The organism is Gimesia fumaroli, from assembly GCF_007754425.1.
In the GTDB taxonomy this organism is placed as follows: domain Bacteria; phylum Planctomycetota; class Planctomycetia; order Planctomycetales; family Planctomycetaceae; genus Gimesia; species Gimesia fumaroli.
In genome coordinates this window covers 1,779,558-1,872,563 of the sequence record NZ_CP037452.1, presented here as the reverse complement: position 1 = coordinate 1,872,563, position 93,006 = coordinate 1,779,558, and the positions used below count along the sequence as shown (strand labels likewise).

The following is a 93,006-nucleotide window of genomic DNA, read 5'->3' as shown; positions in this document are numbered from 1 at the left end:
CAAAGACATTGATCACGTCATCACCGGCGGCTGCCAGGATGTTGATGTTGAGTACGCCCAGCGGAGCCGAATGCACACGGATCACATCGTTGTCGGCTGCGTTGGTGCCAAAGACGTCGTCGGCATCCAGTTCGATATTGATCAAACTGGTGATGGAGTCCAATGCGATCAGATCGATGGTTTCGCTGCCCGGTCCCGAGACCAGTTGCAGATCGTTAAATCCACCGAACAGCAGGTTGGTGAATCCACCATTGGCCATCACCTGGGAAATCCCGTCGCCGGCTCCGAGAGCATCGTCAATCACGACCTGAGTGGTTGCCGGGGTGGCACTGGCATCGACGTGCAGACCGCCACCGGTGGTCGTGCCGAAGATTCCGGCCCCTTCCACGCGAGCGAAGGAAAGCCCCAGATCGATGTCGGTGTCGCCCGTCAGAGCGGCGACGATATTGCCGCTGCCCAGGGTATCGTCCATGTCCGAGAAGTAACCGGCGTCATGGTCGGTAATGAAGCCGACGTTCACGTCATCAACACCGGCGCCCCCGTCAAAGTGAATCGTGATGTCGGTGGCATCGTAAGTGTTGGGGTTGAAAATGTCTTCCAGGAAGAAGTCGGCGGCGGCGTTCAGGTGCGAACCGTTGGAAGCACCAATCGCCGGAGCCGCCGTGGTAAAGAACGGCAGACCGCCGGGAGATTCGTTGATGTTCAGCGTATCGCTGTCGGCAGAACCGATGACCGTGAAGGAGAGAATATCGGACTGGGCTCCCGTGAAGAAGTTCGCCGCATTGATGTCGATCACCAGATCGGTGCCCGTTCCATCCAGCATCGCATCAATCGTATCAGCGGCCGCATTCTGGAAACCGGAAGCCAGCATGTCCAGTACCAGGTGGTAAGCACCCGTGCTGGTGTTGACGTTTTCGATGCTGCTGTAGGTTACCGGCAGTTGAGGATCACCGGCAAAACTGAAGGTTCCCGAACCGGGGCTCATACCCAGCGTCAGCACGGGAGACGTCAGGCCGGTAAAGTCCAGATTGAGAACGTCCCCGGGAACCGTCGGCAGAGTCGGATTGCCGCCATTGATGGTAATCGGTGAATCCTGCGTTGGCAGGATGTTGAACGTGTCTGCATCGTCACCACCGTTGATCGTGGTCAGGGTCGCATCCACGTTCCCCAGCAGATCGACGGTGGCTCCTGCCCCGTCAGTAATCGGATCGACGTTAATTGTAATGGTCGTATCGGCGATCACTTCCCCCGTCAGTGCGAGCAGGAAGTTATCGCCGGAATTCAGCACCACATCCGCGCCCGTCGATTCGACGGTCACACCGGCGTTGATTGTCAGGTCATCCCCGGGTCCGGCCGCATCCGTTGAGGTCAGCGTGACCGTTCCGGCCGCGGTGACGTTGCTGGCAACGGTCAGCGGGCTGGCAGCGGAAGCAATCACCTGTCCCGCACCGGCGTCAACGCCAATCAGACCATCAACAGTTCCAATTTCCAGAGCGCCTGTGTTGCTGAGGACAATGTTACCGAGTGGAGAAGAAGCGGCCACTCTGCCGACGGCCAAATCAATGTCAGAAGCACCCGCGGCTCCAATACCGAAGGCAGCACGCAATGCGACTTCGCCCGCGGTAACCAAGGCGGCTTCGCTAACGCTATTGTCAAAGATGGTTCCGTTCGTCGTTACAGTCACAGTACCGCCGGCACTTTGCAGATCAACGAGCCGCAAATCGCCGCTTCCGGAAACATCCAGATCGCCACCGCGTGCGTTGACGAGACTAGCGTTTGATTGTTCGAAAGAGCCACCGCCGACACTGTCGTTATCAGCGGTCAGTGTCACGACAGCGGCGGACGTGGTATCAACCAATGAAAATGAAAACAGGCTAAGGTCGTTATTCGCCAGCAGGTCAATCGTCCCGCCGTTCGTCCGCACGGTGTCATTAGCCAAGATGCTGGATGACGAATTCACCACGATCGTTGACGCGGCACCGGTGGCTTCGATCTGCTCATTGAGATTTAGTCCCCCCATATCCAAATCGATGTTTCCGCCGGCTGTAATACCAGCCAGTCCATCGACAGTGCCGACGGTTGTCAGAGAAGGATCTTGCAGGAAGATATTGCCGCTTGTCGCATTTGCGGCCATAAAGCTGATATCCAGGTCAATGTCAGCAGGTCCCGCGGCACCAATGCCGGTGGCGGCACGCAGCGCAACAGTACTGGCGTCAATCAAAGCAGTTTCAGCTGCTGTATTGTCAGTGATACTGCCTGCGGAAGTGGTGACTTGCACTTCACCGCCAGTTGTAATACTTGCCAGATTGATATTGTTAACGGCATCAATGTCGATCAGACCGGTGCCAAGGCTGGTGATGATCGACCCCTCAGCCAAATCTACGGTTCCAGCAGAATCAATGTCGATCAAAAATGCTGCGGCGTTTGAGACTTGTGCGGGGCTGTTCAATACAAAGTCACCGCCAAAGTTTTGCAGCTTCAAAGTTCCCATAGAAGCAGCTACATTATTTGAAATCGTCATGGTATCGTTCGATCTTAAATCGACCGCCCTTCCAGTGACTGCTTCATTGACTGTCAGAGTACCAGTTGTCGTCAGGAAGATTGAACTGGCAGCAGCAGTGATACCAGCTAAACCATCGACCGTGCCAATTTCCAATGCTCCGGTATTGTCAATCGAAAATCCACCACTGGTCACGCTGGTTGCCAGAGTATTGACGTTTGTGTCGATACCGGTAATACCGCCGGGACCACCAACACGCAAAGCCGCCCGATCAGCAGTGATCAGGGCATTCCCTGTTAAGTCATTGATGCCGCCGCCGCTAGCTGTAACCCGAACTTCACTGGTGGTTGAAACCTGTAACGATTCTATATTGAAGAAGGCCGTTAAATCGATATCACTGGCACCGGCATCAATCGAACCGACAGCATTGAATTCAATGTCACTTGCTGTCGCTTCAATATCTACGCTGCCTGTGGTGGTAAATGCACCATTGACATTGACCAGACCGGCAGTCAAATCCAACACACCCGCTCCAATGTCGACAGTGGTGGTAGTGATGATATCATCGGTACCGGCATTCACGGTCAGATTTGCAGTAAATGTCGAGTCGACAGCGTTGATATTAACCTGATCTACACCGCTGCCTCCACTGGTTTCGGTATTGATGGTGACCGTCCCGGCCGGATGCACGAACGCAACCGACTCACCCAGGGTAGAATCAATCAGAGAGATACCATCACCGGCACCAGCATTATCGGAGAGCGTAATTGTTTCACCTGCGCCTAAGAAACTAAAGATCCGATCGGTGGCGACAATCGTATCCAGCACCGGTTCCAGACCGGTGTAAGTAATCGTTGCTACACCTTCACCATTATAGAATACGCTGCCGTCATTTTCCGTTGTAAAGCGATGTTCAACAGAGCCTGCAGTTCCGCCTAAGATCTCAAGGGTATCGCCGAGCGTTTCTCCACCGGAGCCACCATTGAAGAAAATGCCGTTCAGAGGATCAAACACGCCACCCCCTGGGTTGTTAATCACGAGACGGTCATCGCCAGCCAGACCATTGAAAGTAAAATCGGTGGCTGCGTTGAAATTGATGACCGGACCACCGTTAATCTGGTAGGTACCAGAATCGGCACTGGTTGCCGTAATCGTGAGCACATCATCGCCGGCGGTACCATCGACGGCTACACTTCCACCAAAGGTCAGGCCTTCGATTTCATCAAAGACGACATCCTGGAATCCGCCCGTCGCTCCGATGGTACCACCATCTAAGCCAGCGGGAGTGAATGTGGAAGTTTCCCCCGGAGGAGTGAGGTAAGTCAATGTATCGCCGGGAGCAATTGCAGGATCGCCACCAAAGATATCGATTGACGTCAGAGCATTTGGAGAGACAGTAATGTCATCGGCATCCGTACCAGCAAACAATGTCAGGTTTTCCAACGTTTCAAAGCCCAAGGTAACCCCAGTGGCACCGATTACAGCACCACTTCCGGGAAATAAACTTTGAACGAGAATCGTATCGCCGGTCACATCACCCGAGTCGTCCACGATCAACTCGTCTGTACCGCCACCCCCAACGAATGAGAAGAGTGACTGAATTCCGTCTACAGTTCCACCATCATTGGTGGCCCCGGCATTGCCGTCGATGATGACCTGATCGTCATCGGATTGGCCAAACACGGTAATCTGTGTTCCTGCAATCAGATCCCCGTTCAGGTTAGCAATGCTTCCTCCAGCATCGGCATTGAAGGAATCAATCTCGATACTCAATGCAGTTGCGGCATCCAATGTCACACCGGTTGCTAGATTGAAATTATCACCAGCCTCCAATGAGATATCGCCACTCGTACTGGTGATGTCGGCATTGACGTTAATGTCCTGTCCTGCAGTACCAGAATCTGTAGCTGACAACCAAGCAATGATTCCTGCAGAAACAGCCTCATTCACTGTGAGTGCTCCGGTAGTGGTAAAAAAGATGGTACTAGAGTTCGCAGTGATTCCGCTTAAGCCATCGACGGTGCCTATTACCAGATCACCTGTATTGTCGATAGCAAATCCGCCACCGGTCGCACTGACCGCCAGGGTATTGACATCAGTCTCGAGACCGGTAATCCCCCCCCCTGCACCACCAGCACGCAGGGCCACGCGATCAGCGGTGATCAGGGCATTCCCATTCAGGTCATTAATGCCACCACCGGTGGCTGTCACGCGTACTTCACTGGTTGTGGTCACATTCACCGATTCCACATTGAAGAACGCCGTTAAATCGATATCACTGGCACCGGCGTCGATCGAACCAGCGGCGCCAAATGTAATGTCTTGAGCCGTGGATTCAATATCGACACTACCCGTTGTAGTAAAGGCACCATTGACGTTGACTTGATCGGCAGTCAAATCTAACAAGCCGGAGCCGATGTCAACAGCGGCGGTGTTGATCGTATCATCGGTGCCCGCCAGGACAATCAAGTCTTGATCAAAGGTCGAGTCAATACCATCGATGTTGATGATGTCTGCCCCACTACCCCCCAGGGCTTCGGTTCTAATCGTCAACGAGTTAGTGGGATGCACAAACACAACTGATTCGGACAGGTTTGAATCAATGAAGGATTGCCCATCGCCTACATCACCATCATCAGACAGTGTAATTGTTTCTGTTGCCCCGATGAATGTAAAGGTACGGTTCGCAACGACGACATTATCAGTTATCGGTTCCAAACCGGTGTATGTGATGATTGGAGAGACCTGACCATTGATGAAAATCAAACCATCGCTGGGAGTCTGGAAAATATGATCCAATGAGGTCAGAGCGCCCGTTCGGATGAGAGTCAGTTCGTCGTTACCACCGACTCCCCCGTTGAAGACAATTTCCAAACCGGTATTTTCATCGATGCCGGTCAAGTCGAATGTCAGAGTATCGTCCTGGCCATCTTCACCGTTAATCACGATCGGTCCGCCGAGTGCAGCTAATGGCGTATTCGAAATCACGTCTCCAGTGGCATCGTCAGTGATGACGACATTTCCGCCTACCAGTTCGATGGTGTAATCATCGGGATTTCCATCGACGGGCAGATCGACCACAGGTGTTGAGTTTTCAACAACAATCGCAACATCGTTACCATCGCCACCCGCATAAGTCAGAAACGCGCTCTGTCCGATGACGCCAAGGAAGTCGGTAAATTCATGACCTTCGGCGAGACCGTTGAAGGTTCCCGCGACAGCGTGAACATCAACATTGTCGATGATGACAAACTCATCCCCTTCTGCAGGATCAAAACCATCAATCAGATTTAAAGTAACACCACCTAAGCTGACGGTTCCGTTCACGACCAGTTGATCGAAGCCGGTTCCCGCTATGGCACTGTTCATTTCGATGTCGAGTGTATCGTCGCCATTCAATGTCAGGTTGCCATTGATGGTGACCTGTCCGGGGCTGTTACCCGGAGCCAAAATTACGTTGTTTCCAGTTGCATCAACATTTCCGGAATATGTACCGGCGAGGATATTAACAGTTCCTCCAGCAGTCACACTATCAATGGCTTCCTGAATCCGTCCGCCGGGACCTGTTTGAGCCCCCAGTGAGGTCACATTCAGAGTGGAAAAGTCACCTTGAAAACCTGCCAGCCCCACGTTTGTGTCTGCACCGTTATTCAAGAATGAAGTGAAGTCGACCTGCGAAGCGTCGCCAGCAACACCGCCGCTCTTCATGGAATTAGCGATTGTTGTTTCGTCCGTGCTGCCCCACCAGTTGCCGGAAGCGTCAACAGCATCTCCACCGTGATGACCGATGAGCTCGGTGAGCGTTGAGGAGTCGAAAAAGTTGTTATGAGCGGCTACATCGGGTATGCCATTGGAAGTGTTATTGAAGACGCCGACACCTCCCGATGCGTTGCTGAAGGCGTTGCCTTCGATACTGACATCAGCAACGAAGTCATTGGCGATGCCTACGACCACGTCATGGAAGTTGTTGCCTAAAATGTCTACATTCGTGTTGCCCTGGTTATGAATACCGGCGACCCAAGCGTAAATTTCGTTGTTCTGGATCGTGATGTTGTCGTTATTTCCATTAAATGTGGAGAGCACACCACGACTTTCGACTCCCGTTCCCGGACCTTCCAGAATATTGTTCTCGATCGTATGCCCCGTGGTGCCGGCAGTCATGAAGACGGCAGATTGACTGCCAATGCCGGCCGGACCGGTCCCATCGATGATCTTGAGTCCGTCAATCACGACATCGTTCGCAAAGAGACGAAACCCGCCGGTCAGTTCACTTTCTGTGCCGCGGACACCAGGGTCAACCCCGGCAGCAATCCCGGCATTGGCTCCCTGAAGAATCACAGAAGTATTCACGATCACATCTTCGGCATAAGTTCCAGCAGCGATATCAATCGTGGCGCCTGCTGATGCGGCCGTTACCGCTTCCTGGATGGAGGCGAACGCATTGACTCCAATCACCGCATTTTGATCACCACCCTGATTGGGATCCGCGTCGGTGATGAAGGTGCCGTACACACCGGTGAAAGTGGTGTCCACATAGGTTACGGGAACAGGAGGCAGGAAGGTGAGGATCACATCGTTCCCGTCACCACCGTTGTAAAAGATGCGGAAGGTCTGACCGTTGACCAGCACAGTATCCCCGTTGTCAAGACCGGCAAAGGTGCCCGTGAGAGTACCGCCCACATCGATGATTTCGAACGTATCGCCCAACATGGCGCCGATGATGTCGCTGCCCGTGGTGTCCAGTGTGGCACCACCCAGATTCACATTGCCGGTTGTCACGAATTGATCATGACCGCCCACCACCCCGGCCCCGGAGATTCCATCGATTTCCACACTCAATGAGGAGCCGGCAGTCAGATTCAAATCGGTGCTGGTAAAGGTGCCGGGACTGAAACCGGGGGCGATGGTTGCTCCGGCTACGGATGCCGTGACACTGCCGTCCACCGTTGCTTCTCCCATTAATGTGACGGCTTTGTTGATGTCCACATTTTCGGTGTAGGTCGCGTTGATCACCACGGTCACATCATCACCAGGCATCGCGTTGTCAATGGCTTCTTGAATGCTCCCGTAGAGATTACCGTTGCTGGAAACCTCCACACCACCATCGTAGCTGTTGTTGTTCTGGATGGCATCGAAATCCACGGCAGGCGCATCTCCTCCCACCTGGCGAGCATTATTGGTGAAGGTGTTGCCGGTAACTGTGGGATTTTCCGAGGACTGCGGGAAGTAGGTATCATCAAAGAAGTACAATCCCACGTTGGTGTTGTTTTCAAAAATGTTGTTCAACACCTCTCCACCCGCTTCAGCGAAGTTGAGAGCCGCCCCAGTGGCATTATTGATGAACGTGTTCCCGTTCACTTTCGAAGTGGAATCGAGGTTTCCGGCGTTAATCCCCGTACTCCCAGGTGATTCGAAAGTGTTATCCAGGATTTCAATCCCTGCGGCAGTGTAGATGGCAGGGTTTTCCGAAAAGAAGAGCCCGTTGTTTTTTGCCTGGATGACATTGCCAGTAATGTCGAAATTGTCGAAGTGGATGCTCGCGAAATGTCCGGTCATCACCACGCCGCGGGCGGAGTTATCATCGGTCACATCGATCAAGTTGTCCGAGATGGTGACAAAGCTGATCGTCGCCATATCAGTTGAATCAGGTCCCCCGACAACTTGCTCCCCAAACACAATCCCGTTAACCTGGCTACCAGGGACGAGTGTTTCATGGATGTAATTGTTTTGGATCACGATGTTTTCGCGTGTAGACACCCCCGGCCCGGAATTTGTCGGGCGCACGTTGATCCCATCCCGATTGAGTCCCGTGATTTCAAACCCGTCAATCGTGACGTCATCAGCACGGACTTCAATCCCAAAGGGTGAACTCGGATCAATCAGACTCTCCGCCCCGCGAACACCATTACCTGCAATCCCGGCATTGGCTCCCCGGAGAATCACAGAGGTATCCACGATCACATCTTCGGTATAAGTTCCTGCGGCCACGTTGATGGTATCCGTAGGATCAACACTGAGTTGAGCAGCATCCACCGCGTCCTGAATCGTGGCAAAGGCATCCGTCCCGAAAATCAGCCCTACTGTCTGGCCGGCTTCACCAAACGCAAAAGTGACAGTATCACCCGCGTCCAAACCAGCGGCCCCCTGGTCATTCGTGAGCTCCAGAGAGTCATCGACGAAGAACGTTGTCAGCAGCGTCCGGTCTTCCAAGACTTCGGTCGTGGAGATCTGGTTGTTGACAGCAGCGTGCCAGCGGCGCCGGATTGCACGGCGATCACGAGAACGAAATGTGGGACGTTTTTTGATGCGGGAAGTGATAGTACCGAGCCAATTCGTAAGCAGCATCCTGTCAACTCCTCAGATAGTAGGTCAATTCAGTTAGATAAACTGTAAATGTATGAGACGATTGGTATCGAATATGTTTTGAGAGGCAGAAAAAATCTCACCCCTCATTAGTGTTCTCAGAATTTTTTCTTAGTGACATCAGGCCTCTTACCGACCTATTTATCAGTCAGCGCAGCAAACCTGTTGTCATTTGTCTAACCATCAATATCCGAAACTTCTAAAAAATTCCACAGAAAAAAGCGCCTGTTCCTCTAATTTTAACAATTTTACCAAGACGTTAATTTTTCCCAACGCTACTCATTACATCAAAATGAACGCCCAAAACACCAACATATAAGCCGTGTTTTATTTACATTGACATCTAAAACAGATACAAATGTACGAAGCCGCGTGCACCAGACACACCCTCTGCTGCGTAAACACTGGAAATCTTTTATTTATTACAGACTATTTTTCTTTACATCAGGTCAGTCTACCGGGCACAATACGACTATCAGAACCGCGGGTGAGGTGCGTCATCTGCTTACCTCGTCCGTTCTCTCTCCGGCTAAAAGATCAATCAGTTAGAGGAATCAAATGCAGTTTCAGCATTCAGGAATGGCGTTATTACTGGCCTTGGTCTGTGTGTCGAGTTCGTGCCAGCAATCGGAACACGAGAACCTGGTAGGACGCTGGCAGAGTACAGGGGGCCCGAATATGATTTTCCGGGAAGATGGTACGGTCTACAGCATTAACCGCGGCCCACGTCGGAAGGGGCGATATTATCTCAATACAGAAACAGAGCCGGCCACCATCATCATGGATATGCGAAAATCTGATATTAATGCCGTATTGTACTTTGACTATGCTGCTTTCTCAGATCGGCACATTGAATTAACTCCCACATTCGTCCAGCGCACAGGTGAGAAGAAAAAAGAATCAGAGATTAAACGGAAAATGCTCTTCCGAAAAATCGATCCTAATGATCCTTTGATGGGCGAAAAACGTTTTGCAGCCAAAACGACCCCCGGCACACCAACCCCCTGATTGCTGATTCGGTCTGCTACGGTATTATCGACAGCCTCTGAAAACAAGAAAAAGGACCGAAGTGAGATCACTTCGGTCCTTTTTTGATGTTTCGATCAACGACAATCAGTCACTATTCTTCTGCACTACGAACCGTGGTTACCGATTGCGTGCTCTGAACCGTTACAAAGAAATCGTTGCTTTCCGAAGGAATATAGTCGTCATTACTGACATTCAGCGGAGGTTCAAATCCCTGAATTGGCAATTCCTGTACAGCAGAGATCTGTGCCACTGGCAATTCAGTTGCTGCAATCTGTTCTGGATTGATCACTTCCACGTCTGCATCCGAAATCACACGGAATTGTGTTTCTTCTGATGATGTTTCAGCGACTTCCGTAACGACGGCAGGTTCCGAGACAACAGGCTCAGCAGCTGGCGTCTGGGCAATTTGAATTTCTGGCTGCGGCTCAACACTTGGCATTTGCTGCTTCTGAAGTTCAGCAATCTGCACGATGGCTTCTTTGACTGAATCCAGATCCGGATTCATCTCCAGCGCCCGATTATAGTGTTTCGCTGCGTCGTCCAGCATACCTCGCTGCAGGCAGATATAACCAATGTTCGCATGAGCTTCATCGGCATTCATCACCGTGCGGGCAACCTGATACGCTTCATCCATCCGTCCCTGATGCCCTAATACCAGGCTCATATTATTGAAGGAGCGTTTGGAACTGGGATCACGTTTGATGGATTCTTCCAAAGCGATTTCAGCCGCGGGCAGATCATTCTGAAGATACAGTGCGTACCCCAGATCTGTCAGGTACTTGGCGTTATTCGGCTGAATTTTTACCGCTTCCATTAAGTATTTTGTTGCTGAGTCATGTTTCCCCATTTTGGAAGAGACAATTCCCATGCGATTTAAAACGGTCGCATTCTGGGGATTGCGCTGCAGCATGACCTTATAAGTTCGTTCTGCATCCACGAACTGGCCTTTATCCTCAGCAGTTCGCGCCATAATCATTTGTGGTGACTCTTCCAGCGGCAGTTTCAGATTTGTTCCCACCATATTATGAGTATGAGAACAGCCGACAGTAAAAAGAGTGGCAAATCCAGAAAGGATGACCAGAGACCACGTTGTTGAGTTTCGCATTCCATTACCTCACAAAACAAAATTGTGATGTTTCACTATCCATTGTGAGAAACACTCAGACCGTCCTGGCAGAAACAAGAAAGATCAAGAAGGTTCTATTCTGACCTGAAAGTTACTCGATAATAAATCCGTTTAAATCATGCCACCGATTATTTTTGTGAATTTATATTCTCACAAAACAGAGACATATATTCTCAAGTATCGTCTATCGACCCCAGGAAGATGAAAGAACTCAGAGAATCGCTAGAGTCTTCTTGGATTCCCATCTGGAGCAAAGCCTATAAATTAACATCAGCAGCCGAATCGGCAGAATTTGCCGGTCAAAAGCCTAAAAATGAGCGAATGCGTCTGCTCTAATGAAGAGCCGCCCACTATATGGATTGAACCAGAAAAAGACCTTGAAACCGATTAAACGGCTCGTGCGGGATCCTGCCGATAGAACATTCTCAACGTCTCATACAAATCGACCGAGTACTCCTGCATCTGATGTGGCTGCTCAAAAAAATGCTCAGAGCAGACAGCAAAGAATTCCGCCGGGTTCGTGGCGCCATAAGGATCGATGAACGTATCGTGTCCATGCCGCAACTGCGAGACCAGCGACTCATACTCCGCTGTCATCACTTCGTTCCAGCGTTCGTATTCCTCTGGGCCATTCAACGGCGGCGTCCCATTAAACTGATGATCGACGGCATCGTAATAGTGTGCAAATTCATGAATCACCACATTCCGGCCATCGTCAGGAATTTCACCCCCTTCGCGAATGCTTTCCCACGATAAAATAATCGGCCCCTGCCCCCAGGATTCTCCCAGGCGAAATGAAGTCCCTTCCGTCATGACGCCGATTGAATTCACCAGCGTCTCCTTCGCGGCATAGGTATCAGGGTAAACCAGCACCGTCTTCAGGCGATCAAAACAATCGCTGGCAAACCCCAATGTGATCAAACAGGCCTGACCGGCGATCGTCAATTTGACTTCCTCGGTAATTTCAAAACCATTACACCCTTCCCAGTATTTCTCTTTGACGAAAATCTGCACACGCTGATACAGCAAACTGCGTTGAGACGGTGTTAGCCGTGCCAGTTGAGCTACATTCTGATTCAGGACTGCTTCCCAGTGTCCTGGCATCGGGGCAGAGAGTATTTTTTTTCGTCGGCGGTTGCGCAACCAGGTAAATATCATGGAATGCGTTCCTCTGTGCTGATTCTGAAAACGGATGCTTGTCGCTTTCCACTCATTTCAGGTGCATGATTGAATGGCAATATTGGAATTATAGCTTGTTTTTAAGTTGGGAAAGTGTTTATCTCAAAGGGAATCCCGCGACCGGGCCGTGTGAGATGGCTTATCTGTCTTATCGATTCAATGCGGCACTTCAGCAGAGAAAAGAATCGGTGCAACTATGAAAATCGGTCAAAAAGTCTGCTGTAGAACCGAAAAAGTGTCTGCTGGCTCAAACATATTCCTCTAACGACTTGCTTGACCCGGTCGTTCCCATAATTGATACTTGAACAGATCAAAATATATCCTTAGCCAACCGAACTCTCAGAGGAGTTGCCATGCAGGCGCCAGCATCATGCCCCCCGTTCACCGCAAAACGACACAAATTACTTTTTTGGTATAATCGATATCAAACAATGACGTTCCTGTTTTCTTTCTGCGTATTGTTTCTAGCCATCTGTTCAAATCAAGCAGCCTGTTCCGCTGAGAAAAAGAGCCCGAATATTATTTTCATCATGGCTGATGACCTTGGTTATGGTGATCTCGGTTGTTACGGACAACAGAAAATTAAAACGCCCCGCATCGACCAGATGGCAGCAGAAGGCATGAAGTTCACACAAATGTACGCGGGCAATACAGTATGTGCCCCGTCCCGTTGTGTATTGATGACCGGCTTGCATATGGGACACGGCCGCGTTCGAGGAAATACCTGGGTCAAACAGAATCAATCGCTCAAACCCGAAGATGTGACCGTCGCGGAAGTCCTGAAACAGGCTGGCTACAAAACTGCGTTGACTGGAAAATGGGGCATCGGTGAGGAAGGCACACAAGGCGTTCCCAACCTGCAGGGGTTCGATTATTTTTACGGCTATTTAAACCAGCACAACGCCCATAATTACTATCCTGAATTCCTCTGGAGAAACGGAAAGAAAGTCCGGCTCAGAAATATTGTTGACCCCAGCACCATTTCGAAAGGCCCCACCGGCAAAGACAGTCTGGGGGGCGTATCGACCAAAAAAGTAGATTACTCGCACGACCTGATTATGCAGGAAGCGCTCAACTTCATCGACCAGAGTGCCAAACAGCCTTTCTTTTTATACGTCGCACTGACAATCCCCCATGCCAATAATGAAGCGGGGCGAAAAGTCGGCGATGGACAGGAAGTTCCCGACTACGGTATCTACAAGGACAAGGACTGGAAAAAACAGAATAAAGGTCAGGCAGCCATGATCACACGCATGGACACCGGCGTTGGACAGATTCTGGATCGTCTCAAAAAACTGAATATCGATCAAAACACGCTGGTGATCTTCACCTCTGATAATGGTCATCACCGCGAGGGTGGCAATGATCCGGAATTCTTCGATGCTAATGGCCCACTCAGAGGCATGAAACGTGATCTGTATGAAGGAGGCATCCGCATTCCCTTCATCGCCTATTGGCCTGGAACCACGCCCGCAGGAACCGTCTCTGATCACATCGGCTACTTCGGAGACTTAATGGCCACTGCAGCCGACCTCGCACATGTCGCCTGCCCTCCCGATCTGGACAGCGTCAGCATTGCCCCCACACTGACAGGCAAACCAGATCAACAGAAACAGCATGGCTTTCTATATTGGGAATTCTATGAACAAGGCAGCAAGCAGGCCGTCCGCTGGGGAAAATGGAAAGCCGTTCGCATGCCAATGCTGACCGGCGAAACTGAGCTGTATAATCTCGACCAGGACTTAGGTGAAGGAACCAACCTGGCAGACCAGCATCCGGACGTCGTGAAAAAGATGGAAGCCATGATGCAGGACGCACACACACCAGATCCCCTCTGGAAACCGGGTGGCAAACGACCTAAAAAGAAATCCGCTCCCGGCGATGGCAAACCCCGCTTTTAAAACCGGGTCAAAGACACCAATCGGACGTCGTACAAGAAGCGCAACTAGGGACAGATTTCATTCTCGACGTGGACCAGAGCAGGACGTCCGGTTGCCGAATCAAAGTAAGCCGTTGATTTGGCGGTCACATCGAGGAAACTGATCCCGAACATGGAACTGCAAAATCCCTGCACAGGAACCGTCGCCTGTGCTCTGACTGCAGGGATACCACCAATGGAAGAAAGCGTAGCGATCGAACGCCCGTTTGATGGGTCTCCATCGTCAACAAATGACGTGGTCGCCGTGGATGTCGTCATACTAAGACTGTTAAAAAATGTCACAGTGACACTAACCGGTGCCAGATTCCAGGATTCTCCATCATTATTCGCTGGGGGGAGAGCCGGATTATTTAATTGATTCATCGAGACCCCAAACCGGAAAAAATCAGTTGTGGCAGGATCCATCGTACTGACAAATGCACCATCCGTAAAATTGACGATCAGTGTTCGATATCGGTTTGTACCAAAAGGGACTTGATCGTCCATCTCGAAGCAAATGTCCCCATCGGGATTGGTATTCATGCCCATTAACGTAAATGGAGGTGCCGTCGGGTCACAGTACCAGTTTCCTGTCATTAAATTCGGATCAACGTCTAATCCACGGAAATCAAATCCGGTCGGATTATTTCGATTCAATGCGTCTGGTCCTTCGAAAGCGGTTGATAAGGCAGGCTCACTTCCCAACGTGGCATTAAAGTAAGGCTGTTGCGGATTGCTATTCCCCAGAATGGGAATCGTAAATTCAATGCTCCGAATCGAGAGATTCGCACCGCCGTCATCAAAAAACACACCAATATCACGTACGCCGACAGCATTTCCCGAATTGTTCTTCACAATTTCCATGAAGACAGTCCCCACTGAAGTGGCAGCACTCTCTCCCGCATCAAAGGTGAACGGAGGAGTAGGCGTTGTTAATGCACCGAATATAAAATTCCCCGTGCAATTCAAATTCTGATTGGGATTATTCATCGGATCAGAAGGATCATAATTTGTCATTAACATCATGGACGAACCCAGAATCGGATTCGCGGCGGCGTAAGCAACACCGGCCTCTCGGGGCACTTCAGTTGAACCGCTTCCGCTGGCCCCCCACTCTTTTACAGCAGCCAGCGCTGCGGCATCGAGCGAGTTTTGAACTTCCACCTGCGCCTGCCACAGCGTGGAAATTTCCAGAACGACACAGAAAAACGTCAGGAAGAAAGATCCCCAGATGATCAGCCACAAGATCGCAATCCCGCGACGCTTCTGGTGCAGTTCGCTATTCGAATGAATTCGTTTCATGGTTAATGAATCAGTCTAAACTTACTAAGTCGAAAATTCCGGATCAGAGTTCGTATAAATAGGTCGTGGATTGCTCAACCACATAGTCTTGGATCGAAAACCCCAGGCTGGATAAAAAGTCAGGAACGTTTCCATCCAGTGGCACACACACTGTCGTACGCACAGACTCATCCACAGCGGCACCTAATACGAAAGGCAGACTGGAGACAGGTGGGTCACAGTCACAGTTCGGAACCGCCACAACGGGATCAGCTACCGTGACTTCGACCACACTATTCACATTATGCTCCAGAATCACACGACAGCTTCCCTGAGGTAGTCCTGCAACATCCAGAACATTATCGACACTCGATTTCAATGCGCCGGTGTTCAAAGTATTGATCGCTCCCGCAGGAGTTTCCGATGCAATCTTGGCAGCATATCGACTTGCATACGCAGTCTGCTCCGTCGCGACGTAAATCAAGGAAATCTGGACGATTGCCAGCATGATGATCAGAAACGCTGGCGTCGCCAGAATTAATTCCAGTACGACAACACCCGATCGTGGCGGTTTTCGTTTCGCGGTTGGTCGCCTGTTACTCTGCACAGTCTGGTACTTCTCTCTGTCTTCAGGTCTAATACGGGACGATTTCCCCTAATCTATTCACTACACTAGTAGTTTGGCAAGCAATTTGCGTTCCCTACGCATTAGACACCTCAGTTCTCTGTGGATTCAAGAGAGAATTGCGGAATGGTGTGTAATTCGTCTTATTCAGAGACCGCACCAGACGGATCTCAAATCGGAACGGTTTGAGGAATGATAACCAACCTTAGCAAGTGTGAAGCAAATGTCTCCATTTGTTAACACTCGCCTGTTTAGAAGTACGCAAGATGGAAATCATCAGGAAGCCATCAGTGTTCAGATTTAAGACCAATCAGCGGGATAATCCAGTTGGAGCCCGTCGTCGAACAGGTTCCGTCATACTGGAATTTATTCTGGCATTTCCCATCATTCTCATCTTGTCTCTGGCGATCATTGAGTTCGGATTTTTTGCCCTCTTACAGCAGACGACAACCGCAGCCACAATTGAAGGCTCACGGGAAGCAGCTCAGGTGGGTTCAACGTCTCTGACAGTCGGTAACTTAATCCAGGAGTATCTGGCAATTAATTCGCTCACTCTGATTGTCGCTCCTGCCGCTCCGGGAGCCGGCGATGTTCTGGTGGTGATCCAGGAAGGGGGAGACCTTCCCGCTCAAACGACAAGCTTAGGAAATTCCAGCATCCCCTGTACTCCGGTTGGCCCCGCTCCTTCCCCGGCAGAAGTCAAAGTCACCGTCTGCCTCAACTTAACCGATACGAATGGTACGTTTCCACTCCCTAACCTTTTATCTTCCTTTGGTTTCACGCTTTCGGGAAAACAACTTGAAATCAGCGCTATGACCGGATTAGAGTAATGACAGCAATACGCTGTTTCCGTCCGCCATCACTCTTTTGCTGAACTCAAGTATCAGTCAGAATAGCAAGTTTTCCCTGCTTATGAACGAAATTGCCACAGGAATATTCTTCTGGCTGCTTAAGATCCTGGGAGCCTACCTCGCCCTGCTGATCGTGCTGACGTTCGTCATCTCCCGCTGGAAAAAGAAATCGAAGCAGGAAACCGAAAACATCTCGCAAAGCAGAAAAAAACGATCTGAGAAATAGGTCCGCTTGTGCTCCACAGAAATCATTGCGCAAAAGGCAGTGGAAATCGTCTCATAGATCGCGAGTTCGTTTGAACCGGCTGAATACGACGTCCCGGCGCATTACCACCGGGACGGCCCCGCATGACATTGTTCAGAAATGTCTTCAGCGAACCATCCAAGAGCGGATTCGATTTGATATCCACAATCGGGCTTGAAGTCGTCCCGCGCAACTCCACCCGAATCCAGCCACTCGTCGCATGACCGATCAACTGAGTGATGGCCGGCAGAGGAAGTTGACGACGTGTTAACTGCGAAAACAGGTCCACCTTTAAGCGACCATCAAAGTGGGCTTCTCCAGCCTGTCCATACAAACTGATGGCATTCCCCTTGAGCTCGATGTACTTTAAGTGAAATGTTTCATTCGAAACGGTAAAGTCACAGAAGGCAGAATCAAAAGCCGTCTTATCCGGCTGCGCGAGTCGCACCACTTTAAAAATCTGAGCGATCGGCGGCAGTTCATAAATCGCAGCAGGACTGATCTGCAATTGTCCCTGCCCCTTTAAGTCCGCTTTATTCGAACCGCGGCCCCACAGTTGAATCCAGCCATTCATCACTCCCCGCAATTGAGATTCACCAGGCATATACCGGGCCGCATACTCTTCGAGCAAACCACGATTCAATTCAATCTGCATATTGTAGGTCGGGATCGTACTGAGTTCGATATCTCCCATACAGGTCAGCACGCCACGAATCGCTTTCGCGGTAATCGGCTGCTTCGCGTTGATTTGCGGCAGACTGACCGACTGAAACTGGTCCCGGCGAATCTGGTTCGAGCCCACGGTCAGTTTTTGATCGTGAATCTCAAAAGGACCTCGAATTTCGGTCAGATGATAATCCAGAATCACCGCCGAATCCAAATCGAGATTACCCGTCAAATGCAAATGATTTCCGTCCCAGCTCCCGTCAGAATGAACCTTCCCATAAACTTTGGTAATATCCACGCCCGCTGTAATTGTATTCTCTGCCAGAATCGAATCCATGCCCCAGGCAGCCGTAATCGCAGTTCCCGGCTGTTTCGAACCGCGAAATTCAATCCAGCCACTGGCAGAAATCGGCCGTTGAATATTCAGGGTATTCAACGCCGATGCCATTTCTTCCGGCAGCGCTTTCTGGAAGGCACGATCGGTCGACACGTCATCAATATTCATATTTTCCAACAACACCCGCCAGTCGCCACGTGGGGTCACATCGGCAATGGCTTTCCCAATTCCAATTTTCGTCTCATCATGCCTTCCGGTAATTCCAGTCAGGCGTACTTCGCTGTTTTGTGTCCGCGGATTGACAACGTAGCTCCAGTTCGCATTCAGATTATCAATCGGATACGGGAATTCCTTCAAATAGATGCTCCCCGAACGCAGGTTGGCACTGGGAATACTGATTTCTAACGGCTTGCCCCGTTCCCAGACAATGTCTGTTTTCAGATCAATTTTGCCGGTCGGCGACAGTTCGCCCCACAATTCCTGTAACGACGCAGGCAGAGCCAGACGTAAATTGGAATCGCAGGAGGCATTATTGGCAATCACACTTAAATTTAATCTGCCATCATTGGCAAACCGGGCATAAGCACCGTTGGCAGAAAGGCTCGCATTACCATGCTTCCCCGTCACCTGTTCAAATCGTGTGATCCCGGTTTTACTGAAATAAGATACACGACCTTTGAGATTGCTGATTCGATAGGGGAACTCGCGATACTGTAGCGAGCCACGATCCACCTCCGCGACGAAGTTCAGATGGATCGGTTGATTCAATAAAGGCTCACGAGTCAATCTCAACGATACGTCCGCATTACCCTGCAAGTCCATTTGATCCAGAACACTCCGAACAGCTTCGGGAGCAGCAGAGCGTACCGCGGCATCTATAGCGGCATCCTCTACCGTCACTAAAATATCAATTTTCGATGCCGGACCAGGGTGGCGAATCGAACCGATGGCACTCACGGGCCGGTTTCCCGCCATCCCGATGAAATTCAGATCCAGCAGATCAGAATCCTTTTGAGTCAGTCGGCCTTTAATATGATCCACCCGATACGGAAAATGAACCGGCATTGCCTCGCCATCGACGACAGACACGACCAGATCCTGAATCCGCCATTTCCCTTGCCCGGGAGGATGGCTCAATGTCACCTCCAGATCAATATTTCCCTGAGGACGCAGAGTATCAAAAGTTCTTGCCAGTCCCCCCGTCAATCGGCTCCGCAGCCGATCGTCGACAGGTAACTTCCGGGCCTGAAATGAAAAATAGCTTTGATCCTGGGGAGCACCATCCTCGACGATCTTATTTCCAAAACGATAATATCCACCGACGGCGAAACTACTCTCCCCGTTATGAGCCTGCAAGTTCTGAATCAATAACCGCTGATTGTTCGCGTAAATTTTGCCTACGATATTCCGCAAAGGAAACGGCAGTAACGGATGCTTAAGCTTCCCCTCGCGCAAATGTGTCACCACCTGAAATTGAGGCGGTTCTGCCTGACTGTTTTTAGACAGACTGAAATTGATATCCATTTGCGCGCTCACGCCCAAATCGTACATGCCCGTCCTCTGATCCGGTTTGAGCTGCATTGAAGGAAAGGCTGACTTTAACCGCGACATCAACTCCGGCGAAATCCCGGTTGCCATCCGCACCAGATTCGGCCCGAATTCTAATTGGCTCCACGTCCCTTCGACTGACCCGATTTTCGAACCAATGTCCCAGTAACCGGAGATTTCCAGTTTGCCTGCCTGGGGAATCGAAGTATGACCTTCAATCTCATACCGGCTGGCACCAGAGGGAATCAAGCGCAGATCCAGGTTTTGAAACGTGACCGCCGTCGGCACACTCTGGGGCCCCCGTTCGAACTTGAGCGACAGGCTGCCCCGTTCAATCACCAGCTCCGGCAGCGGTTTATCGCTCTTGATTGGCTCCGGCAATCCTTCCCAGTTCCAGGTTCCATCGGCCATCCGCACCAGAACCAGTTGAGGCCGGTTGAGCACGACTTTCTGGATATCAATTTCCTGTCGCCGGGCCAGTTTTTCCTGATCTAAAGTGACCACCACTTCGGGTAAATCAATTATCGTATCGGGATGACTCACAACCTGAACGCGACAACCTTCGATCCGTACTCGTCGCCGGAAATCAAATTGTGCCCGGTCGATATCGATCATCAGGTTCGGAATGTGGTTTGAAATTTTGTCGAGAATGCCCGCCTTCAACATTTCATCACTGCGCATCCAGTAATAGTACCCAAAGCTTCCGCCGGTAATCACCAGCGAAATCAGGATCAGCAGACACCATTGAAATGTTTTACGAATGACCATAACGATAAAAACCACGCAAGATCCGGTGTTATTCCGGATTGAGTTCCTTCCCTTGACGAGAGGAAAAGCACATTTGATAAAAACCAACGGCAGACAAAATGTATAAGCTGTACTCCGCAGGCAGCCGATAACGTAACGAACTGACAAAGATCAGATGAATCAGTGAAAAGTAAACAATCGGACCGACAGTAATCAGCAGCAATAAATACTGATCCCGCGAAACCCAGGCACCATACCCCGCGAAAAACACAACCGGAATGAACAACACCGATACAGCCGCCATGACCCAGAACGACTTGAACTGTGTCGCATTCGGCCAAGGCTTCCAGTAACGCACTAGCTTTGCTCCCATCAGTTCAAAGACATGACCGGGATGCTGCCGCGCATACTCGACTGCCCGTTTCGTATAGTGCTGATTCATTTCGTATTCACTCATACTGTTCAACACATTCTCTTGATCAAAAAAAGTCATATCACTGTCTCCTGTCGCACGCGGATTCAATCCATCGTACAAACTCGGACCAGCCCACAATGTGGTCGGGACAAAATGCCCGGTGACCTGATAATTGCGATAAACCCAGGGCACCAGCATCACAGTAAAACCAACAATGATGAGTAAGCCTCGCGTCAGTGCCGCGGTTCGATGCTCCTTTGCACTTAAAATTAAAATGAAGACAACCAAAGGCAGCATTAACAGCCAGCTTGGTCTCACATAAAAGGCGACTGCCAGTGAAATCCCCGCCAGCACAGACCAGAGTCTGCCCTGAAATTGATCCTCAACTCTAAATTGAACTTTCGATAACTTGACCAGAACCCATAATGAAATCAGCATCGTCACAGCGAACAGGGTCTCGCTTAAAAACAAAACACTGAACCCCGCCATCACCGGCGATACCGCAGTCAGCGCTGCCGCGATGAGACCGATCGTTTCATTAACCAGTTCTTTTCCCAATAAATAAACGACAAAGCAGGCGACAGCTCCCGAGAGTGCCAAAATCAATCGCACACGAAAATGATCTTCGCCCACGACTGACATCGCACCAGCCAGAAAGAAGGGAAAGCCAGGCATCCGCAGTACACGTCGCGGCGGCGTATAAATCGAATACGGCTCGCCATGTATGAGCGACTGCGCCAGCTTCCAATAGCCGTCTGCATCACCTTCAATGACATATGTTCGTTCAGGTTGTCGATCAAGTTGGCGCTGAACGTAAACCGCCACACCGCACCTCAAACATGCGGATATCAGTAAGATAAATAATAGTATGTATTTAAGCCGTATTACTTGCGGCATCGTTTGCCCCGCCACTTTAGAAATGTGGGAATAGTACGACTACTCGACTATCAGGGTCAATTCCAATATAGCTGCCTCTGAATCGCCGGGGCGAAACATCTCTCTTTCAGGCACCGTTATTCAAAGATTAAAGAACGTTGATTTGTAAAAATTACGCAACAGTCGGAAGTCGCAAAACGGGAATCCCCTCATCCAGATCACCCATATTGACATAAATTCTGATATCCAATAAGGTTCTCGCTCCTCTCTCTATCAACACGATGCGCCTCCAGATCCGATCTTCATTTCAATCCATTTCACGAAGCCCTATTTTCAAGGCTGAGGGAAACATGCGCTACTTCAAATTTTCAATACTCGCAGGAATGGGCCTGTTCGCACTGGCCATGTTCTTCCTGTCGCAATCCATTCAAGGCTTCCTCAGTATTAATCAGGACGCTGAGCAAACCCCCGCGGAAACAGAACTGGAAATTTCACTCTCCGAACCGGACGAATTTCCCGATCTCAGCCTCGACTTCCCCGCCGGTCCGAATCAAAGCCCAGTGAATCCAGCTCCCGCTCCCAAGCTGTCCAGCATCGCGACCGACCAAAAACTCGCTCAGGAGCGACGTCTGCTTAACAACCTCCCGGAAAACAGAACACCAGACATCAATCTCGTCACTGCTTCATCCCGGTCGGCAGACTCACCTCCTGCCTTAAATATCCTGCTCCTCTCACAAACCACGAAAGAACAACGCACCACGCTAATCGAAGAATTAGTCCGCATCGATGCCGACCTCGTGCGACAGGTGGCAATGAAACCGGCCGATCAGCAGGACATCACAGCAAACGAAGTCAAAACCGTACAACAGATCTCCTTGACTAATCCCTTTCCCAAACGGACCGTTTCTGCCGGATACGCCGTTCCCCAAACAACGATGAAACCGGCGTCGGCTCCCGAACCATTCCTCGTCCAGCAGGAACGGCTCGTTCACATCATTGCCGCCTATCGAGGCATCACCTTCAAAACCACAGGCATACCCACTCAAGATGCGGCGCTGAATCAAACTATCCCAGTCATTCCTTTCATCACAAACACCATGCTGCCCGCCACCGTCATCAGCAAAAATCTGGTTCAACTCGACCTCCATTCTCAACTTCCCGTCCCCAGAGAAACACAGGCACAACCGGTTTTGAAACTGGCGCAGTTGGGAGAATTCCAGCCGGCGGAAATCATCAAACTCACAGGTAGCGGCCTCGTCGTAGGACTCAACGGAACGGGAGAACGCAACTACTCTCCCGAAGCAATCCAGGCACTGAAATCTTCCATGGCGGCGATGAACATCAATGTCAAACAGATTAAAACGCCGCTCCGCACCGGCAATCTGGCCAATGTCTCCCTCATCGCATACATCCCCAATCAAGGCGTCAAAAAGGGACAACGCATTGAATGCTACCTCACCGCCGCGAATCCCGATGTCAAACTCACGGGAGGCTATCTGCTGCCCACAACCATTCAGCAGACAGGGGCTCCAGCAGCAAACGCAATCGTCATGGGCATGCTCCAGACCAACCAGACACAAAATAAATCTCAGGCCATCATCGAACAGGGGGCGGAGCTTCTCTCTGATATCACCCCCAGACTCGTCTCGGGAACCGGAATTCCCCATCTCAAGTTTTTTCTGAACGATTCCGCCAGCCTGCCGGCAACCGGACAACTCATCGCACAAACCATCAACCAGTTCCTGAAAGCACAGCAAAACCTGAATGCCAAAGCCATGCTGCAATCGACCAGTATGATCATGATCTCCCTGCCTCATCCCAATCAGAAACTGGCACAACAACTGGCGGCACATTTGCTGAAACTCTCCATCCCCATTCAACCCTCCCTGGCGCAATCGTCGCTGGTAAAGAATCAGACGCCGGAATTGATGATCGATCAGGCAACCGCCACCATTCAAACCAGAGGCAACGTCCTGCTCCAGCCAACTCAACTTGAATTTAACGATCTGATCCTGGAAATTTCCTCGTCTGGCACGTCGGCAACTCCCAGGCTGAACGACCTCCTGGCACTCATGCATCATCTGAAATTTCCCAAACCCAGACAGATCGAATTTCTGAGAGGGCTGCAACAGCAGGGAAAAATCAAAGCCGCCTACCACGAGCAATAACCGGACCCTTGTCTCCTCCTGTAGCATCTGACAGAATGAAAAATGCGGTGCCTCTTTAAAGCAGTTACTCGGCACTGAATTTTCACTCCCCTCAAATCAAACTGATGCGCTTATGTTTTCTGAACTCTCAGGATTACAAATTCTGTCACTCGCGCATCGCATCTTACCGGTCCTGCTCCTCGCCCTCTTTTGGAGTTGGGAAAGCTGGTTCGCATTCAAACCGGTCGCCAGTAAAATACGATACCATCACGCCCTGCATAACATTATCCTCGCGGTTCTAAATGCCCTGCTGCTGGGACTGCTCTTCGGAGTCTCTGTCGAATTCGCTGCTCAATGGTCGCACGATAATCACTGGGGGCTCCTCAATCATCTGCCGCTGGGAGCAGTCGGTAAAACCATCCTCGCCGTTGTTCTGCTCGACGCCTGGACTTACTGCTGGCACTGGATGAATCATCGCATCCCTTTCTTCTGGCGTTTCCATCGCATGCATCACAGTGATCCCTACATGGATGTCTCCACCGCCACCCGCTTCCACTGGGGCGAACTCATTTTCTCGACACTCTTCCGCCTGCTCCTGATTCCCCTGCTCGGCCTCGAAGCCTGGTACCTCATCGTCTACGGCCTGCTTGTCTTTTTATCCACCCAATTCCATCACGCCAACATTTCGATTGGAAAAGCCGATCGTTTCTTCCGCTGGCTTTTCGTCTCGCCCGACATGCATAAAATTCATCACTCACAAATCCCCTCCGAAACCAATTCCAATTACTCCACCGTCTTCTCCATCTGGGACCGCCTCGCCGGCACCTACCGCATGCGAAACGACCTCAAAAACATCCACTTCGGCCTCCCCGACTTCGACCAACCCCAATGGCAAACACTCCTCGGCATGTGGAAAACCCCCTTCACCAGAAAAAAAGAGAACGGATCGGCGCGAGCCGCCAGTAAAAAAACGACCATAAATCAAAACGATCACCATTAATCAAAACACGCATTTCCCATCTTAAACTGAGCGGGTCGGCGCTAGCCGCCGGTAAAAACTAACCAACAGTTCTATCGCTTCCAACCTGTTAAAAACCCTAAAAAACAGGCACCAAACAAACCTCTTGACTCCCCCGTCCCGTTTTCTAACATGCGGAGATAACGTCGCGCGCGCGAGTGACACCGGTTTAAGCACCACCATTTGCGCCCCCCTGCAGATCCGCTCCCCATAAAACGCCCTTGTTTCAGACCGATTTGATTCCACACCCCGTCCCCTGGTTCACTCTGATCAGTACGCATCGTTGGACTTCGCACGACGTTCAAAGAACAACACCCGGTATTCATGGACATTCGCAAGTGGTTCATTAGAAAATTCCGCATCAAAATCATCAACATCTCCTTGACTCCCCCACGCCCCTGACAAAAATCAGCATTAACAAAACCGTCATCCATAGCAACTTCCTACACGAGCGGATCGACGTCAGCCGCCGTTTAAAACAAATGTAATACGGAAACGAAAATCTTAGCCAATACAATCCGGCACCCATAGATGAAAATCCAGCACTCATGACGTCGCCTTAAACCACCAAACCAAATTTCCCTGGCGTTCGTGGTAAGAAAATAGATTGAGATCCCTGCAGCCTGTCTGTGTCAGCCTGGTACGTTTTTTTCGAATCATCCCGCTTAAAAAAAGTGAAGGCAGCGTTTGTGGAATCGCTCCCCCCAAAAGGAATGCGGTGAAATATTTTGATCCGGCGGTGAAGCAAATGCGTTTCGTAGAATGTATAGGGTCAAACGAAAATCAAATGGGATAGAAGACATGAGCATGTATCGATTAATCGCCACAAATTTGATCGTCATCCTTGCTGCGATCAACATCGCATCGGCAGGCGAACTGTTGACGGTTCGCACCAACCCTTACCACGTGAATGCCGGCACTATCGCAAAAGTAACCCCCAACGGCACGGTGAATCTCACCAGGTTGTCTAACCCGCGAATCGAATGTGGAAACAATGGCATAGCCGATTCAGACATCACCGAAGGGAATTATCTCGCTTTTCTTGGCGCTAAGATTGACTTTGCTTTCGAAACATTTCAATTGCCACCAGAAGGGACCTGGGTATCACCGGTTGAAATCATCAGTGTTGATCACAAGAACCAGGCCACAGCCAGACTCCCCGCTACCGCAGTCAAGCGTTTAAAAGCCGGACAGAAAATCGCATTGTTCAGGCCGCCCGGTACAACGACTGCTGAAATCAAAACAATTCCCGTCGCCGATCTTGAAGAACCATCCGAACGAACTCAAGCGATTTCAAAATTGCTCACGATCGGTAAAGCGCTGCATAACTGGCGAGAGACGTTTGGTGGATTTCCGCCTGTCGTGATACGTGGACCGGATGGGAAACCGTGGCATAGCTGGCGAGTCTTGATCTTACCTTTTCTTGACCATACAGATTTGTTTAATCGATATCACTTCGACGAACCCTGGAATGGACCCAATAATAAGAAACTGCTGAAAGAAATCCCCGATGTCTATCGCTTTTCATCTGACAAACGTTTTTCCGCTACGGCAACGCACTTCCTCTCAATTGTCGGTGGAGAGACGGCATTCAATCCGCAAGGATTGACCAACCATGATCCTGAGCAATGGATGATGGGTGACTATAAAGCCGGCGTCCACGGAATGAAGATCGACGACTTTTCTGATGGAACACACAACACACTGCTCATTGGCACGGCTTCTCCCCACAAATCTGTGGATTGGCTCAAACCTTCCGACGTCACATTCACTCCAGACCTGAAAGGGCCTGGAGACGCTCAGAGTTTCGGCGCATTACTCGCATTCCAACAAGAACAACAAGGTGCCTTCCTTTGGGCAAATGGAACGGTGAGCACCATCTCTTCTTCCATACAACCCAAATTGTTCAGATCACTCTTCACCGTGAAAGGAAACGAGGAACCAATCGACCGCGCGAATCGTCCAGGCTCCATTTCAGAGCCGATGGGCTCAATCGGCGTTGATTACTCGTCCACGATCGAATTCGTCCGACAGAAAGAGACTGACATGGCACGTATTATATTCGGCCACTAAAACGATCCGGGGGAAAAACAGGTATCAGACCTGAATGACACCGCAACTTAGTGTTCATTCAATCACTTTATGCACATGAATATACAACCGAGACGAATCATTGGTAAAATAATCTCTGTCTGGAGTTCTTTATTATTTTAACCGCTCCCGGCGATCATGTTTTAACTCTCCCTGAGAGTTTTGGTAAAAAATCGCCAGTGAGGGTCTTTTCATGTCCGGTAATCTACCTGAATCAGCCCTCAAGGCGGCAGCAGTTTTCACCTGGTTCTCGATTCGTTTTTGTTTGCGACGAGACTACCGTTTTGAAAGCTGCTTTCAGCCGAACGTATCATACGGATCGTGACCAGGCATAACGGGTTGTTCGAAACACATGGCGTTGATTCCTCAGATCCTTGAAAGAAGGGTACTTAATCACCATGCGATATCTGCTGCTGAACCTGCTCATGATCGTCTTTTTTTCTGGTGTTCCAACTTCGTTCGCCCAAAACGTTCCGCCGGAACAGGATGATGTTGCAGCAGACAGGGTAAAATTTTGTTTGAGTGGCATTCGAGAGCATTGCCAAAGTCTGAAATCAGGGTTGGCGACTTATCAGGGTTCTCTCAACATGGAGATCAGGAGGCAGCCTGAAAAAAACCTCTCCGGTCCCGTCTCTGGAACACTCGCCTTCGAGGACATGAAAGTACGATTTGATGTGACTCGTCCTGGCTGGACTGTGGACTCAGACAACATCGAGCACCCCTCGGGCGACAAGACGATGGGCACCGCGACGGCAAAGATGAAAAAGGGAACACTGACCAAGATGTTCAGTGACGACGGATCAAAAATCGCCATCTGGCAGTCCTTCCAGCCGTTGATCTCAATTGCTAAAGCCAGCAGCTTTCCAGACCGCCGCGTGACGGAATATATTGACTACAGATGCCCCCCCCTGTTTGATGTCTTATCGGTGGATCGAGGCTACTCTCTGGATCAAATACTGAACCAGTTTGACACGGGTTTTCCACTTTCAGTTGCTTCTGTGGAGAAAGAATCAGAGACGATCTGGAAATTAATCTGGACCTACACGAACACGGAATACGACGAAGTCACGCGATGGATTCTGTCAGTGGATATTCAACAAGGTTTCAGTCCCACGAAATTTCTTTGCGAATCTACCAGGCTACAGAATGTGAAAGATGATTCCAGTTGGATTCCTGAGTGGGAAAATACTACAACCTGGAAGGAAGTGTCAGATGTGTGGGTTCCCGTCCATGTGGAGCGGAAACGGTTCATGGGACCCTATTCAGGAACGAACGAAGTTTTCACTGCTGATCTCAAATGGCAGTCTGTCAACAAACCCATTGCCGACGACGTGTTTACCTATGCCGACTTCGATGTCCCTGACCACATCGCCATCCAGGACACTTCATCGGGAGAGGCTGTCTGGATCAAACCCCTTCCCCCACCAAATATCCCCCCCCCTGAGCCTCAAGTCAGCAGTAACTCATCAACAAAGACAATCCTGATTGGATTGAATCTCCTGATCGTACTTTTGATTGGCGTATGGTTTCTTCGCAAAAGGATGTCACACTCGTAATTTGTTTTTGGATTGTCTACGACATGAAAAATCGAAAACAGAGATCAACAACGTGCCAACTCACCACTGCAGGGTGAGGTTCAGATAAAAACCATGCAGAGTGAAGTTGCTGTTGGTCTGGCGGACGCTGGCGGTCGAGAGCGAACCGATCTGGACCGGCAGGACGTTGTGATTCGTCGCGTAGCCCGCGAATGGATCGGCGTAGACGGACGCCTGATAGCCGGCGTCGATGGAGAAGGAATTGCCGCCAGAAAAGATGTGTTCGAAACCGATTCCCAGTTTGGCATCAGCTGAATAGACCACCTGCGTAAAACCGCCGCTGGTCACCTGCTGCTGATTATAGGAGATTCCGAGCGCAGCCAGATCCTCGGCGACGGCGCCAAATACATATTGGGAAGGCTCGGTCCGTCCAACTAAGAGTGCCGCTCCGATCTGCCCGGTAAAACGCAGCCCCCCTTGAGTCTGGTACAGACTATCAACACCAAACCGCGGGCCAACGCCGGTAAACGTCGACGTGTTATCCAACGAGAGGATTAAGGGAACTGACGCGGGAAACACCGCCGCCGGTTCGGGTGGATCGCCGTAAAACGAAGATTCCACGGTTTCCTGCAAACGGGCAAAGCTCAACCCGGCAAATAACCTCAGGTCGAGCGAAGAACCAAAATCGACATGCTGTCCGAAATCGAGGTTCACCGCATCATAAGCATACTTGGCAATCCCCTCGGCTCTCCTCAGTTTATTCACCCCGTCGTTGTCTTCTAAATCAGCATACGTGTCCGCCGAACCCGGGCCGGTTTGTGAGAAGGGAGAAACCCATTGTGTTCCACTTAGAGCAGAGATCGCACTGTGATTGGACGTTCGCAAATGCTGCCAGTCGAGTTGAAAATCGCGGCCGGTGTTCTGATACGTGTAAGTCGATCCCACCTCAAAGCCGGGCTGATAGCTGGTTGTTACCGATTGAATTTCCCAATAGGGAGAAGCCAGCGGTTCCGGTGCACCCGGATTTTTGTATGTGGTCAGGACAGCATAACCGAGGTTGTTACTGCTCGGCTTCAGGAACAGAGCCCCGACGTCGATCTGCCAACCCGGTCTCAGATCGGGAACGCCGATCCTCAATGTAAGATCGAGATTCGCATCGGCGGGAACCCATTCAGTGGGAGCGGCTGATTCGAAAGGAATCTCGGCGGGTGCCTGGATTTCTTCCGTGATGACGGGAGCAGGAGGTGGCGGTGTTTCCATGGCTGGTGCTTCCCCTGCCCACACGAGATTCACTCGCGCAACCAGAAACAGCACCACGATGGCTACAATGTAACATTGCTTTAGAAACATCTTGCCCTATCCCTCTCGTCCCCCCTGTTTCATCCTTGGAGTCCACAATAAAGCAGCTTGCGTGGTGTCTCTCACATCCAGGATCGGCATTTCCTGGCACGAATAATCAGTACAATCCGCAAACTCAGCGAAATCCATGTAAATCATGAACTCGACTCAGTTAAACATTTGGGATCATCCAGGCAGTCACAAGCTCTGCATTACAATAACTTCACCATGCCAAGTGAACATAAATATGAACAATCTCATAACCCCTTTGAAAAGCAGCAAAATCCCCTTCTCATTTTTGAAATCCGTGTGATTCTTTTTCCCAAAAATAAAATTTTTGCTTCTCGTCAGACGATATTATGGATATCAGGATCTAATAGTTATATAATATGCAGCATAAAGACTTAAAGCCTTTGAAACTTCAGGTCTTTTCTACAAAGAGATAAGAGTCCCTCCCGTTAGCGAGCTGCTTCCATGTCGGCCGTTCGCTTGATTCCTTCCACAGACATGACGAAAGGCGACGATGATGACTCGTATGCTGATCTGTCTCGTTTCGGTATTGGCAATCGTTCTTTCTGGTAGCTCCTATTTAGAAGCTGCCCCCAAAGCCCAGAAAGACAACAAAGGTCTTGAGCTGTTCAAATCGAAGATTGAACCGGTTCTGGTCAAGCACTGCTACGAATGCCATTCCCGCAAAGGCGAAAGTGTGGAAGGGGGCCTCGAACTCGACTCCCCGGCCGGCATGATGCGGGGCGGCGATACCGGCCCGATGCTCAAGCCGCACGATCTCGAACATAGTTCGCTGATTCAAATGCTCAAACACGAAGGCGATGCTTCCGGAATGCCTCCCGAGCAGAAACTTCCCGCTGATATCATCGCCGCCTTTGAAGAGTGGATTCGTCTCGGCTGTCCCGACTCCCGCAAAGAGACCGGCCCCACTCTTAAAGAACAACGTTACCAGGCGGCACAAAAACACTGGGCCTTCGTGTCCCCCAAATCAGTCAAACCGCCTGCCGTCAAACAGACCAACTGGGCTCGCAATCCGGTTATCGATGGCTTCGTGCTCTCTGCCATGGAACAGCAGGGATTGAAGCCGGTTCAAGATGCCAATCGACTCACGCTGGTCCGCCGCGTCTATTTCGATCTCGTCGGCCTCCCCCCGACGCCCGCCGAAGTCGATGCGTTTCTGAATGACAAATCGCCGGACGCCCTCGCCAAACTCATTGACAAACTGCTCGCTTCCCCTCGCTTCGGCGAACTCTGGGGACGGCACTGGCTGGATGTCGTCCGTTTCGCCGAATCGAGCGGCATGGAATTTAACTTCACCTATCCGCACGCCTGGCCTTACCGCAACTATGTCATCGATGCCTTCAACCAGGATAAACCGTACAACATTTTTCTGCAGGAACAAATCGCTGGCGACCTGATACCGGCCCAACCCAATGAATCTCCGGAGATGATCCAAGCCCGCAAGATTGCCACCAGCATGCTGTCCTTCGGCCCCAAACGACACAATTCGCGCGGCACCGAATTCCGTATGGACATCGTCGACGATCAGATCAACACGGTCTGCCGCGCGACGATGGCGCTGACTGTCTCCTGTGCCCGTTGTCACGATCACAAGTTCGATCCGATTCCGACGGCCGACTACTACTCCCTCGCCGGCATCTTTTTAAGCACCGAGCCCCTGTATGGCACGATCAAGCAGAAATACAGCAACACTCCCACCGATCTGCTCCCCATCGGCAAAAATGCCCAGACTCTACACGCTGCCGCGGAAGCTTATGACAAACAGCTGCAGGAAACCGAAAAGCAACTGACGGCTCAAACCGACGCCCTCAAGAAAGCAAAAGACGCACAAAAACTGGCCGCCGCCGAACATAAAAAGTACGAACAACTGGTGGCCACCACGGTCGTGGATCCCGCAAAGCCAAATGCCGGCAACCAACCTTCGCAGGCAGATGTCGATCAGAAACAGGCGAAGTTAAACAAAGCCAACGATCTTGTTACCAGTCTGACCAGTGAAGTCGCCACGTTAAAAACAAAAGTGGCTGAGTTGAAAAAGAACGCACCTGCCCGACCGCATTACGCGATGAGCGCCCGCGATCGCAAGAAACCCGCAGACACGTATATCGCCGTCCGCGGCGACTTCCGCGAAAAGGGAGACGTGGTTCCCCGTGGTTTTCTGAGTGCAATCAAAATCGAAAATACTCCCTCAATTGCAGCCAGCCACAGCGGTCGCCTGGAACTCGCCCAGTGGATCACCAGCGAGCAAAACCCGATAACTGCCCGCGTAATGGTCAATCGGATCTGGCATCACCTGTTCGGTCGCGGCCTTGTTCCTTCTGTTGATAACTTCGGCGTGATCGGCAAACAGCCCACGCACCCCGAACTGCTCGACGCTCTCGCATTGCAATTCGTGCAGGAAGGCTGGTCGACGAAACAGATGATTCGCACGATCATGCTCAGCCGCGCTTATCAGTTAAGCAGCACTCCCAATCCCGCCAACATGGAAATTGATCCCGATAACCGTCTGCTCTGGCGAGCGTCACCCCGTCGCCTCGAAGCCGAAGCGATTCGTGATGCCATCCTGACCGTCAGCGGACAACTCGATTTCAATCGCCCCACAACTTCAACGGTGACCCCACTGGGCGATAAGCTGGCCCGCAGCATTCCCATGGAAAAGCTGCAGCCCCCCAGTAATCATCGCAGCGTCTATCTGCCGGTGGTTCGCGATTACGTTCCCGAACTGTTTGATCTGTTCGACTTCCCCTCACCCAGTCTGGTGAGTGGAAACCGGGCGGTCACCAACGTTCCCGCGCAGGCACTTTACCTGCGGAATTCCCAGTTCATCACCGATCAATCCCGACACGCGGCTCAGCGTCTATTAGCAGATAAACAGGCGGGCGACGACGCAGCCAAAGTAAAACTGGCGATGCGGTGGGCGCTGGCGCGAACACCGACGGCAGAGGAACAGGCTGGAGCCTTGCAACTGATTCAGCAGGTCCGTCAGTCTACTGATCCGAAAAAGAAAACCGCCGAAGTCGACGCCTGGGCCGCCTGGTTCCAGACATTGTATATGACTGCCGAATTCCGTTTTCTCGTTGATGCCCGATAACACACAATCCTGTCCGCAGGTCTTTCACACATACACAAAACAGGAGATCGCCTCCGATGAAACATGCAACCTCAGAAACAACAGTGTCGCGACGTCAATGGCTCAAGGCTGCCGCCGGTGGCCTGGGTGGACTTGCTCTGACCGGTCTCGCACCGCAAGCGAAAGCCGCCGGTCTGCTTTCCCCGAAAATCGCCCATTACACTCCCAAAGCGAAGCGGGTAATCTTCCTGTTCATTAACGGTGGCCCTTCACAGTTCGAGTCGTTCGACTATAAACCGGAACTCAAAGCCAATGGCGGCAAGAAAGGTGCCAAGAAGGGAAAACTGTTGGCGCCCCTGTATGACTTTGCTCAGCACGGCGAAAGCGGCATGTGGATCTCCGAAGCGTTCCCGCACCTCGCAAAACAGACCGACCAGATCTGCATGCTCAACGGGATGACCGGTCCCAGCCGCGCCCATCCCATCGCCATCCCCATGCTGCACACCGGCGAATTCAAATTCCAGCGTCCCTCCTTCGGCGCCTGGGTTCTCTACGGACTAGGAACCGAAAACCAGAATCTCCCCGGCTTCTTCACGATCAAACCGACACGCACCTTCGGGGGACCGGCCAATTATGGAAGTGCGTTTCTTCCCAGTACGTTCCAGGCCACGCGACTCGGCTGGTCCGGGCAGTCTATCAAGACGGCTGCCATCAGCAATCTGAAATCGCATCACGGCCTGGGAGCGAATCCCGAACAAACGGCTCTGGCACTTGCGCAAAAAATGAACCAGCAACTACTGGGACAGACCGCCGATGTTCGCGGCGTGATTGATTCACTCGACCTCAGCGAACAGATGCGCGACGCCGTGCCCGCGGTAATGGATCTGACCCGCGAAAGCAAAGCAACGCTGGACATGTACGGCATCAACGGCGGACCGTCTGACGATTTCGGTCGCCAGTGCCTGCTGGCCCGACGCCTGAGTGAATCGGGAGTCCGCTTTGTCGAAGTCAGTTCCACCGGCTGGGACCATCACAGCAACCTCGATAAATTTAAATCCAAGGCCGAGACGATCGACAAACCGATTGCTGCGCTGCTGGCCGATTTGAATCAACGGGGACTGCTTGACGAAACGCTGGTCCTGTGGAGTGGTGAATTCGGCCGCCAGCCCGAAACCCAGGTCCTCTCCGGCAAAGAGACACTGGGGCGCGACCACAACGCCTCCGGTTACACCGCCTGGCTTGCCGGCGGCGGCACTAAAGGGGGTTTAACGCACGGCACCACGGATGACCTCGGTTATAAAACCGTCGCGGGCGAAGTCCATCTGCACGATCTGCATGCGACCATGCTGCATCTGCTCGGTCTGGATCACAAGAAGCTCGTCTACCGCTTCGGCGGCCGCGACTTCCGCCTGACCAACATTTACGGCAACGTCGTCCACGACATCATTGCCTGACCGTTATTGTTCGAACCCCTCACCTAAATAATCTGCCAGAATACTTTTCCACTCCGGGCTGCCGTTCAAACGCAGAATCACACGGTTGATGGGTTCACGTAGCGGGCTCTCATTCGGTAACGCAATGGCATAGTTTTGCCGCTCAAACAAAACCGGCAGAACCTGGATTTCCTCCTCAAAGTGACGATTCGTTTCATAGCGCATGATGGGGGCATCGTACACGACGGCCTCCACCTGCCCTTTCTTTAACGCTTCCAAGGCGGCCCGGATGTCTGGATACTTCTTAAAGACGATCTGACGAGAGCGTAAATACTTTTCTGATGTCGAACTTTGGACGCTCGCAACTTTGACCCGCGACAAGTCAGCCGGCCCAACGATTCGCGATTTGAGTTGCGTCACCGTTAATGCCGAAGTGACCGCTGCAGTGAAACTGGCAATAATAAACAGTCCCACGAACATCCAGACAAAACCGATCAGTCTACCGGGAATCGTCTTCGGCACTTTATCGCCATACCCCACGGTCGTCAAAGTCACGGCCGCCCACCACAAACCGGAACAAATGCCGCGAATCACCCCCCCGCCAAAATGGTCTTTATTCTTTCTTCGCTCAAAAAGATAGACGGCGACACCACTCAGCAGCATGGCCGCGAACAGACCGGAAACAATCCTGAGAAACATGCTCGAAAAGACCACCGACATGACGCGCGACCATTCCCGGCTCTGTGGATGGGTTTTGACCGCAATTCCAAGTCCTGAGCTGCGGAACGGATGCGTGAAGTCCATTCGCTTTTCCCGATCATAGCTCACCGTAATCGCGGCTGCCGCCAGATCAACCTTGCCCTGTTCCACAGCTGTAAGCATTGCTTCAAGATCCATTTCGCGAAACTCGAATTGAATCTCCTGCTCAGAATCATTCTGTAACTCAGACTTCACCTCGCGCAGTAACTCAATCGTGATGCCAATCCACTCGCCATGCTCGCCCTTCATCGCAAACGGGGGAACTTCCCGAGTTGCGACAACATACTTCTTTATGGATTTCTCTGCTTGTGCGTAGCTAGAGGCCCCCATTCCACCGAGCAGAATCAGGACAGAGAGAAAAGTAAGGAAACCTCTCCTGAAAGGCTTCATGGAAAATAAATTCCACCGACGATTGCTATGATCCTGCATCTGTATCACACTCCAGTACCAAATCCTCAGGCACTTCATTGGCATTAAGGGATTGGAGAGATCTACAAGAACACAGAAAACCTGTCTCCAGTTTCGATCTCACGGGCTCAACGAGCATGATACAACAGAAAAGATCAGACAAACAATCATATTTTAGCTAATCGCCTCTGCCAGTCGATCGATTTGTTTTAAAATTTCCTCCGCCTCGGAAGTGAGTGTGGCAAAACTCTGGATATCCCCATTCCGCTGCGCATCGCGGGCCGCTTCCAGTTTCTGAGCGTACTGAAGTTCCAGTTTCTTCTTCGGGTCACGACGCAACCAGCCAAACATCTCGGGTCTCCCTGAAAAACATCAATTCAATGTCCACCAGAGGACTATAGTCGTCGCTCTCTGTTTGACAACCACACCTTTTTTCTCCTCATCAATTTCGTGCCAGGAGAAAAACAAAAGCAGCACCAGCTTGTTTTCAGTCTCCCAACCAGTCATGATGAAATGGATCTGAATCTCGTTACCCGCCTCTCAACAATGATCTGTTCAATAACGATTCAAAGTGCAAGGAAGCCCCGGGAGGAAGAGTCATTAACCCCAACACGCAATCTCCAATCGCATCCAAACTCCATCAGAAACTGAACCTGGCAGAGCTGCTGGCCATGGGGATCGGCGGTATGATCGGCGGCGGTATTTTTTCGGTTCTGGGGATGGCGGTGAATATCTCCGGACATGCCGCCCCATTGGCTTTTCTGATCGGCAGTTTTGTCGCTCTGGGAGCCGGTTACTCATATGTCAAACTGGCACTCGGCTTCCATAGCGACGGCGCCAGCTTTACCTATCTGGATCGTGCATTTCCCAAACACCCGAATATCGCCGGGATCGCAGGCTGGACGGTCATCGTAGGCTACATCGGCACGCTCGCACTGTATGCTTACACATTCGGTGTCTACGGAGCCCACCTGCTGGGTAGTGCCGGCTCTCCCACCGTTCGCATGGTGCTTTCTGCCGCGGTCCTCCTGTTTTTTATGTTGATCAATTTGCAGGGAGTCAAATCCAGCGGACAAACTGAGGTGATCATTGTCTTCTCGAAAGTCATTCTGCTGGGCCTGTTCGCGGTCGCGGGAATTTTCTCGATCAAACAGGACCATCTCTTCCCGGTCTTTGAGAAAGGCGTATCGTCGGTCTTCATTGCCGGTGCCATGATCTTTGTGGCCTTTGAAGGCTTTCAGTTGATCACCAACGCGGTCATGGAAACAGAAAATGCAGACCGGAACATCCCGCGTGGCATCTATGGTTCGATTCTGATCACGTCGCTGATTTATTTTGGTGTCGCAGTCGTCGCGGTCGGCAATCTGACACCGATCGAAATCAGGGCTTCGAAAGAATATACACTGGCGATTGCAGCCGAGCCGGCTTTAGGAACTGCCGGAGGAATCCTGGTCGACCTGGCAGCATTGCTGGCCACTTCATCCGCCATCAACGCCACCGCCTTCGGTGCATCGCGTATGATGGCCGAGATGGCCACTGAAAAACGAATGCCTCATCGTTTCTCATTTCGCAGTCGCACGGATGTCCCCTGGATCGCCATCGTCGCACTCACGGTTATTTCCGGTGCCTTCACACTCCTCGGCAGCCTGGAAACGATTACGCTCTTTTCCAGTATGACCTTTTTACTGATCTCGCTGGCGGTCTCCGTCGCCAATCTGAAGTTGCGTAAAATCACCAACAGCAACCTCTGGCTGATTCTGTTGGGAATGACCCTGATGCTAACAACCATCGGCCTGCTGGTACTGCATCTCTGGCAGGAAAATCACCAACTCTTCTTCTGGCTCGGCGGCGCGTTTGCTTTGATCGCCCTGGTGGAAATCGCATTCTGTGAGCGCGAGTGCCGAAATTCCTCGCACAAACAAAAGAAAAGTGAGTAACAAAGATTGCGATCTCATCCCGCAGGCCACTCCCCCCCTCTGGATGAGATACTCCCACAATAATTTTCGTGACTTTTGTGTTTTTCGTGGTAGAAAAAGGAAACATTGTGTTTCAATAGCTAGAATACTTGTCCCCCGTTGCTAACAGCTTTGCCAATCCCATTGTGAGAATAACAATGTTCAAATACTGCCTGTTGTACTTCACCTTTTGTCTGTACAGTCTCCCCGCAAACACATTCGCCGCGGAAGTCATCAATGCCGGCGTGGGTGGGAATCGCAGTTCGCAACTGCTAAAACGTCTCGATCGGGATGTACTCGCGAAAGATCCCAGTGTGGTCGTACTGATGGTCGGCACCAACGACCGCCTCAACTCGGGCGGCTTCATCGACATCAAAGACTACCAAAAAAATGTCAACACGTTGATTGACAAAATAGACGGAAGCGGCGCCAAGGTCCTCTTGATGACGCCCCCGCCCTGCATCCCGGAATTACTCTTCAGCCGCCATGATTCGAAAAAGTACGCCGATCAGTCCCCGAATGAACGAATGCAGGAAGTCCGCTCCGTTCTGCTTGACATTTCGAAAAAACGAAAGATCCCCCTCGTCGATTTCCATGACTACCTGATCGAGCACAACATCGCCGACAACAACAAAACCAGCGTCCTCCGCAACCCCGCCAACAGTGGCATCAAAGACGGCGTGCACCTGACGCCCGCCGGCTATCAACTCCTGTCAAAACTGGTGACAGAGAAACTGGCTTCCGAAAAACTGGATACCACAAAAATCATCTGCTTCGGCGACAGCCTGACAAAAGGTTCCGCCAAAGCAAACTACCCGGCTTATCTTGGAGAGATACTGGCGAAGCCGAAAAAATAAAGAGTCCGACTCGAAGCGGTTTTAAAACTCGCTCTCAAGTCAGCAAATGAATCGGTTTGTCACACATTAAAAAATATTGTGTCTGCCATCGGCGTTGGAGAGGGATTGGATCGGAGTAAACTGATCCATCATCGCAGTCTTCCGTAGGAAGAGTTCGCAAAACTAGATCCCGGGAACGTTGGTTTGAATCGGCTTAATCGCGCCGTGGATTTCAATCGGGGCGTCTATCTTGGGATCGTACAGATCGATGTGTGACGGACCACCAGGCAGATAGATATTGATGATTGCTTTACAATTTTTTGCTGGGTTGATCATACTTTTCATACGGTCACTGGGTAAAAACTCACAATACAGTAGTTCATGATTGATCTCGCCCCGGACTCCTGTTTATTTGTGGCGTTCGAATCAACTCACCGATCGACACCAATCACTCATTTAAGCGAGCCAGAATAACATCACGGAAGCAACATAGGGGTTGTGTCCCTCATATCCTGCTGAGATTATCCCTTTTAAGTCCAACAGATGATATGCTTCTGTCAGTTAGTTGCGAAACGAACATCTGGATTTAGGATTACCATGCTTATTGACGGTTCCTTAACATCCTGTCAGACCAGAATAGCCCCGTGAGCAGTGTCCAGAATACGACAGGTAAGGCGTTTCCTGTTATTATAGAGAGGGCTGTCGCCACTAAAGCAGTAGCCAGCACGATCAGAATAGGTGGCCATAATGAGCCGGGCTGAGGGGGATTTTCTCTTTCACTATCATTTTTCTTGTGATAGAATATGCGCATAGGGTGTTCCTCGCATTCATTGAAATAGCTGATGTGGGATGAAAAACATTAGTTAAGCGAGAGACACCTCCCCCCTCGGATGTTTGCCCATCCGGGGGTTTTTTTATTGCTCTCGAATGAAAAGCATTATCGCATAAAAATTCCATTCATTCAATAGGATCGTGTTGTTTTCAACAGTTGAAATGTTGTCGCTTCATCAGCTTCAACCCTGTTTTTTTCTAAAAAACTGTGATTACTTTGGCATCCACGCTAGTATTTCAAGACATTTCTAAACTTCATTCCAGTTCTATGAAAGTGGGAATTGCCCCAAAGAAATCGAGAAACACCCGCCAGAATACTTTTTATGAAATTGAGACCGGGAATCCTCGTTTGGATCGACTCAAAGGAACCACGAAATTCCAAGGTCGCTTCTGGTTTGGGATCGAATGTGTCCTGATGGGTCGGGCCGCTAGTGAATCAGATGAGAATAACCAAGCAATTGGATTGGGGTCAAAGATGTCCTGATGTCATGGTCCCCCATAGATCCAGACAGGCATGAAACTCAATCCACTCTTTTGATCGAAAAACTCAGCAGAATATCTTGATCGTAGATGATATGGGGTCGCTTTCTAACGAAAGCACATTCTCTCTAATACCAGGCACTCATTAGAGAAACGATGGTTTGAGACAGATCCCAAGAGCAAAAATGAATCTGGTTCAGCAACACTACCCAGTTGCGAACGCTCAGCTATACCATAACACGTTTAATACAATGAACTTAAATCAACTCGCGCAGCGGTTCAATTCCCTGATCCACCAGATACTGCGGCGTGCCGCTGGTATCGAAGATGCGGGTGCCGTTCAGGTCCAGACCGATCTGATGGTACAGCGTCGCAAAGACTTCCTGGAACTTGACTGGCCTGTCGATCGCATACTCTCCTTTGCGGTTCGTCTTGCCGATCACCTGGCCCGTGTTCATTCCGCCGCCTGCAAGCATCGCACACGAAACCTTCGGCCAGTGGTCACGGCTGTTATTCTGATTGATCTTCGGCGTCCGTCCGAATTCGCCCCAGACCACAACGGAAACATCTTTATCGAGGCCCCGTTCGTGCAGGTCGGTCACCAGTGCCGACAAGCCCTGATCGAGAAGTGGAAACTCTTCACGCGACTTGGGAAAATTCATGCCGTCCGGGCCATGCCAGTCCCAGCGACTATAGTTGAGTGATACAAACCGTGCCCCCGCTTCGACCAGACGTCGCGCCAGACAGAAGTTCTCAATCATCCGCGGCGCACCGTCGCGCTGGAAGGTTTCGTCGCTCTTGCCGTAGCGAGCGAGAATCTCTGGATCTTCTTTCGATAGATCCAATGCATCCGCCAGTTGCGGCGTGGTCAGAATATTCATCGCCTGCTGCGAATACACGTCCATACTTTCCATTAAGCCCGACGTGTCAGCTTCGCGACGGAATGTATCGAAGGCCTTCTGCAGCTTCACCCGATCGCGCAACCGTTCGAGGGTGATCCCCTGCAAAACCATGTTTTCCGGTGAACTGCGGGCTTTGCGTCCCACCAGATTAAATGGCGCATGCTGCACGCCCAGAAAGCCACCTGTGCCGGGTTGGCCCCAGGTGCCGTTCCCTGTTTTATACATCAGCGCCACATTCGAGGGGACCGCCGCGTTGACGGGGCCCTGCAGATTCGAAACAAAGGCTCCTGCTGCCGGCCAGCCTCCGGGGGGTTGACGACTGCCGAATTTGCGCCCGGTCATACACTGATAGGCATCATGCCTGCCGTCGGCGTCGGAGAGCGAACGCACCGGAACGAACTTGTCCATCATTGCCGCCATCCGCGGGAACAGTTCACAGATCTGAATCCCGGGCACGTTGGTTTGAATGGCGTTGAACTCGCCGCGAATTTCCGTCGGCGCTTCCGGCTTGGGATCCCACAGATCAATGTGTGACGGCCCGCCGGGCATGTAGATATTGATGATCGCTTTGTGATTGCTGCCGGTCTGGCTTTCTTTTTCAGCTCGTAATGTGCCTGGTAATGAAATTCCCCCCAGAGCCATGCCCCCGATTTTCAGGAAGCTGCGGCGGGAAACGCCATCACAAAATTGACCGCGCTTCGCAGTCGGTTTTCCAAGAATCGTCAGCATAGTATCTATTCCTTCGGCACCATGAATCCGAGCACCTTTCAATCAACATAAACACGCGTTGATATGATACCGGAGATTGATTTTGAAAGCAAATGCAATTGAACAGGTAGATACAGGAATTCTGGAAAGCACTGAATCCCCTGATCTATTCTTTGTTTCGATGCGATGTGCAATGTACGTGAGACAGTTTAAATTTTCGTGCTTTTCTTGTCTTTCGTAGTAGAAAACAGCATGTTCCAGAAACCCGGAACATCGCCACCAGCTCACGTTCAAAAAAGCGGGAGTATATTTTTAGGGGGAAATCCCCTGAAAACAGGCCATACAAAGACTTTCCAGGAAATCAGGCTTGGCAAAGGTACTTCGCAAGGGTATACTTTTCTCCAGACGTTGGGCAATTTTTTTAGAAGCCTCGTCAAAATGGTCGGAACCAAGCGAGTAGCGCGATCTCAGAGTAGGATCCGTTTTCTGACCAGAAAGGGTCTTTTTGCAGAGTTGGATTCTCTTGTAACCCTTTCTACTTGTGCGGCGTGTTTGCTGCACACTTATGCTGCCAGTCATCGGTTGTGTGAACCGCTGTCGAAAGCACCGCGTCGTTGTGGACGCACTGAATTCTGTGATTTTCTTGTTTATCCAGAGTTCCCACAGAAGCGACGTTTGCTTTTGGCCATGCCGGTCCAACCTGCTACGCCTGAGTGAATCCCTGAAGAGTCGGCAAAACTTTGCCTGCTTGCGCAATACTTGAACTACTGCGCTGTTGCTAACAGGCGGAATCCAATACCACACCGTGGTGGATCTCCCGCACACGAAATAAAAACAAACCAACCCGCGGCTGACAGGCTCAAAGAAGGCACTCCTTCTCCATTGATTCAGTGAAATCAACATACTGACAGCCCAACCTTTGAAACACTCCGACAAGGAAATCCATTGAATACTTTTCAAGAACTCGAATTAATTGCGCCAGTCCAACGTGCACTGGCCGAAGAAAACTACAAAACACCAACCCCCATTCAGGCAAAGACCATTCCCGCTGCACTCCAGGGAAACGACATTCTCGGCTGTGCGCAAACCGGAACCGGAAAAACAGCTGCACTGGCACTGCCGATTCTAAATCGCCTGGGGAAAAACAGCCGCAAAGCGCCCCCGAATCGACCGTTTGCTCTCGTATTGGCTCCCACGCGAGAACTGGCAATTCAGATTGGCGAAAGCTTCGAGACATACGGCCGGCATCTCCGTTTGCGTCATGTTCTCGTTTATGGAGGCGTCAGCCAGGGGAATCAGGTACGAGCATTGAATCGAGGCGCCCATGTACTGATCGCGACTCCGGGACGTTTGCTCGATCTCATGAACCAGGGGCACATCAATCTCGAACACCTGGAAACGTTCGTGCTGGACGAAGCCGACCGCATGCTCGACATGGGCTTCCTTCCCGACCTCAAACGGATCATCAGCCAACTGCCGGCGAAACGACAGTCTCTATTCTTTTCAGCAACACTGGCACCTAAGATCACCGAACTGGCGCAAAGCCTGCTGAAGAATCCGGTCAGTGTTAACGTAACGCCTAAGACCACCAGCGTCAAAAAGATCAAGCAGCAGTTGATGCATGTGGAATACAACAAAAAACAGCCGCTACTGCAGAAAATTCTGGAGAGCGACGGTGTCGAGCGGGCGCTGGTGTTTATCCGAACCAAACGGACGGCCAACATGCTGGCCCAGCGGCTGATGCGCGCCGGCTTCAAAGCCACCGCCATCCATGGTAATAAATCTCAAAATGCCCGGCAGCAGGCGTTAGAAGCATTCCGCAGTAAAAAGGTGCAGGTGCTTGTCGCGACCGACGTCGCCGCCCGGGGAATTGACATTGAAGGCATCACGCATGTGATCAACTTCGACCTTCCCGTGGAAGCCGAATCCTATGTGCATCGCATTGGCCGAACCGGACGCGCCGGTGCAGAGGGCATTGCCATTTCGTTCTGCAGCGGCAACGAACGGAATGAGCTGCGATCCATTGAAAAATTGATTGGCCATAAAATTCCGGTCTCAGCCGAACATCGACAATCCGACGTGCGGCCCGTTAAAGCCGATTTGGAACCCCGCACCCGCAAAGGTGCTCCGAGACAAAGAGTCGGTGCCAAAGGCGCTCGCCCAGAGCGACGTACACGACGCCGTTCCGCATCCTCAGCCACTGCTAAACCAAAGCAGGGACAGAAACAAACCAAGTGGCGGCACCTCAAGCCAAATGCAAAACAGACCAGCTAAAGCTGATTCTGAATCAATCAAACCAAACTCTACTCAAGGAGAGAGACTATCGCAAAAAATCAAAACACCTTTGCCAAACGTCAACGAGAAGCAGACAAAAAGGCAAAAGCGGAAGCCAAGCGAGTTCGTCGCCAAAAGCTGAAGTCAGGTGAGATCGTGATTAACCCCCACATTGCACATGAGAACGATTCGGAGCCGACTCAGCAGTCGGATGATTCGATCTGATTGTGAATGTCGCATCATAAATCAAAAGCACCGAAAGCCATTCGACCTTCGGTGCTTTTTTACGTACTCTCTTTGTGTTTACCGCTTAGAATTCGCCCAGAACTTCGCCGTCGTTTTTATCTCCCAGATGCTGGAATGTCGGACGGTCAATATTAGATGAGATAAAGCGAACCGCGCCATCGCCGAGCAGTGCATGCACGCCCCCGATATGATAACTGCGGGCAAAATTATATTTGACGCCCGTGTTCACAACGCAAGGCGCATTCGGCCAGGTCGTCGATTTACACGAGTAGTTCTGATCGGGCACAGGCGTATTTGGCACCTCCCGTGTCGTGAACGTCATCTCCCCATGCGCCCCGCCAATCCCATAGCAGCCGGGACAACCCCAATACGTTGTTGTTGCCGCATTTCCGCGAATCACAATCTCGGAGACCATAATCGTATTCGAAGAACCGTCTCGCATATCACGCATCAGGGCTTTCGAATTCTCCGAAAAAACACCATTTAAGTTTTTACCGTTCGTCGTTGCTTCATTCCCGGCACAGCCAATATAGCTCCCTTGAGATCGTCCGGCTGCATCGGCATTACCCGGGGTTGAAGGATCTGACGGACACAGATAAACCGGAACAACGGCTTTATAAACTTCCGGGTTTGAGACAATATGCACGTGCGTCGCCGGATCCTCGGTATATTTCTGATACAGGGGTGCCTGATCGACGAATGGCAAGATTTGATGTGCCCAGGTGTCGCGCCAGTGATACGTTAAATAAGGTGCTGACGAACTATAATTTCCCGGCTGGACTTCCATATGCCCGTAAGGCAGCGTGCGGTGTGTGTCGAGATAATTATGTAACGCCACTCCAATCTGTTTCAAATTGTTTTTACACGTGGACCGCCGGGCCGCTTCTCGTGCCTGCTGGACGGCGGGCAACAACAGTGCAATCAAAATCGTGATAATGGCAATCACGACCAATAACTCAATCAGGGTAAAACCTCGCTTACGAGACGTAGACATACCGACTCCTGTCACTTTTTGTTTTCAACTCGGGAAGGAAAAATTGGGAGCAAGCAAATCTGCCTGGCAGGATGTTTTGGGAAAAACAAAGGCAGGGTGGGCGCTTCAATCAATTACTTACTGGTGCTTAGTATTTCTGATCCAGTGGGGCGATGACAACAGGGAACGAACGCTTCATGAAAATCTTTATTGAATATTTTGTACACATGCCGTTTTAACAAGAACCGTAACGCCAAACAAAACACATCGGTTTTTAACCAGTTCTTAGCGTTTGAGTTCAGTGACACGCAGACAGCAGTCAACCGGACAGACATCGTGGCTGGCCCCCATCTCTCCCAGCGCAGGCTGCTCGTCGGTTCCACTGATGCGCTCTTCGATCAGTTCACGGATCATCGTGATAAACCGGGGATGCACACCCACGGTTTTCGCGCGCAGCACGTTGATCCCCAATTCCTTCCCGACATCCTTCGCTTCGGTATCCAGATCAAACAGGACTTCCATGTGGTCCGATACAAAACCGATGGGAACGATCACGATGTCATCAATATCTCCCTGCGCTCCCAGTTCTTTGATGAAGTCACAGATATCAGGCTCTAACCAGGGCTGGTGTGGCGGACCACTTCGGCTCTGATACACCAGATGCGAGGGATGCTCCCCCAATCGCTCACTAACGAGCCTCGCTGCTTCTTTCAACTGCACTTCATACTTACACCCCGCAGCCATCGCCAGCGGAATACTATGCGCGGAATACAAGATTGTTGCCTTGTCGCGCCGGTCCTCTGGAATCTGCTGCAGCACTTCTTCCGTCCGCTCGACCGTCGCTTCGATAAACCCGGGATGGTTGAAAAACATTCGCAATTTCTCAACTTCAGGCGCCCCTTCCCCAACCTGCTCCTGCGCCCGTTGAATATCTTCCCGATACTGGCGACAGCCCGAATACGAACTGAAGGCAGATGTAAAAAAAGCCAATGCCCGTTTCACTCCCGCCTGTTTCATTTCATCCAGTGTATCCGCAAGGAGGGGCGCCCAGTTTCGGTTGCCCCAATAAATGGGGAGATGTGGACCATGTGCAGCCAGTTCCTGTTCCAGTGCGGCAATCAACGCCCGGTTCTGCGAATTGATCGGACTCACGCCCCCAAATTGCTGATAATGTTCGGAGACTTCCAGCATCCGTTCGCGCGGCACATTTTTCCCACGCAGTACATTTTCCAGAAACGGGATCACGTCATCGGGGCCTTCTGGCCCACCAAAGGAGACAACTAAAATCGCATCATAAGCATCGTTCATCAAAGATTTTCTTTCCTGGCGACATTCATCTGGCTGGGGTTCTCTGTTCAATCCTGATAACGACTGGGACAGTCGAAAAGCCGTTGATTGGTTTCAACATGTTAATTTGTAGTCAGCAGATCACAAATTGCCACTCCAAACTCCAAAATAATCAAAATACCTGATCAGCTAAGTATTTAACACGCTCATAGACTATGTGAATGTTCAATGAAAACAGAAATTTCCCCGGCTTTGAAATTGGACTTCCCATGTTGCTTTTTCGAAACATCGCCGCATAAATCACAAGAGCAGAATTCATATTCGTCCGGTTTTAATGATTATAGATTAATGAAACGATACGACTTCGCTCGAACCAGAATTCTCAACAGATTTTACCGATCCAAATCAACGCTAATAGATATATATACTCGTCACGCGGTGAGTTCAGCGCGACACTGGACTAATTTAAGATAGCGGCTCCATCCTAATTTCAGGCATACCCACGATGAATCCCCCCAGTGCTTTAGTAACTCCGGAAGCACCCGTTTTACCCCTGGAGACTGTGCCAGCGGGCACAGGTACTACCCGCTTTTACTATATGGACTCCCTGCGTTCTATTCTGATGATGCTGGGAGTCGTCTTGCACGGCGCACTCATCTATTCCGCTGGTGACCACTGGATTGTGTCCGACTCGCACAAGTCCGAATTTTTTAACATTCTCGGCTCCGTCATCCATGCCTTTCGTATGCCCACCTTCTTTATCATTGCCGGCTTCTTCTCGATGATGAGTCTCAAAAAATACGGTGTCGGCACATTTGCAAAGATCCGCCTGACGCGCATCCTGGTCCCCTTGTGTGCGACGGCACTGACCATTAACACGATTGAGCTCTATTTCAGAACCACCGTCATTCAACAACAGCCGATGTCCTTTATGCACTTTGTAGTCTATGAACTCCCGCAAAAATGGATCTCCGGCGCCTGGGTCTCACATCTCTGGTTCCTGCTGACACTGCTCCAGTTCTTCGCTGTCGGCATCGCACTCTTTGCCATCAGCAGTAAAGTTACGGAAACCGGCAGACTCAACCGCGTTCTCGCTCCGTTTCGAAAAAACTGCTACTTCCTGCTGTTACTTCCGTTCTCTGATCTCGCCTGGAGCATCATCGACAAACTGGATCCCTCGCTCTCTCATGGATCACATTTTTCCGGACTGTTTAACGTTGAGGATTTTATCCTCTTCCTCCCCTACTTTCTTGTCGGCCTCTGGCTCTATCGTGACAAGGTACTCCAGCAACAGTTTCACTCGATCGCCCGCTGGGAATGGTACGCCCTGGCACTCTCACTTGTGGTTCAATATGTCGAGTCAAATGCTCACGGCTTGAACCCGGAAAGTGTATTACGCATTTATTCAGCCAGCCTGATCTGCACTCTCTCCAGTCACATCTGTTATGTCCTGTTTTATAAGTTCATGAACCGGAATTCTCAGTTCTTCCGCTATCTTTCCGACGCCTCGTATTCGATCTACCTATTTCACCATCTCTGTGTGATTGTGTTCGGCTATCTCCTGCTGAATGTCAGTATCGCCATCGGCTACAAGTTTCTCGCCGTCGAAATTGCCACAATCTCCCTGACACTGGCCATCCACCATTTCCTGATCCTCCGCTTCAGACCGTTGCGTTTCCTGTTTAACGGAAAATAAAGTCTGGTCGCTCTCATTACAGATTCCCCCTGTCCCTCCTCACTCCGATTGTCTAAAATAAAACCAGTTGCTATTAATTCTGACTGGATTCTAATTTTCTGACAGATCTGATTTGGGAAAAGGGTGTCATGACGTTCTCTCATTTACCGCTGCTGGTTCTCATTGGCTTTTCACTCACCACTCTGCTGACCCTGATGAGCGGCTGTGAGAAATCGCTCTCACCGGAAGACCGCCCCGTGGCTGTCGCCGACGAACAGCCCCAGCAAGAGCAAACGGCACTCCTGGAACAGACTGACTCAAAGTCCTCCCCCGCGGCCCAGGAAGAGATGGGCCTCGAAGTCGTCACTCTCGGCTCTGGCTGCTTCTGGTGCACCGAAGCGGTCTTCCGCGAACTGAAAGGCGTCAAGTCGGCCGTCTCCGGTTATTCTGGGGGCCAGGTTCCCAATCCGACCTACAAAGCGGTCTGCAACGGCACCACAGGCCACGCCGAAGTGATTCAGGTCACCTTCGATCCCAAAGTAATTCCCTTCACCGATATCCTCAAAGCCTTCTGGGAAACACACGACCCGACTACGTTAAATCGCCAGGGAGCCGACGTCGGCACACAGTACCGCTCCGCCATCTTCTATCATAATGAAAAACAGAAAGCAGAAGCGACCGCCTACAAAAAACAGCTCGATGCCTCAGGCCAGTTCAAAAACCCGATCGTCACCGAGATCACGGCTTTCGAGAAATTTTATCCCGCCGAAAATTATCACCAGGACTATTTCAAGCTCAATCCCGGCAATCAGTACTGCCAGTACGTCATCCGCCCCAAACTGGAAAAGTTCCGCAGTAAATTCGCCGACAAGTTGAAAAAAGAGGAAAGCACAGAGAAATAGTCGATCAGATTTTCTGCAGCGAACTTAATGTCGCGAAGCAGAAAATGAGGAGTGCCCGGAATCCTGTTTCTCATTTTCAAGATCGTGCATAAATCGATCACGACACCAGTCTGCGATACGACTGCTCGTCTGCAATACCTTTGCCATTTTCGAAACCTGTGAATAATGCACGTAACGATAACTGGACTCCACTGAGGTATACCAGTATTTCTTCGCATCGAGAGACCCGGGGCCAATGTCTAACAGTTGATCCCCAATCTCCATGCTGTTGCGAATCATTCGCCCCATGAGTAATCGCCCCAGCCCCTTATTGGAAACAGCAGGATCAAATCCCATCCGCAGCGAGTAAACGCGGCCCTGATAGATATAGTTATAATTGAAGGCAGCCGGCTTGCCAGACAGATAGAGTAAATTTAAATCGACGGCTCCAAACCGTGCCGCGCTTTCATGTGTATCACGAAAAAATTGAGCCACCTTCTCATGCGTCAAAGTAGTACCGGTTGTCGAATTTCCTTGCCAGCTTTGGCGCGCAATCGCTTCGCAAATCTCATATAGATCCCTACGTGGATCGCCGTCTCCGTATTCTTCGCCCCGAGGACGATACCGCATGAATTCAATCTCGCCTTCTTTCGCAACCCGCTTTTCCGCACGTAAATACGTCTGACGCGCTTTCCCCGATCGACCAGCGAGATAAGTGTCCCAGTCTTGATTAAGATCAACATAGGCGGTTTGATCCCACTCAAATTTTTTGCAGGAAAGGTTTGACGCATCCATCGCGCGCTCTGTTGCACCCGCATCAAATCCATCTGTGTCCACACACCGCAAATCGATCAGATCCCAGTCTTGCTGAGACGCCTGAATCAAATCCAGTGCCACTTTCAGAGTCGTCTCGGGATCAGCAGAAACCGGCCCATAGTAACTCCCCCAATCATCAAACGGGTAAGTCAGAATGCTACACGATCCTAACTTCGTCTTGATCCGTCTCACGCATAAAGGCACAATTCCTGTGACTTCATTCGCATCGCGAACCACAAAGACACGCAGGTACTGTTTCTCATGAAAATGTTGCCAGTAAATCGCTAACCAATCCAGAGACTGAAAAAAACTTCCTCCGGGAGTCACTGACAATAACCGATTCCAGTCATTGCGATATGACTCCAGATCTTTGATTTCATTTACTTCGATGATGTCCACTTTGGGCCTCGTCGTCTTTTCTTAAATTGATTCGTAAATCGGCTCTCAGAATTCAAACTGCCAGTGTGATCGTACGATTTCATTACGCATTATTAGTAGCATAGATTTCCTGAACGGCATGCCATCAGAAAAGCGCGAAAAAGCAGCGGTGTCACAGCACATTGTCCCGATCAATCGGGTTATGCCACTTATTCAGTCCACTGTCTGCTCAGGTGCATCAATGACGTGTTTCTTGTAACGCGCGTTGCGGCACATCACTCGTTTCACTCTCCTCGCTTGAGGAAAACCGATTTCGAAACCAGCCTGCTACCTGATGACTCAACTTCAGGACCTGCCCTACCGGCGAGGTTGTAGCATAATTCACATAGCGGTAGCCCTTCTCAACGGAGGTGTACCAGTACTTCTTGGCATCCTGCGCGCCGCAGCCCATGTCTAACAGTAGATCGCCCCGATCCATGCTGTCATGGATCATGCGGCCCAGCAACAAACGTCCTAATCCATTTCGCGACACTTGTGCGTCAAAGCCCATCTTCAGACCGTCCAATCGACCGTTGTGATAATAATTGAAACTGAAGGCAGCCGGTCTTCCCGAAAGAGAGATCAGATTGAGGTCCATCGCGCCCGCACGGACTGCGCTCTCATAGGAATCTCGAAAGAACCCGGCCACTTTTTCATGTGTCAGCGTCGTACCGTCTGTGGAAGCAGCCTGCCAGCTGTTGCCCGCGACCTGGAGACACTGCTCATATAAATCCCAGCGGGGATCTGCATCACCATATGCCTCACCTTTTGGCCGATAACGTAAAAACTCGATTTCGCCATCTTCCGCCACTTTTCGCTCGGCTCGCAGGTAGGTCTGACGGGCCTTGCGCGGTCGCGTCGCGAGATAATTCTCCCACGTCTGATCCAGATTGATGTACATCGTCTCATTCCAAGGGAAAATTTCAAACGGCATCTGCAACGACTGGAAAGCCCGCTCCGTAGCACCGCCGTCAAAATGGTCGCGGTCCACACACCGCAGATCAATCAGATCCCAGTCACGCCGGGACTGTAATACGTCATCCAGGACCGTGGTCAGAGTGGCTTCGGGATCGGCTGAAATCGGACCATAGACGCTCCCCCAGTCATCAAACGGAAAAGTCAGAATGGAACACGGACCAAATTTCGTAGTAATCCGTCTCACGCACAACGGCACCACACCTGTGATTTCATCCGCATTGCGAACCACAAAGACACGCAGGTATTGTTTCTCAGAAAAATGGCGCCAGTAAACTTCTAACCAGTCCGGAGACTGAAAAAAACTTCCTCCGGGACTGACCGCTAATAACCGATTCCAGTCAGCTCGATAGTCTTTCAGCTCATCAATATTATTCAATTCGATTACGTTCGACATTCGCTTCTCGTTCTTCTATTTTTCTCGTAGAAATCAGGACCAATTGACGTCCGAAAAATCCTGAAATCATCCCGAAAACCGCTATAAACCTGTTAGTGAATCTTAGTTTAAGCATCCGAATGAACCGCTATTAAAACCGGAGAGAGGGCTACCAACTAAAAACTCAGTCTGATTTTTTGGGTTTTGACGTTTATACATATCACGAGATGCACGCCAAAATCGTAAGATCAGTCTCGCAGGACACACCAGTTTTGTATAACCTGCATCTATGAAGTTCTGCGACTCTCGTATTCCCGATACCAATCCAGACAGTAAGGAGACTGACCAACATGAGATACGTATTACTCTTCACTATCCTGATCGCCGGTTGCGCCGATAAAGCGGCTGAAAAAGCTGCGGAAAAAGAAGTCAAGCAGGCCGAAGCCGATTCCGCCGTTGAACTCGGCGAAGCCTCCGCCGTCGACCTGAGCACAACAGATCTCCCCGTCCCGGAAAACATGAAAGTCAACTCTGCAGCGCTGGAAACAATCAAAGCTAAGCTGGAATGCGAAAAGTGTGGCCTCGAACGAATGGAAAGCCCCGCAGACGCAAAAACCATCCGCTACAATGTCGACTGTGACGAAATCAAATACATCGTCACCTACGACCCCGAAAAAAACGAAGTACTGGAATCGAAGCCGGTGGAGAAAGAGTAAGGCTGGAATTGAAGATAAGCTGCATGGAGCTCGCCGCATAGTGCACTGCCGTGAGAATTTTATTTCGATTTCAAATCTTCTTGAGCCCGTCTTAACCAGCGATTGATCGATCAAGGATTCCGGGAAGCTTTGATTTCGGTGCCTGTCCTGCGTTTGACGAGTTTCGCAGGCCAGTTTTAACAATCGTTTACCAGTTAAACTGAAAATGAACTCGAAGTAACTGTCATGGGAGAAGTCCCTTTAGCTCATATCGATCCACTTGTTTGCCTTGAGCGTGCCAGATCTGGTTAGGCACGCTCGGCAGAAAATCAAACCCTTCCAGATGCATTTTCGTTTCCTGGATCGGCCAAACGCGGGTTGGATGGTTCACAGCGTCTGTCAGTTCGTCAGGAATGTCAAATTCAAACAAACCGTCCATACTTCCGAATGTGTGAATCGTATAGAGCTTGTTGCCGACGACCCGCACACCTTGTGAAAAATGCATCTCTTTAGGGTAGCGGAACGTGCCCACGCGAACCAGCTTGTCTCCGGATATTTTGTAACGGTGAATGCCCAGGTCCCGCAGATCGCCAACCCAGAGAAATTTGCCGTCAAAACAGACCGGATCGATCCAGGTTAATTCGTCAGAGATGTCCCATGTTTTCACGATCGACAAATCACTGGTACGAATCTTAGCGATCACGCCGCGATCGAGTTTCTTGTCGTACTTCCCTTTCGACGGTCCGTGCAATAACCCGGCCCAAAGGTGGCCGTCGTGATAATCGATCGCTCCCACATGATTGACACCCTCAATCTGAATTTGCTTTTCTTCCAGCAGCTTCCAGTTCTTGTCATAACGACAAATAGAGTGGCTGTTCGAGGAGAAGTAATGTTGATCGGTCAGCGCCATTCCCTGCGAGACGGCTCCTTGCTCGATAGGCCGTTGTTCAAGTAACTTTGCTTCCTGTTTGACAACGGTCGATTCTGCTGCGAGCACTGAAGCGCACAACACCAATGCGATCGGAATCACTCGTAGATAGAATCCAACGGTATGCATGAACGAACTCCTTTAGTAACGCCGTGAATGAAGATCTTCAAACTGTACCAGAATGTAGAAGACAGAAAAAGTACCAACGGCATCTGTAAAAGGAGCACTGGTCTATAACACCTCAGTCGAACATCCTAACGAGCAAGTTTATGGAGCCGGAGCATGTTCAAAATCAGGGCTGCAAAATTCAATGTAGCGCTGGACCACTTTTTCAAGGAACGGAACCCGATCGATGACCCAGACCAGCGGGCCGTAAACGGCAGTAAGCAGAGGCACATACTGGAGAGGTGTGCCTTGCGGCGTCTGGAGGGAGCCGACAACCGGACCAATGCTCAACACATAAGCAACCAGAAAAAACAGTATTATATAGCCAAGTAACCGACTCAATTTGAAGCGTTTTTCATCTGACATTTGATCAACCCCGGAACGATAGAAACCTACTCAATATAGTTTAATCCGTTGAATTCAAAAAGGAATCACGAATCCGAAACGGGGTTGCTATAGCAAAGAGACCTGCCCTGAAAGACCCATCAATGCGTATGACATAACAATGAAATCGATTGTCCCTGTTATAGAGATTCTCACCTTTACTCACCCTGCAATAGCAGTGAAACCCCCTACGTTTTCAGTAATTTACCTCACCCATGTTGCAAGTACGCAACCTATACTTTGTTATTCCGTACAAAGAACGTTCTCAATATTCCTGAGAACAAGCAGATGCCAGACGAGCGATACAAACGCATTCCGAAGTGGGAAACTATTTTTCCTGATTCGAGGTTGGAAGTAGATAAACGTAATCATGACAGAACTCGAACAAAAAAGTAATACCGCTGAACCTGCGAACGATATGCACGCCAACTTATTTTCCGGTTTGATGCAGCAAGTCACACAAGGGGCAACGCTGGATAGCGTATTGAATTCGGTTTACGAGAATTTCAACTCGATTTTGCCATTTAATCGCATCGGATGCGCTTTGATCGATGAATCAGGAGAACGAGTCGTCGCACGCTGGTGCCGTTCCGAGACGAAAGTCATCCTCGGCAAAAATTTTAGTGCCCCACTCAAAGGGTCTTCACTTCAATTTGTGTTGGAACAAAGACGCCCCAGAATTCTGAATGACCTTGAAGAGTATCTGCAAAAACACCCCCACTCCGTCTCAACGCGTTTGATTGTGAATGAAGGAATTCGGTCTTCTTTCACATTTCCACTGACGGTCGAAGGGCACGGGATTGGGTTCCTGTTCTTTTCGAGCACCGAAACGAATGCCTATTCTAAAACGCACCTGGCATTGTTCAAAGAAATCGCAGGTTTGCTGTCGCTGGTCATTCTGATTGCATCACAGCGGAAACAAACCACCACATCAGATCGCGAATACATCGTTCTGCTAAATAAACTGGTCAGCTCTGCCAGTCCCCGCTCAGCACATGTCATTCAGTTAGTAAGTCAGTTAGCGCCAGGGCTGAGTCCCCAGCACATCACACACTATGAATCTGCGGCAACACTGATAGAAACCCGTGATTTTATTTCCGCAAATGATGATCGGGAACACGAAGCCATCGCAGCAATCATAAATCAGATCCCCGAATTAGAGACCGTTTCCACAATTATCGAGCGATTCGATAACGAGAGTGACCTGCTGTCGCTCCAGATAGACAGTATTCAAAACGAGCCGCTTTCCCTTGCCGCAAACCTGATCAGAACAGTGCAGGAATACAAAAAACTCGAACACGCCCATTCATCAAACCATTTACCCTTCGAGCACTTGCGCAGGCAAGAGGAAGTCTTTGCTCCTTTTATTGTCGATGAACTGGAGCGAGTCATCATCGCATCGAACGGTGAAACAACCCAGCAAGTCACGATTAAAGAGCTGGTTGACGGCATGATATTCAAAGAACATGTCGTCGCATCCGATGGTGCGATTCTTGTTTCCTCTCACCACATCGTAAACAGGCACATCAGACAACGCCTGGAGAATTATGGGAATAGTGGTATGCGAGTCATGGAACCGTTACTGGTAACATGCTCACCAGAAACTGCAACTTAGAAAAGCTGCGTGGCCCCCAGCGAGACCGCCGAATACACTGTGCTACAGCACGTTGAGTTTTGTGCTCCGCTTTCAGCATGGCAGCGCGCCGCACCATCGATCGAGCAGGGGTGAAAAGCAGAGGGCTGCTTCCAGCATCTTGCGTTGCGTCGCACCACTGTGGTCAAGTGCGTACACAAACCCCAAATGAATCTTGCCTTCGTTGCGTAAACTGGCTGCACGCAATGGTGCTGGATGAGACTCAATCAGCGTGACCGCATACCCCCGATGTGCAAGCGACAAGGCCACACAAGTCCCCTGAAGTCCAGCTCCTAGAACAACAATCCCTTGTTTACCCATTTCAATCATCCTCGTGAAGGAAACTGGCGTTTACCCCCCCAGCCGGCAGTTCTCAGTTGGATTCAGCCAGAAATCATTCCAGACTTGAATCACAACCCAGATTGACACAACCTTCACGCGATGTCGGCTTCCGTTTCCATCAGTCCCCGCCTGTAGTCTTTTTCATGCAAGCCAATTATCTCGGATTACCAGAGACCTGACAACCACAAATGCACTGAAGCATCGAATCTCAGCTCCCCACAAAGGGCATAAAAGTGACCTACTGAAACAGAGCAATAAAAACAGGGCCGACAGGACTCAGTGTGTTTCGCCCAACCACAGCAGAGATAGTAATTTACAAGATTCTTAAAATCAATGCGGTGCATAATCCGGTGCAGTTTATTCCAATGGCGTCCTTTTAGCTTGCATTTCAAATCAGCTTTTATTCTTTGGATTCCCAATGCCCGTCAGCAACCCATATCCATTTGCCATCTTTTTTTAACTCCATGCGTTTGTTGAGCAGGCGAACCTCATATTTGCGTTTGGGGCAATACAATTCGACAAATTCTTTATTTCTGGATTTTTCTGAGTATTTCCATACAACCTTACCTGTAGCGTCCTGAACCTCTTCCCAGGAATCTTTACCAGTTTGTCGAACAGTAACCTTGTAAGTGTCATTATGCCAATTTAATAAGACGGTATCAGGTGTCTCTGAATTACTCTGGCCACTTTCTGACTTCTTATCGGTGTTTTTCTTGAGTGAAATTATCCTACGACGTTTCGATTCAGATCGAACCCATTTTCGATCAGGTATGCTAAGCTCACTGAATCGGACTTTTTGTGGTTTATCTTTTCCCCGTTCTTGAATATAAACATCCCCACCTTTGTGCTCAATAAACTTACCTGATAGTACATTTTTTCCAATTCTCCAATTTCGATACAATGCTTCCTCTGCAGCAAGTTTATCTGCTTCTTCTTTGCTCATTGGTTCGAGAACAAGCACTGTTTTTGTGGCACCAATAGCTGTCACGTATGTAGTCGTACCGGTAACACTAAGGGCACTTGAACCTGCTACATCTTTCCAGCCGCCGCCTCTCCAAAACTGACCATCTGTAATTCCTTGGGTTGGACATTTTAACATAACCCATGTCGAATACCGTCCCTTGCCCACTCGTGAATCTTCGATACCAACTAACATATTTTTTTCATCAATGACTTGCATCACTTTAGCATCTATAAAAGTTGGCACTCCCTTCGCACCTACTTTCAAACCAGAAACAGATAATTGACCAGATACTTGTCTTTGAGCATTCATCAATGCCCTATGTTCAGCCAATCTCTGCAAAGCATCAGCACTACCCGCCTGAACACCCCGAATCTGTCCATAACTTGTCCCAGAGGCTAATACCACCAAAACTGCTGCCAACAAAAACTTTTTCATCCTATTCCCTTTCAGGCTTGTGAATATTCCTGTTTACTTAGTTGGTTATGCCTCACGATAATCTGTAGTTTTTTAGCAGTTGCTGAAAAAAAACTTGTATTTTGAACTTCTTCAGTATCACGTTTTTTGCACCAAGTTTGCAGTTGCCATCTTCCCGAATATAAGATGCTATGTCCAATAAATTACGAGTATCACTGCAACTATATAAGTAGTTGTGCAATATGTCAGGGGACTCCCCCTGCCTGTCCCCCTTAAGGAAATCGCACTTATGACGACTTTTAAAGCTGGCACTGCTGCAGGGAGTCTGGCAGAATTTGAACTCGGTCTGCAGTTTCGCAGCTCCAGATCTTTTCCTTTCAGAAGAGACAATCCAATGAAACGATTAACGGCAAAACAACAAACCATATTGAGTTTTATTCGTGTCTATCGCGCCAAAACGGGATTCTCACCCACAGTCCGAGAAATCGCCTCTGCTTTCGGTATCCGTTCCACCAACGGCGTTGCCGACCATCTGAAAGCACTGGAGCAGAAAGGGCATCTGAAGCGACTGGAGACGATGCCAAGAGGTATTGAGGTAATCGAAAATCTGCGAATTCAGCTCTGCGGGGATGTATCGTGAATGAGCCGGTAGAAATAGATCAGGATGATCCAGACGCCAGAGAGCGTCGAGTTAAAAAAGAGGTCAAGCCTTGGCATGAGTTCCTGTTTGAAGACAAACGCCTAAGCTGGGGAATCTTTTTTTTACTACTTAACTTCGTGTTGTTCATATTCTTGGTAATGTGGCAGGGAATATCGTATATCGACAGCACAGAAGAGCGGGCCAGATTCGGTGATATGTTCGGTGCGGTTAACACCCTGTTCTCAGGGCTGGCTTTCGCTGGGATCATTTACACGATCTTGCTATAGAGACATGAATTGTCACTGCAGCGGAAAGAGCTGCAGGATACCAGGGAGGAACTAAAGCTCACGCGTGAAGCACACCAGAAGAACTGCGGTATTATGGATGAGCAGTTACAAATACTGAAAGTCAACTCAAGAATAGAGCAGGCGGAATACCGCAAATCAATGCTACCTCATTTTATTCAGAAAGAGATCACAGAACAAAAGCGAGCTGGAGACACGGTGCTGTGGTATTGGAAATATGAGAATGCAGGGAGGGACATAAAAGACGCTATCTTCATGCGTTATGGCGAGGAGATATTTTTCGAAACCCCTCGGTTTCACAAAATGACAGGAGAGGGTAATCAAGGTATCTTGAGTTTTTGGACTAAGGGAGAATTGAACGGCGAATATCAGTGCACACTGAATTTTAAGTCGATGGATGATCAATGCTGGAATCTAATATTTTATATGAATTTCAGAGGAGGGGAGTTCAAAAGCATCTTTTTTAGGCCAGCCAAAGAAGATTGGAAGCAAGAAGAGATTACAGAAAAACTGCTTTCAGATATGCAGAATCCAAATCATTGATGAATCACCTTTCAGATGACAACACAGCTTAAACAGGTTTTGTAAGACAAATAACACGCGGCTAGGCTGATCCCCGAAAGCCAGCTTCCCTGAACTCAGACCGTACCTTGATCAATGCTTCTTCTCTTTAGATGAGACTCCCTCAGAATATGTGATTGCAAAGCACCGGATCAGAAGCGAGAACCTGAGAACGACGTTTCACAAGATCATTAAGCGGGCTGGTCTCGTTCCATGGCCTAAGCCATTTCAGAACCTACGCTCAAGTAGAGAGACCGAATTGACGGAAAGCCTCCCGATCCAAACAGTGGTCGCCTGGCTGGGAAATTCCCCCAATGTAGCGTTGCAAAGTTATTTGCAGGTAAGGGAATCGGACTTCGAAAAAGCGGTGCAGAATCCGGTGCAGTACAGTGCTGTTTACACTAGATTAGGCTCGCAAACCGAAAAAGCAGAGAATGATGTAAGTCATTGTGAATCAGAGGCTTGCGAGGAGATGCGAGAGAGTGCGAATTGCGTAAATAGGGCCGACAGGACTCGAACCTGTAACCAACAAATTATGAGTTTGCTGCTCTAACCGATTGAGCTACGGCCCCAAGTTGTTTTCTGGTTGATATTTATCACACATCGTCCCAATGCGGATTGAACTGATTTCCCGCCTTGAAATGTTCGTGAGGTGAATGGCTGATAGCTTACTGGAGACCTGTAAGGCTGTCAAAGCATTGAGACTTGAAAGCCAAAAACCTGCTTAACTTTCCGTCAATTTCACGTCTCTGTTGAAGTCTGACACGCGACAGGGTAAACAGGATCGTAGGGCACACCTGTTTTCTTCCGAAAAATGTTCCTCTGTTAACGGAGGCCTGCTTCTCTCATGCATCGCCGCTCTCTTATTCACCTGCTCCTGTTATTTCTCGGCATCCTGCCCGTATGCCTCTCCCCTGTACTTGCAGAATCACATTCTGCAGAAAAATCACCTTCCGCTCCCATTCGTGTGTGTACTGTGATCAGCGGACACATTCACCCGGCCCTCTGCCGCGCCGCCAACGGCGATCTGCTGGCGGTTTATAACGAAAACGGGGGCGGCGGCGAAGAACTACTACTTTCTCGTTCCACCGATGGCGGCTTGCACTGGTCGACGAGCAAACCCATTCCGACGATTAAAGACTGCTCGATTTATCCCGGCTCACTCACCACTCTCAAGAACGGCGAAATTGTTTTGCACTGGTCCTGTTACCGTGTAGAAGGTGATCTCCGTTGGCGCGTGCCGCAGTTTTGCACTTCCAAAGATCATGGCATCACCTGGTCTCCCGTTACTGAAATCCCCCTGGCACACTTAACCAACTATACCTGTCTGCGGCATCCCATTCTCGAACTCGATGCCGACCGCTGGGTCTGCCCCTTTTATGACCGCACGGTGATTTATCATCGCAAAACCAATTCCGTCTTCCCGTTTGGTGACGGCCGAAATCATGGCATGGTGCCGCTCGTGCAGACGGCCAACGGAACGTTCATCAGCGGCGCACCGCAAGCCAGTTCTCCTGTCCCCGTTGGTAAGCCGGAACAGATGGTATACGGCCTGCGTTCCAGCGATCAGGGACAAAGCTGGCAGGCGCTGAATAATCTCCCCTACTTCGGCGTCGCCGGTTATGATTTGACGGTGCTGAAAAACGGAACCCTGGTGCTGACCTCCATTCTGTATGGCGTGGGACGCGATGATGAATGGGCGTTCGAACTGACACTCTCGCATGATGCTGGCAAGACCTGGGACAAAACGAATCCCGTGATCATCTATAACCCGGGGCGTCCGATCAAAGGTCGTGGCTGGCCACGCACGATTCAAATTGACGAGCACACACTGGGTACGCTGTTCTTTGATCTCGATCCCAAACAGGATGGTGGTCCCGGCGTCTTTTTTGTACGCACGCCTCTTGCCGCGTTTCAGAAGTAGAAAAACTAATTGGTACTACGGGCGATTTGACTGGCACGCCATGCTTCCCCATAGAGTGCAAATCCGATCTGAACCTGCTTGGCGGCGTCTTGCAGTAATTTTGTCAGTTCAGGATCGAAGGGAGATTTCCCGTCAGCCCTGAGCAGACTGGCCACCTGCTGCGATACCGCCAGATCATAGTTCGCCAGACTTTTCAGCAGTGCATTGAGATTCCCTTTGTGCTCTTTCACCAGTCGTTCTGCATAGGCATACGCGGGTGTTTTTTTACCATCGCCGTCCGTATCAATCCAGACCGCGCCCGTCGATCCAACCACATGAGATTGAAATTCGGGAGAATCCGGCTGATACGGTTTTGCAAGCGGCCAATAAGCGTCTGATACGCCGGGTCCTGTCGCAATCGCCACCAGATGACAATCGTGAGGAAACTGCTTGAGCTTCCACGTCCCCTGCCATTTCACACCTCCCTGATCTTTCGATTGAATATCTTCTCTACGAATCAATTCCCCGTTCGCATACAGGCTGATCTGATCCGCCGTCACCCACGACGGTCCCGAAACGGTGAGACTGACTTTGAGATCGTCAGAGGCAGGCACCAGTTCCCCCGGCCCATATTTGCCATTGACCTTGATCTGCGTGAACAGGCCGTAAGAAAGTAGCACCTTGCCGTCCACAAAGTTTTGAATGGTCTGACCTACATTAATCTTCGACGGATCTTTGTCTTCTGTTTGAATATATGTCCGCGCCTGCCCCACGATATAGCGGCTCACATCATGCGAATCGCTGCAGCCCACCGGCGTTAAGAACGTTCCCCGGTTCAGCGCGCCAAACCAGTCGTGATACAGCTGCATGAAATCGGTTTGGGTCGCGCCCGAATTGATGATTTCCATCGCGTTTGCCCGCAAGCGCCAACCATCCAGATTTTCGCCGGTTTGACTCAGATGATTCTTGCGGTCAAAGGGGCGATACTTAGAGTGAATGTCACGCGCATGATTCAAAATCGCCACTTTGACGTTCGGTGTCTCGTAGATACTGTCGAAGATTTCATTCCAGGCGGAGAGTTTATAATCGGGAATCGGCCCCTCCGCCTGAACGGGAAACACATTAAAGTGGCCCCACTTTGTGGTGACTTCGTTTCCAATGACGGGTGTAAAGTAACGTCGCACCTTTAATTTTCGAGATAACGGTTCGTAATCGATCTGCTTGTTGTGATCGGTGGCGATGGGAAACTCAATCTGCTCGCCTGCCAGCGTAATCATTCGCTCGGCCATCGAACAGTCGCCGTGCCCCGAGTGCGTCAGCGTGTGAATGTGCGTATCACTGCTGACATACCCCATGGTGTCCACTTCACGGTTGATCTTAAGCTGAACCTTTTTCTTTTCCCCGGCAGCTAACTGAATCGGTCGAAAATCAATACCGTATTCAAAACCCCGCCCGGCCACGATGGTATAGTGCACCGCCGGCATATGGAATTGCGTTTTTCCTTCACTGAGATAGATCACGCCGGTCCGAACTGCCTGCCGTTCGTTTGACTCAGCCGTCGTTGCCACTAGAGTCTTGTCAGTATTCACAATGGTAACGCGACAGGGAAGCGGCTTGTCGGATTTCCCGTCCACGACTTCAATCGATAGTTGCGCCTCCGATAAAACGTCCCTCTTGGGTTCATCAAAGTAGACGATTTCTCCGACACGAATATCATCGGCAATCTGCTTCCCCGCCTGATAGATGCGTAATTGATTTTTCCCTGCTTTCACTGTTTTGGGAGGAACCTTCAGCAGCAGTTGCTGATCGTTGGCATCCGGAACCAGTTTCCCGAGCACGGTGCCGTTCAGTTCGACATTCCAGGTCTGTTTTACATCCTGCTGTCGTAATAATAGCGTGCCTTCCCTTTGGTTCACTTTCGCCTCAAACGGAATTGACAACTCTTTCTTCTGGCCCGTTTCCGGAAACGTAGCCCACTCACGATCGCCCGAATTGCGCAGGTGAGTCAATTTTGAAGTGACAATCACAGACTCTTCTGCAATCACAGCTCCGGCTATTGCCAAAGACATCAACGCCGAAAGAAATAATCTAAGCTTCATAGTACAGAGCGACTTTCAAAAAATCGGTTTGAATGCAATTACAGAACCCCCAACCACTAATGAGCTGCAGTTGTTTTCTGGGTACTCTGCAGCAGATACGCCAGCAGATCATGCAATTGCTGCGGCGAGAGAATTTCCAGCAGATTGGCCGGCATTAATGAAAGCGGCGACTGTTTTTGTTCATCGATCTCCTCTTTGGAAATTGTAAACTCTTTCCCTTTATTGTCGACGAACACCAGCACGGCCCCCTCTTCACGGCGTTTCAGGCCTGAAAAGAGACGCCCTTCATCTGTCAAAATCGTCGTCGTGCGGAAATTGATATCCACCGACCGGTTCGGATCGAGTACATCTTCCAGCAATCGTTCCAGACCCCGATTGCCTATCCCGTCTAACTGCGGACCGACCAAAGCCCCCTTGCCCGCCAGTTGATGACAGACGGCACAATTTTTTTCAAATACCGTCTTTCCATTTTCGAGCGAGATCTTAAAAGACTTATGTGATTTCAAATGCGTGGCAATATTCTCCTGTGTCTTTTTCTCACGGGGCGGCAACGCGCTGATTAATTTCTGCAAACGTTTTTTCAAATTCGGATCGGTCGCCTGCTGTAGCTGATTCTGAATCGCCGGCTCAGTCAGCAGTTGAGGAGAGACTATACCCTGCTCTGCATACGCCACCAGTTGTGCGGCTCCCTGCGGTTGCCTGGTGAGCGTCTCCGCCAGTTGAGTCTGCAGGCGAGATGGATAGGTTTTAAAGGCCTGTTTCAATAGTGCTTCAACCTGATCGGTGTTCTGCTTGATCACCGCATCAATCACTGCCGCCTGAAACTGCCCGCTGGCAGCATCCTGGCTGGTTGGCAATGGAAACAGCGGCAGAAATGCATCCGTCCCATCCAGCATCATCAAAGCCAGTGCCAGATGATTGCGGGCCCTCGGATCAAGTCGTTCCGCAGACAATAACACCGCCAGTGGCTCCCGGGCTGCACCAATGCGAAAATCGCGTGCCAACTCAGCAGCAGCTGAAATGCGTTGGGCCTGCTGCTGCAAACCGATGCGGGGCACTTCCACGACAGCCGGTTGAAAACGTCCAACAGCCATCCAGGCATATGCTCTGCCGGTATCACTGTCGACAATCTCCAGATAACCTTGCTCTCCAACAACATTCTTTAGGTCCCAGCTGATTTTCTGGGCCAGGTCGTTGCGTGGCGCGGTGACCTGTTTGATGACACTCTGATCCTTCGATCGCTTCAACTGCACATAATTCCGACGATTGTTTGGCTGCTTGGGAAAACCGACATGTCCTGCGATAAAAAATTCCAGTTGGGCCGGAATCGTAAACGTCTGCGACACCAGACGCCCGGTCGACCGTTCTCCCGCGGGTAGACTACAGAAAAAAGGAGACGCCTTGTTCCCATCCGCTGACGCGCGCTGCTGCACTACCCAAGGATTGATTTTGGCATCCTCATTCAATGAAAAGTTCATCCACTGCAGAGGCTGTTTCTCAATCGCTTTGAATAATTCTCCCGTCAATACGACCGCCCAGTCAGACAGAGAATTATCGATGGAAAGTCCCTTCTGTCGATAACCCTGCAGAACAGCTTTCATGATTTCGACCTGCAGATCGATGTTGTTCGCCAACTTGGTCCGCGCCAGTTGAATTAACTCAGGCAGCTTTTCCGCCGGTAAGTATCGTACGATGTGCCGGAAGTAACCGGGCAATTGCCCCTGATCGATCTGCTCATTTTTCAGATAGCGAATCAAATATAAGGCTGCCTGTTCTGTCGGGACTGCCAGAGAAAGCTGCGCCAGTTCGCGTCGTTGTGGTGAATTTAAACTGTCCCAGACCAACTGTTTAAATACCTGCGAATCACGAATCTGCAGCATCAAGGCCCGCCGCACAACATACACCAGATGATGATCTTTCGCAGGCACACTCTCTCGTAATGCAAACAGAGGCTGAATATTTTCCAGCTGTGGATGCAGGCCCAGCGCTTCGGCGGCCGCCCGTTGTACGAAGGCATTTTCATCTTCCAATGCGCGTACCATCTGCAAACGTTTCTGCTTGTTCCAAGAAGCCTGTTCGGCCAGAATTTTTGCCGCATGAATCCGCACCAGTTCGGAGGGACTTGAAACAGCTTGCAAAATCAAATCATCCGTCAATGCGCCCAACCGGAACAAGACCCACAACGCATGCACGACAACCGTGGGCTGTTTTGATTCGACCACCGCGTGCTGCAGCAGAGCAATCGCTGATTCACCCTTTTGATCCGAGAGATAATCGGTCACCAGCATCCGCGTCGTCAAATTCGGAGACCCCAGTAACTCAATTAATTGAGGTATCTTCAGTTTCGAATAATCGACGGGGGCATGCGATTGGTCTTTCCGCACAATCCGCCAGATGCGGCCGCTATGACGGTCACGCCCTGGATGATCCAGAGGAACTTCATAGTGGCCGATAATTTTGTTGTAGAAGTCGGCGACATACAGCGCGCCGTCCGGCCCTAGCCGCACATCGACGGGCCGAAACCAGGGATCGGTGGTTAAAAGAAAATCGGGTTCTTCTTTGGCAACAATCGTCGAGCCATGATACACGGGCGAATTTCGATTGATGCGACAGGTCATCACGTTGCCACTGAAAAAATTGCCTTGATATTCCTCAGGAAACTGATCGCCGGATACAATTTCGACGCCGGCAATCGCCGTTGAACCATGCAGATGATCCATCATCGGTTTGACAAAGCCCAGCCCATCATCAGGCTTGCCGAAACTCGGATAGTAACCGCCGCGCAAGATCTGATAAATGGGTTTCGAGTGACAGTCCGCGGTGAATAAATTCCCTTTTTCATCGAAGGTCGATCCGAAGGGGTTGACCTGACCGTGTGTGAAATGTTCAATCCGCGAGCCATCGAGGCGCATCCGATAGGTGTTTCCCGAATGCATTTCGATTTTGTGACCATCGCTGCCACTCACACTGGTCTGATTATTAAATCCATGATTCCCATACAGCCAGCCGTCGAAACCGCGACGAAACGAATTGTTCATGCCGTGCGTATCACGCTCGAAGCCCATCGGGCCAAACAATTTGGTGACCTTATCTGCTTTGTCGTCGCCGTCGGTATCTTCGTAATACGAGATATCAGGAATACTGAAAACAATTACGCCGTTTTTATAGGGATAGAGGCCGATGGGAATATTCAGGCCTTCCGCAAACGTGGTGATTTTATCGGCCCGTCCATCGCCATTGGTATCTTCGAGAATCTTGATCGTATCCTTCCCCTTTGTCCCCGGCTTGACGGGATAAGGGTATTCGCTGGAATCGGTAATCCAGAGGCGACCTTTGATGTCAAAGGCCATGTTCAACGGTTTTTGAATCTCAGGCTCAGCTGCCACCAGTTGAATCTCAAACCCGGCAGGCAATGTGAATGCTTTTAAAGCATCCGCTGGTGAAAGTGGTTCGGTGGGACGAATGAATTCCCGAAATGGATCTTTTTTTTGAGCATAAAGCGAGCCATTTGTAAACAGACAACAGCCCATCGCCAGGAACAACAGGTAGAGCGCACCGGATGTTGGTTTCATGGTTGTATCACCTAAGGATAAGAAATGGAAAAAACCCGCCTGCTGTATTCATTTTTCATGAATCTGCAGACGGGTTCAATCGTAAAGGATCAACCGGGAGGAATCAATCAGAACCTATTCAAGTTCTTTGATATAAATATTTCGGAACTGCATCAAACTGCTGGCCGGGCTGAACGTTCCGTCCTTCATTTTACCGCCATGATGCTGAAACGCGATCGGTCCCTTCTCAGGCACGTCAGGCAGTTGTGCGTTTTCAAGTACCATCTTGTTGTTCAGAATGACCGTCAAACGATCTTTCACCATGATGATGATAAACTTGTTCCACTCACCCACCGGTTTGTCGGCATTCACTTTCGGCGTCACACCGGCACGGACTTCAGGCGAGACACTTTGATTGCGACGGTACGAGTAAACTTCGCCGGAACCAAGGGGCCAGCACCAGATATTGACCTGTGCTTTGGGGGTACCTCTCAGATAAATTCCGGAATCGGCGTTCGGTAGTTCAACCGTAATCACATTGCCCTTCGCATCTTTGAGCTCTGAACCATCGGCCAGTACGATCGGTACTTTGTACAAACCGGTGGTCTCTTTGATTCGCCACTCCATGCTTAAGATGAAATCGCCGTACTCTTTTGCAGTCCAGAGGTTTTTATCCCCCTTGGCTTCGCTCTGTGCGTCGTAGTCGATGACTCCATCGACGACTTTCCAGTGCCCGTTGTCTCCTTCGGGAACAACCCAGCCGGTAAAATCTTTACCGTTAAACAGGGATGTATAACCTGGATGCAGAATGTCCTCTGGTGATTTTTTGACAATCGCCCCATCAGTAATCGCACCAGCGCGCTTCAATTGTTTCTTTTGTCCAAAGACATCGGCCTGATTCCATACCGGTAATACAGCGAGTACGCACAAACTCAATAATAATTTCTTAGCCCCCATTTTCATGGCTACCCTTTTCTCAAAAACTGTTTCTTAAATCAGCATGCACACGGTGCAGACTGTGAATTTCATTGCATTTTATCCTACCGCATCAGGAATCGCCTTCCCACCCAGATACGCAACTTTGTTTATAGAATTCAGTGTATCTTTGTAGCATCAAACGAATTAGTGACGAATGAAATTGATTTCCACCCCCTCGCCGATTAACTTAAGAGGATGACCGGGAATCCATTCATTCCACTCGTCTCACTTGACTTCGAAAGATTTCATTCATGCGCGCTCTTTCTTCCCAGCCGGTTCGAAAACTCTCTCTCCTGATCTGCTGCGGCTTGATCATTGCGATTCAATCCACGTCCGGAATTCTGTTTTCAGAAGAAACCAAAATCACACCGCAGGAACAATTCTTCCTCCAGAAGATTCGACCGCTGCTCGAACAAAAATGTCTCGGCTGTCACGGTAAAACACCAGACGACATCAAAGGCGAATACATCATGCTGAACCGTGAAGCCCTGATCAAAGGGGGCGAATCGGGAGAAGCTGCTATCATCGTGGGGAAACCAGAACAGAGCCCGTTCTGGAATGCCGTCACCTGGAAAGACGAAAACATTCAGATGCCACCCCAGGAACGCAACCGGCTGAACGACGCCGAGATCGCCAACCTGAAACAGTGGATTGCCGACGGTGCCGTCTGGTCGGATCGGAAACAGATTCCTCAAGATTCCCCAGCCGCTTCTAACACCGAAATCGTGATGTCCACTTCAGGCGGCCAGAGCCCGACTTGGACGGGTCGCACCTATCAGCCCGAAGACATCTGGGCCTATCAACCCATCCAGCGCCCGGCGGTTCCCTGGAACGCCCTCGCGGTCAGACAACCCGACAAGCGGCACCCGATCGATGCCTTCATTCAACAGAAGCTCCAGCAGAAACAACTCGTCTCGTCCCAACCCACTGACCGGAAGACACTGCTGCGTCGTGCGACCTACGATCTAACCGGACTTCCGCCAACGGCTAAGCAGGTCAAAGAATTTACATCCTCGGACGAGAATACGGCCTGGTCGTCATTCATCAAACGCCTGCTGCAAACGCCGCAATACGGTGAGCAGATGGCGCAAATGTGGATCGACGTCGTACGCTACGCTGACACCAGCGGTTTCGCGAACGATTACGAACGCCCCAATGCCTGGCGTTACCGCGATTACCTTGTCCGCAGTTTCAACGCCGACAAGCCGTACGACCGCTTCATCATCGAACAACTGGCGGGCGATGAACTCGCCCCGGAAGATCCGGAGATGCTTTTCGCGACCGGTTTTCTGCGTAGCGGCCCCTGGGAACATACGGGAATGAGCGTCGCCGCTGTTACCCGTCAACTCTTTCTGGATGACATCACCCAGAGTGTCGGCGTCAGCTTCCTGGCACACAGTTTCCGTTGTGCGAAATGCCACGATCACAAATTCGATCCCGTCCCCACCCGCGATTACTACCGCATTCAAGCCGTCTTCGCTCCGGTGCAATTCGCCGACCGCAAAGTCCCTTATCAGTCGTATGAAAATATTTCCGGCTTCGCGGAAATGAAGATCCGTACCGAAAAATTAATCGCGGAAACCCGGGCCGAGCAAGAGAAATTCAAACAGAAAACCAACGCCGCCATCGCCGCCTGGCTGAAAAAAGAAGGGTATAAAAACCTGAAACAGGTGGCTGCCGACAAACGGCCGCCACTCCGCTGGTTTGGCTTAACCGAACTGGAAAAAAGCAAACTCAAAATCAATAACAAACGCATCGACTATTTCGAGCGGGAACTCAAACGCTACGAGCCCTACGCCTTCAGTGTGTACAACGGCCCGCCTAATAATTATCGCTCGACAAAAGCCGTTAATCTCATGCCCGGCCCAAAGAAGCAGCAAGGCGAACTCCAGCAAACCTTCATCCTGGCCGGCGGTGCGATTACCGCGCCCACAGAAAAGGTCACGCCGGGCGTGCTGAGTGCCGTCGCCGGTTCAAATAACGTCAAAGAACCTAATGCCTGGAATACAATTCCCAACTCCCAGGAAGGCCGCCGTCTGGCCCTGGCCCGCTGGATCGCCAGTTCGAATAACACGCTGACCGCACGCGTGATCGTGAATCGCATCTGGCAGATGCATTTCGGCACCGGGCTGGTCGCCACGCCGAATAACTTCGGTCAAAAAGGGGCTCAGCCATCGCACCCTGAACTCTTGGACTGGCTGGCGACCTGGTTTATGGATCATGGCTGGTCAATCAAAAAGCTGCACCATCTGATCATGACGTCCAATACCTATCAGCAAAGCAGTCATCCCGTCGACCCGGAACTAGTTCAGGCAAAAGATCCCGGCAATCAATGTCTGTCGCACTTCCCGACCCGCCGCATGACCGCCGAGCAACTTCGCGATTCATTGTTGTTTATCACAAACGAACTCAATCCGGAAATGGGAGGCCCCGGCGTCTTTCCTGAAATCAACTGGGAAGTCGCTTTGCAACCCCGGCATATCATGGGATCGGTCGCCCCCGCTTATCAACCCATGCCGCGTCCCGAACAACGCAATCGGCGAACTCTGTACGCATTCCGTTACCGCACGCTCTCCGACCCGATGCTCGAAGTATTCAATCGACCGGGAAGCGAGTCATCCTGCGAACGCCGCGATGAAACCACGGTCACTCCACAAGCGTTTGCTCTGTTCAACGGACAATTCACGCACGACCGCGCGATTGCTCTGGCACACAAAATCAAACAGGATACAAAATCTACGCCGGAAGCCATCCAGCAAATTTTCCAGTCGGTGGTCCTTCGTGCCCCGGAACCAGCTGAGTTAACCGTCACACTCAAACACGTCACTGACATGCAAAAATATCACCAGGCGCATCCGCCACAAAAAGTCCCACTTCCCCGTGAAGTGAAACGGGAAATGATCGAAGAATTAACGGGCGAATCATTTGCCTGGACCGAAAAACTGGATCTGACAGACAACTACGTTCAGGATTTAAAGCCCTGGGACGTCGATGCCGAAACCCGCGCCCTCGCGGAACTCTGTCTTGTTCTGATGAATTCCAACGAATTTATTTATTTGCGATAAGAATCCTATGCACCGATTACAACGACGCGATTTTCTGTACGGCATGAGTGCCAGCCTCGGCACCGTAGCGCTGAACGCCCTGCTCCAGGCGGAAGAAAAAACGGCACCGAAATCACCGAACCCGGTTTTCGAAAAACCACTGGCGTCGCGCGATCCGCATTTCAAGCCCCGCGCTAAAGCCTGCATCTTTCTGTTCATGGAAGGGGGACCGAGCCATATCGATACGTTCGACCCCAAGCCGGCTCTGGAAAAACTGCACCTCAAAGAGTTCGTCCGCGAAGACAAACAGGTCTCCGCGATGGCCAGCGGCAAACGGTATTACATCAAAAGCCCGTTCAAACATCGACAAGCGGGCGAATCGGGAATTTCACTCTGCGAACACTTTTCGCACCTCTCGGAAGTCGCCGATGATCTCTGCGTGTATCACGGCCTGCAGGCGGAATCGATCAACCACCCCACCGCCTGCTACCACATGAATACCGGCAATCGCTTTGGCGGCGATCCGGCAATCGGCTCCTGGATGACCTACGGCCTAGGCACCGAAAATCAGAATCTGCCCGCGTTCATCGTGCTGCCCGAAGTCGCTTACCCTCAGGGAGGTTCTGCCAATTGGTCGAACGGCTTCCTGCCCGCATACTTTCAGGGAACCGCACTGCGTTCCAAGGGATCACCAATTCTCGATCTGAATCCCCCCGCACACGTCACCCGTGAGACGCAACGCAAAAACCTGGATCTGTTAGCCAAACTGAATCAGGCCGACATGCATCGTCATCCGCATGAAGATGTGCTTGCTGCTCGTATGGAATCGTACGAACTGGCCTTTCGCATGCAGGCACAGGTCCCCGATATCATCAACCTGGACAAAGAGACGCAGCAGACTCAGGAGATGTACGGCCTCGGACAATCTGAGACCGACAGTTTCGGCAGACGTTGTCTATTAGCAAGAAAACTGGTCGAGGAAGGCGTTCGCTTCGTGCAGATCTATGCCGCCGGCTGGGATTCACACGACTTTCTGGATCGCTCTCATAAAGCCCGCATGAAGGCCGTTGATCAACCAATCGCCGCCCTTCTGAAAGATTTGAAAGAGAGAGGCCTGCTCGATGAAACGCTGGTTGTCTGGACGGGGGAATTTGGTCGTTCCCCCGATAACGGCATCCGTAGCGGCAGACAGGCCGCCGGCCGCGATCATAATGCGAAAGGCATGGCACTCTGGATGGCGGGAGGCGGCGTCAAAGCCGGACATCGCATCGGCGCCACAGATGAAATCGGTGATCACGCGGTCGAAGTCGTCAACCCGATTAGAAATCTGCACGTCACCCTGGAACACATCATGGGCCTGGATGACAACCAGCTCACCTATTTTCATGAAGGCCGCTTCAAAGTCCTCAGTCAAACCGGTGGTGCTGTGATCAAGGAACTACTGGGTTAGCTCGATCACTCTTGAACCAGTGACTTCACCATCCGCACATGAGGAATAGAGACAGCAAGGAACTCGTCCCCTCCTTTTACATAACCCAGCTTTTCATAAAAACCGACGGCCGTCGTTCGGGCTTCCAGTTCGAGCGCTTCGACTCCCTGCCGCTTGAGATCCAGTTCCACATTCTGCAAAAGCTGCCTGCCGACCCCTTGATTTTGATACTCGACAGAAACCGCCATTTGACGGAGCTTTGCTTTCTGCGGAGTCACAGTTACCGCCAGTACACAGGCCACAACACGATCTTCTTCGAGTATGCCATAATGTCGATATGCCGATTCCGCCGCCAGATCCTCGGTAAACAAATCTAACCCCAGAGGCCTGCGAAGCAGTTCGTTACGCAGTTCACACGCCTGATCGTACCATTCAGATCGAAAAGGAATCGGTTCAAATTTCATGCGTCCCTCGTTTCATCTTCCATTCCCAAAATCGGCTCAGTCGGCCATCAGAGCGCGATACCAAACCCAAAATGTGTTCATAAGACCACATGCAAATTGACAAAAATTCAGAACATTGCCAATTTTCCGAGGCTAATACCTGCAAGCTCAAGCGGTATTCATTAAAGGTTTGAGATTAATCAGGGCTTCTCTCATCGCGTCTCAGTAGAGGATACCACAAATGGCGGTGGCAACCGACCGAACAACAGAATTCATTGTTCTGTTCTCCAAGCATAGCCAGAGAATCTACCGTTTTATCAGATCATTGGTAGATAACAGGACTGATGCTGAAGAGATCTACCAGAACACATGTACCGTTCTCTGGTCCAAATTTGATACCTTTGAGACCGGGTCCAACTTCTGGGCCTGGAGTTGCCAGATTGTGCGCTATGAAGTCCTGAATTACCGTCGCCGTCAAAACCTTGAAAGAAATATTTTCAGCAATGAATTCTATAACCGCGTGGCCGAGCGTGCCATGGTTACGGTTGACGAACTGGATCAACAGCAGGCCGCTCTTTCGGTCTGCTACGAACTCTTATCAGAACGACAAAAAGAAGTTCTTGAAAAAATTTATGAACCAGACGCCAGCACGAAATCGGTGGCTCAGTCTCTAAAACGATCTCCGAATGCCATCTACAAAACTCTGCGACGCGCGCATGAACTGCTTTTCAGTTGCATCCAGCGTCGCCTGAATGCAGGAGATCTTTTCTGATGTTCTCGGCTGAATTACAGGAAGAGTTAATCCACCTCTGCTGGGAGTACCAATACGGTTCACTCTCGCCCAAGGAAGCCGCACGCCTGGAAAAGCTGGTGCTGAACCATGCTGAAGCCAGAGATCTGTTCATTCAGTATTCCGGCATGTGCGCCAATCTGGAATGGGAGGGAATTGTCGATCCCGGCCCACTGGGACGCTCCACGGATTACGACCCTTTATCCTCAACCGAACTCCGCACAATCCCCGATTACCTGCTGGTGAGAAGAACTGCCCCTGCGCGATGGAAAGTTCTTTCAGCTATCCTTGCATTTTCGCTGTTGATTATCAGCTCTGTCTGTCTGCTGTATTTTCAGTTCTGGTTAGAACGTCCACCCCGCTTTCTGGTACGGGTGATCGATACGCAAAATGCGATCTGGGGTGAAGGAAAACGGAACTGGTCACCCGAAGACCTCCTGCATACGGGAGATCAAATGCATCTTACCAGTGGAGTGGTTGAGCTGGAAACCATTTCAGGCGCACAGGTCATTCTTAAAGGAACCTCGCGGCTGATTTTAATCGAACCGGATCAGTTCAAGCTCAACCTCGGAAACCTGTTTGCACACGTCCCCCCGCAATCCCAGGGACTGACGGTGGAAACCCCCACCTCACGAATCGTCGATTTAGGAACCCGCTTCGGACTGATTGTGGATCCGCGCCAGGAAACCGAAGTCCATGTCATCAAAGGACTGGTCGAATTCAATCTCTTAAATTCAGACCGGGAAATTTCAATCACACGAAACCTGACAGAGAACACCGCGATTCGCGTCCAACCGCATTCACGCAACATTGCAACCATCGAATCAACACCCGAAATTTTTGTGCAAAGTTTGCATACCAGAGAACCAGAACTTGTGGCACACTGGAAATTATCCGAACAGGAGTCATCACGAATCGCCCGTGATTCGAGGGACCACCATTTGAATCTGCACATCATAGACTCGACAGGAAAATCTCCTTTCAGAGGACATCAGGCGCCACGAAACGCAACCACTGCCGCCGGTCCCTTCGATTCGCAATTCCACAAACTGTATCGTCGGCTGTCCGAAGCAGAAGCAAAATTATTTCACATGGACCGCTTCACAATCGAACTCTGGGCGCGGAATCCCAACAAAGATCGCCAGGGAGATTCCGATACCTTATTCCATTATCGAAATGTCGAACAGCATTCGACATCCCAATTCAACCTCTTCTCGGACGATCAGACAGGTCAGCTCGGCTTCGGATTTTTAGCGACAGACAAAAAATATCGCTCGTACCGCGTGGACAAAACCTCCCGCTGGCAGAAGGACTGCTGGTATCACATTGTCTTTACCTATGACGCAAATTCATCAGCTCCCAACGATAGTATCGTCACATTTACCCGCACACCCGAGTATGCCTCAGAGCCTGATCTACAGCAATCATTCACCAATATCGAAGACATTACCCCCTTGGTCCCGGGCGGCATTCTGGCAATCGGTGGCTCCACACTCAATGATATTTCCCGACATTGGGGAGGCGATCTCTCTGATGTCCGCTTCATCAATGGCATTCCCGACAGGCATGCCAATATTCATTTGAAATCCCATCAGGAAAAACATAACTGATCCTTGAGAACGGTTCTCAAGATGCTTTCATTTCTTTTTATACAAAGTTGAGATCTAATGAAACAACAAGCAATCAAACGGGGCTTTACGCTCATCGAATTACTCGTCGTAATCGCCATCATCGCTATTCTAATCGCGCTCTTGCTTCCCGCCGTACAACAGGCACGCGAGGCAGCCCGACGCAGCACCTGTAAAAACAACCTGAAACAAATGGGACTGGCACTCCATAATTACCATTCAACCTTCGGAACATTCCCCGCCAGTCGCATCGGACCTTACGAAAGTACCTGCACGACCTGCGGACTTGATTCGCGATTCAGCACCTACATTCCCCTGCTGCCCTACATCGATCAGGCACCGCTTTACCAACAGATTACCGGCAATCTGGGATCGACGTCTTATGTCTGGAATACCGGATTCACCGCCTATAAAACGAAACTCCCTATTATCAATTGTCCCTCTGATGTCAGCACCGATGATATCACCGCACTCGGACAGCACAACTATCTGTTCTCGGTTGGAGATCAATATAGCAATCTCGAAACCAATTCATCCGGAAGCCTGCGCGGCGTATTCGGTTTCCGTACTAACGTCCGAATGCGAGATATTATCGATGGTACCAGTAACACCGCGATGGTTTCAGAATGCGTTCGTCCCCCCGGATCAGGAGGGGGTGCTCCCGCAAACCTCTTTGGTGCCAACTCGACCAGCAACTCAACAAATCCCTCGGCCTGTCGCGCCAGCTTTGTCAATGGTGCCTACACAACAGGGCTCCTGGACAGAAACCGCTCTCAAGGAACACGGTGGACCGATGGCCGGGCCGGGTATATCAACTTCAATACGATTCTCCCACCGAATTCGCCTGTCTGTAACGGACAAACCACATCCGGGATTCTCCCGCCATCCAGCCGCCATGTCGGCGGTGTGCATCTCTTAATGGGCGATGGCGCGGTCCGTTTTATCAGCGAAAATATTGACGCAGGCGACATCAGTGCCTCTCAAGTCTCTGCGGGCAACAGCCCCTATGGCGTCTGGGGTGCACTGGGTTCCAAAAACGGAGGAGAGCCGGTAAGCGAATTCTAAGCAAGTTGCCACCACGATCCTTGAATTCTCATTCCCGATTTTAAAACTGAAAGAACAAACATAGATGCGCTATTTATTAATTCTTTTTTTGATGACCATTACAAGTACGGCCTGCTCCGGTCCTTCCGAGGACAAATGGACGAAACAACGGCCACAAACATTTCCCGCCAGTGGCACGGTGACTTTTAAGGGAGCACCGCTGGAAGGAGCCACCGTCATCTTTCGCTCGAACAGCGGCGAACCTCAAGCTGCTGTCGGACGAACGGATCAGGAAGGAAAATTCCAGCTCCGCACGTTTGAAGACGGCGATGGTGCGATTGCCGGCGAACATAGCGTTGCCATTACCTGCGTCAAAACAGAAGGACCACCGGAAGGTGCCAACCTCGATGAAGCGAATGTGGTCATTAAAGAGACGTCTCTGATTCCCCAACAGTACGGTGATCCGAAAAAATCCGGACTGACTGCCACGGTGGTCCCCGATCAGGAGAATCAATTCACTTTTGAGCTGAAAGAGAAAAAGTAAGACCATCTCAAACACGAAAACATCTTGGCCTCTAACTCAACGTAGTTAGAAGCCGAGTTTTTATGTTCAAGTCGTCACATAGATGGCTCGATAGAATCATCCGGCTGAAGTTCTTTAGCCTGTTCTGGATTGATAACGCTCGTAACGATTCGCGCCTTCTGTAAATGATGCACGCCGCGCCAAAGATGAAAGCTGATGCGACTCAGCCAGCGATACGCGTCCAACTGCCCCAACAGCATATCAAAATCGGCACCGGTTTTGGTCGCGACTTCGGTAAACTGCCTCCGGCTTGATTTCTGATTCTGATCCAGCTCCAGCCAGAAGTGCTCCAAAGGCTGTTCATCCACTACCACAGAATAATCCTGCAAAGCAGCATCTGTCTGAGTAATTAAAGTTGCCAGTTTATCGGCAATCTGACTGAGCTGCTCTACTTTACGGGTCACTTCCAGACGCTCCAGATCATTATAGCGTCTCATCAAACGCTGAATATGATCGAGCGCCAACACCACTTCCTGATAACAGCGCAATGTCTCCGCATCAGATTCCGAGATATTAATCCGTCTCAAATAATCAGACGTGGTCTCCAACGTTGCATGATATTGTTTCAGTTCGACCTGAATCTTAACGGGATCATACTCGGACGTAAACAAACGATGAAATACTGCCAAAACCCGCTGAAACACGTCAATCAGCGTCGAGCGAGATGCTTCGATGGCTACGTTGGGATTTTGGATCAATGACTCTTCCAGTCGCTCCGTCTGATCATTAACGGCTTCCGGAACAACGCGAGTGATCATCCGGGAAAACGGGCCGATAAATGGAACAATCAGCAGCAACCCCACACAGTTAAACAAAGTATGAAAGGCAACCAATCCGATTTCCTGGGACAAAACGTCCCCCTGATTCAGATAGTGATTCCAGACCCAGATATAAACAGGAAACAGGAAGTAAGCAGCGACTGCGGCCACCAGATTATAAAACACATGCGCCAACCCGGTTCGCCGTGCTGCTACAGACCCTCCGAGAGATGCCATCAATGCGGTAAAGGTCGTTCCCACGTCAAAGCCAATCACCATCGCCGCCCCCTGCGCAAGTGAAATCGTCCCCGTATGCACGGCGGTCAGTGCCATGGCCATCCCAGCACTGGAAGACTGTGTCACCAGCGTAATCCCAATACCTATAAAAATCAGCAGCAGGCGCCCCGTCCAGCTATCCTGCGGAAAGGATTCGGGAGTCACACCATTGGCAAGCCCTGACATTCCCCCCTGCAAGCTATCGATGCCGATAAAAATCAGACCGAAACCTGCCACCGCCAAACCAGCGGCTGCGATTCGCTTGCGGGCGAATAAATTCAACATGACCCCAAGCAGAACCAGGGGATACGCAAGTAACCCCAGTTTGAATTCAAAGCCGAAGAGTACGACGATCCAACCGGTGATCGTCGTTCCCAGATTCGCGCCGAAAACAATTCCCAGTGATTGAGATAGCGTCAACAAACCCGCGCCGGCAAATCCGACGGCAGTCACTGTCGTTGCACTCGATGACTGCAGAATCGCCGTGACCACTGCACCGGTTGCAATTCCCGAAGGCAGGCTCGTCGTAAATCGCGCGATCATGCGTCGAATGGTATCGCCGGCCAGTTCCTTCAGGCCCGTCGTCAATATGACCATGCCCAGCAGGAACAGGCCCAGACCGCCAATCGAATTGAGTATCCCAGAATCCATAAAACTTCCGCAGGTGCACTATCTCAACAGTGAATCAGACGCGTAACCATCTGACAGCAAACAGCTTTCATTCTAACACAAAGTCAAATGATTGACACTGTTTCCCTGAGACTTTGACCTACCAGGCAGTCCAGCCACCATCCACCAGAAGATTCTGACCGGTGATATAACTGCTGGCATCGCTGGCCAGAAATACCGCGGCCCCTTTCAATTCGGTCGGCTTCCCCATCCGACCCATCGGGCTATGTTCGCTCAATCGCGCGGCTAATCCCTCAGGAGCCGCCTCGGAAGGAAACGGCCCGGGACTCAGACAGTTCACACGCACATTATCTTTCGCCCAATAGACGGCCAGATGCCGCGTCTGATGAATCAGCCCCCCCTTCATCGTGTGATAAGCCACCGGGCTCGCATTGCAGATCCCTTCATAAGCATCGGGATAAGAGCCCACCACCCCATACATCGAACCGATCATAATCACACAACCGGCGGCCTCACGTTCGACCACATGATCCCGCAGTTTCCGCGCCAGCAGAAAGTATCCAGTAGCATTCTGCAGATGACGGGAAAACGCGTCTGCTGTCACACTCCGCCAGTCCTCGCCCACCGGATCATTTCCGTTGTTGATCAGCACATCAATCTGTCCCGCCGCTTTGACTGCTGTTTCAAATCCTTCGTCAATGGATGCCTCCTGCATATGATCCAGTGCGACTCCAAGATGATTTACCTGATGCGGGTCAGGCATTTCGCTGGCCGTTTGTTCTGCACGACTTTGATCGCGACTGCTAACCACCAGCCGTGCTCCCGCTTCCGCCAATCCGCGCGCCATCGCGCCCCCCAGATAACCACTGGCCCCGGAAATGAGCACAGTTTTTCCGGTAAGATCAAATAGCTGCTGGATCGTTGGTTCGTCTGTCGGTTTCATAGATACGTTTATCACTTTTTCAGTTAGAAATATAATGTGCCGGCTCGATCCAGGCTCGCTTTTCCACGGAATCCAGAATCGACAGATTTACTGCCAGCGTCTGTGCTCCCTCTTCCAGCGTGCAGAGTGGCGGACAGAAGCCGTCCAGATAATCCAGAAACGCACTCGCTTGCCTTTGAAAAAGCGTGTCCCGCTCAAGCGTTTCCTGATAGCCCACTTGCCATTCGGAATCGGGTTCGGTGATCCAGCGATACCAGCTTTTCTGGTATTCAAACCGCAACATTCCCCGCTCACAAATGACTGTCATACTCGACTCATTCGCCGGCTGATGCTGATTCAAACTGAAACTCCCCAACACGCCCCCCTGCCTGGTAATAACGTGCACGGTATCTTCCACATCCACACCTTCCAGCACCTGATGCGAACAATCAGCCACCAGCGCATTGACGGGACCGACCAGATACTCGCCCGCATTCATCGAATGGGTGAGCGCATCTTGAACGGCGCCCCCTCCGGTCGCGCGCGATTTGTAATAAATGTCGCGATAAGCGGGTCGGTACGTGGGAAAATTCTGTCCCGAAACAACCACCAGCTGAACCGGCTTACCATACTTACCCGACTCCAGTGCGGCCTTCATCGCAGCCAGTGCCGGATGCGCTCGATACACATAAGCGATCGCCGCCTTCTTCTGCTTTTCCTGAAGCAAAATCTGTAGTTCGCTGATGCCTTTGAAATTCGTGCTCAACGGTTTTTCAATCAATAGATCCAGCCCTGCTTCCACCGCACGTGTAGAAACATCAATATGCAAATGCGCGGGCGTCGCGATTACGGCACAATCATGCGAATCAGCCAAAGCCACATCGAGATCGGCGTACTGTCGTTCCACTCCATATTGAGCGGCAATCTTTTCGCGTAAATCATCATTCAATTCGCAGATCGAAACATCCACGCGATCCGTCGCCTGAAAACAACGCAAATGCCGCTCCCCAATGGAACCCACGCCCACTACCAGTAATCGCCTTTGGTCCGTCATACTTCGCTATTCTTCTGGAAATGAGGAATCAATGAGCCGCTGTCCCTATTAAAAAAACTCCGGAAAGAACCGTCTATGCTGTAGCGTCCCTTTCCGGAGAATCTTTTTTAAAACCGCTTTAATCGCTTATTTCGTGAACTGCAACGAATACAGGTCGGCGTCTTTCATGACAAATTGGAGACGAACCGGTTTGCCGCTCAGAGACTTCAAATCTTTGCCCCCCTTCCACGTCACAATCCGATCCACTTCGTTGCCAATTTGTTCGCGGGAATCAGCGAGGGTAAATCCGGGAATCGGCTTACCATTTTCATCCTGAATTTCTACTTTGATGCCGCCCGCCGCCGAAGTAGAAAAGTTAATCGACAATTCAGAACCGTCAAAAACGAGTGGCTTGGTAATCAGTTCACCGCCGGCATAATCGGCTCGCACCGATGCAAAACCATCCAGACGCATCGAGTAGCGGCGTAAATGGGCCGTTGGCTGAGCATAATCCTGATTCACATACACCGACATTTCCGCCGGACCGGTCTGCACCACATTCAAAGCAGGATAATTGGTCCGGGAAACCCAGTTTTGTGCGCCAATGCCCCCTGTGATAAATCCGCTCAAAAAGGTTCGCTGGTATGTATTATCGCCACGCGTCGTCATCAGAATTGCATCGGAGGTATCTTTAAAATACCGCGGATGCACGCCGATTTCTTTCGCTTGTGCATCCGTCAACACCTGACGCCTCGGCATGAACCGCGCTGCGACTGCCAGATAGATGTGAGGAGCGCGAAAATAAGGGTGCGTCTGATTGGTATATAGATGCTCGATCGGTGCTTTCTCTCCTCGTGATGTGTATTCCATCAACACAGGGGGAGACCAGTGAATGAAATCATCACTCTCCGTCCGTGCAATACGCCGGATCTTATCTTTAAAGACTCGAAAATAGCTGATGTACTTTTTCTCGACCGGAGACCAGAACGCCACATTCTGCGAATCGAACATGTATGGAAACGGCACCATCTTCTTGGGGATGACCGCGCCGGCGGGATGCTGTTTCCAGTGAATCCCATCGGGTGACGTAAACGCAACCAGGCCACTTCCCATCGTGCCACCCAATGCCTTATAGCGTTCTGCCTGGGGAACACCGGGCCGCGTATCCAGAAACGGCGAAAAGTTATGCGTCATCGGCGCTGCATCAGCCAGGATAATATTATTCTTCTTGAACCCCGCCTTTTCAAACATCGAAAATTCGGGCTTGGTCCAGTTCACGCCGTCTTTCGATTCCGCGTAACAGTAGACTTCGCCGACATCGCCATCCTTACCGGCACTTGGTCGGCCGCGATAATAGGCTCGGTACAGATCACCGTCTTTGATGACCGTACAATAGCCGCAGAACAACCCTTCCCAGGGTTTGTCGAATTTCAAAACGATGCCTTCATCGACGGGATGATGCAATCGTAGCCTGGTTCCCTTCATACGATCAATCAGATAATTGTCGACGAATAATTCCCGCTGATCGCCAATCTCAAGTGGCTTCGTTTCCCCCGCCTGCAGCACGGGCGCTTCGAGAATTCCCAGTAACGCAAGTAGGACCAGCATCAGTTGTTTCATTTGAATCCCCTCTGAGTGTGACGAAAGACATCTTGTATTCATTATTTAGATACGACAGCACCAAATCAGACTTTAACGCGTGAATCAGCGATACAAATTGATTGACAACACACAAACAACTTGTATCATAATTAAATACAAGTAACGCACTTTGAATCAGATTTCAAGCGAAATCTGATTTCTTTTCGATCTGAATCCACACACTCCTGCCATTCCACAGGGGAACTTAATGTCATTACTCGCACAATCCGGCAAACAGCGTCCTAAATACATGCTGCTCGTCGATCAATTGATTCAGAAAGTGACGGCGGGAGAAATCCGCCCGGGAGAAGCACTCCCTTCGGAACATCAACTCTGCGATACTTATCAACTAGCGAGAACCACAGTCCGTAACGCGATGCAGCTCCTGGAAGAACAGGGTTGGATCACGCGCATTCACGGCAAAGGCTCGTTTGTCAGCACTAATCCTCCGCTACCAGTCTCCAAACCACTCGACATATTTGCCTTCGTCCTTCCCGAAACACGCACGGGATATTACCCCTCTTTGCAACGAAGTTTCGAACAGGCGGCCGCGCTCACACAAAATCAGGTTCTTGTCTGCTGCACGGAAAACAAAGTCGACATGCAGGGCAATACCATCCTGCAACTAATTGACAAACACGTGTCCGGCGTGGCCCTCGTCCCGGCTACCGTTCCCGCAACGCCCGCTTATCAAGTTCGTCAACTGCAGCAGCACGGCATCCCTGTTGTCTTCTGTCACCGACAGGTCGAAGGTGTTCAGGCACCACTGCTCTCGATTCCTTTTCGCGATGTCGGCCTGCTGGCCGGTCAGACGCTGCTCAAACAGGGGCATCGTTCGGTCGCAATGTTCTCTCCCCATCGGGCGACCGCATCGATCGAGTACGAGGCTGGCTTGCGCGAGGCTCTGGAATCTCATGATTCGCTCTGCCCGGAACCGTTTATTTTTCATGGCCCCAGCGCGCAACTGCATCCCATTGATTACGAACAGGAACTGCTGGCGACGCTAGAAGCGATGTTCCAGCGACCTGAACCGCCGACCGCGATCTTTGCCACCTTTGATTCTCTGGCCGAGCTGATTTATCTCCTCTTGGGAAAGCTGGGCAAGCGCGTTCCCGAAGATGTCTCCCTGCTCGGATTCGGCGGCACCGTCCGCCACGGTGCGATTCAAAGCCGGCTCTCCTCGATTACCGTCGACGAAATCGCCATCGGACAGAAAGCAGCCGAACTGCTGACGTTGATGAAACAGGGAACACTTCCCATCGACACCGCAGAAGTCTTTCCGATGCCCATTAATGTCAGCATAGGAGAAACACTGGCGTCTCCCCCGCAACAACAGCGCAAGTAATCACCGCCTGAATTTAACAACAATGCAGGACCGACAACATGATGCCCACACTCACGCAGGAAAATGCAACGCAAAGTAAATATCATAGAATCCTCTTGCTGTTGATTCTCTCCGTTTGCGCAGTGTCTCCCCCCGCTTTACACGCAGAAGAACAGAAAACGCTCCAACAAAAACTGGCCGCCCTGCCTCAACCCTGGCAGAATAAATTGCATCGGCTGACTCTCAAAGAGTACACGGAAACTTTGAAATACTGGGAAGAAACGTATCCCGACTGGGTCCAGGTCGACCGCATCGGCGTGACCCTCGAAGGCATCCCCATTCCGATGCTGAAAATCACTGATCAAAAAGTCGACGACCAGCAGAAACAGATCTGCCTGATGACGGCCCTGCATGGCGGCCCCGAACGCAGCGGCACAACCGCGGTCCTGCACTTTATCGAATGGCTCACGAGCAATGATCCGGCAGCAAAGGAAACAAGAGAAAACCAATTGCTGTTGATCATTCCCATCATCAACCCCTATGCCTATTTTGAAACCGATCGTTTCGGCAACTCACAAAAGATCGACCCCTATACCGGCGGAGGCACCAATAACTGGGATCTGAAAACACTGCAGTTCAAACACCCCGAAAAATCTCCCGAAGTGATGGCGGTCCTCTCCGTGATGGATCAATTCCAGCCAGACGTGCACGTGGACGTACATGGTACCGGGCTCCAGGAATATGCGCCCGATCAACTCGGCTCCCGCGAACGCTATCGCGGCCAGACCATGTTTGAAGTGACAGGCTCGGCTTACTCAAACGTCTCGCTGCGTCCCTGGGACTGGCGGATCACTGAAGCCATCAACGAGGCAGGCACCGACGCCGGCTACGGCTACGATCGCTTTGAAGCAGACGCCCAACGACTCTACTGGGGACAGGCACTGACGGCGCTCTCCAAAAAACTCTGGCTGGGACGCCCCAATTTTTACACCGCCCATTATGGATACGCCCGCTACCACACAATGGTTATGGCGTTGGAAGTCGGCTGGGAACAAAGTGGCGTCGCGCGGCTCAAAGCACTCATGAATATCGGAAACAAGAAATGGAAGGGGGAATACTTTCCCGGTTACCCCGTCAATCGGCTCCAGGGTTACATTGGCCATTTCGTCAGTGCCTGGGGAACCACAGCCAAAGCCCGTCGACAAAGCCGCGTCGAACTCTGGCAGAAACAACCTTATTTTTCGCAAGCACTCCTCTACCCGCAAACCGCCGGCAGGGAGACTTACTTCATCGCAACCTCCGCGAAAAGCGCCGCACTGTTATCAGCAGACACTTCGGAATTTCTCGAAAACATCCAGCCAATTCCCTCAGTCGATCAGAGTGCGCTCAAAGCCATTTTTGAAGCCGGACCGGAAATGAAAATCGCCCTCAGTAAAGGTTCGTCTTCTACGAAAGAAGAAACGCCCCTTGAAAACGGCATCTCGTTTCAACTGCGGATCCCGTATCGCAACCCTGATCTGGTCGACATTCGTCTGAATGGCCACCTGTTGGAAAAAAGTGCGACCGATGGTTTTCTCGCCTGGTATGGAGACGGCTTCACTCACGTGCAAGTCAATATTCCTCCCGAAATATCGAAAGTCAACGACCTCTACATCATCACCTGCCTTTATAACCCCCAAGAACAAAGATCGTACGGCTGGAAGCCGCCGCAGGTAGTCAGGGAACGAATCAAACAGAATACGGACTAATACAAACTCTTTTCACAACATAAAGGAACTGACCATGAAAAAAGCCGCGCCGCTGATGGCAGCACTCTTACTGATTCTTAATTCATCTGCGCTCTTGAAAGCAGAGAAACCGGTTGAACTAAAACTGGAAAGCGTTCAAAAGATCTGGGACAAAGATCCACACAACGCTTTTACCGGACTCACGCGTTTCAAAGATCAATGGTTCTGTGTTTTCCGAACCGGCAAAAAACACGTCTCTGCCGATGGCGCCTTGCAGGTCCTTTCATCCAAAGATGGGAAAACATGGAAACCGGTTGCCCGCATCACCTCGGAGACTGCAGATCTGCGTGATGCCAAAATCGCCGTCACTCCGCAGGGACAGCTCATGCTGAGTGGTGCCGCCGCCCTGCATCAGCCTGCCGAGATGCGCCACCAGTCCATGACCTGGTTCTCAGATGATGGGACACACTGGTCCAAAGGAAATAAAATCGGCGATCCCAACATGTGGCTCTGGGGCATGAGATGGAACGACGGAAACGTGTATAGCATCGGTTACCACACCGGCAAAGAAGGCCCCCGATTCACTCGACTCTATAAAAGCAAAGACGGCAAACAATATGAAACCGTCGTCGACAAACTCCACGACAAAGGTTACACGAACGAAAGTTCGCTCGTCTTCACCAAAGACAAAACCTGTTACTGCCTGCTCAGACGCGATGGCAAAGGCGCCACTGGTCTGCTGGGCATTTCCAAACCGCCTTACACAGACTGGCAGTGGAAAGATCTCGGCGTGAAAATTGGGGGCCCTGAACTCTTTCAGCTCCCCGATGGCCGTTTTCTGGCAACCGTCCGTCTGTATTCCCCTAAAGCTCATACCTCAATCTGCCAGATTGATGTCGAGAAAGGCACGCTCACCGAACTCCTGAAACTCCCCAGTGGCGGCGATACCAGCTATGCCAACATGGTCTTGCACGATGGCCTGTTGAACGTCAGCTACTATTCCAGCCACGAGGGAAAAACATCCATCTACTTTGCGAAAGTCAGCTATAAATAATGCTGATATTGTGCCAGAGGCCCACATCAGAAACAGGGGCCTGTGAATTCAAGTTCACAGGCCCCTGTTTTCTTGTCATCCTGCAGGTTTCATGAAACCGCCATGATGACAAGCGGCGCCAACAGCGTAATCAGAACCAGCGCTACCGGATAAACAGTCGCGTAGCTGGTTGCGGGCACACTCGAATCAATGGCAGACGTGACCGCGCCCAGTCCCGGCGTCGAGGTCATCGCCCCGCAGATTCCCCCGGCGGTTTCCAGCAGATCCAGCTTTAAGAAAAATCGAGCCACGAGAAATCCCGTCAATAAAGGTACGAGCACCACAATCGCCGCTACCAGACACAACGTCCAGCCGTTCTGTTGCACCACAGAGACAAATTGACCTCCCGCCTGACAGCCTGCCTGTGCCAGAAAGACGGTCAGCCCCAGTTCTGCCAACATCAGCCGCCCAGCTCGGGGCATTCTGACGGTGATCGAACCGAACTGTCCAAAGTGCCCGAGAATCAGTCCCACGATGAGCGGACCGCCGGCCATTCCCAGTGACAGCGATTCGCCACCGAGAGAAAACTGGATGCGTCCCAGAATCATTCCCAGAATCAAACCCGCCGCCAGGGTAATGAAATCGGTTTCGTCAGCTGTGCGTGCCCGATGTCCTGCCAACGCGGCAAATTTTTCGAGATTTTCCGGTTCCCCCACCGCCCGGAGCAAATCCCCGAAATGAATCGTCTCGTCCGGCCCGGGAACAAATTCGATATCCTGTCGCGTAATCCGTGAAATCGTGACGCCAAACCGAGAAAGCAGGTGCAATTCTTTCAGTGTGTGTCCCACCAGTTCTTTTGAAGTCACAACAATCTGCCTGCGCTGTCGTTCCACGTCCAGCACAAATTGCATTTCCGGGCAACGTTCGCCAATCGCTTCGATCACGGTTTCAATTTGACCAACGCGTCCGACAATTAAGAGTTGCTGTCCCAATGCCAGTTGAAAGGCAGCGGGAATCGGCCGCGGTTGACCATCAATAACAATCCGGGATACCTGACAATTCGATCGCGCCAGAACAGACAAGTCCCGTAAGCGCTTCCCGACGATCCTTTCATTTTTCACTTCAACCAGTTCACGCACAATCTTGCCCAGACCGTCCGCTGATGTGGTTTCAGATTCAGCACTCGCACCAGAAAACAAGCGCGGCAGCAACTGGATAAACAGGATCACCCCGACTACACCAAACGGATAGGCAATCCCGAAACCGACGGCGACATCCGAGCCCGCAGGCAGTTTCTCCGTCGCAGCCGCCAGAGCGGGAGTGCTCGTCAGCGAGCCTGCCAGTAAGCCGCTAGCCAGATCGGGACTGATCTGAAATAGTCGTGCCAGAATCCAGGTTGCCAGACCGGCCGAGACCATCATCGCGCCCGCCAGCATCGCCAGAGATTTTCCGCGGCTGACAAACATTCTCAGAAAGCTGGGGCCCGCGCCCACTCCCAGGCAATAAATGAAGAGTACGACACCTGCCAGCCCTACTTCGGGCGCCACCTGGTAGCCCCAGTGACCGGCCAACAACGCGACAAACACCACACCCGAGGATCCAAGAGAAACGCCCCGAATCGAAAATTTGCCCAAAATCAGTCCGAAACCAATCATGGCAAACAACGCGACAATATCTTCGATCGATCTACACCTTATCTTAACTCCAGAACGCACTTCGGAACCACCGTAAGATAATCAACGAGCCGCTTGAGTGCTACAGGCAAGTTGATGAACTTAGCATGATATTTTCAAGAATCTAAACTAAGTAATGCACTCTATCTGCAAAGAACTGCATGATCTGACAGCGAACACGTTGAACGTTGAACAACCAATATCGAAATAATTACATCGCTCGTCAAAGACTTACAGGAAGATTTCTAATCGCATCAAGCAATGGCATACAACTTGCTCTTAAAATACTGGTCTCAGATCGAAAGGAGAAGAATTGATGTCATATAATAAAGTACACGACATTTTAGAGTTGGTGCAGTCGTTTCATCACAACATGCAAGAAGCACTTGAGCAGATTCAACAGGACTCACACTCAATCGTTGTGGAGTGGTTGTCGGATCAAATCCGGCGTTACGAACAGCATTGGCAAGCAGCCCTGGCTGACTACGAAAAGTATGGTGCACAAGATGTGCTTGGTACATGGTTGCAGTTTGTCCCGGACGAGACCATTCGAAAAGAAATTAATTCGATTACGGTTAACTCAGATATGACACTGGAAGAACTTGCCGAAATCAACATGCGTTTTCGAAACGCGTTAATTGACTTGTATCAGACACTGGCGACTGCTTCCGCAGCACCCCGTGTCCAGGAACTGTTCCAGCAGCTATTGGAACAGGAACGAGCGGTTGTCGCCCATCAGAGCTTCAAGACACGCGAGTCAGTTTTAGTCGAATCGGAAACATGTCAAAAGAAAGAATAAAATCGACATCCCATTACACTGGGATCTTGAATCGAACGCAAACTCAACTTGCCTCTGACTCTCCGAACAGATAAAACTAGCGATACATAACACGCTCGTTTACTGTTCCAGAGTCAGGTCTAAAATGTTTGCTCAAATCCCGTATCTCATTCTTCTCAGCGTCGTCTTCTCAACGGGACCAGAAACCGTTCTCGATGATTTTCATTACGCGACATCCTCGGAACTCAGAAAGTCGTGGACCGAACTTAAGGGCACACTCCCACTCGCCATGCAGCGGTCGGACGGAAAAAACGTGTTACTACTCTCGGCTCCGTTTTCATCCAATCCCGAGATCATCCGTGCCGGCCTCGATAAGCAGACGCACCTCGACCTCACCACTCCGGGCACCTTCACACTCGATGTCAAACCGGATTCCCCCAACAGTAATCATCAGGTCAGCCTGTATTTTAAAAGTGGTCCCGGCTGGTATTCCACATCCGCCCGCGTCAAAGGCCACGATTGGCACACACTCCGTTTCCCTAAAAGTGATTTCCGTGCAGAAGACAAACCGGCTGGCTGGGACAAAATCGAAACCATTCGACTCGTGGTCTGGCGCGAATCCGATTCGGAACCCGATGCCCGCTTCCAGGTGCGCGACCTGAAAGCGGCGACAAATGAAATTGTGATTGTAGTACCTGATCTCGAATTACAAAAAAAAGAGGCCACCACGTTCTCAGCCGCCGATCGCATCGAAAACTTTCTACAAACCGCAGGCATCCCCTGCGACCGTATCAGTGAGCCGGAACTGACAACCCAGTCTCTCGGCAAGCGATCTGTCGCCATTCTTCCGTTCAATCCCAACATCTCAAGCAAAGCGTGCGGCACTCTCAATCAATTCATGGAGCGGGGAGGCAAGGTCTTTCTCAATTTCAATATTCCATCCGCGCTTGAGAAAAACCTGGGTATCAAAAAAGGGAACTATTTCAAGCCAGACGCATCCGGAGCCCTCTCGGCCATTCGACTCAAAGACACAAAAATCCAGGGACTCCCCGCTGAAGTCAAACAGGCATCCTGGAATCTGGTTACTGGGATTCCTGCAGGTCACGGCGCCCGTGTCGTCGGCGTCTGGGTTGACGAAACAGGGAAACCAGCCCGAAAACCTGCGCTCATCGTCAGCAACCGCGGTGCATACTTCAGCCATCTGATTCTGGGGGATGATCCCGCCAACAAGCAGGCACTACTCACCGCTATCATGGGCCACTTCCAGCCGAAACTCTGGGATTCCATCGCTGCCGCCACAATTAAACAGGCCGATCAGGTCGGCCCGTTCCAGACTTTTGCCGATTTAAGGCGTCACATCATCACAACGGTCACGCCGCAATCCAGCCGCGATTTAGCAGCCCGCGATCTCGACAAAACGACGGCATCTCTGGAGCATGCCAAACGCCTGCTTGAGCAGAATCAGGCCTTTCAGTCGATTCCCTTCGCCCGCAAATGCCGCGAGAAGCGGGTTAAAATCTATCTGCTCACACGCGCCAGCCCTCCCCGCGAAGCCCGCGCGGTCTGGGATCATTCTCCCACAGGCCCCTACCCCGGCGACTGGAATCGAACCTGCAAAGAACTGTCTGAGGCCGGCTTTAACATGATTATCCCTAACATGCTCTGGGGAGGTCTTGCACACTATCCCAGCGATGTACTGCCGCGCAGTCAGACGTATGAAAAATATGGCGATCAAATCGAACAATGTCTCAAAGCCGCCCATCAACATGGACTGGAAGTCCATGTCTGGAAAGTCAATCACAATCTGTCGACGGCCCCCATCTCATTCGTCAGAAAAATGCGCAAGGCTGGCCGCACCCAGGTCAGCGTCAAAGGAGAACCGTCCGACTGGCTCAATCCGGCCCATCCAGAAAACTTTCAACTCGAAGTCGACAGTATGCTGGAAGTCGTCAGGAAATATCCCGTCGATGGTATTCACTTTGACTACATCCGCTACCCCAATGATCGGCACTGCTATAGCGATTATAGTCGTACAAAATTCGAAGCCGATACCGGCATCAAAGTTCAGAACTGGCCAGACGATTGCTACGACAGCAAACTGAAAAGCCAATACCGTGACTGGCGCGCTGCCCAGATTACTCGACTCGTCGAAACGGTACAGCGCGAAGCCCGTAAGATCCGTCCGGGTATTAAAATTTCGGCAGCTGTCTTCCGCGAATATCCCGACTGTCGAGAGTGGGTCGCACAGGATTGGCCGCTCTGGGCGCAGCGCGGTTACCTCGATTTCATCTGCCCCATGGATTACACCGACAACGACACTCAGTTTCGCATCTGGATCGAAGACCAGCAGAAGCATCTCGCCGGTCGCATTCCCATCTATCCCGGTATCGGCGCACTCTCTACAGAAGCGTCTTTAAGCAGTGACCGCGTTCTGGGACAGATTGACGTCACCCGCAAACTCAACACAGGAGGTTTCACAATCTTCAGCCTCAACCCGCAAACCCTATCCAGCATCGTCCCTGATTTCAAACGCAGCGCCGGCAAAGTCAAAGCCGTTCCTACGCATCGACAAAGAAAATAAGTTCAACCTTGTCAGTGGATCGGCGCCAGCCGCCGGTTTTGTGTGTTCCGTCCTGCAACAGATACCGGTTACTAGCGCCATTCCGCTCACAAAAAAAGGCAGACCGGAAAATCACTTCCGATCTGCCTGCGTTCATCTTTGTACTCCCATTCAATCCTCTGCACGGCTTCCGTCACCGCACATTTTCACCACCTTCGGATTGAATCGAGCGACAATATCCACCAAATCCTGCTGTTCTGCCATGACTTCCATGATGTTTTTATACACGCCCGGCACTTCATCAGCGCCGGCGGAAATCACGGTAATCCCGCGTTTTGCCAGATCATTGCGAACTGCTTTCCAGCGATATTTATCCTTCGCTTTGTTACGAGACATACAACGCCCCGCACCATGCGATGCCGAATTCAAGCTGGCTGGATTTCCTTTTCCACGCACCACAAATGCCGGATCCGCCATTGAACCGGGAATCACACCCAGTTCGCCAGCCGCCGCAGGAGTCGCCCCCTTGCGATGTACGAAAACTTCCTTACCATCATGCTCTTCTTTCCAGGCAAAGTTATGATGATTTTCCACACCGGAAATCACCTTGCTTCCCAGAATTTCTGAAACATTCTGATGAATCACTGCATGGTTCGCAGCCGCATATTCACCCATCAGATTCATCGCCGCCCAGTATTCCTGGCCCGCTTCCGAATCCATTTCCAACCAGGCCAGTCGCCCCAGCTTATGATGGCGTTTATGCAATCGCGCCTGTGCAATTGAAGAGTATGTACTGCAAACCGCAGCACCAGCGCCCCGGCTACCACTATGGCTCAGCAGCGCCACGTATTCGCCCGCTTCCAGTCCCAACTCGGCATCGGCTTCTGTGAAAGTCAATACACCGAACTCGACAAAGTGGTTACCGGAACCGGAAGACCCCAGCTGCTTCCAGGCACGGTCTTTCTTTTCGCGTGTCACTTTTGAAACCGTCCAGTCCTGATCCATCACACCATGATACTGTCGCTTTTCATGTGCAGCACCCACGCCAAATACGGTTCCCCGATTCAGTGCATCCACGAACTGATGTGGTTTCTGATCTAGTGCGTCAACGGAAATATCCAGCACCGATAACTTCATACGGCACGCAATGTCCACACCAACCGCATACGGAATCACTGCATCTTCCAACGCCAGAACTCCGCCGATCGGTAGACCATAACCCAGATGCGCATCAGGCATCAATGCGGCACCCCGTGCTGACGGAACATGGCACGCCAAATCCATCTGCGAGAACGCACCTTCATCGATCCCCTCTTTACCCCAAACCTGGTAATCGATCGGCTCAAACACTTCTTCACGATTATCTTCAATCAGCTCCAGAGCCAACTGCCGAAAGGACAGGTCTTCCAGAAACGCTTCCGGCTGTGCGACCACAGCCTGAACCAGTTCCTTCAACGCTTTACCACGTACCTTCCCTGCACCGGAACCTTTTCCGTTTCCGTTTTCTTCGGCAACTTTTTTCTGAATCGCTGTCTTCGCGGTCTTCAAACAGTATTCTGGAACACCGATTTTCAGCAACTGTCGAGAGTTCATCTCTCTTCTCCTTAGTAATCAACTTTTATCATATCACGATTCGTTCCCAGTGGACACAGGCAAACTCGGCAGGTTCCCTTTTCGAATATTAATCCAAAACAAAACCAAAGCAAATTCGTCTTATGATTCCCACTATCGTCATGACTCCATCTCCCGCTTCTCCCGAGACGACTCATTTCCGTCCAACAAATACCATCTCTCCAACGTAAAATTTACAAACGTGCTTACTCATCAGTCGACAAAAAAACGTCCCTCATAGAAAGACCAGAGGTATGCCAGAACCGCCCTGAGATTGAGCATGACGCATCAGATCAGCGTAACTCCAGACCTGACCGAAACATTTGATTCACAACAAGATACGTCAAATTCTAATTATCGACGTCTTGCAAAGGCTTTTCGCTGTGATTAGAATGAGAGAATGAACCTGAATTCAGGAATTTCAGCTTTGCTCCTCCATTCCTGAATACACTACCATCCCGCCTGCTGAGTCATGTGGCTCAGCTACCGCCGCTGCAAACTATTTGGCTTGTCGGTCGGACAGGTATCACCAGAGATTCATTGACAAGTTGATCCAACAACGCCACCACTCCCGGCGACAGGCCATCAACTTGAAAATTACTACCCAGAAGGTGAATGTCATGCTTCTTGTGTGTTTGAGCAAACGCTGTTTCCCTGCTCTGCTGCTAACGTTGCTCTGCTGCTCACTAAATTCGGTGCAGGCACAGAATTCCGAAAAAGTCTCTCCTACGAAAATCCGTTCAATTCTTTCGGAAAACTGTTTTCAATGCCACGGACCGGATGTCAAAAAACGGGCCGCCGACCTCCGCTTTGATACCAGAGAAGGCGCCTTTGCCGACCTGGACGGGCACAAAGCCATCGTTCCCGGCAACATCGAACAAAGCGAACTCATTACCCGCATCACCACCGCCGATGCCGACCTCATCATGCCGCCGGCAGACAGTGGCAAAAAACTGACCGCCGAAGAAACAGCTCTGCTCAAACGCTGGATTCAGGAAGGCGCGGAATGGCAGGACCACTGGTCCTTTGTGACACCGAAAAAAGTCCCCGCGCCCGCCATCAAACAAAAAAACGGGGTCCGAAGCCCCATTGATCAATTCATTCTGTCGCGACTGGAAAAAGAAGGACTCAAGCCGTCTCCCGAAGCAGATCGACGTACTCTGATCCGCCGCGTCACTTTCGACCTGACCGGCTTGCCTCCCCAACCCGCACACGTCGAAGCATTCGTGAACGACAAAGCTCCCAACGCCTATGAAAAAGTCATCGATCGTCTGCTGGAATCTCCCCAGTACGGCGAGCATATGGCCCGCTACTGGCTGGACGTCGCCCGCTATGGAGACACCCACGGTCTGCA

At 50.8% G+C, this 93,006-nt stretch carries 63 protein-coding genes and 1 tRNA gene (1 of these 64 cut by a window edge); 33 read left to right on the top strand and 31 right to left on the bottom strand.

Translation table 11 applies throughout. The annotated features are described in order from the left end of the window. Positions 1–8,845: right-handed parallel beta-helix repeat-containing protein (locus Enr17x_RS07140; protein ID WP_198001008.1), on the bottom strand; the 8,845-nt coding region annotated here is incomplete at its 3' end. Positions 8,846–9,421: 576 nt separating this feature from the next. On the opposite strand from Enr17x_RS07140, the gene Enr17x_RS07135 reads away from it, so the two are divergent. Next, a complete protein-coding gene (locus tag Enr17x_RS07135; RefSeq protein ID WP_145307280.1) occupies positions 9,422–9,871 on the top strand; it encodes a hypothetical protein in 450 nt (149 codons plus the stop codon). Between the two features lie 112 nt (positions 9,872–9,983). Here Enr17x_RS07135 and Enr17x_RS07130 read toward each other — a convergent pair whose 3' ends face one another. Then, positions 9,984–10,997: a tetratricopeptide repeat protein gene (locus Enr17x_RS07130; protein WP_145307278.1), complete on the bottom strand. Its 1,014-nt coding sequence runs from the start codon at positions 10,995–10,997 to the stop codon at positions 9,984–9,986. A gap of 408 nt (positions 10,998–11,405) precedes the next feature. Then, complete coding sequence (locus Enr17x_RS07125) at positions 11,406–12,176, bottom strand: M90 family metallopeptidase (RefSeq protein WP_145307276.1); 771 nt, start codon at positions 12,174–12,176, stop codon at positions 11,406–11,408. Between the two features lie 452 nt (positions 12,177–12,628). On the opposite strand from Enr17x_RS07125, the gene Enr17x_RS07120 reads away from it, so the two are divergent. Next, a complete protein-coding gene (locus Enr17x_RS07120) occupies positions 12,629–14,098 on the top strand; it encodes an arylsulfatase (RefSeq protein WP_145307274.1) in 1,470 nt (489 codons plus the stop codon). A 44-nt stretch (positions 14,099–14,142) separates the two neighbouring features. Here the strand turns inward: Enr17x_RS07120 and Enr17x_RS07115 are convergent, their stop codons facing one another. Both Enr17x_RS07115 and Enr17x_RS07110 read right to left on the bottom strand, forming a co-directional pair. Continuing rightward, entirely contained in the window at positions 14,143–15,417 is a 1,275-nt protein-coding gene (locus tag Enr17x_RS07115) for a TadE/TadG family type IV pilus assembly protein (RefSeq protein ID WP_145307272.1), read from the bottom strand. A gap of 43 nt (positions 15,418–15,460) precedes the next feature. Next, entirely contained in the window at positions 15,461–16,003 is a 543-nt protein-coding gene (locus Enr17x_RS07110; RefSeq protein WP_198001007.1) for a TadE/TadG family type IV pilus assembly protein, read from the bottom strand. A gap of 308 nt (positions 16,004–16,311) precedes the next feature. Here Enr17x_RS07110 and Enr17x_RS07105 point away from each other — a divergent pair, with 308 nt between their 5' ends. Both Enr17x_RS07105 and Enr17x_RS29480 read left to right on the top strand, forming a co-directional pair. Continuing rightward, the gene (locus tag Enr17x_RS07105) at positions 16,312–16,851 is read left to right on the top strand and encodes a TadE/TadG family type IV pilus assembly protein (protein WP_198001006.1); all 540 of its coding nucleotides are present in this window, start codon (positions 16,312–16,314) and stop codon (positions 16,849–16,851) included. An 82-nt stretch (positions 16,852–16,933) separates the two neighbouring features. Further along, positions 16,934–17,098, top strand: a complete 165-nt coding sequence (locus Enr17x_RS29480; protein WP_198001005.1) for a hypothetical protein — start codon at positions 16,934–16,936, stop codon at positions 17,096–17,098. Positions 17,099–17,120: 22 nt separating this feature from the next. Here the strand turns inward: Enr17x_RS29480 and Enr17x_RS07100 are convergent, their stop codons facing one another. Beyond that, positions 17,121–20,450: a hypothetical protein gene (locus tag Enr17x_RS07100; RefSeq protein ID WP_145307265.1), complete on the bottom strand. Its 3,330-nt coding sequence runs from the start codon at positions 20,448–20,450 to the stop codon at positions 17,121–17,123. Between the two features lie 13 nt (positions 20,451–20,463). After that, the gene (locus tag Enr17x_RS07095) at positions 20,464–21,654 is read right to left on the bottom strand and encodes an ArnT family glycosyltransferase (protein ID WP_198001004.1); all 1,191 of its coding nucleotides are present in this window, start codon (positions 21,652–21,654) and stop codon (positions 20,464–20,466) included. 401 nt (positions 21,655–22,055) lie between these two features. Here Enr17x_RS07095 and Enr17x_RS07090 point away from each other — a divergent pair, with 401 nt between their 5' ends. From Enr17x_RS07090 to Enr17x_RS07075, 4 genes are all read left to right on the top strand, one after another. Then, positions 22,056–23,873: a flagellar basal body P-ring protein FlgI gene (locus Enr17x_RS07090; RefSeq protein ID WP_198001003.1), complete on the top strand. Its 1,818-nt coding sequence runs from the start codon at positions 22,056–22,058 to the stop codon at positions 23,871–23,873. Positions 23,874–23,985: 112 nt separating this feature from the next. Next, on the top strand, positions 23,986–24,852 hold the full coding sequence (locus Enr17x_RS07085; protein ID WP_145307256.1) for a sterol desaturase family protein: 867 nt from the start codon (positions 23,986–23,988) through the stop codon (positions 24,850–24,852). Positions 24,853–25,677: 825 nt separating this feature from the next. Further along, a complete protein-coding gene (locus tag Enr17x_RS07080) occupies positions 25,678–26,943 on the top strand; it encodes a DUF1559 family PulG-like putative transporter (protein WP_198001002.1) in 1,266 nt (421 codons plus the stop codon). Positions 26,944–27,359: 416 nt separating this feature from the next. After that, positions 27,360–28,517: a hypothetical protein gene (locus Enr17x_RS07075; protein ID WP_145307252.1), complete on the top strand. Its 1,158-nt coding sequence runs from the start codon at positions 27,360–27,362 to the stop codon at positions 28,515–28,517. Between the two features lie 60 nt (positions 28,518–28,577). Here Enr17x_RS07075 and Enr17x_RS07070 read toward each other — a convergent pair whose 3' ends face one another. Next, on the bottom strand, positions 28,578–29,846 hold the full coding sequence (locus Enr17x_RS07070) for an Lpg1974 family pore-forming outer membrane protein (protein WP_145307250.1): 1,269 nt from the start codon (positions 29,844–29,846) through the stop codon (positions 28,578–28,580). Between the two features lie 511 nt (positions 29,847–30,357). Between Enr17x_RS07070 and Enr17x_RS07065 the strand changes: the two genes are divergently transcribed. Beyond that, a complete protein-coding gene (locus Enr17x_RS07065; protein WP_145307248.1) occupies positions 30,358–32,952 on the top strand; it encodes a DUF1553 domain-containing protein in 2,595 nt (864 codons plus the stop codon). A 56-nt stretch (positions 32,953–33,008) separates the two neighbouring features. Then, a complete protein-coding gene (locus Enr17x_RS07060) occupies positions 33,009–34,385 on the top strand; it encodes a DUF1501 domain-containing protein (protein ID WP_145307245.1) in 1,377 nt (458 codons plus the stop codon). Positions 34,386–34,388: 3 nt separating this feature from the next. Here the strand turns inward: Enr17x_RS07060 and Enr17x_RS07055 are convergent, their stop codons facing one another. Both Enr17x_RS07055 and Enr17x_RS07050 read right to left on the bottom strand, forming a co-directional pair. Continuing rightward, positions 34,389–35,513: a transporter substrate-binding domain-containing protein gene (locus Enr17x_RS07055; RefSeq protein ID WP_198001001.1), complete on the bottom strand. Its 1,125-nt coding sequence runs from the start codon at positions 35,511–35,513 to the stop codon at positions 34,389–34,391. Positions 35,514–35,705: 192 nt separating this feature from the next. Continuing rightward, positions 35,706–35,882: a DUF6435 family protein gene (locus Enr17x_RS07050; RefSeq protein WP_145307240.1), complete on the bottom strand. Its 177-nt coding sequence runs from the start codon at positions 35,880–35,882 to the stop codon at positions 35,706–35,708. 200 nt (positions 35,883–36,082) lie between these two features. Here Enr17x_RS07050 and Enr17x_RS07045 point away from each other — a divergent pair, with 200 nt between their 5' ends. Together Enr17x_RS07045 and Enr17x_RS07040 are read left to right on the top strand one after the other, a co-directional pair. Next, positions 36,083–37,468: an APC family permease gene (locus Enr17x_RS07045; protein ID WP_315853067.1), complete on the top strand. Its 1,386-nt coding sequence runs from the start codon at positions 36,083–36,085 to the stop codon at positions 37,466–37,468. Positions 37,469–37,644: 176 nt separating this feature from the next. Beyond that, entirely contained in the window at positions 37,645–38,343 is a 699-nt protein-coding gene (locus Enr17x_RS07040; RefSeq protein ID WP_145307235.1) for an SGNH/GDSL hydrolase family protein, read from the top strand. Between the two features lie 162 nt (positions 38,344–38,505). Here the strand turns inward: Enr17x_RS07040 and Enr17x_RS07035 are convergent, their stop codons facing one another. Beyond that, positions 38,506–38,658: a DUF1501 domain-containing protein gene (locus tag Enr17x_RS07035; RefSeq protein ID WP_198001000.1), complete on the bottom strand. Its 153-nt coding sequence runs from the start codon at positions 38,656–38,658 to the stop codon at positions 38,506–38,508. Positions 38,659–39,890: 1,232 nt separating this feature from the next. Further along, positions 39,891–41,264, bottom strand: coding sequence for a DUF1501 domain-containing protein (locus tag Enr17x_RS07030; RefSeq protein WP_145307229.1), 1,374 nt, complete (start codon positions 41,262–41,264; stop codon positions 39,891–39,893). A gap of 924 nt (positions 41,265–42,188) precedes the next feature. On the opposite strand from Enr17x_RS07030, the gene Enr17x_RS07025 reads away from it, so the two are divergent. Next, positions 42,189–43,517, top strand: a complete 1,329-nt coding sequence (locus tag Enr17x_RS07025; protein ID WP_145307226.1) for a DEAD/DEAH box helicase — start codon at positions 42,189–42,191, stop codon at positions 43,515–43,517. Positions 43,518–43,827: 310 nt separating this feature from the next. On the opposite strand, the gene Enr17x_RS07020 is transcribed toward Enr17x_RS07025, so the two are convergent. Next, positions 43,828–44,757, bottom strand: coding sequence for a DUF1559 domain-containing protein (locus Enr17x_RS07020; RefSeq protein WP_145307223.1), 930 nt, complete (start codon positions 44,755–44,757; stop codon positions 43,828–43,830). A 264-nt stretch (positions 44,758–45,021) separates the two neighbouring features. Then, a complete protein-coding gene (locus Enr17x_RS07015; RefSeq protein WP_145307222.1) occupies positions 45,022–46,044 on the bottom strand; it encodes a ferrochelatase in 1,023 nt (340 codons plus the stop codon). Between the two features lie 484 nt (positions 46,045–46,528). Here Enr17x_RS07015 and Enr17x_RS07010 point away from each other — a divergent pair, with 484 nt between their 5' ends. Further along, positions 46,529–47,719, top strand: a complete 1,191-nt coding sequence (locus Enr17x_RS07010) for an acyltransferase family protein (protein WP_145307219.1) — start codon at positions 46,529–46,531, stop codon at positions 47,717–47,719. 128 nt (positions 47,720–47,847) lie between these two features. After that, entirely contained in the window at positions 47,848–48,600 is a 753-nt protein-coding gene (msrA, locus tag Enr17x_RS07005; RefSeq protein WP_145307216.1) for a peptide-methionine (S)-S-oxide reductase MsrA, read from the top strand. A gap of 24 nt (positions 48,601–48,624) precedes the next feature. On the opposite strand, the gene Enr17x_RS07000 is transcribed toward msrA, so the two are convergent. Next, the gene (locus Enr17x_RS07000) at positions 48,625–49,794 is read right to left on the bottom strand and encodes a GNAT family N-acetyltransferase (RefSeq protein ID WP_145307213.1); all 1,170 of its coding nucleotides are present in this window, start codon (positions 49,792–49,794) and stop codon (positions 48,625–48,627) included. A gap of 217 nt (positions 49,795–50,011) precedes the next feature. Beyond that, positions 50,012–51,184, bottom strand: coding sequence for a GNAT family N-acetyltransferase (locus Enr17x_RS06995; RefSeq protein ID WP_145307211.1), 1,173 nt, complete (start codon positions 51,182–51,184; stop codon positions 50,012–50,014). A gap of 329 nt (positions 51,185–51,513) precedes the next feature. On the opposite strand from Enr17x_RS06995, the gene Enr17x_RS06990 reads away from it, so the two are divergent. Further along, a complete protein-coding gene (locus Enr17x_RS06990; protein WP_145307209.1) occupies positions 51,514–51,879 on the top strand; it encodes a hypothetical protein in 366 nt (121 codons plus the stop codon). A gap of 223 nt (positions 51,880–52,102) precedes the next feature. On the opposite strand, the gene Enr17x_RS06985 is transcribed toward Enr17x_RS06990, so the two are convergent. Further along, entirely contained in the window at positions 52,103–52,915 is an 813-nt protein-coding gene (locus Enr17x_RS06985; RefSeq protein WP_145307206.1) for a hypothetical protein, read from the bottom strand. A gap of 138 nt (positions 52,916–53,053) precedes the next feature. After that, entirely contained in the window at positions 53,054–53,317 is a 264-nt protein-coding gene (locus tag Enr17x_RS06980) for a hypothetical protein (protein WP_145307204.1), read from the bottom strand. A 388-nt stretch (positions 53,318–53,705) separates the two neighbouring features. Between Enr17x_RS06980 and Enr17x_RS06975 the strand changes: the two genes are divergently transcribed. Then, positions 53,706–54,950 carry a GAF domain-containing protein gene (locus Enr17x_RS06975; protein ID WP_145307201.1) on the top strand — a complete coding sequence of 415 codons (1,245 nt, stop codon included), beginning with the start codon at positions 53,706–53,708 and terminating at the stop codon, positions 54,948–54,950. A gap of 72 nt (positions 54,951–55,022) precedes the next feature. On the opposite strand, the gene Enr17x_RS06970 is transcribed toward Enr17x_RS06975, so the two are convergent. Together Enr17x_RS06970 and Enr17x_RS06965 are read right to left on the bottom strand one after the other, a co-directional pair. Continuing rightward, positions 55,023–55,289 carry an FAD-dependent oxidoreductase gene (locus tag Enr17x_RS06970; protein ID WP_261343439.1) on the bottom strand — a complete coding sequence of 89 codons (267 nt, stop codon included), beginning with the start codon at positions 55,287–55,289 and terminating at the stop codon, positions 55,023–55,025. A gap of 421 nt (positions 55,290–55,710) precedes the next feature. After that, entirely contained in the window at positions 55,711–56,709 is a 999-nt protein-coding gene (locus tag Enr17x_RS06965; RefSeq protein ID WP_145307196.1) for a hypothetical protein, read from the bottom strand. 268 nt (positions 56,710–56,977) lie between these two features. Here Enr17x_RS06965 and Enr17x_RS06960 point away from each other — a divergent pair, with 268 nt between their 5' ends. From Enr17x_RS06960 to Enr17x_RS06950, 3 genes are read left to right on the top strand one after another with little or no spacing between them, the layout of a single operon-like run. Beyond that, positions 56,978–57,328 carry a LexA family protein gene (locus Enr17x_RS06960; protein WP_232100981.1) on the top strand — a complete coding sequence of 117 codons (351 nt, stop codon included), beginning with the start codon at positions 56,978–56,980 and terminating at the stop codon, positions 57,326–57,328. Then, a complete protein-coding gene (locus tag Enr17x_RS06955) occupies positions 57,325–57,615 on the top strand; it encodes a hypothetical protein (protein WP_145307193.1) in 291 nt (96 codons plus the stop codon). Before Enr17x_RS06960 ends, Enr17x_RS06955 begins: the two co-directional genes overlap by 4 nt. A gap of 9 nt (positions 57,616–57,624) precedes the next feature. Beyond that, entirely contained in the window at positions 57,625–58,176 is a 552-nt protein-coding gene (locus Enr17x_RS06950) for a hypothetical protein (RefSeq protein WP_145307190.1), read from the top strand. Positions 58,177–58,692: 516 nt separating this feature from the next. Here the strand turns inward: Enr17x_RS06950 and Enr17x_RS06945 are convergent. Next, positions 58,693–58,766 (bottom strand) — tRNA-Ile (locus Enr17x_RS06945). 275 nt (positions 58,767–59,041) lie between these two features. Here Enr17x_RS06945 and Enr17x_RS06940 point away from each other — a divergent pair. Then, a complete protein-coding gene (locus Enr17x_RS06940; protein WP_198000998.1) occupies positions 59,042–60,118 on the top strand; it encodes a sialidase family protein in 1,077 nt (358 codons plus the stop codon). A 5-nt stretch (positions 60,119–60,123) separates the two neighbouring features. Here the strand turns inward: Enr17x_RS06940 and Enr17x_RS06935 are convergent, their stop codons facing one another. From Enr17x_RS06935 to Enr17x_RS06925, 3 genes are all read right to left on the bottom strand, one after another. Then, positions 60,124–62,196 (bottom strand): CehA/McbA family metallohydrolase, encoded by a 2,073-nt coding sequence (locus Enr17x_RS06935; RefSeq protein WP_145307187.1) that lies wholly within the window; start codon positions 62,194–62,196, stop codon positions 60,124–60,126. A gap of 56 nt (positions 62,197–62,252) precedes the next feature. After that, positions 62,253–65,768: a PVC-type heme-binding CxxCH protein gene (locus Enr17x_RS06930; RefSeq protein WP_145307185.1), complete on the bottom strand. Its 3,516-nt coding sequence runs from the start codon at positions 65,766–65,768 to the stop codon at positions 62,253–62,255. A gap of 114 nt (positions 65,769–65,882) precedes the next feature. Next, the gene (locus Enr17x_RS06925; RefSeq protein WP_232100980.1) at positions 65,883–66,704 is read right to left on the bottom strand and encodes a 3-keto-disaccharide hydrolase; all 822 of its coding nucleotides are present in this window, start codon (positions 66,702–66,704) and stop codon (positions 65,883–65,885) included. Positions 66,705–66,976: 272 nt separating this feature from the next. Here Enr17x_RS06925 and Enr17x_RS06920 point away from each other — a divergent pair, with 272 nt between their 5' ends. Then, complete coding sequence (locus Enr17x_RS06920) at positions 66,977–69,790, top strand: PSD1 and planctomycete cytochrome C domain-containing protein (protein ID WP_145307179.1); 2,814 nt, start codon at positions 66,977–66,979, stop codon at positions 69,788–69,790. Between the two features lie 7 nt (positions 69,791–69,797). Next, entirely contained in the window at positions 69,798–71,219 is a 1,422-nt protein-coding gene (locus Enr17x_RS06915) for a DUF1501 domain-containing protein (RefSeq protein WP_145307177.1), read from the top strand. Between the two features lie 5 nt (positions 71,220–71,224). Here the strand turns inward: Enr17x_RS06915 and Enr17x_RS06910 are convergent, their stop codons facing one another. After that, positions 71,225–71,662: a GNAT family N-acetyltransferase gene (locus Enr17x_RS06910; RefSeq protein WP_145307174.1), complete on the bottom strand. Its 438-nt coding sequence runs from the start codon at positions 71,660–71,662 to the stop codon at positions 71,225–71,227. Positions 71,663–71,882: 220 nt separating this feature from the next. On the opposite strand from Enr17x_RS06910, the gene Enr17x_RS06905 reads away from it, so the two are divergent. From Enr17x_RS06905 to Enr17x_RS06890, 4 genes are all read left to right on the top strand, one after another. Further along, positions 71,883–72,413 (top strand): sigma-70 family RNA polymerase sigma factor, encoded by a 531-nt coding sequence (locus Enr17x_RS06905; RefSeq protein WP_145307172.1) that lies wholly within the window; start codon positions 71,883–71,885, stop codon positions 72,411–72,413. Further along, entirely contained in the window at positions 72,413–74,041 is a 1,629-nt protein-coding gene (locus Enr17x_RS06900) for a LamG-like jellyroll fold domain-containing protein (protein WP_145307169.1), read from the top strand. The genes Enr17x_RS06905 and Enr17x_RS06900 overlap by 1 nt, the downstream gene beginning before the upstream one ends. 57 nt (positions 74,042–74,098) lie before the next feature. Beyond that, positions 74,099–75,124, top strand: coding sequence for a DUF1559 domain-containing protein (locus Enr17x_RS06895; RefSeq protein ID WP_145307167.1), 1,026 nt, complete (start codon positions 74,099–74,101; stop codon positions 75,122–75,124). Positions 75,125–75,188: 64 nt separating this feature from the next. After that, positions 75,189–75,647 (top strand): carboxypeptidase regulatory-like domain-containing protein, encoded by a 459-nt coding sequence (locus Enr17x_RS06890; protein ID WP_145307164.1) that lies wholly within the window; start codon positions 75,189–75,191, stop codon positions 75,645–75,647. Positions 75,648–75,721: 74 nt separating this feature from the next. Here the strand turns inward: Enr17x_RS06890 and Enr17x_RS06885 are convergent, their stop codons facing one another. From Enr17x_RS06885 to Enr17x_RS06870, 4 genes are all read right to left on the bottom strand, one after another. After that, a complete protein-coding gene (locus Enr17x_RS06885) occupies positions 75,722–77,371 on the bottom strand; it encodes a Na/Pi cotransporter family protein (RefSeq protein ID WP_145307162.1) in 1,650 nt (549 codons plus the stop codon). Positions 77,372–77,489: 118 nt separating this feature from the next. Then, positions 77,490–78,293, bottom strand: a complete 804-nt coding sequence (locus Enr17x_RS06880) for an SDR family NAD(P)-dependent oxidoreductase (RefSeq protein WP_145307159.1) — start codon at positions 78,291–78,293, stop codon at positions 77,490–77,492. A 19-nt stretch (positions 78,294–78,312) separates the two neighbouring features. Continuing rightward, the gene (locus Enr17x_RS06875; protein ID WP_145307156.1) at positions 78,313–79,326 is read right to left on the bottom strand and encodes a Gfo/Idh/MocA family protein; all 1,014 of its coding nucleotides are present in this window, start codon (positions 79,324–79,326) and stop codon (positions 78,313–78,315) included. Positions 79,327–79,452: 126 nt separating this feature from the next. Next, positions 79,453–80,925 (bottom strand): glycoside hydrolase family protein, encoded by a 1,473-nt coding sequence (locus Enr17x_RS06870; protein ID WP_145307153.1) that lies wholly within the window; start codon positions 80,923–80,925, stop codon positions 79,453–79,455. A 229-nt stretch (positions 80,926–81,154) separates the two neighbouring features. Here Enr17x_RS06870 and Enr17x_RS06865 point away from each other — a divergent pair, with 229 nt between their 5' ends. The 3 genes from Enr17x_RS06865 to Enr17x_RS06855 are packed head-to-tail and all read left to right on the top strand — an operon-like array spanning position 81,155 to position 85,051. Beyond that, positions 81,155–82,291, top strand: coding sequence for a GntR family transcriptional regulator (locus Enr17x_RS06865; protein WP_145307151.1), 1,137 nt, complete (start codon positions 81,155–81,157; stop codon positions 82,289–82,291). Between the two features lie 38 nt (positions 82,292–82,329). Then, complete coding sequence (locus tag Enr17x_RS06860) at positions 82,330–84,018, top strand: M14 family zinc carboxypeptidase (protein WP_145307148.1); 1,689 nt, start codon at positions 82,330–82,332, stop codon at positions 84,016–84,018. 34 nt (positions 84,019–84,052) lie between these two features. Further along, positions 84,053–85,051: a sialidase family protein gene (locus Enr17x_RS06855; protein WP_145307146.1), complete on the top strand. Its 999-nt coding sequence runs from the start codon at positions 84,053–84,055 to the stop codon at positions 85,049–85,051. Positions 85,052–85,140: 89 nt separating this feature from the next. On the opposite strand, the gene Enr17x_RS06850 is transcribed toward Enr17x_RS06855, so the two are convergent. Continuing rightward, complete coding sequence (locus tag Enr17x_RS06850; RefSeq protein ID WP_232101067.1) at positions 85,141–86,685, bottom strand: aspartate:alanine exchanger family transporter; 1,545 nt, start codon at positions 86,683–86,685, stop codon at positions 85,141–85,143. 334 nt (positions 86,686–87,019) lie between these two features. On the opposite strand from Enr17x_RS06850, the gene Enr17x_RS06845 reads away from it, so the two are divergent. Both Enr17x_RS06845 and Enr17x_RS06840 read left to right on the top strand, forming a co-directional pair. After that, positions 87,020–87,502 carry a hypothetical protein gene (locus Enr17x_RS06845; protein WP_145307141.1) on the top strand — a complete coding sequence of 161 codons (483 nt, stop codon included), beginning with the start codon at positions 87,020–87,022 and terminating at the stop codon, positions 87,500–87,502. 124 nt (positions 87,503–87,626) lie between these two features. Next, on the top strand, positions 87,627–90,062 hold the full coding sequence (locus Enr17x_RS06840) for a glycoside hydrolase family 10 protein (RefSeq protein ID WP_145307139.1): 2,436 nt from the start codon (positions 87,627–87,629) through the stop codon (positions 90,060–90,062). A gap of 150 nt (positions 90,063–90,212) precedes the next feature. On the opposite strand, the gene Enr17x_RS06835 is transcribed toward Enr17x_RS06840, so the two are convergent. Next, on the bottom strand, positions 90,213–91,634 hold the full coding sequence (locus tag Enr17x_RS06835; protein ID WP_145307137.1) for an RtcB family protein: 1,422 nt from the start codon (positions 91,632–91,634) through the stop codon (positions 90,213–90,215). 638 nt (positions 91,635–92,272) lie between these two features. On the opposite strand from Enr17x_RS06835, the gene Enr17x_RS06830 reads away from it, so the two are divergent. Beyond that, positions 92,273–93,006: the start of a DUF1553 domain-containing protein gene (locus Enr17x_RS06830; protein WP_145307134.1), read on the top strand. 2,476 nt of this gene lie beyond the right edge of the window; only the first 734 of its 3,210 coding nucleotides appear in the window; its start codon is at positions 92,273–92,275; the stop codon falls past the right edge of the window.

Excerpts from the sequence above, each read along its gene's own strand:
- Enr17x_RS07135 (WP_145307280.1), top strand. The coding sequence starts at position 9,422 with ATGCAGTTTCAGCATTCAGGAATGGCGTTATTACTGGCCTTGGTCTGT.
- Enr17x_RS07130 (WP_145307278.1), bottom strand. The coding sequence starts at position 10,997 with ATGCGAAACTCAACAACGTGGTCTCTGGTCATCCTTTCTGGATTTGCC.
- Enr17x_RS07125 (WP_145307276.1), bottom strand. The coding sequence starts at position 12,176 with ATGATATTTACCTGGTTGCGCAACCGCCGACGAAAAAAAATACTCTCT.
- Enr17x_RS07120 (WP_145307274.1), top strand. The coding sequence starts at position 12,629 with ATGACGTTCCTGTTTTCTTTCTGCGTATTGTTTCTAGCCATCTGTTCA.
- Enr17x_RS07115 (WP_145307272.1), bottom strand. The coding sequence starts at position 15,417 with ATGAAACGAATTCATTCGAATAGCGAACTGCACCAGAAGCGTCGCGGG.
- Enr17x_RS29480 (WP_198001005.1), top strand. The coding sequence starts at position 16,934 with ATGAACGAAATTGCCACAGGAATATTCTTCTGGCTGCTTAAGATCCTG.
- Enr17x_RS07090 (WP_198001003.1), top strand. The coding sequence starts at position 22,056 with ATGCGCTACTTCAAATTTTCAATACTCGCAGGAATGGGCCTGTTCGCA.
- Enr17x_RS07085 (WP_145307256.1), top strand. The coding sequence starts at position 23,986 with ATGTTTTCTGAACTCTCAGGATTACAAATTCTGTCACTCGCGCATCGC.
- Enr17x_RS07080 (WP_198001002.1), top strand. The coding sequence starts at position 25,678 with ATGTATCGATTAATCGCCACAAATTTGATCGTCATCCTTGCTGCGATC.
- Enr17x_RS07075 (WP_145307252.1), top strand. The coding sequence starts at position 27,360 with ATGCGATATCTGCTGCTGAACCTGCTCATGATCGTCTTTTTTTCTGGT.
- Enr17x_RS07070 (WP_145307250.1), bottom strand. The coding sequence starts at position 29,846 with ATGTTTCTAAAGCAATGTTACATTGTAGCCATCGTGGTGCTGTTTCTG.
- Enr17x_RS07065 (WP_145307248.1), top strand. The coding sequence starts at position 30,358 with ATGATGACTCGTATGCTGATCTGTCTCGTTTCGGTATTGGCAATCGTT.
- Enr17x_RS07060 (WP_145307245.1), top strand. The coding sequence starts at position 33,009 with ATGAAACATGCAACCTCAGAAACAACAGTGTCGCGACGTCAATGGCTC.
- Enr17x_RS07055 (WP_198001001.1), bottom strand. The coding sequence starts at position 35,513 with ATGAAGCCTTTCAGGAGAGGTTTCCTTACTTTTCTCTCTGTCCTGATT.
- Enr17x_RS07050 (WP_145307240.1), bottom strand. The coding sequence starts at position 35,882 with ATGTTTGGCTGGTTGCGTCGTGACCCGAAGAAGAAACTGGAACTTCAG.
- Enr17x_RS07040 (WP_145307235.1), top strand. The coding sequence starts at position 37,645 with ATGTTCAAATACTGCCTGTTGTACTTCACCTTTTGTCTGTACAGTCTC.
- Enr17x_RS07035 (WP_198001000.1), bottom strand. The coding sequence starts at position 38,658 with ATGATCAACCCAGCAAAAAATTGTAAAGCAATCATCAATATCTATCTG.
- Enr17x_RS07030 (WP_145307229.1), bottom strand. The coding sequence starts at position 41,264 with ATGCTGACGATTCTTGGAAAACCGACTGCGAAGCGCGGTCAATTTTGT.
- Enr17x_RS07020 (WP_145307223.1), bottom strand. The coding sequence starts at position 44,757 with ATGTCTACGTCTCGTAAGCGAGGTTTTACCCTGATTGAGTTATTGGTC.
- Enr17x_RS07015 (WP_145307222.1), bottom strand. The coding sequence starts at position 46,044 with ATGAACGATGCTTATGATGCGATTTTAGTTGTCTCCTTTGGTGGGCCA.
- Enr17x_RS07010 (WP_145307219.1), top strand. The coding sequence starts at position 46,529 with ATGAATCCCCCCAGTGCTTTAGTAACTCCGGAAGCACCCGTTTTACCC.
- msrA (WP_145307216.1), top strand. The coding sequence starts at position 47,848 with ATGACGTTCTCTCATTTACCGCTGCTGGTTCTCATTGGCTTTTCACTC.
- Enr17x_RS06995 (WP_145307211.1), bottom strand. The coding sequence starts at position 51,184 with ATGTCGAACGTAATCGAATTGAATAATATTGATGAGCTGAAAGACTAT.
- Enr17x_RS06990 (WP_145307209.1), top strand. The coding sequence starts at position 51,514 with ATGAGATACGTATTACTCTTCACTATCCTGATCGCCGGTTGCGCCGAT.
- Enr17x_RS06985 (WP_145307206.1), bottom strand. The coding sequence starts at position 52,915 with ATGCATACCGTTGGATTCTATCTACGAGTGATTCCGATCGCATTGGTG.
- Enr17x_RS06980 (WP_145307204.1), bottom strand. The coding sequence starts at position 53,317 with ATGTCAGATGAAAAACGCTTCAAATTGAGTCGGTTACTTGGCTATATA.
- Enr17x_RS06975 (WP_145307201.1), top strand. The coding sequence starts at position 53,706 with ATGACAGAACTCGAACAAAAAAGTAATACCGCTGAACCTGCGAACGAT.
- Enr17x_RS06970 (WP_261343439.1), bottom strand. The coding sequence starts at position 55,289 with ATGGGTAAACAAGGGATTGTTGTTCTAGGAGCTGGACTTCAGGGGACT.
- Enr17x_RS06965 (WP_145307196.1), bottom strand. The coding sequence starts at position 56,709 with ATGAAAAAGTTTTTGTTGGCAGCAGTTTTGGTGGTATTAGCCTCTGGG.
- Enr17x_RS06960 (WP_232100981.1), top strand. The coding sequence starts at position 56,978 with ATGACGACTTTTAAAGCTGGCACTGCTGCAGGGAGTCTGGCAGAATTT.
- Enr17x_RS06940 (WP_198000998.1), top strand. The coding sequence starts at position 59,042 with ATGCATCGCCGCTCTCTTATTCACCTGCTCCTGTTATTTCTCGGCATC.
- Enr17x_RS06935 (WP_145307187.1), bottom strand. The coding sequence starts at position 62,196 with ATGAAGCTTAGATTATTTCTTTCGGCGTTGATGTCTTTGGCAATAGCC.
- Enr17x_RS06930 (WP_145307185.1), bottom strand. The coding sequence starts at position 65,768 with ATGAAACCAACATCCGGTGCGCTCTACCTGTTGTTCCTGGCGATGGGC.
- Enr17x_RS06925 (WP_232100980.1), bottom strand. The coding sequence starts at position 66,704 with ATGGGGGCTAAGAAATTATTATTGAGTTTGTGCGTACTCGCTGTATTA.
- Enr17x_RS06920 (WP_145307179.1), top strand. The coding sequence starts at position 66,977 with ATGCGCGCTCTTTCTTCCCAGCCGGTTCGAAAACTCTCTCTCCTGATC.
- Enr17x_RS06915 (WP_145307177.1), top strand. The coding sequence starts at position 69,798 with ATGCACCGATTACAACGACGCGATTTTCTGTACGGCATGAGTGCCAGC.
- Enr17x_RS06910 (WP_145307174.1), bottom strand. The coding sequence starts at position 71,662 with ATGAAATTTGAACCGATTCCTTTTCGATCTGAATGGTACGATCAGGCG.
- Enr17x_RS06905 (WP_145307172.1), top strand. The coding sequence starts at position 71,883 with ATGGCGGTGGCAACCGACCGAACAACAGAATTCATTGTTCTGTTCTCC.
- Enr17x_RS06900 (WP_145307169.1), top strand. The coding sequence starts at position 72,413 with ATGTTCTCGGCTGAATTACAGGAAGAGTTAATCCACCTCTGCTGGGAG.
- Enr17x_RS06895 (WP_145307167.1), top strand. The coding sequence starts at position 74,099 with ATGAAACAACAAGCAATCAAACGGGGCTTTACGCTCATCGAATTACTC.
- Enr17x_RS06890 (WP_145307164.1), top strand. The coding sequence starts at position 75,189 with ATGCGCTATTTATTAATTCTTTTTTTGATGACCATTACAAGTACGGCC.
- Enr17x_RS06885 (WP_145307162.1), bottom strand. The coding sequence starts at position 77,371 with ATGGATTCTGGGATACTCAATTCGATTGGCGGTCTGGGCCTGTTCCTG.
- Enr17x_RS06880 (WP_145307159.1), bottom strand. The coding sequence starts at position 78,293 with ATGAAACCGACAGACGAACCAACGATCCAGCAGCTATTTGATCTTACC.
- Enr17x_RS06875 (WP_145307156.1), bottom strand. The coding sequence starts at position 79,326 with ATGACGGACCAAAGGCGATTACTGGTAGTGGGCGTGGGTTCCATTGGG.
- Enr17x_RS06870 (WP_145307153.1), bottom strand. The coding sequence starts at position 80,925 with ATGAAACAACTGATGCTGGTCCTACTTGCGTTACTGGGAATTCTCGAA.
- Enr17x_RS06865 (WP_145307151.1), top strand. The coding sequence starts at position 81,155 with ATGTCATTACTCGCACAATCCGGCAAACAGCGTCCTAAATACATGCTG.
- Enr17x_RS06860 (WP_145307148.1), top strand. The coding sequence starts at position 82,330 with ATGATGCCCACACTCACGCAGGAAAATGCAACGCAAAGTAAATATCAT.
- Enr17x_RS06855 (WP_145307146.1), top strand. The coding sequence starts at position 84,053 with ATGAAAAAAGCCGCGCCGCTGATGGCAGCACTCTTACTGATTCTTAAT.
- Enr17x_RS06850 (WP_232101067.1), bottom strand. The coding sequence starts at position 86,685 with ATGATTGGTTTCGGACTGATTTTGGGCAAATTTTCGATTCGGGGCGTT.
- Enr17x_RS06845 (WP_145307141.1), top strand. The coding sequence starts at position 87,020 with ATGTCATATAATAAAGTACACGACATTTTAGAGTTGGTGCAGTCGTTT.
- Enr17x_RS06840 (WP_145307139.1), top strand. The coding sequence starts at position 87,627 with ATGTTTGCTCAAATCCCGTATCTCATTCTTCTCAGCGTCGTCTTCTCA.
- Enr17x_RS06835 (WP_145307137.1), bottom strand. The coding sequence starts at position 91,634 with ATGAACTCTCGACAGTTGCTGAAAATCGGTGTTCCAGAATACTGTTTG.